Genomic DNA, 115,343 nt, shown 5'->3' with positions numbered 1-115,343 from the left:
ACCATATAAGGTAACGTCTGCAGCAAATGCTGAAATTGATAAAGAAGATAAAACAGTAATGGCAAGTATATTTTTAGTAAATTTCATGTTGTGCCTTAAATTTAATATTTGATTTGAAGTTGTTTAATGCGGCACATTTTGCCGATCATATATGACAATTTTATTACAATGCGTCATAAATCTTAAACTTTTATTACATTAGAGTTAAAATTATATGTCAAAAGCATGTCTTTTTTATGACTAATTTAAGAAAAAATACACTTATAAACATAGACTAACTTATTGATTAGCGATAATTATCGTCTTTACTATTTATCTATTGAGACAAAACATCTTTTAGTTAAATCAAACTAGGGCCTATTGATCTTTCAAGGTTAAATTTTATTCATTTTAAAACGGATTTAATCGCGATGTGAGCTTTGTCTAATAGTTATTCTCGGCTTTGTCTCCTGAGTCGCCCTACCTTCTGCATCCATGTAGTCGTATTAAAAAAGCGAACACGGGTTATACGTTCCAACATAACCCAAGTACGGACTCCATGTAGGCAGCAATGAGTAAATTCGTTTTAAATGAACCCAAAGGGCAGCATGTGTTTGAAATTCCTAACTTTGGATAGACAGGGCGTTATCGTCTGTTCGAGTAGCCAGCTACACGTCACATACTCTGCCTTTTCTAAATAGCAAACACCTTGCTGTAAAAACAACCTCGAAGGTCAACAGACCCTAATATTCATTCAAAGAATAATAAATGTTCACAGCAGCTTTAGCTTAGTTTGAGAGTAAGTCAGTTTTATGTAAGATTATTTTCAATTAAAATAAATATTTCCCTCGTATTAAAGATCTTTTTAATTAGCTTTTTAAAACCGTCATACGTCTATATAAATATTATTGCTTGTTAAACCCGCTATAAATATAGCTTTGAAAAATTACTAAATAAAAATAAAACAACAAGAAACACTTTAAATGACTTTTCAATAATTAACTCAATGATAAACTCAATGATAAACTCAATGAATTAAGCTATTATTACGCACTTTCTTCAATCAACATCCCTATAAATATGGGGCAGGATTATTATCAATGTGGTTTAAAAACCTTTATTTCTTTGCTTTCACGCGCCCTTTTGAATTGTCTGAGCAAGATATTGAAACACAACTTTCTGAGCATTTATTTACACCCTGCGCCTCTACTGAACAATCACATTTTGGTTGGGTAAACGCGCTTGGTAAACATGGCGATACTATTGTTCATGGTGTAAACAAGAATTTTTTATTATGTGCTAGAAAAGAAGAAAAAGATTCTTCCAGCTCCTGTTATTAAAGATCAACTAGAAGCTAAAATAGCGGCACATGAAGTAGAGCATTCTCGCTCTGCAACTAAAAAAGAAAAAGAGCAATTCAAAGAAGATATTGTTTTTGAATTGCTACCACGCGCTTTTTCACGTGTAACTGATACGCACGCTTATATCAACCCTGAACATAACATTATTGTTATTAACACAGGTTCTAGAGGCAAAGCTGAAGACTTTCTCGCTTTATTACGTAAAGCACTTGGCACTTTACCTGTCACTTCTGTATCTCCAGAAAAAGCACCTGATGAAATAATGACAGACTGGGTTTCAGGTACTGAACTTGGCGACAATTTCAATTTAGGTATGGAAGCTGAATTTAATGCTTTAGGTGATGACGGCGCAGTAGTTCGCGTTAAAAATCAAGACCTAGCAAGCGATGAAATTAAAGCGCATTTAGATGCTGATAAATATGTAGTTAAACTTGCTCTTGAATGGGATGACGCAATTTCATTTATTCTATGTGATGACTTAGCAATTAAACGTTTAAAGTTTTTTGATGTATTACAAGAACAAAACGACGATATTGATAGCGATGATATTATTGCTAAATTAGATGCAGATTTCTCATTAATGGCGGGTGAAATCAACCGTTTAATTGATGACTTATTAGCTGAGTTTTCAGTTAAAACACAAGACTACTTAGAATCTTAATCTGAAAAGCTCTTTTGGATAAAGTTTTTATTTAAGACTTAGCATCTCTATGAGAAAAGGCACTTTTAAAGTGCCTTTTTTATATTCTATTCGCATGATTTGCTTTAACGCGTTTAAAACATTTCTTTAATACCTTTAACCATAGTAGTGAACTCTTCTGTTTTCATAAATAAAATGTCTGGTAATACGCCTTTATTTACATAACTTTTTAATAAAGCCTCGCACGTTTCTTCATTTTTAAATACACCATTATAAATAGCGCCAGCTCTTATAAAATCAAGATAATGAGCTTCTTTAGGTAAAACAGATAAGTCATTCCAACTTCTTACTAACTCAACTAATTCGTCAGAAAAGCCCCAAGCTTTTGTAACCTCTGCACCAAGTTTATTTGATAACTTAGCAATAGCTTGCTCTAAAAATTTTGGGTTAGCAAAAACGTCCGAATGCTTTTCAGCTTCAGTTAAAATAGGTAAAACACCAATAGAATGAACAAGTGAAGCAAGAGTTAATTCATCAAGTGATAATGAACTATGTTTATTATTTCGCTTATAAAATGTCATTAATGCTATAGCGACGGCAGCAATATTAACGGTATTTTTCCACGATTGAGCGAGATAAATTGAAACGATTTTATTTTTAGAAACAAAAATTTGCTCAACAACCATGGCTGTAGCAATACTTTTAATTTGCGTTAGCCCTATTCGGGTTACCGCTTGATTAACGGTTTGAACTTTTACGGTTCTACTTAATAGAGGGCTATTTGCAACTTTAATCATTCCTAATGAAAGTGCAGGATCTTGGCTTATAATTTCGCTCATTTGCCCAAGGTTTACATCCGGACTATCAGCTTTATCGCGCACTTTTAGCGCTATTTCAGGCAATGTAGGTAGTATCAAAGAGTTTTGCTTAATTTTTTCTACTAAAATTGTATAAAGTGCGTTTTCTGATCCCATAAGATTCCATCTCTATTGTTATTGGTTACACTTAAAACATAGCACATATTTTTTAAGCTGCTATTTAATCAATAGAAAATCAGTGAATTAGCATTCAATTATTTCTAATTTATTTGAACAAAACTAATATAGAAGCAGTTAGCTGCAATGTTTTTATCAAGATGAGGTCATTTATTTTGACTTGTTACAATAATCTTGTAGGGGGAAATTCATCTATAAATTAAAGGCGTTACAGTAAATAAGAATATCTTACAAATGAATCAAATCGTTGCTCGAATCTTCATCTACACCCAGCTATAATAGTATGTTGTTTTAATACTCTTACCCCATAAAGGAATTCTATGATTAGGTTATATGTTTGCTTTTTTACCTTGTTCTTTATGGGTAAAGCTTTTGCAAATAATCTAATACTATCATTACCTGACAACCTACCTGATGTTGTTACTAAAAATATTAAAGCTTATTTAGGCGATCTTCCTGAAGATAAGCTATCTCGTATATCATTCGCTTACTCCGCCAAAAACAATACCGTTAAAGCTATTCAAGCATTAGGTTATTACCGTGCGGTTGTTGATGTAAAAGTCATTAAAAAAGATAACGAGGAAGAGCCTTGGGCTCTTATTATTAAAGTTAAGTTAAACGAAGTCAGTTTAGTTAAATCGATTAAAGTAGAAATTGTAGGTGATGCGCAAGATGATCCTATGTTTAAAGCACTTACGGCTAAGTTACCTATAAAACCTAAAGACTCCTTACACCACGGTAATTATGAAAAAATAAAGTCAGACATTCTTTCTTTAGGTTTACAGCGTGGTTATTTTGATGGTCAATTCGAAATCTCTGAAATAGCGATCACACCGGATTATTTTGCGAATATTCGTATTAAATATATAAGTGGCACACGTTACACCTTTGGTGAAATCAGCTTCATTAATAACACCATCAACGATGATTTTATTACTAAACTTATTCCCTTTACTGAAGGCGATAGCTATGAAGTAGCTAAGCTTCAGCAATTTCAAAGTAATTTAGAAAACACCCAATACTTCAGCAATATTGTAATCGTGCCTAACAAAACAGGTGAGGCAGCAATTGAAAATAAATCAGTGCCTATTCAAGTAACCTTACAAAAAGCTAAAAAGCATTATTTTGATATTGGTTTTGGTTACGCAACAGATACAGACTTCAGAATTTCAGGTGGTTGGAAAACCCCGTTAATCAACAAATATGGTCATCGCCAAGAAACTCAGCTTAAATACTCTAAAGTAAATCCAACGGGACGCTTTATTTATTCAATCCCAATGAATGGCTCATTAAGCGATACCCTACAATTAAAACTGTTATTAGAAAACGATGAATATGGTGATATTGAAAGTGACTATTGGTCATCTAAGATAAGTCGTATAAAAAGTAGTGACACCTCAAATGCTGAATTTTATGTTAGGTATCTACATGAAGAATGGGATATTTATTCATTAGAAGACATTGCCGACTACTTTCTAATTGGTTATAGCTGGTCAAACACTTCAAGAGACGGATCGTTAATTGATCCTAGCGACGGCTTCAGTCAATATTATAATCTTGAAGGCACCCACACAGATATTTCTTCTGAGTCTAGCTTTTTAAAGTTTCATGGTCACTGGCGCTATATAAAAACCTTAGCGCCTAAACACCGGTTGGTAACAAGACTTGAGTTAGGTTACACCTATTTAAGTAAATCTAATGTTGAAGAGTTATCACCATCTTTACGATTTTTTGCAGGTGGAGATCAAAGTATTAGAGGATTTGCTTATCAGTCGATTGGTCCTACACGGATTCAAACAAATGATGACGGCACACAGGAAGAACTTGTTGTGGGTGGTAATCGTTTAGCTGTGGCTAGTCTTGAATATCAATATTATTTCACTCCAAAGATTCGAGGCGCTTTATTTGTTGATGTCGGCAGTTCATTTGATACCGGATTTCAAAGGTCTTACTCTGTAGGCCCTGGTATTCATTATATCTCGCCTATTGGTGCAATAAAGTTAGACTTGGGTTATAGCTTAAGTGAAGATTCACCCTCATGGCGTATTCACCTAAATTTAGGTGCTGAATTATAATGTCTAATCAACAAATACCTTCACAAGAAAGCAGTCCAAAAAGTACAGGAACGCTACCAATAAAACGGAAAAGCTTGCGCCGAAAACTTAGTTCGTACTTAGCTATTTTTCTCACCAGTTTATTATGCTTACTAGCAATACTTTATAGTAGCCCTTGGGGAACTCAGGCGACTATCGCCCTGCTTAATAAGTTTACTGATATATCGTTAATTTATAAAAGTGGAATGTTTTCTGAAGATCTTGAATTCACTGAATTCAGCTACCAGAACGATAAGGTTGATATTAAAGCCTCAGATCTTAGCTTGAAATTTCATTTACGATGTTTATGGCAAAAACAATTTTGTATTAATGAATTGGTCGCTGAAAAGTTATCCATAACCACAAAACCGTCTGAAATATCTACAGAAGAAAGAACACCGGTTGAGATGCCTTTAGCCATAAAAGCAGATCGTGTATTTATAAAAAATACTCAGGTGTTTTTAAGTAATCAAACCATTGAAGTTATTAATTTAACCTCAGCCGTTGACATCAAGGGCAACGTATTTGCTTTTAACTCCCCTATTGCTGATACCACAATCATAACCTCGGTTGAATCTAAAGAGGTATTATCTAACACGGCTAATACCTCTAAAACAGAGAATGAAACATCTGATCAAATAATTGACCGAGTAAACTCACATACAGGTACTCAGCCAAGTGTTCAGGCAAGCACTGAAAAAAATGTTCAAGCCAACACTAAAAACACCTCTGAAAACGGTAATACTAAGAAACTAATTTTAACAGACATAGACTTACCGATAAATTTACAGATAACAAATCTAAGTATTGAAACGTTAGTTAATCACTCTTCGCTTTTTGCTTTTTTACCTGTGCAATTAAACCAAACAAAACTAAATGCTAAGTGGTTCGGGCATGACTTATTAATTAGCGCATTATCATCAAAATATGCTGGTGGAATAATTGATATAAATGGAAAAATGTCTTTCATTAATGACTATCCATTAGACTTTAAATTAAATCATCAACTAACCGATAATAATTACTGGCCTGAAGTTAATCAATCTAAGCAACTCGTGTCTTTAAAAGGCGATTTAGCGCAACTTAACATCACATTAGAAAGTGAAGGTAGTATAGAACTTGAAGGCAACGGCAGTATAAATGCCCTAACAAACAATTCGCCTTATAGTATTAAACTTGAAGCTTCTAAAATCCCTTTATATAACCAAGTTAGCCAGCATCTTCATCCGTCAAAGTTACTGTTAACTTCGAAAGGCGATATCAATAATCAAACCATTTATTTAAATAGCATTATTAGCGGATTAGGTTATAAACAAGCTCAAGTCTCTATAAAATTCGACCATACACAATCTCAATCGAGTAAAGACAATACAGAAGACTTTGAATTAGAAGATGTATTTACCTTTGAAGAAGTTAAAATAAATGACGAAAACAACAACCTAGACCTTACAGGCAAAATATCACTTGGTGTTATGCCCGCTTGGAATGTAAAAGTTAAGTCTAGCGGTTTTACTTTACCTAAATTTAAAGGCATTGATAACGATCTAATAAAAGAGTGGTTACCCGCTTCAGTTGAAAAATTAATTGCCGGTAAATTCTCTGGTCGAATAAAAGGAAATGTGGATTCTGTCGGCTTTTATAATAAAGAAAACTCTGAAGTTAGCTTAACCAATACCAACTTATCAGGTTTAATTAATAACATTCCTTTTTCAATAAAAGGTGAAGTTGACCTAAACGAAAATCTACAATTAAAACCAAGTGACTTAACCGTATCAGTCTATGATTCAGTGATTAAAGTTTCTGGTTATAGCGACACAGAGTGGAACATAAAAGGCACACTAGAAGTGCCAAAAATCAATAAATTCCAATCTGATATAAACGGTAAAATAGCTACTCAATTTGATGTAAGCGGTCCACTTAACAACCCAACACTTAATTTCAGTAATAAAATAACTAACTTGTATTTCAAGCAGCTGTCGTCTTCACTCATTAGTTTTCAAGGGAGCTATTCGCCTTTAAATAAACACGATATTAATGCTCAAATTAAAGGTAAAGAAATACGTTGGTTAAACACAGAACTTGAAAACTTTGTAGGCAGAATAGATGCCGATATGTTGCAACAAAACCTTGATATAAAGTGGGATGGCGACTTTAAAAGTAAGCTACTTCTCAACAGCCGTTTAAATGAGAAAACCAATAACTGGACAGGTATTATTGCTGGCGCTGAATTTAATTATTTAACTAATCATTGGCAACCAGATACCGATATTATTATTGGCTACAACCCAAGTAACAAACAATTATCGTTGAACAAACATTGCTGGAACAACCCTGGTTTAAGTATTTGTTTAACCAAAGATGTTAGCTTTTTTGAAAAAGGTAATATTCCTTTATTTATTAACCTTAATAGTTATTACTTTAATGATACCTTCGCACCTGAAGATATATCCGTTAATACCAGCATTAAAGGTAATGGCAGTATTAGTTGGGCGCCTAATAAAAGTTTTTCCGTTGAGGGAGATTTAGCGGTACTTGCTGGAAATATATTATTAGAGCCAGAAGAAAACTACTTACCTGTGAAAGTATTAAGCGCATGGGATACAGGCCGTTTAGCTTTTAAAGTAAGTGATAATTCAGTATTTACCGATCTCACGTTAAACCCTGATAGCGTTAGTAGAGCCAACAAAAATTACGATTTTTATTCAGATATTAACTTAAAAAGTAACATGAAATTCACTGGCGATTTTCCACTCTCGGCTCAGCTTGATGTTGATAACTTTAGCTTACGCCCTTTTCAATCAATGAATCACGATCTTGCTTTACTTGAAGGTTTTTTAAGTAGCCAAGTGAAAATTACTGGCGATTTAATGAAGCCTGAAATGGTGGGTGAAGTTAACTTATCTGATGGTCGATTAAAGATCATAAAAAGTCCGAACATATTAGAAGACGTACAATTAAAGCTCTCACTATTAGGAACAACGGCAACCATAGCAGGTAACTTCAAAATAGATAAAGACGACGGTTTAATTACGGGTGATGCAACTTGGTTGAACGAAAGAAAACTTAACTTAAATATTGAAGCCGAAAAATTACTCATCCTGGTTCCGCCTCAAATAGAGGCAACAATATCACCTAAAATTAGTATGACACTTACACCAAAAAAACTAAAAATTTCAGGGTCAGTACATGTACCTGACGGAATACTGCGTGTTACCAAGCTTCCAGAAGGTAGTGTTGAGGTGACGAACGACGTGATATTTGTAGATTATCAAGGCGACGAAATATTTAAAGAACGCCCTTTTAGTATTGATTCAGATATTAATGTTGTGATTAACGAACAATTCCAGTTAACAGGCCAAGGCTTTGACGGTAATTTAGAGGGTAGCTTACGTGTTCAGCACAATAATCAGCAACCTATTCAAATATTCGGTAATTTAAATATTCCTAATGGCAGATATCAAGCTTATGGTCAGCGTTTATATATAGATAAAGGCAAGATAGCCTTCAATGGTCCTATCGAAAACCCGAACGTAGATTTAAGAGCAACTCGAACAATTCCTAAAGAAAACTTAAAAGTGGGTATTGAAATTACAGGGTTAGCAAATGCTCTTTCACTCAACTTGTTTTCAACTCAGTCTTTATCGAGAGCTCAAACTTTATCGTACCTACTTAGAGGGCAAGCATTAGAGAGTGATAGTGCTGACAACTCAGGTATAGGTGTTGCTTTAGGCGCTGCATTAGCAAATTACTCCGGTATATTGAAACAAATAGATAAGTTACCCTTAATTAATAATGTTGAAATTGACGGTGATAGTACACAAGTATCTATTGCTGGCTATTTAGGAAAACGTATTTATTTGAAATACGGTATTGGTGTAGATGATCCAGTAAACGAACTTACTGTTAGGCTATTTTTGATGAGTCGCTTATGGGTAGAAACAATTTCAGGTTTGGAAAGTTCAGCAGATATATACTATTCGTTTGATACTAATTTATAACCCTAAAGGTTAAATTAAAACGACTATTGCTTACTTTTCTTTGTTTAGGAATAGCGTGCTGCCAAAAGTGTTGTAATTCTCCACTCATAATTAGTAGCGTGCCGTGGTTTAATGGGAATTCAACTTTTTGAGAATGATCATCGTTTCTGCGTAAGACAAAACGCCGAGTCTCTCCAAAGCTCACTGAGGCAATAACAGGATCCCTGCCCAACTCTCTTTCTGCATCGGCATGCCAACTCATGTGATCATCACCATCGCGATACCAATTCATTAAAACACTATTAAACTGAACAGAAGCTACTTTTTCAATTTCTTGTTTAATATAGAGTAAACCTTTGTTCCAAGCATTGGGTTGCAAAGAAAGGCCTGAATAACTGTATGATTTACCCATATCACCATACCAAGCAGAATAACGGGGTAAAAAAACGCTTTTTCCATACATATTAATTTGTTCGTGGCGCCAATTGATATTTTTAAACTTAATGTTTAAAAGTTGTTCTTTATCTAAATTTCTCCAGGCAACATAGTTTTTTATATCAACAGTGTCATTTTCTAAAAAATATTCAATACTCCTATCACTAATCTTTTTATTAAAATAAGCTTCCGAATAAAATATAATTCCATTAGGTATATGAATAATAAAACCATTTAAATTAGCATCCCACCTAGAACTGTATCCATCCGTTTGAGGAAAATCAAAAGGCAGTTTATTCATATTCTCTTCATGGCTACTAAATAAATCCATCACTTACTCTAACTCAATATTCATGTTTTATAAGGCATTTTCATTGTAAAAGAAATTACCCTCAATATAACAGTAACTTTTATATTTCGACTCTGTCGCCATGACTTGGTGGCGTAGAAGTTACGGTAAAGACCAAATCATTATCGTGTTTATTACTAAGTTGATGTTTCGCACCTGCTGGGATATGAATACCTTGATGAGAATCTATAGTAAATATTTCACCATCAAGTTCCATCGTTGCAACTCCAGATAATATGAAAAAGAATTGCTCAGATTTTGTATGAAAATGACGAACTTCTGAAAATCCTGGTGGTACTCGTTCTTGAATAACACTTAAGCTGTCGGTTTTTACAAGATGCCAACCATCACAATGGTTGCCCCAAGTATAATGTTCAGCAGATTGATTACTTATAATTGTCAAAACAGCTCCTTAAAAAACACCTGTAATATAGTCTTTTTTGAACCAAAGCGGACATTGATAAATTGCTATTTGTAGAGTTAATTTACAATAAATTCTGCATACTAACGTTTATTCTAATCCTACTAAATAGTTCTATCTTAAATGCTTTATTATTACTGAACTGTAGGTTTAACTAAATTTAAATAAACCTTAAAACAGGTAACATTATCGCTTGAAATAACCTTTATATTACCGCCATTTGTTTCAACCAAGGCTTTAACAATTGCAAGACCTAAACCCGTACCATCACTGTGTCTCTGTCTTGATTTGTCAGGTCGATAAAAGCGATCAAATAAATGCGGCAAATGTTCGGGTGCTATTACTTCACCAGGATTACTTATAGAAATACATACTTGGTTTTGACCACTGTATTCACTTTCTATAGTTATTGATGAGCCTTTTGCTGTATAACGAATTGCGTTTGATAAAAGGTTTGAAAGTAATTGTCTAAAATGTAATTTATCGCAATGAAAACTTAAATCGCTCCCTTGTTTTATTAACTTAATTTGTGCCTCTTCTGCTAAAGCATCGAAGTATTCAAAAAGCGCATCTATCTCATCATAACTTTTCAAAGTATGTTGTTCAGGTTTTATGAGTCCATTTTGAGTTTTTGCTAGCCATAACATATCACTGACCATTTTTGTGAGGCGGTCTAGCTCTTCTAGGTTAGAAAACAGCAATTCTTGATACTCTTCTAGTACTCTTGGTTTAGATAAGCCTACTTGTGTTTGAGTAATAATATTTGTAAGTGGAGTACGTAATTCATGCGCAATATCACTAGAAAAGTTTGATAAACGAATAAATTCACTTTGCAACCTATCGAGCATAGAATTGAACGATTGAACCATGTGAGCTAACTCTATTGGTACATTCTTTTCGTTTAATCTAATATCCATTTTATTAGTTTGTATATCATAGATTTTTTGACTTAAACCACGTAATGGATTTAACCCTTGATGTATTGCAAACCATGTAACTAATAAAATGAGAACTGCAGAGCCAAGCATTATAAACAAGAGGCTTTGTTTAAATTGACTCAAAAAATGTAAGTGAAAACTCATATCAAGAGCGGTAGTAACTTTATAAAGTTGTTGCGACGTTTTAATATCACTCACCAATGCATGGTAGCGATAGGTATCTTTTTTCCATTTCACTATTTTTCCATTATTCAAACCAACAGAGGTCGAGGCGTGTATTCTTAGCCCTCTAAAGTCTCGCCCTGAACTTTGATAAATGAGCTGTCCTTGCTCGGTATTCACTTGATAATAAACACCATGATGACCTGAGATAGCCTTTGAAAGAGCTATTTTAAGTTGCTCTGATGATTCATGTTGCTGATTTAATACCGCTGTAATAGATTGAGTGATCACATTTAGTTCAGCACTATCTTGTTGAATAAAATGATGCTCAATTGAGTTATTAATTAAAGAGGCGACTAATGCTAAGCAAGCAATAACAGTTATCGCAACAAACAACATAACACGCATAGTAAGAGACATGGGGCGAGATGTAGTACTCATTTACTCCACCTCTAACTTATAGCCCATACCACGTATTGTATGAATGAGTTTTACAGGAAAATCATCATCTACTTTAGCTCTGAGTCTTCGGATCGCCACATCAATAACGTTAGTATCGCTTTCAAAGTTCATATCCCAAACTTGAGAAGCAATAAGTGATCGAGGCAGTACTTCACTTTCTCGACGTAGCAACAACTCAAGTAAATTAAATTCTTTATTACTCAATAAAATACGTTTACCAGCACGCTGTACTTTTCGTTTTAAAATATCCATTTCTAAATCAGCAGCCTTGAGTATATCTTCTGTTTTTTGTGCACCACCACGTCGAATAAGTGTACGCACTCTTGCGAGTACTTCAGCAAAAGCAAACGGCTTTATTAAGTAATCATCTGCACCAAGTTCTAATCCTTTTACTCTATCATCAACGCTATCGCGTGCAGACAAAAATAAAACAGGCGTGACATTATTTGCTTCACGTAACGATTCAAGAATTCGCCAGCCAGTAACATCAGGTAACATGACATCTAATATAATGACATCAAATAACTCGGTCATCGCTAAATGATGACCGTCAAGACCATTGCGTGCCAAAGAAACCTGAAACCCAGCTTCACTTAGTCCCTGTTTTAAATAATCTCCCGTTTTTGCTTCATCTTCAACAACTAATAAGCGCATACAATTCCTTCATTAAAGTCCTAACAACTACCTCTGCAAATATTATGCAGTATCTGTCACTACAGCAACATGACACCAAGATTACAACTTTGTAATGTTCGCGTCATGTTAAAGACAGGTCTATTTTCTATACTCAATACATATTCTGCTATGAAGGAGTAAGGAAATGGGGTTTAAAAAGTCATCACAACAGGTTAGCACACCACGAAGACGATTTGTTCAAGGCTTAATTGCAGGAGGTGTACTTGCTGCTTTTCCGAGCGTATTACATGCTGCATCATCTTTAGTAGCAGGAACAATAACAGGCACTGTGCCCGAACTTAGCGGCAAAGTAATTGATCTGGTTATAGATGAATCGCCGGTTAACTTTACTGGCGTAGTACGTATGGCGACAACTATCAATGGATCTATACCCGCCCCGACCTTGCGCCTAAAAGAAGGCGATGACGTTACTATTAGAGTAACAAATAAATTATCAGTACCGAGTTCAATTCATTGGCATGGCATTATTTTACCGTATCAAATGGATGGCGTACCAGGTATCAGCTTTAAAGGCATTATGCCGGGCGAAACCTTTGTTTATAAATTTAAACTGCAACAAAGCGGTACATATTGGTATCACTCACATAGTGGCTTTCAAGAAATGACAGGTATGTACGGTGCCTTAATTATTGAGCCGCGAGAAAACGATATTATTAGTGCAGATAACGAGCATGTTATTCAATTATCTGATTGGACTGATGATGACCCAATGGCGCTGTTCCGTAAATTAAAAGTACAGAGTGATGTATTTAACTTCAATCAACCCACTGTTCCAGAGTTTTTCGATGACGTTTCAAGCAGCAGTATTTCAAATGCTCTACAGCGCCGAAAAATGTGGAATCAGATGCGAATGAATCCTACAGACTTAGCTGATTTATCTGCATCAGCAATGACTTTTTTAATGAACGGCAGTACTCCAATGGCAAACTGGCGTGGATTATTTAAAGTCGGTGAAAAGCTTAGATTAAGGTTTATTAATGGCTCTAGTAATAGCTTTTTTGACGTGCGTATCCCCGAGCTAAAACTAACGGTTGTACAAGCAGATGGGCAAAACGTTGAACCAGTGACAGTTGATGAATTTAGATTCGGCCCTGGTGAAACCTACGACGTAATTGTTGAGCCTAAAAATGATGCCTATACTATTTTTGCTCAAAGTATGGATCGCTCTGGTTACGCAAAAGGAACTTTATCAAGCTCGCCTAATATTGATGCGCCAGTACCTGCACTTGACCCTGTTGAATGGTTAACGATGACCGATATGATGGGCAATATGACCCACGGCGGTGAGCATTCTGCAATGGCTGGCATGTCAGGTATGAACTCTAAAGAAATGGATCATAGCGCTATGGGGCACGGTGCAATGGCGATGGATCATAGCAAACATGGTATGTCTGAAAACCCATTGGCGGTTGCCAGCTCTAAAGTGCGTCATGCAAAAACGGAGTATGGAGCTTCAGTTGATATGCGCGTTGATATGCCTAGAACAAATCTTGATGATCCTGGTATTGGTTTACGTAAAAATGGTCGCCGTGTTTTAACACTTGCAGATTTACACTCACTTGAAGGGATCACTAACCAGCAAGAGCCAGAAGCTGAAATTGAGCTGCATTTAACCGGCAACATGGAGCGTTATAGCTGGTCATTTGATGGCTTAGAATTTGGTAAAAGCACGCCAGTGCATATGAAGCATAACCAACGTTTAAGAGTTATTTTACAAAACGATACCATGATGACACACCCTATGCATTTGCATGGTATGTGGAGTGATTTAGAAAACGAGCAAGGTGATGTTCAAGTGCGACGTCATACGATTCCTGTTCAACCCGCACAAAGAATCAGCTTTTTAACCACCCCTCACGATGTAGGTCGCTGGGCTTGGCATTGCCATTTATTATTCCATATGGATGCCGGTATGTTTAGAGAGGTAGTCGTATCATGAAACAATTAAAACTATCTAAATCATTAGGTTTATTAATGTTAACTGGGGCTTCATTAATTAGTTTCCCTTTATTAGCGCAAAGTGAAATGGCACAAATGAATAGCGCTAAGATGCAACCACAAGGAGGAAGTGCACCTAAAGATGCAAGAGACCCTCATGCTTACTCTGCGGGAACAACTTTAACAGAAGGCCCATATGCGCTTGAGGGCAATGAGCGATTAACACTCGCTGATGAGCATCCATTTTACGCATTACTAGGCGATCGTCTTGAATATAACGAGCAAGCAAACGCAGGTGTATTTGACTTGCAAGCATGGTACGGGACTACTTTTGACCGATTAGTCATAAAAACAGAAGGTGATTTCAGCGAAGGAAGCCTTGAAGAGAATCAAACCGATATTTTATGGGGTCATGGAATATCAGCATACTGGGACACACAAATGGGTGTTCGTTTTGATTACAATAAAGGCGGCGAAAACCGCCAGTGGTTGGCTTTTGGCTTACAAGGTTTAGCTCCTTACTGGTTCGAACTCGATATGACCGCTTACATTGGCGAGCAAGGGAACACAGCCCTGACTTTTGAAGCTGAATACGAGTTGTTACTAACTCAAAAACTGATCGTACAACCACGTGCTGAGCTGACACTTTATGGTAAACGCGATTTGGAAAATGGCTTAGGTAGTGGCTTATCAAGCAGTGCGATTGGCTTAAGAGTTCGATATGAGTTTACACGTCAGTTTGCACCATATATTGGTGTCGAGTGGAGTAATAAATTTGGCAGTACTGCAGACTATGCAAAGTCAAATGAACAAAGTAGCAATGACACTGCATTCGTCGCAGGTATCAACTTTTGGTTTTAGCATCGGGTTTGTATTGGCACATATAATATTGAGTAATTACAACTAATAAAGTCGCTGCTATTTTAACAAGTAAATAGAATTATTTTAACGCATTAACACCATAACTATTATTAATTAGAGAATTAGGAAGAAACCATGAAAACTTTAAAAATATTATCTTTAGTTTTATTACCAACAATCATTTTATCAATACCGTCTTTGGCACATGATCCATCAATGCATGTAAAGAAAGCGGAAAAAGCTGATTGCAGCAAAATGGATCACAGCAAAATGGACATGAAAGACCCTGTATCTATCGCCATGATGAAAAAGTGTATGAAACAATCAGAGGCGGATGCAAAAACAATGGAAGGAATGGATCACAGCAAAATGAAAGATATAGATCACAGTAAAATTAAAAAAGTAGAGCATGAAGAAGTCAAAAAAGATGAACATGAGCACAATCACTAAGTCATCTTGATTTTTTACTTAGCACCGATACAAGTATCAGGGTGCTAAGTGGTTTTATTAATCGCAATCCATAAAGGAAAGCATATGAAAATAGTTAAATCATTACTGCTACTGATTGCACTCGGTATAGGCTCGATCATGCTCGTGATATATTCTGGTATTATAGATGTAGCAGCCGATGAGCCTCATAGTGATCTGGTTTACTGGGTTTTAGAAAAAGCTAGAGATAATGCCATTGAGAAATCAGCACAAACAATTGAAGTGCCTGATTTAAGCGACCCTGAATTATTACTTACAGGTGCTACTGATTATGAGTTTATGTGCTCTAGCTGTCACTTAAAGACAGGCCAAAGCAATAGTGACTTAAGCATAGGCTTATACCCTTCTCCACCTAATTTGACTATTAAAAATGAAGAGCATGAGAGTCATAGCCATGGTGATGATTTACAAACTGCTCGCGAAAATTTCTGGGTGATTAAACATGGTATTAAAGCCTCAGGAATGCCAGCATGGGGTAAAACACATGATGACCAACGTATTTGGGCTATGGTTGCATTTATTAAAGAGTTACCAACCCTGACTCCTGAACAATATCAAATTCTTACCGCCGTTGATTAACCTTAACAATCAACATCAAAAACAATCTAATTAATTGATATCTCATTAGGAGAGTTATGTTTCCAAATAAATATATTTTAAAAATCATCGCTACATTTTTTATAGTCACATTGATAGTAAGTTGTTCTGATAATGATGTAGTTAGAGCCGAGTCCAATACTGCTAAAGCGCAGCCTATATCTTTAGACGTTTATAAAACGCCTACTTGTGGTTGTTGCAAGAAATGGATAAGTCATATTGATGAAAATGGATTTCAATCCCAAATTCATGATAGAAATGATATTTCAAGCATTAAGGAACAGAAAGGAATTAAGCCTCGATATCGCTCTTGTCATACCGCTATTTCGAAAGATGGTTATACTTTTGAAGGACACGTACCTGCGAAGTTCATTAAACAATTTTTGAGTCAAAAGCATGATAAGACTGTCATTGGATTATCAGTACCAGGAATGCCTTTAGGCTCTCCAGGTATGGAAGTAGGCGATAAATTTAACCCATACCAGGTTCTTCTTTTGAAATCAGATGGAAGTTCTGAAGTATATTCTACTGTTCAATCTTATGAGCAACAGTTCTGATCATTTTATCGTATTTACTAACTCAATAAATATTAGTTCTAATACGGTTGAGTTTAATTGTATTTATTGATCTAGGTCATAGCAAATAGTATGAAATAAACTAATATTAATTAGTGTGAATTTATTTATGGTTAACGCAGTGTTCAAATTTAAAGGTTATATAGCTTTTATAATGATTTTGTTGCTATCGCAACAAAGTTTTGCTGCTTTTTTTCCTATGAATTGTGACGAAATGAACGATACTTTAATCGTTCTTACAGAAAATGATTCACACATGACCTCATCAATGCATGAGCATAATCAATCATCAAAAGATAAAATGTCTTCACATGAAAAATGTGATGTTTGTGATTCTGGTGATTGCCGATGCACTACAGTCAGTTTATGTCTAAGTTCTATCCATACAATAACTTCGCAACAATTAAATGGTCAACATATCTTATTTGTCGATCATGGTAAAAGATTTATATTCACAGATAAATCTCCAAATTATGGTACCGCATTACATCCATTTAGACCTCCCATTTCTATTTAATTATAGGATAAATTCGTACTTTAAATAGCACTCTTATACCGTATTGAAATGAGTGATGATGGTCAATTCGACCCTTTGTTTTTTTATATTATTCTGAAAAACACGTGCTATTCATAAAACGTTACGTTCTATAACTTGACCTGTGTTTAAGACATAGGTGTAAGCTTGTCATAGGTTGATCAATAATCCTTTGATTTTATTAGCTATAAATAAAGGTTAAAGCAATGAGAGTAACAGAATCAGCAAAGGCATTGAGTACAACTCCCGATACTGTTCGTTATTACACTCGGATTGGACTTATTGAACCAAAGAAAAATCTTGAAAACGGTTATAAATATTATGATCAAGCGGTACAACAGAGGTTGAAATTCATCTTAAATGCACGACAGTTAGGTTTTTCAGTTAATGAGATCAGAGAGATTTTAACTGAATCAGATAAAGGCCATACAGCTTGTCCATTAGTAAGAAAAATTGTTGAACACAGATTGGCCGAAACAGAAAAGCAATTCCAATCGGCGCATCAATTAAGAGAAAAACTAAAAAACGCAATAAATGATTGGCAGAGCAAGCCAGATAAAGCGCCCACTGGGCATATGATATGCCACCTTATCGAAGGTGAAGCGCTTGAAAGCAATAAAAATCAAGGAGGTCATGATGAATAAAATTATAAATAATAATGCCGACAAAAAGACTCAAGAATTGATTATTGAAGGGGCTAGCTGTGCTAGTTGTGTTGGCAAAATTGAAATAGCGTTGCGGAGTATTGATGGCGTTGAGAGTGCAGAAATGAACTTTGCACTCAGAACGGTTACTGTAATAGGCGCTGTTGAAACAAAACGTCTTATTAAAGCAGTTGAATCTATTGGTTATAACGCAAAGAGTGCCGAAGATAAAAGTGATAATGATCTTATAGATGAAAAAGATATAGCAGACCAAAAATACTATAAAAGTTTGGTCATGAAAATGTGGATAGCGTTAGGACTAGGTATCCCATTGATGGTTTACAGTTTGGCTGGTGGACCAATGACGGTTGACACAACACTGGAACGTGGTGTGTGGCTATTTATTGGTATTTTATGCGCAGCCATTATGTATTTTTCAGGTAAACATTTTTATGTTGGTGCTTGGAAGTCTTTTACAAATCACACTGCCAATATGGATACTTTAATTGCATTAGGTACAGGGACTGCTTGGATTTACTCAATGATAGTTGTGTTTTTTCCTATGGCCTTACCTGAGATGGCAAGACATGTGTATTTTGAAGCAACGGCAATGATCATTGGATTAATTGATTTAGGGTTAGCTTTAGAAGTTAAAGCTCGTGGACGTACAAGTGAAGCGATAAAACGCTTGATAGGACTTCAAGCTAAAACAGCTCGTGTCGTTCGTGATAATAAAGAAATCGATATCGCTATCGAGCAGGTATTACTTAACGATATTGTTAGAGTAAGACCAGGAGAAAAAATATCGGTAGATGGAATTGTTGTTCAAGGGCATACATCTATCGATGAATCGATGTTAACGGGTGAACCAATGCCTGTTGAAAAATCTGAAAATGATGAAGTAGTTGCAGGCACGCTAAATAAAACAGGATCTATATTATTTAAGGCTACTCGTGTTGGTAAAGATACTGCATTAGCGCAGATCATTAATATGGTTAAACGAGCACAAAACTCTAAACCATCCATTGGACGTTTAGCGGATGTGATCTCAGCCTATTTTGTTCCTGTTGTTATGATCACCTCAATAGTCAGCGCCTTAGTTTGGCTCAATTTTGGGCCAGATCCCGCCGTTGCTTTTGCAGTTGTTTCCGCTACCACGGTATTGATTATTGCATGTCCTTGCGCACTAGGATTAGCAACACCTATGTCTGTAATGGTCGGTGTTGGTAAGGCGGCAGAATCAGGTGTACTTATTCGTAATGGAGAAGCGTTACAAACCGCTTCCAAAATCACAGCTATGATTTTGGATAAAACTGGCACCATCACTGAAGGTGCACCTAAAGTGACTGATGTCATTGTTGCGGATGAATCATACAACGAAAGCTATATTCTGAAAGTAGCCTCCAGTATTGAAAGTGGCTCGGAGCATCCATTAGCCCAAGCTATTGTTGATTCAACCATTGAGCATGGAATTACCCCTGAAACCGTCACAGACTTTCATGCGATTGCTGGGCATGGTGTTCAAGCAACATTCAACGGGAAAGAATTACTATTCGGCAATCAAAAATTGATGTTGAAAAATGGTGTAGTGCTAATGGAGTTTGTTGAAAAGGCACAAAAACTTGCTGATGAAGCAAAAACGCCTATGTACCTAGCGATTGATAAAAAACTTGCTGCAATTATTGCCGTTTCTGATCCAATAAAAACAGACTCTGTTTCAGCTATTAAGCGATTACAGGCTAATGGTATTCGTGTGGTAATGCTTACGGGGGATAACAGAGCTACCGCTAATGCTGTAGCAAAAAAAGTGGGTATTACAGAAGTCTTTGCCGAAGTACTTCCTGAAGAGAAGTCAAACAAAGTAGCTGAGCTGCAAGCGCAAGGTGAAATAGTTGGTATGACTGGCGATGGTATTAATGATGCACCAGCATTGGCGCTGGCCAATGTCGGATTTGCTATTGGAACAGGAACCGATGTTGCAATAGAAAGTGCGGATATCACCTTAATGCGAGGATCATTACATGGGCTTGCTGATGCTATTGCAGTGAGCAAAGCAACATTACGCAATATTAAACAAAATCTATTTGGCGCTTTCATATACAACGTGGCAGGAGTTCCTTTTGCTGCAGGTTTACTCTACCCGTTTTTTGGACTTCTACTCAACCCTGTTATTGCTGGGGCTGCGATGGCATTTTCATCATTAACCGTGGTAACAAATGCAAACAGATTACGCTTCTTTAAACCACAAGATCACTAAATAAAATAGTAGGAGAATTAGAAATGATGATAATAAATTTAATCGGTTTGGTGCTTATAATGCTAGTTATATGGTGGTTTTGGTTATACAAACCAGCAAAAGCAATTGATGCAAGTGCTGAGAATATAACTGTCGTGGTTAATAACGGTATATATCAACCTTCAAGAATAAAAGTTTTTGAAGGTAAAAAAACAACACTTCAATTTTTAAGAAAAGACGGTAGCCCTTGCGCTGCTACGGTGTTGTTTCCTGCATTTGAAATCAGTGAAGAATTGCCATTAAATGCGAATAAAACAATAGAGCTTCCGTCAATGTTAACAGGGGAGTATTTATTTCATTGCCCTATGAAAATGTATACAGGCACTTTAATTGTTGAGAAAGAGTAATTTATCGCAATTAAAAATCACGATAATAATTAAAAATATTATATAAGAAGTAAGGAGAACATCATGAATGACTTTGATCACCGAGTCGGTGTAAAAGAAGTAAATTTAGTGACTAGAAATCTAAGATTAACTAATGTAACCGAAGATAATAGAAATGCATTAATGGAAGAGATTGATCATCTTTTTGGTATTGATGAAGCAAGTTTCAATACAGAAGAAAAGTCTATTTATCTTGCCTACGATGCGACGAATATAAATCTAGATGGTATTGAAGAAATAATCCAAAAACATGGTGTTGATATCCATAATGATTGGTGGACTCATACTAAAGAGGAGTACTACAAGTTTGTTGATAATAACTTGAAAGACAACTCTGAACATATACCTTGGAGTTGTCATAAGTCACCTCCAAGTTCAGGTAAAAGATAATTTTATCTTTAATTCTTTATGCTGCTGCCATCTAATTAAGGTTAAAAGTTAACCCCAATGATGATCGTCAATAGCTCCTATGAGTTTAAAGCAGGCTAATGACCTTATTATGTAGTTAAAATATAATGTCAGTTTTAGGTCATGAGCCGACAAAAATAACCGGTCTCAGTAAAGGAAGAAGATCAATATAAAACTATAAGTGTGTGCACTTTACACTTTAAAAAAGGATTTATAGACCATCATCATCAGCAAACAAGTGCTAAGTAAGGCTACTTATTCCCCATACAGCGAGTATAACAACGGTTAATGCAATCATGGTTTTAGTTTTATGCTTACGTATGACGCGCTCAGCTTTGTCGCCAGCATAATAAACCAGAACAGCTAAACCAAAGTATCGAATAGAACGTGCGATAGTTGCTGCAATTAGAAATAAGCTAAGTGAATATTTAGTCGCACCAGCAGCTAACATAGCTATTTGAAAAGGTATAGGCACTATGCCTAAAGTGATCACAAACCAAAAACCTTGGTCTTGCATTTTTTGTTTAATGTTTTCAAACTGCTCTGGTGATGAAAAGGTACTAATCACCCAATCGCCAACAGCATCAAACAAGTAATACCCTAAAGCATATCCAAATAAAGCACCGATAATACAACCTAGTGTAGCCATAAGTGCGATAAGCCAAAGCTTTTCACGACGAGCTTGCATTAGCGGTACTAATATCGCTTCTAACGGAATAGGCACTATGGTGGATTCTAAAAAGGATGCTGTCGTAATTCCGCTAAGCATATGCTTAGAATCGATGAATTGACGTGTTTTCTTTTTGATCGTATTTTTAATCGCCATAAAATTCCCTTTAGATAAAAATATTAAGTTGAAATACGTTTGAGAAGTGTTGATTTTAGCCCTAAAATTATAGGGCTAGATAGTTGTTTGAGTTATCAGTTTTTGAGTTATTAATATTTTTTAATTAACAACCTCTTTTGATCACTACTGCCATTTACTTTCTGACACTGTGTTCCAATCATATCGCCATGCTGCAGGAATAGTTTCTTCATTTAATAAAACGTTTGCTGCAATATAGTTATAGCGTTGTCCTAAATGTTCAATAACATTTTCAGATACTCGCGTATTAATATGATGTGGCTGTATGTCGCTAACTTTTTCTAACCCTGCAGCACCGGCAAGTTCACTTAAGTTTTTGATCATAGCATCATGAAACTTAAATACCCTTTCGCCCTTAACCTCAAAGTCTAAAGCGTTATAGCGAGAAGCATCTTGTGTGGCTATACCTGTAGGGCATTTATCGTTATTACAATGTCTAGATTGAATACAGCCTATTGATAACATCATCGCTCTTGCGCTATTTACCGTGTCTGCTCCTAAGGCAAGTAAGCGCATTACATGAAAAGCTGATAGCGCTTTGCCTGATGCGATAAGACGTAATTTATCTCTATAACCACAACCTGTTAAAGCATTTTCAACAAACACTAAAGCATCTCTTAATGGCATACCTACTGAGTTGGTAAATTCTATAGGAGCAGCGCCTGTACCACCTTCACCACCATCTATGGTAATAAAATCAGGATGATACCCTGTTGAAACCATAGCTTTACATAAAGCTAAAAACTCACGTTTATTACCAATACATAATTTAATACCGACGGGTTTTCCGCCTGAAAGTTCTTTTAATTTATTGATAAAATCTAGCATTTCTAAAGGCGTACTAAAACTACTGTGGGCAGGTGGCGAAAGTACGTCTTTCCCTAAAGGCACCTTTCTTATTTCAGCAATTTCTGGCGTTAGTTTTATGGCAGGTAAAAGTCCACCATGACCAGGTTTAGCACCTTGCGATAATTTGATCTCAATCATTTTTACATGATCTTGCTGTGCAGTTTCAGCAAATGATGTTGCACAAAAATCTCCATGATCATTTCTACAACCAAAATACCCAGTACCTATTTGCCAAACTAAATCAGCTCCAAATTGGCGATGATAACGGCTAATACCGCCCTCACCTGTATTATGGTAAAAACCACCTTTAGCTGCGCCTTTGTTTAACGCTAAAATTGCATTTTTACTTAAAGCACCAAAACTCATCGCTGAGATATTTAACAAAGAAGCTTCATAAGGTTTATTACCATTACCAAAGGTTACTCTAGGATTTTTGTCTTTACCGTGAAACGGTGTCATTGAATGGCTTAACCACTGATAACCCACTTTATAAACATCAAACTGTGTACCGAATGGACGTGTATCGTTAACACCTTTTGAACGTTGATAAACTAGATCTCTAAACTCTCTATTTATAGGTCTGCCATTAAGGTTCGACTCAATAAAGTATTGCTGTATTTCAGGACGAAACGACTCAAGTAAATAACGAATATGCCCTACTACAGGATAAATTCTTAAAAGCGTATGTTGACTAAAAAACACATCCCAAAGCCCAACAAGTATTAGAGGTAACGCTATGACAAATAACCAAATAGCATTAGGCCAAAAACTCTGTGCAAATAAAATGAGAACTACCGACACTACTGAAATTATATAAAACCACTGACGAGCAAGCATATTTGTAACCTTCATTATCTATAAACTCATTTATGCTTAAAGAGTTTATGAGAAAAAACACAAAGTAAGATCAATTAAGCCATTGTTTTATATTAATAGTAACAATGGCTTAATAAAGAAAAGGAATAACTAGATTGATATAGGCGCTTTAATATGAGGATGAGATTCGTAACCTACTAACTCGAAGTCTTCGAAAGTAAAATCAAAGATACTGTCTACTTTAGGGTTAATTTTCATTGTAGGTAACGCTAATGGTTTTCTTGAAAGTTGCTCTTTCACTTGTTCCATATGGTTTGAATACAAATGCGCATCACCAAAGGTATGAACAAAGTCACCTAACTCTAAATCACACACTTGTGCAATCATCATGGTAAATAATGCGTAGCTAGCAATATTGAATGGTACACCCAGAAAAATATCAGCACTACGTTGATAAAGCTGACAAGACAACTTGCCGTTTAGGACATAAAACTGAAATAACGTATGACATGGTGGTAAAGCTTGTTTACCTACAGCTGCGTTTTCAGATGGTGAAATTGAAGTATCTGGCAACAATGCAGGATTCCAAGCAGTAATAATATGTCTGCGCGAATCTGGATTAGTTTTTAGGTCGTGAATAAGTTGTGCTAATTGATCAATTGTTTCGCCATTAGCTGAAGGCCAATTTCTCCATTGAACACCATATACTGGACCTAACTCACCTTCTTCGGTTGCCCAAGCATCCCAAATTTTAACGCCATTCTCTTTCAAGTAAGCAATATTCGATTCGCCTTTTATAAACCATAGCAATTCATGAATAATAGATTTTAAATGACACTTCTTAGTGGTAACTAATGGAAAGCCTTTAGATAGGTCAAAACGCATTTGATAACCAAAGACACTACGTGTTCCTGTACCTGTTCGGTCTGATTTATCTACACCGTTGTCGTGTACATGTTGCATTAAATCTAAGTATGCTTGCATGGAAATTTCCTATAAATAGCGTTTAAAAGTAGTTGATACTAATCCCGGTTTAATTGAGCTTAATTGAGTACTTCAAATAACGAATGATTAAATGCTTTAATTCAGCACTTTTCTTTTCAAATAAAATGGAGCAATTAATTACTGAAACGTCTACAGCAAGATGAGTATTTTTATGAGGGATATAATAATAGAATTTTAAGCGCTTAGCTAACGAGAATAAGCCATTTGTTACAAAATTATCTATATAAATATACATATCAACAATGAAACGAAAGATTCAATCGTTTTAAGCAAATATCATTTTCAAGGCAACAACTAAAAGGAAAAAAGCAAAGAAGTAACCTAAGGTTTTTACGGGAAGTTTGGACGCATATTGAACACCTATAGGCGCAAAAATTGTCGATGAGATCGCAATTGATATCAACGCTGGTAAATAAACGTAACCGACACTCCACTCAGGTAACTCAGTAACACTAAAACCTGAAACCATATAGCCAAAGCTACCAAAAGCCGCGACTATTGTTCCGCAGCTTGTAGCTAAACCAATGGCATGGCGAAGAGGTACAGCAAAAATAGTCAAAATTGGGATCAGAATTACCGCACCAGAGATGCCCATTAAACTAGCGATAACGCCGCAGGCATAAGCAATAATAAAAATAAAAACATTATTAGGTAATGGAAATGTTGTAGTAATCCTGACTGAGAAAAGCATATAAAACGCTAATATAGATACCACAATAGCAAAAATACTTTTTAACAGTTCAACCGACAATAAGTCAGCAATTAATGATCCGCCGATGGCACCTAAAGCAATAGGTAAAATAAATTTCTTAGTGAGTGAAACGGGTATATTGTTGTTTCGATAATGCGCTATTGTTGAAGTGAAAGATGTAATAACAATAGAACATAAAGATGTACCCAGCGCGATAGGTACAACAAGCTCCATAGGAATATTTAATGATGGCAACAAGTATATAAGTACAGGCACAATGACTAACCCTCCACCAATGCCTAAAAGACCTGATAGAAAGCCGACAAAAATGCCGAGAAAAATACATGATACGATAAATATACTTAACATATCCCTCTTCGATAAAGGTGGTTAGAGTTGCGAATACAATATTATTTTGTGTTCTATATTTTGATGTCTGAGAAACTTTTCAATCAACTATTGGGTAAGTAACGTCAATAAACTATTTCTAACTCGAGCGACTACATCCCTGCACGAACAAAACCACCTAGTCCTAAGTTTTCGAATTGTTCTCTTAAATAACTATGTACTTCTTTAGCTGAACTGAAAGATAAAACATGAGATAAAATAATTTTAGCTTTTTGCATTTCAACATGACGTATTACCCATTTTATTTTTGCAATATGATGAGGGTTAATACTTAATTTATCGTATCCCATAGCGAGTAACAATAATGCGCCTGTAGGTTCACCTGCGAGTTCTCCACATAAACTTAATGGCACTAAATACTTATTAGATTCGTCTGCAATTGTTTTTAAAGCACGTAATACAGCAGGATGATAAGCATCATATAAATCGGCTACTTGTGCATTATTACGATCAACCGCTAGCAAGTATTGTGTTAAATCATTTGACCCAACAGAAAAGAAATCGACTCTGCTAGCAAATTCTTTTAACTGAAAAATAACACTAGGCACTTCAATCATCATACCTATTTTAGGTTTTAAGAAAGTCGATTTATCTGTGATACCAAGCTCTGCTGATAATTCATAATACGCTTGATTAATTAAGCGTGTTGACTCATCAACTTCAGAGATATTAGATATCATAGGTAGCATAATTTCTAAATTGTTATGTCCATAATTTGCTCGGATCATCGCTCTCACTTGTTGCAAGAATATCTCTGGATGATCAAGTGTGATACGAATGCCACGCCAGCCTAGAAAGGGATTATCTTCAACAATAGGAAAATAAGGTAAAGCTTTATCGCCACCAACATCGAGCGTTCGCATGGTTACGCTTTGTTTTGGAAATGCCGATAACACCTGTTGGTATAACACCGTTTGTTGTTGCTCAGACGGGAAATAACTTTGGCTCATAAATGGAATTTCAGTTCGATACAAACCAATTCCCATAGCACCTAAAGTTGTAGAATGTTCAAAGCCTGATGACAAACCTGCATTTAATTGTAGCTCAATACATTTACCATCTAAGGTAATAGCAGGTAATTTTTCAACTTGTTTCACCTTATCAGCTAAGGCGTATTCTTCTTCAATGAGGTGTTGGTATTCTTTTAACAGTGATTCATTAGGCGCAATATAAAGCTCGCCCGTATAACCATCAACAATAGCAACTTGTCTATCAAGCTGTCCTAATGGAATTTTGTCAACGCCCATAATAGCGGGTAAACCAAGAGATTTAGCCAGTATTGCTGCATGTGAGTTATTTGAACCCGCAAACGACACAATACCTTTTAAACCACGGTGTTGATATTCAGCTAACATTGCAGCCGTTACATCTTCAGCCACTAATATAAAGCTATCAAGATCTTCGTTAATTTTTTCGTTTTTATTTAATAAATTTGCAAGAAGTCGGTTGCCTAAATCTTTTATATCGCTGGTTCTTTCTCGTAAGTAGCTATCTTCTAAGGCTTCAAACTTAACGGTATAACTGTCTACAACAATTTTTAAAGCACTTTGAGCACTCCAACCTTCTCGAATTTTCTTTTCAATTTCTAAACCTAGGTTGGCATTGTCTAAAAGCTGCTTATACATTTCAAAAATATCTAAGCTGCTATCAGATATCACCACACTCAACTCTTGCGCCATGATGTTTATTTCGTGGCGAGTATCAGTAATAGCTTGGTGAAAAAGTTTTAATTCTTTCGGGATATTATATTGTTTTTTTAATACAACAGATTGAAGTTTTACCGTAGGTTCTATAACAACTAACTCGCCAATAGCAACGCCTGAAGCGCCACTAACACCTTGTAGCTTTTTAGAAAGTTTATTGTTTATCTCTGCAAAACTGTTTCTTGCTTCAGCATTCACTAATGCCATGGCTAGCTGGGCAGATAAGGTTACAAGAAAAAGCTTCTTCATTTTCGTTAAAGCTACGAGCCTCACGTTGTTGAATAGAGAGAATACCCAAAACTTTACGTTGGTGAATAATAGGCGTGCCTAAAAAGGCATTTAATTCTTCTTCTTGTACTAACGGGGTTTTAATGAATTGCGGATGTTCGTGTGCATTTGAAATATTTAAGAGTTCTTCACGTTGACCAACTAAACCAACTAAACCTTCTGAAAATCCAATACGGGTAGTACCTAACGCATCTTTCGCCAAACCATCAGATGCCATTAATACAAATTGCTCAGTTGTGTAATCAGCTAAATAAACCGAACAACAATCAGTATTTAATGCTTCTTTAACCTGAGTAACCATGTGGAACAATGCGCTTTCTAGCTCTGCATTTCGGCTAAATTCAAGTATGATGCGACGTAAAGTGGCTAACATGTATCTCCCTTCTATTTCATAGTTGTATTGAACAGGTGCTCAATGTTTATTGATATATTCCAAAATAAATTAAGTGAACGTTAAAATAAAAAATAGCCTACACGAACATGTAAGCTATTAGATTAAACATAATAATAATCAGTTGCGACGTTTACGACGCTCTGCTCGATATGAGGGCATAGCTGGTAATAAAAACTCTTTCATTACTTTACGATAAACCTCACGTTTAAATGAAACAACTTGCCTTACTGGATAAAAGTAGCTTACCCATCTCCAATCATCAAATTCAGGGTGCTCTGAATTAAGTAAATCTACAGATGATTCTTTCGACGTTAACTTAAGTAAAAACCATTTCTGTTTTTGCCCAATACATAACGGTTTGCTGTCGTGTCTTATTAAACGCTTCGGTAGTTTGTATCTAAGCCAGTGTTTGGTCGAAGCAACAACTTTTACATGTTCAGGTTTTAAACCAACTTCTTCATGAAGCTCCCTGTACATAGCTTGTTCAGCTGATTCACCCTTGTCTATACCACCTTGTGGATATTGCCAAGAATGTTGCCCAAAACGTCTTGCCCAGAATACCTGTCCCCTATCATTGATTATTACTATGCCGACATTGGCTCGATAGCCATCAGCATCTATCAAAGGAGCTCCCGACAAATTTTCAATAGTTAACTGATTCTTCCACACAATAGGCTTTGGAGCAAATAAAAATTCACTTGATACCAGACATTTAGGCTAATATTTTTTGAAATAATAGCTCTTTCAACTTTAAGAACGCTTAGTAAGCTAAAAGTCAGTAAGTACCTTAAATATTGTTATACATTAACGCCTGAGTTTATTGTTTTTTGTAAGCATTTAAAGGCAATAATTATAGCTAACAGGTGCATTCACTTATTCAATTAGTATAATAGACAAAACAACTTAGCGACCGACTATTATCAAAATAAATATCCCACAAGACGAAAGTGCATTATTAGTGCGAGCTAATGCTTTATCTGGATTAACTTTAGGTGAAGTAGCCGCTAATGAAGGTATAGTTGTTCCACAAGATTTGAAGAAAGAAAAAGGCTGGGTAGGATTACTGCTTGAAAAAGTACTTGGTGCAAGTGCAGGTTCTAAACCAGAGCCTGATTTCCCTCACTTAGGTATTGAGTTAAAAACCTTGCCAATTACCCGTGAAGGTAAACCTTTAGAAACTACGTTTGTGTGTGTAACGCCATTAAAAGGTTTAGTCGGTGCTACATGGCAAAACAGTCATATTAAAAATAAACTTGCCCGCGTGTTATGGGTACCTATTATCGCAGAGCGATCTATCGCAATACCTGACCGTATTATTGGTACACCTTTTATTTGGTCACCTTCGCCTGAAGAAGATCATTTAATGGCGATGGATTGGCAAGAGCTAACGGATATGATTGTTTTAGGTGAAGTAGAAAACATTACAGGTAAACACGGACAAGTGCTTCAAATAAGACCTAAAGCCGCCAACAGCCAAGCAAAAACTCAAGCGGTAAATAAAAATGGGCAACCTTTCATGACTTTGCCCAGAGGATTTTATTTAAAAACAGCTTTTACACACCAATTGTTAAAAAAGCATTTGAGGATTAATTAATCTGAGCCCCGAGTACCAGAATATAAAAGTAGCAGAATCAAGAGTGAATTCCGAAAAACATTTAATAAATAAAGGATTAATAAAGACTTAATAGACTCTTCATAATCCCTAATTACTTTATATAACCTGATATTACCTCATATTAGCCATGCTCTTTAATACGGATACTTTGCGCTAAACTAACGCTTGAGTTTGCGGGTATTTTTACCGGGTTAGTATTTGCAGCTTCTAAACACACATATTCATTTTCACCTTGAGAATGAATATCATCCATACTGTCTGCGGTTGCTTTACCTGGATTCCATAAAACCCATTGATGACAATCATAAGACGTAACTTCTAAGGTACGCTTCCAATCATTATCTACAATATTCATCACGCTATTTGATTGATAAACACGATCGATAGCACCCTTACAGTTTTCTAAATGGCTAATGTTGTCAAAAGTGCCTGTTAATTTATCAAAATAAGCCACTTCAGATAATTCATTAAGATGAGTTTTTTGAGGATCACCAACGGCAAAGTAGCTATGTAAAGCCCCTGTGTATTCAACGTCTTTAGCTGATTTATTTTCTATTAATAATTTTTGTGAAAATGACTGACCAAACACAATTTCTTGCTTTAATTGATAAGCGATATCCCAAGCTGGCGTTTTATTTTCACCTGCTTGAGCCAAAATAACTTTAACAGTATCTTGGGTAATTTCGATACTTTCAACTTGCCATAATGATGTTCTAGCAAAACCATGATTAGCTAATAACCCTTTATCAACATGCGTTAAATCAACGTTTTTATTATGTTGAAATAAGTCTGCTTCAAAACCACCAAACCAAGGTAAACAAATAGGTATGCCACCTCTAATTCCTTTATCATTTCCAAACAATGAATCGTTACTCATCCAAAAAACAGGCTGCTGCCCTTTAGGTTGCCAAGAAAGTACATGTCCGCCATATAAGCTAATCGATGCAGTGAAAAGATCATGTTCAATCTGCAAGCCATCAGTAGTTGTTAATGCTTTTTTATCTGAAAAAGTTGTTTGCTCTACATGACCAAATTCATTACTTTGACTAATATTTTGTGTTGGCTTTTCAATACTATCTGATGACATGGGGATCCTAAAAATAAAACGTTAATGGAAAACGGAGTAAGCAAGTGAATTACATTTTAGAGTATAGAGAAGATGTGTGAAAGGAGAAAAACATTGTTAATTGCTGATTTAGCTCAGGAAGAAATCATTTACCTTAGAAAATAGAACGCTATGATACCAAACGGATTAATTTATTGCTCACTTAGCGAGAATTTAAAGGCTTAGAGGCACAGGTTCATAGTTCCAGACTGAACCTAAGCACCTACATCCATGTAGGCGAGGCATTGATTGAAGAGAATGGTTATTCTCGGTAACTGCTCCTGCGTTACCCTAATGTCCTACATCCATGTAGGAACCTTGTCAAAATTAATAACGCGGCATATGAGCCTTTAAATTCTCGCCCTTCGGGAGCTCATTAGCAAACTGATAACATCACAAAATTAAAAAAATATAGAATAACTATGTTTAATCAATTTTGCTTGTTCTAAGCTTGCTAATGTAGCTCTAAGTTGCTCAATAAATTAATCCGTTTGGTATAAATAAAAAAGCCATTTTCACAATCATATTATCGATTGTAAAAATGGCTTAAGCTTTCGTTTAAATAAGTTTTATCGTTAGTTTAAATGGCTCTAAAATCTTATAAAAAACGACAAATGGCTTCTACTGAATCTTTAGCATCACCAAATAACATTTGTGTATTATCTTTAAAGAATAATGGATTTTGAACACCTGCATAACCCGTGCTCATCGAACGTTTAAAAACCACAACATTCTTAGCATTCCAAACTTCTAATACTGGCATACCTGCAATAGGGCTTGTTGGATCCTCTGCAGCTGCAGGATTCACCGTATCGTTAGCGCCAATAACAAGGACAACATCAGTTTCAGGGAAGTCATCATTAATTTCTTCCATACCTAAAACAATATCGTAAGGCACTTTAGCTTCAGCTAATAATACATTCATGTGACCTGGTAATCTTCCTGCAACAGGATGGATAGCAAATCTGACATTAATGCCCTTATCTTTCAGGATCCGTGTCATTTCATAAACAGGATATTGTGCTTGAGCAACTGCCATGCCGTAACCTGGAGTGATAACAACAGATTTCGCATTACCTAATAAAGCCGCAACCGCTTCTGCTGATGCTTCAACATGTTCGCCGTAATCTTTATCTGTATCGATAACCACGTTTGTGCCAAAACCACCTGCGATAACACTGATAAATGAGCGATTCATCGCCTTACACATAATGTAAGATAATATAGCGCCTGACGAGCCAACTAATGCGCCCGTAACAATTAATAAATCGTTACTTAACATGAAGCCTGCCGCTGCTGCTGCCCAACCAGAATATGAGTTAAGCATAGAAACAACTACTGGCATGTCAGCACCACCAATGGACGCAACTAAATGCCAACCAAACAGTAAAGCAACAACCGTCATAATATATAATGCAGCTGAACTACCATCATTTTCAACAAAACTAAGCATTAACATGAAAGAAAATACTAACGCCGCTAAATTAAGCATATGACGCTGAGGTAACATAAGCGCAGCTGAATTGATTAAACCTCGTAATTTAGCAAAGGCAACAATAGATCCCGTAAAGGTTACAGCACCAATAAATACACCTAAGAAAATCTCAGTTAAATGTATGTTAGTTTCCATTTGCTGAGCCGAAGTTAAATAACCACCACGATGACCTGACATTTCAAAAAAGCTATTAAATCCTACTAAAACAGCAGCTAAACCGACAAAACTATGCAATATAGCTACAAGTTCAGGCATACCTGTCATTTCAACTTTTTTAGCTAAACGTAAGCCAATAACAGTACCAATAACCATAACAACAATGATAGCGCCAACGTTTGATACTCTTTCGTCGGCGATCGTCGCGATTAACGCGATAGACATACCAATAATACCGAACCAGTTGCCTCTTTCAGCCGTTTCTTGCTTACTTAAACCCGATAAACTAAATATAAACAGTAATGCAGACACTAGATATGCAGCACTAATAAATCCACTTGAAAATTCCATAGTGCCTCCTATCTTCTAAACATTTTTAACATGCGTTTTGTTACCATAAAACCACCAACAATATTAATTGTGGCAATAAGTACGGCTATCGCAGCTAAAACTTGAATAATGGTATTGTCTTGCCCTATTTGTAATAAAGCACCAACGATAATAATACCTGAAATAGCATTCGTAACACTCATCAATGGAGTGTGAAGAGAATGACTAACATTCCAAACAACGTTGTAACCAATAACACAGGATAGAACGAAAACCGTGAAGTGTGAGATAAAGTCAGCCGGAGCAACACTAGCTACCCAACCAAACAATAAAGCAGCGCCCGCCATCAAACCATATTTTTTCAATGGACTTGTCGGTACTTCTGGCTCTGATTCAACTTTAACGGCAGGTTCAGGTTTAGCCGCAGGAGCAGCACTGGCTTGAATTGGCGGTGGTGGGAAAGTAATTTCGTTGCCTTTAACCACTGTCATATTTCTTACAACAACATCATCAAAATCTACCTGAATAGTACCGTCTTTTTCTGGGCATACTAATTTAAGTAAGTTAACTAAGTTGTTCGCGTAAAGCTGTGATGCTTGGTTGGGTAAGCGTGACACAAGATCGGTATAACCAATAATGTGTACACCATCAATATCAGCAATTTTTCCTGGAACCGTTAGTTCACAGTTACCACCGCCCGCTGCTGCCAAATCAACAATAACAGAACCTCTTTTCATTGATTTAACCATAGCTTCAGTGATCAGCTTAGGTGCTGGTCTACCTGGGATCATGGCTGTGGTAATAATAATATCGACGTCTTTAGCTTGTTCAGCAAAAAGTGCCATTTCAGCTTCGATGAATGCTGCACTCATTTCTTTAGCATAACCATCACCAGAACCTGTATCTTCAGGTTCTTCGTAATCAAGCTCTAAAAATTCAGCACCCATGCTTTCAATTTGTTCTTTAACTTCAGGACGAGTATCAAAAGCTCTAACAATAGCGCCTAAACTACTGGCAGTACCAATAGCTGCAAGACCTGCAACACCAGCACCAATAATCATTACTTTAGCTGGAGGCATTTTACCTGCAGCTGTAATTTGTCCTGTCAGAAAACGTCCAAAATTATGCGTTGCTTCAATTACAGCACGGTAGCCTGCAATATTTGCCATTGAACTTAGTGCGTCCATTGACTGAGAGCGTGTCATTCTTGGTACCATTTCCATGGCAAAGGTTGTAATAGATTTTTCTTTTAAGGCTTCTAATAACTCAGGAGATTGAGCAGGAGCAATAAAGCTGATGAGATGGATCCCATCTTTCATTTGAGAAACTTCGTCAAGAGTTGGAGAGTTTACTTTAAGTATAATATCTGACTGCAAGCATTGAGCTTTAGTGACAAGTTCAGCACCAGCATCTTCAAACTCTTGATCTGTGAAACTTGCTTTTTTCCCTGCATTTTTTTGCACATTAACAGCAAAGCCTAGCTTTATTAGTGCAGCTACCGATGTGGGTGAGGCAGAAATTCGATTCTCCCCCGACAGCACCTCTTTGGGTATACCAATATTCATAGTTCACCTTTATTATTATGTTTTATAATCGATACAAAAAATCCATCGTGCGGAATCAGGATCCGCTGATAGGGATGGATATACATCAAGTTGATTGATTTTTTATCAACTTGATACATTATTAACCGTAGCAAATATGTACAAATAATGAAAGTAAAGAATGAAAGGGATAACTTACAAACTGAAAGGTAAATCTTTCGAGTTAATCGATATCCTCTAAAGGCCAAGAAACAATATAATCTTCAAAGTTAACAATACTAATATCGTCATCTTTAACTATTTTTCCTCTAACCGACATACCTGCATTATGCATAGCCGTTTTTTTACCTTTATGAAGTAATGGATGCCAAGAAGGTATCCCACGACCTTCTTGTAAGCGTCGGTAAGTACAACTTGGTGGCATAAAAAACACACCATCTAAATTGTCTTGTGTTAAACGCACGCAATCAGGTACAAGGGTTGTGCGCTCTGCGTATTTAGTGCATTGACATGATTTTTCATTAAGTAAAAAACAGGCAATATTCGAGTAATGAATTTGCTCACCTTCTTGAATATGATCTGTCGGTAAAAGCTCAGTTGACTCATCTGTTGTTTCGTCATCAATAAACTTATTTAAACAACATTTAGCGCAACCATCACACAAAGATTCCCATTCAGTTCGAGACATTTCTGACAGGGTTTTGTTTTCCCAAAAAGGTGTTACTACTGGCTTAACAACCTTTGCTGATTTCTTTGGCATGCGCTCTTCTCTACTCTCTTTTTGAATACAATATATGAAATTGTTCTAACTTGTTATTAGCGAGTGTTACCTTTTACGTTTTATAAAACAGGTTTAACTACGCGCTTATTGTTAGTTACTAATTTTAGCGAATATACAGGTTGTTTATTTATTAAGATGCTTAACCTAACATTGAGTGTAGTTTAAGCTCTATAAACTTACCTATTCACGAAGGTAATTTTATCAGGGACTATACACGTAACAACAGGCCATTACGTGTAAATAAACAAAGAAAAGCGCTTGTGCTAACACTACTTAGCCCAAGCGCTTATCTAAAATAGACGTTAATCTATTGGTGGAAATTTAATGCGGTCAGATAGATGCCCTACAGAACTTACAAAGTAGTAGCTTAGATTCCAATGCATTAAGCTTTTGTAGTTGTCGTAAGCTAAATATGCTCTGCCGTTAGCGTCATCAGGAAAAACTAACGCAGCGGTTAAGTCAGCTTCAGGTAAATTAGTACCATCTGTACGTCTAACACCTAATGCTTGCCATTGTGCGAGTGTTTTTTCTGTTTTGCTCCAAGCTTTTAACCAATTTGCTCGGCTACCTGTATTTTTAGGAATAGCTAAAGCAGTATCAAAACCTTCAGGAAGTTTTACTTGGCGTCCCCATGTTAGGTCGCCGTTCCATTTTTCATTTTTAAGGTAATTAGCCATTGAAGAAAAAACATCGGCGTAATTTCCCCATATATCTTTTTTACCGTCGCCATCACCATCTACTGCATAGCTAAGAAAAGATGTTGGCATAAATTGATTTTGTCCCATAGCGCCAGCCCAAGAACCTTTCATATCCTTAATTGAAATATGACCTTCTTGTAAAATAGTTAGTGCTGCCCATAATTGCTTTTTAAAGAAGACTTCTCTGCGACCCTCATAAGCCATAGTTGATAAAGCTGAGATAACGTTATAGTTACCCATAATTTTACCAAAGTTGGTTTCAAGTCCCCATAAGGCAACAATAAAACGCGGTTGTACACCATATTTAGCGCCGACTTCAGTTAATAGTTTTTCATGCTTTTTGTATTCGCTACGCGCACGTTCAATTTTCCAAAGAGGTACACGTTTTGGTAAATAAGTGTCTAGCGTTTCAACATTTTCTGGCTGACTTTTATCTGCTTTTACAGCACGTTTATGAAAAGTTACGCTTTTGAAGCTACTCTCGATAATTTCAGGCGTATAACCTTTTTCAAGTGCTTCTACTTTTATTGCTTCAATATAAGCTTCAAAGCTAGGCTTTTCTGCAACAGCATCATTTGCTGTAGCGTAACCAGTGAATAATATAGCGCCGCTAAGAATAATAGTTTTTAGCATAATTGTCCTCACTAAAGCATTTGATAAAATTGAAGAGCTATTTTGTTTAAATAATGATGTTAGTTTCACAAATAAAATTCCTTTTATTAATTAGTCATTAACCTGTTTTGCTTTTTTCATGTCTATTTTATGTTGATCTAGCATGTTTTCTTGAGGAGGTGGTAACTGTAAATAGTAGCCTTGATCCTTCAACTTCTCTTTCACTGCATTAATATCTGCCATAGCGAGTTTTGTTTTATCCGCAAGGTTCATTACGGTAACTAAAGTTGGTTTACCAAATACCGACATTAATGCCTCAGGTACACCAGAAAAATCGTTTCTCTTACTAACAAATAAATATGTTTGAGCTTTTTTAGGGCTTTTATAAATGGTGCACAACATGATTAAAACCTACAATTTATGAATAATATAAATTATCAATATTGAGAATATAACACGCCAAATAAGTCACTTTCATGTTAATTGACGTAAAGTATGTGTGTATTTGTAACTAATTTATTCAGAAGAACTAGGCTAAAAATAATGAAAGCGAGAATAGCTAGTGCCTGAATAAAGAAACAATTACGCCGACTTAAAGTCGTTATTAGCAAAAGCTTGTAACTTTTTACCAAACAGCTCTAAGCGCCAGCCATTTAAAATATCAACAGCACTTAAATCATTCTCAGCGTTATTAATTTTGAAATGCCAACTTAAAAATTGATTAATTTGTTTTTTAGACGCTAAGTTCTCAGGTAATAAGTCAGCCGCTTTCGCCTCGGCAATTACAAAGGTTTTTACGTGCTTGAATATTTGCTTATAGGCAGGATATTCGTCTAAGCGAATAATCACTTGAGGATACTCACTTTCAGGCACTTTGTTCGCTTGGCTAAGCACTTGTAACATAGCTTTACCTTTGTGCTTTACGTCTAAAACTTCGATACCTTCAATACCTAACATAGCACCTACACTAATAGGATTACGCTGCGCTATAGCAATTAAAGTATGGTCTTTAGCAATAAAGCCTAATGGCATATCTCTTTTTTGCGCTTGCTGATAACGCCATGAAGCTAAATATTTTAAGCCATTAAGCTGCTCAGCATTTAGTTTCCAATTCATTTTAATGTTTAGGTACATTAAGTTTTCATCTATAGGCGAAAACTTACGATCTATCATTAATTGAGTTTCTTGTTGCGCAGCCTCTAACCAACCAGCCTCTTTAACAAGTTCAAGAATCTTAGGGAAAATTTGATGTAGGTATTCAACATCAGCTTCGGCATAGGTTTTTTGACGTTCAGTTAAAGGTCGTTTGATCCAATCAGTTCTAGATTCAGACTTATCTAACTCAACACCTGTGAAGTGTTGCACTGTAGCAGCGTAACCCAGCGATAACCCATGACCTAAAAACGCCATTAAAATTTGACTATCAATTAAGTTAACAGGTTTGCAGTTTGCTGCTGTAAGGAATACTTCTAAATCTTCAGAACAAGCATGTAGCACTTTACAGATTTTTTCATTGGTCATTAACGCCCAAAAAGGCGATAAATCTTCGATAGTTACAGGGTCAATTAAGGCAATAATATCGCCATCGCTAACCTGTAACAAACCTAATTTAGGATAAAGTGTTCGAGTACGTACAAATTCTGTATCTATCGCTAAGTACGTTGATTTCTCTAATATATTGCACAATTCAACCAGAGTAGAATAATCTTGAACGTACTGTCTTTTTATTATTTTTTCCACGGAAAACCTTGAGAGTAATTAGACCAATAAATTAACGTTTGATGACTTAGCATGAATTAATCAATTGGGTGTTAGATGATAACAACACTGGTTGAAGACGTTTATTAATGGTGACAGAACTTTATGACAACTTAATAAACGCCTACAGAAATTTACTTACGGCGACGAATCGCTTGTTGTCTGGTTTGATGTTTTTTAACTGAGCGGCGAATACGACGACTTTTAGCGTTGTCCATTGTCTTTTCGTCAACTTTTACTTTGCTTTGTGTTTCTAATGGTAAATCAACAAGCTTACGATAATAGTTAACATCTTTTAATGCTAATTCAGTCCAACCACCTAAAGGTAATTGACGTTTCATTTCCATATCGCCATATCTTACACGGATCAAGCGACTTACTTGTACTTCTTGGCTTTCCCATAAACGTCTTACTTCACGGTTTCTGCCTTCAGAAAGTACAACATGGAACCAATGATTTCGACCTTCACCACCTTTGTAAGTGATCTTTTGAAACTTAGCTAAACCATCTTCTAACTTAACACCTGCACGAAGTGTTTGTAGCATTGCTTCATTTACTTCGCCAAATACACGTACTGCGTATTCACGTTCTACTTTTTTCGATGGATGCATTAAACGACTAGCTAATTCACCATCTGTAGTAAATAACAACATGCCTGAGGTGTTAATATCTAATCGACCTACAGCAACCCAGCGACCATCTTGTAATGGTGGTAATCGGTCAAATACTGTTGGACGACCTTCTGGATCTTTACGTGTACACATTTCGCCTTCAGGCTTGTTGTACATTAATACACGACATAAATCGTCTTCTTTAGCTTTAATGCTAACAAGATGACCATCTAATTTAATTTGTTCGTTACCTTCAACGCGGTCACCTAAGTAGGCTACCTTGCCATTTACGGTAATACGACCAGCACTGATGAAGGTTTCTAGCTCTCGGCGTGAACCTTTACCCGCTCGGGCTAAGACTTTCTGTAGTTTTTCAGACATTTTTAATTCTCGTTCGTCAGTAACTTCACAAGGGGTGCTTGGCACTTTTGCTACGCTGCTGTCTCAAATAGTTGAATTTATGGTTTCTGTTATTGACGTTAATATTTTTAACTAATATGAGTTAATCATATTAAATGTCATCAGATAATGTAAATTCAGTTAACGGTACTTTTTCAATAGAAAGCGGTTCAGGTAGATCACTTAATGTTTCAAGTGAGAAGTAATCAAGAAATACTTGAGTAGTTGCATATAGTACAGGTCTACCAGGAACTTCTTTATATCCTACTATATCTATCCAGTTTCTTTCTAATAAAGTTTTCATAATTGCGCTGCTCACGGCAACGCCTCTTATATCTTCAATTGCACCACGTGTTATGGGTTGTTTGTAAGCAATTAACGACAGTGTTTCTAATAGTGCTCTTGAGTATCTTGGCGCTCGCTCTTTAAATAAATTGGCGAGTTCGTTGCTAAATTTGGCTACGGCTTGAAAGCGATAACCTGATGCAACTTTGACTAATTCAATGCCTCTATTTTGATAATGAGCGCGTAGCTCATTAATTTGAGCAATTATACGCTTATTAGATACATTGTGCTGTTCTAATACTGTTTTTTTGAGTAATTGAACCGACAGTGGTTTATCAGCAACAAAAAATGCAGCTTCAATCAAACATTTAAGTTGTTCATCATTTAATAAAGCCATTATCTAAACACTTTCTTGTGCTTTTAATGAGACTTGAATAGGTCCAAACACTTGCGCCTGAATACATTCAATTAATGAGTCTTTGAGTAACTCTAAAATAGCGAGAAAAGTGACCACAACACCATGACGCCCTTCTTTAATATTGAACAATTTACTGAATTCAATATAAGGATTGTTGGTTTCTACATTACGTAATTGGTTAAGAATATAAGTCATTCGTTCACGTGTTGATAAAGCTTCTTTTTGAATATAATGATGTTCCAGCGCTTTTGTTCTTTTCATAATATCTTGTAATGCACCAACCAAATCAGATAAATCGACATCGGCGTCAATCGTTCTTGGCTGAAAATTATCAGGTACATTAGCATTACCAATAAATACATCTCTGTCTAAGCGTGGTAATTGGTCTAACTCGTTAGCAGCATGTTTTACTATTTCATATTCTTGTAAACGTCTAACTAATTCTGCGCGAGGATCTTCTTCAGAGTCTTCTACTGTTTGTTTAGGTAATAATAAGCGTGACTTAATTTCAGCTAATATTGCCGCCATAACTAAATATTCAGCAGCTAACTCTAATTTAATGTCCTTCATCAAATCGACATAAACCATATATTGCTTAGTAATAGGAGCTATAGGTAAATCTAAAATATTGAATTTTTGTTTACGAATTAAGTACAGCAGTAAATCCAAAGGACCTTCAAAAGACTCTAAAATAATTTCGAGGGCATCGGGCGGAATAAACAAATCAATCGGCTTATCAGTATAAGCTTCGCCGTGGATCATGGCCAAAGGTAAAACCTGTTGGACCATTTTCCCGTCGTTTATCTTTGTGCTAGTTTTCTGCAAGAGTTAATCCGCTACCATAAGCTTTATTCAAAGGGACTTGGGTCGCCTTCACCTACTCGAATAATTTTAATATCGCCGTCAGAAAAATCGACAACCGTTGTAGGATGCTCGCCTAAATGACCACCATTAATAATAAGATCAACTTGGTGTTCTAAAAGATCGCGAATGTGTTCAGGATCAAATTCAGCTCTACTTTCACCAGGCATGATCAAGGTAGTCGACATGATAGGTTCTTTTACTTCAGCCAATAAAGCTTGCGCAATATTGTTGTCAGGAACACGAATACCTATAGTTTTACGCTTTGGATTTAATAAACGTTTAGGTACTTCTTTAGAGCCTTTAAAAACAAAAGTATAAGGCCCTGGCGTGTTACTTTTAAGTAGTCGGTATGCACTATTGTCTACACGCGTATATTCAGAAAGTTGAGATAGATCACGACAAATAAGTGTGAAGTTATGACTTTTCTCTAAATTTCTTATATTACAAATACGTTCTAAGGCTTTCTTATCGCCCATGTGACAACCAATGGCATAACCAGAATCTGTAGGATAAACAACAACAGCTCCATCATGGATCATGGCTGCTGCTTGCTTCATTAAACGACCCTGTGGATTATCAGGATGAACATAAAAAAATTGACTCATAAATTACTCCATTCTTTTGTAGTTTAACGGTTTAGGATTTCAGATTGCAGTTTCTCTGGCCATAACGACCAAATAGGGAGTGCTTTTTCAGGCATACGTAAGTTACGACCTAAATCACTCCATTTATTATGAGGATGATGAAAGTCAGATCCCATTGAAGCATGCAAATCATATTCTAAACAAAAGCTTAGCATTAATTGTCGTTGGTCGTTACTCATTTGTGGCAGAACGATCTCTAAACCGTCACCACCTTCTTGTTTAAATTGAATAACTAAACGTCTAAGCCATTTGGTTGATAAGTCATATCTTACTGGATGCGCCATAACAGCTGTGCCGCCAGCTTGATGAATAGCATCTATCGCTTCTTCAATAGTACACCAGTTAGGTTTTACATAGGCACGCTTGCCCTTACCTATATATTTATCAAAAGCGGCCTGCATTTTAGAAATGCTACCTTGTTGTAATAATACTTTAGCAAAATGAGCTCGAGTTAAAGACCCACCGTCAGCCATTGCTTTAGCTTTTTCGTAAATACCTTCAAATCCACATTTAGCTAATTTCTCACCCATACTGACCGCTCTACTTTCTCGAGCAATCTGCTGGTTTTCAATAAGCTTAAGTAACGCAGGATTTGTTCGGTCTATATTCAAGCCGACAATATGTATTTCGAAGCCTTCCCATGCCGTAGATATTTCAATACCGTTGATTAAATTTAACGCGTATTTTTTTTCGCTTATATAACTATTTGCAATATCTAAGGCCGATACCGTATCGTGGTCGGTAATCGCTAAAACATCGATTTGGAAGTTAGTCGCCCTTTCTATGAGCTCTTGAGGAGTTAACCCGCCGTCAGAGAATTTAGTATGGCTATGTAAATCAATGCGTAAATTTGAAAAGTCTTGAGATTCTATGGTTGACATAACATCCATAATGAGTTCTTCTATAGAGGATTTTATTTGCCTATGTGCAAGTTTACTGAGATGAAGAAGATAATGATACAAACAAAACAAACTATTTTATTAATTTGGTGGTGGCATAATTCTACATAAGTAGGTTGTGGCGATTGTTTGTATGTAAATTATACAGAAAAATATATTCCAAAAAACCTGCTTACCTAAGCGGGTTTTTTACGTTTTACACATTTAGAAAATAGAGATTAAAATGATAATAGTTAAAGTAAAAAGTTGGTTTATATGGTGGCTTTTGCCCATTTACGCTGGATGACAACTCCCTTATAAATTAGAATACTAGGAACAAAAATGAATACCAAAGAAATCATGAATACATCAACGATTGGTCAAGTACATACCCTAACGGATACCGCAAATTATCAAGCCGATCCTTTAGCGGTTTACCATAAAATTTGTGGCGACAATAACCACAACATTTTACTTGAGTCGGCTGAAATTGATAAAAAGCATCAACTAAAAAGCTTATTATTAACCCACGCCGCATTAAAAATAGTATGCAATGGCAATACGGTAACATTCACTGTGTTAACGGATAACGGTTTAGCTGCTTTAGCTTTTGCCAAACAAGCATTAAAGCAACATGCTGAACTCAGTAGCACAGACAGTCAATTAATCGCTACTTTCCCTGAAGTTACTCAACAGCTTGATGAAAAGTCTCGTTTGTTAGCGATTAACCCTTTTCAATGTTTGCGTTTATTTAATGACTTAGCTCCAGCTCTGGCTGATGAGTTTCATGATTTCTCTGTATTCTTAGGTGGTGCATTTGCTTTTGACATGATGTCGATGAGTGAAAAACTACCTGATGTGGCTGACGGTGAAAACACCTGCCCTGATTTCGTTTACTATCTTGCTGAAACATTGATTGTTATTGATCACGAAAAGCGAACGTCTGAAATTATCGGTAATATTTTCTCCGGTGCTGATGTTGAAAAAAGCAATCAAGCGATCAGAACTCGTATTACCGAGTTAAAAGCTTTATTAACGCAAAACCATACAGCACACCAAACTGAAAAAACCTCAAACCGTATTGAACTAGAAGTACATACCGATATTTCAGATGAGCAGTTTTGTTCTAACGTAAATTTATTAAAAGAAAACATTAAAGCAGGTGACATTTTTCAAGTTGTACCTTCTCGTTCTTTCAACTTACCTTGTTCAGATACTCTTAACGCCTACAAATCGTTAAAAGAAAGCAACCCAAGCCCTTACATGTTTTACTTAAAAGACAGTGACTTTTGTATGTTTGGTGCTTCTCCAGAGTCAGCATTAAAGTATCAACATAAAAACCGTCAGGTTGAGATTTACCCTATTGCAGGTACAAGACCTCGCGGATTTAACCCTGATGGAAGCTTTTCTCCCGATTTAGATAGCCGTTTAGAACTTGATTTACATTTAGATAAAAAAGAATTAGCTGAACATATTATGTTGGTGGATTTAGCTCGTAACGATATCGCACGCGTAAGCCAACCAGGTACTCGACATGTAGCCGACTTATTAAAAGTTGATCGATATTCTCATGTGATGCATTTAGTTTCACGCGTATGTGGCACTTTAGACTTAGATTTAGATGCTCTGCATGCTTATCAATCATGTATGAATATGGGTACCCTTTCAGGCGCGCCTAAAGTTAAAGCCACAGAATTAATCAGAAATATTGAAGGTAAACGCCGTGGTAGCTATGGTGGCGCTGTTGGTTACTTAACAGGTAAAGGTGAAATGGACACTTGTATTGTTATCCGTTCAGCTTTTGTTAGTAACGGTGTGGCACAGGTTCAAGCAGGAGCTGGTGTTGTTTACGACTCAGACCCTCAATCAGAAGCCAACGAAACCAAACAAAAAGCACAAGCAGTTATTAATGCGATAAAAGCGGCAGAAAATATGGAATTTTTATTAGTAAATTCTGAGCAAACTATTGAGCAAGTAAAGGAGAGTAAATAATGTCAACTTTACCTAAAATCATCATGCTTGATAACCTAGATTCTTTTACATATAACTTAGTAGACGAGTTTAAATGCTTAGGTTATGAACCACTTATTTATCGTAATACACTGACTGCTGACTACATTATTGAGCAACTAAATAATGAAGCTAAAAATAATGCTCAAGGTGTTATTTTAGTGTTATCTCCTGGGCCTGGTACACCAAGCCAAGCAGGATGTTTGATGGAATTAATTACTAAAACTGTAGGCAAGTTTCCTATTTTGGGAATTTGTTTAGGTCATCAAGCACTTATTCAACATTACGGTGGTGTTATTGATCGCGCGCCAGAAATTGTTCACGGTAAATCATCAAATATTCAACATACAGGTGAAGGCGCATTTTTAAATATTGCTAATCCATTACCTGTAGCACGTTATCATTCGTTAGTTGCGACAGAGATGCCTGATAATATAGAAATGATAGCTCAATTTACGACTGACAATGATGTGGTTTTACCTATGGCTGTTCAGCATTCTCAAGATGCAGCATTAGGCTTTCAGTTTCACCCTGAGTCAATATTAACAACCTATGGTAGTCATTTATTAGCGCAAACGTTAAAGCACTTAACTCGTTTACATCAACAAAAAACAGTGTAGGAATTCAGGAATTTATTATGTCGAAAAATAACCTATTACAAACGTTAGTTGATGGACAATCATTAAGTCAGCAAACTGCAGAGCAATTTTTTACAGATACCTTTAACGGCAATGTTGACCCGTCGTTATTAGCTTCGGTACTTACCGCTTTAAAAGTTAAAGGCGAAAGCTCTGAAGAAATTGCAGGGGCAGCCATTGCAGTTCGAGCTTGCGCAACAGCATTTCCAAAACAAACCACTGAAGTAGCAGATTGTGTAGGTACAGGTGGCGACGGTGCAAACACTATTAACATTTCAACTACCGCTGCCATTCTTGCTGCAGCTTGTGGTTTAAAAATGGCAAAACATGGTAACCGCAGTGTATCGAGTATGTCGGGTTCTGCAGATTTGCTAGAGGCCTTAGGTGTTAATTTATCTATGTCGCCTGAAACAGCAAGCGAGTGTTTAGCACAAGCTAACTTGTGTTTTTTATATGCGCCAGCGTATCACCCAGGTTTTAAGTATGCGGGTCCTGTGCGTAAAGCTATGGGCATAAGAACCTTGTTTAATATTTTAGGTCCTTTGGTTAACCCTGCTTTTCCATCAACCATGTTACTCGGTGTTTATACGCCAGAATTATTACCTGTAATAGCGCAAAGCTTATTATTAACAGGCGTAAAACGCGCTTGGGTTGTTCATGGTAGTGGTTTAGATGAAATAGCCTTACATGGTGAAACACAACTTATTGAAATAGCCAATTGTACAATGCAAGAAAAGACAATTTCTCCAGAAGATTTCGGCTTGTCGCGTTATACCCTTGAAGATATAAAAGGTGGAACACCTGAAGAAAATGCGAGTTACATTAAAAGCATTTTACAAGGCAAAGGCTTACCTGCCCATAATGCTGCCGTTATTATTAATTGTGCCGCATTACTCTACTTACATGACAGAACAGACAACTTGAAAGATGCTGCAGCGATGGCTGAAAAAGTTTTAGCGTCAGGCGAAGCATTTAACACACTAACAACTTTAGTTAGCGTTTCAAATAAAGACTTAAAGGCTGAAAAATAGCATGGCAAATATTTTAGAAAAAATTGTAATAGACAAACGTGTTACCGTTGAAGAGTTAAAGAAAAGCTTACCGCTAGCGTCATTTATTGACTCGCTTGTACCAACCACTAAAGATATGTACAAAGCCCTTACTCGTACTGCTGAAAAACCTGAAGCGGGCTTTATTTTAGAATGTAAAAAAGCTTCGCCTTCAAAAGGTCTTATTCGTGAAGATTTCGATGTAAAAGCAATTTGTACTATTTACGATAAATATGCCGCTGCTATCTCAGTATTAACAGACGAAAAATACTTTCAAGGTAAGCACGAATATCTTCAAATAGTAACGGATACAGTTAAATGTCCTGTTCTTAATAAAGATTTTTTTGTTGATACTTACCAAGTTTATTTAGCCCGTTATTATGGCGCTGACGCTATATTATTGATGTTAAGTGTTTTATCGGATGAAGAATATAAAGAGCTAGCCGCCGTTGCTGAACAATACAACTTAGCTATTTTAACGGAAATATCTAACGATGAAGAGCGTGACAGAGCGATTGCTTTAGGTGCTAAACTTATTGGCATAAACAATCGCGATCTGCGTGATCTTTCTACTGATATATCTCGTACTTATGATTACGCACCAACCATTCCTGATGACAGGCTCGTTATTTCTGAATCAGGTATTTATACCCATGCTCAAGTAAGAGAGCTTGCGCCTGCCGTAGATGGCTTTTTAGTGGGTAGTTCCGTTATGGCTGAAGAAGATATTGATCTTGCTTGTAGAAAACTGATTTTGGGTAATAACAAGGTATGTGGTTTAACGGCTCCTGAGTTTGCCAAAGCCGCAAGTGAATCAGGTACTGTGTATGGTGGATTAATTTTCGCTACGAAATCGCCACGCTATATTACCGCTGAACAAGCAAAAATGATTGTTACTCAAGAAACATCTCTTAACTATGTAGGTGTTTTTGTTAATCATGCTATTGAAGAGATCGCTACATTAGCTAAAGACTTAGCACTGTATGGTGTGCAATTACATGGTCAAGAAGATCAAGATTACATTAACAAGCTACAAGCCTTATTAAATGAAAATGGCGCTGGTACTTGTGAAATATGGAAAGCACAAAGTGTAGAGTCTGCTGTTCCGCAATTATCATTAAACAATATCCAACATAATGTTTTAGATGGTAAAAATGCAGGTAGTGGAGAAACGTTTAACTGGCAAGGATTAGCTGATAGCGAGCAAGACTTATCAAACTGCTTTTTAGCAGGCGGCTTAAACAATGAAAATATTACGCAAGCAGTCAACCTACTGACTGAGCACGACTTATTTGGCTTAGACCTCAACTCTGGTGTTGAAGTAAGCCCCGGCATAAAATGTAGCGAAAAGTTATCACAAGTTTTCGCACAAATACGGAACTATTAATAATGACAACTAACACAGATACAAATACAGAAACTAAAGTTAAAAAAACACTACCTGCTTATTTTGGTGAATTTGGTGGTATGTTTGTTGGTGAATTATTAGTACCAGCACTTGAGCAATTAGAACAAGAATTTATAGCTTCACAAACCGACGAAGCTTTCTTGGCCGAATTTAATAAATTACTTACAAGCTACGCAGGTCGTCCTACGCCTTTAACTCTTTGTAGAAATTTAGTTAAAAATCCTTTAGCTAAAATTTACCTAAAACGTGAAGATTTATTACACGGTGGCGCTCATAAAACTAACCAAGTATTAGGTCAAGCCTTACTTGCTAAACGTATGGGTAAAACAGAAATAATTGCTGAAACAGGCGCAGGTCAACATGGTGTTGCTACCGCTATTGCTTGTTCATTATTAGGTTTAAAGTGTCGTGTTTACATGGGCGCAGTAGATTGTGCTCGTCAACAACCTAACGTATTCAGAATGGAATTAATGGGCGCAACCGTTATTCCTGTGACTGCAGGTAGCGGAACATTAAAAGATGCAGTAAACGAAGCACTTCGCGATTGGTCAGCTAACTATGAAGACGCTCATTACCTTTTAGGTACTGCAGCAGGTCCTCATCCATTCCCTACTATTGTTCGTGAATTTCAAAAAATGATCGGCGAAGAAGCTAAAGCACAACTTTTAGAAGAAGAAGGTAGATTACCTGATTACGTAGTGGCTTGTGTTGGAGGTGGTTCAAACGCTATTGGTATGTTTAACGATTTTATAGAAGATAAAGACGTTAAGCTTATTGGTGTTGAAGCCGGCGGTAAAGGTGTAAATACCCATCATCACGGCGCAACATTAGTAGCTGGTACTAAAGGTATGTTACACGGTAACTACACTTATATTATGCAAGACGATAACGGTCAGATAGAAGAAAGCTACTCTATTTCAGCAGGTTTAGACTACCCTGCTGTTGGTCCTCAACATGCTTTCTTAAAAGATACTGGTCGTGCGCAATATGTGCCAATTAACGATGATGAAGCATTAGAAGCTTTTCAAGCCTTAGCCATGAATGAAGGTATTATTCCAGCATTAGAATCTTCACACGCACTAGCTCATGCTCTTAAAATGGCTGATGCAGTTACTGAAGAAACCATTATATTAGTGAATTTATCAGGTCGTGGTGATAAAGATTTAGCACACGTACATACTGTATTAGAAGCTCAGAAGGGAGAAGCGTAATGACTCAATCAACTAACAATGCAGGTTATCGTTACGATCAATGCTTCGCTGATTTAAAAGCGAAGAATGAAGGGGCTTTTATTCCTTTTGTTACTATTGGCGATCCAAACGCTGAGCAGTCTTTAGCTGTTATTAAAACCCTTATTGATGCGGGTGCTGATGCCCTTGAATTAGGTATTCCTTTTTCAGATCCAAGTGCAGATGGTCTTACTATTCAAATGGCAGCTTTACGTGCTATTAATTCAGGAACAACTACTGATACTTGTATCGATATCATTGCTAAAATACGTGAATATGCACCTAACATTCCTATTGGTTTATTACTTTACGGCAACTTAATCTTTGCTCGTGGCTTAGACACTTTTTATGGCGACATGGCAAAAGCAGGTGTAGATTCTGTATTAATTGCTGACTTACCTATTAGAGAATGTGCACCATTTAAAGCTGCAGCACTTAAGCATGGTATTGCTCAAATATTTATTGCACCACCGAATGCAAGTGAAGAAAGCTTACAACATGTTGCTGAAAACGGCTCAGGTTATACTTATGTATTAAGTCGAGCAGGTGTTACAGGAGCTGAAACTAAAGCTGCTATGCCAGCCAATGCTTTAATTGCAACATTGGCTAAATACAAAGCTGCACCACCGATATTAGGTTTTGGTATATCAGCACCAGAACAAGTAAAAGAAGCGCTTTTAGCTGGTGCTGTCGGCGCAATAAGTGGCTCAGCTGTTGTAAAAATAATTGAAAATAACTTAGAAGATTATACTGCGATGAATAATGATTTATCAGACTTCATTAGCAGCATGAAAGCAGCGACAAAAGCTTAATTCTTTATCATAAAGAGCGAAGCTTAAATGCTTAAGTTTACATAGCTAATCAAATAAAAAAGGCACTTTATTAAACATAAAGTGCCTTTTCTTTTACTTTTTCACTGAGTATTAATATTAAATAATGTGAGAACTTGAAGGTGCCCAAGTACCTGTGCCCATATGCGCTAAGTGATTCATACCTTGATTTAAGACTTTATGTCCTACATTTCTAGAGCTCTCAGGACGACTGATTAAATAACCCTGAATATAAACAACACCTAAAGATTTCAATAACTCTAATTGAATTATTTCTTCTATGCCTTCAGCTACAACTTTAAGATCTAAACGTTGAGATAACTCAACAATCGATTTCAATATTTTACGATATTTTTCATTGTGGCTAGCTTCAGAAATAAACATACGATCTATTTTTAATACATCAACAGGTAAGGTTGCTAAAACAGAAAGTGAGCTGAAACCTGTACCAAAATCATCAATAGCAATGTAGATGCCTTCTTTTCTTAGCTTTTCTAATTCATAAATAATGTTTTCTGAAATATCTATAAAACATGATTCTGTGATTTCTAACATCAGTGAACTTGGTGGTAAGCCTGTTTTATTTAAAGCATCCATAATCCAATCATAAATAGGACGATGTTTTAATTGTACGCCTGACACATTGACAGAAATTTTGGTCTTAGTCATACCAGCATGATGCCAAGCAGACATCTGACGACAAGCTTCGTTAAGTATCCAATCACCTAAAACGAGAATTTGATTAGAGTCTTCTGCGATAGGAATAAATTCAGCTGGAGAAATAATACCTTCAATCGGATGTTGCCATCTTACTAAGGCTTCAAAGTAACTAATGGCACAACCATCAACATGAATAATCGGCTGAAATGATAAAAAGAAGCTATTAGATACAATACCTAAACGCATTTCTTCTAGTAGATAATGATAACGTCTTAATTTACTGCCCATCTCAGGCGAGTAAATACGATAAATACCGCGCCCTTCTTTCTTCGCTCTGTACATAGCAACATCAGCCATTTGAACAAGAGCCTCTGGGCTATTAGCGCTATCAGGATATATTGCAATACCGATACTGGCACTGATCTTCACTAACTTATTACCTAGAACAAAATCTCGTTCTAGTTCTTTTAAAACATGATTCGCAATGTTTACAGGTATTTCAGGATCTTCAATATCTTGAATGAATAACGTAAATTCATCCCCGCCTAAACGTGAGAGGTTGTATTCTTTGTCTTCTTCGTTATCACTATAATTTAAGTTTTGGCTTCTAACGACACTTTTTAAACGCTCTGCGACTTGGATCAAAACTTCATCACCAAATGAATGACCAAACGAATCATTCACTTGTTTAAAACCGTCTAAATCTATGAACAACAAACCACATCGAGTTTTAGTTTCATCAGCAATAGCTATCTGTTCATTGATATGTTCTAAAAATTTATGTCGATTAATTAATGAGGTGAGTTTATCGCAGAAGGCACTTTGCTCTGCATTGATCTGATAAATTCTTGCGTATTTAGAGAGATCTTCAATATAGATATTGAGTTGCGACAAAGCTGAATAGGATTTTTTATCTCGGCTTTTACTACCAAAAGTTACGATCAAATCTTCTGCTTGAGCACACATTGGCATTAAGATTTTATCTAGTTTACTGCGTTGATAATTAATCGCTAACGTATAAACCACGCACGAAATAATAACAAAAGCAGCGATAGGGAAAAGTAAGCCAAGTAATACAATAAAGGTAACATTTCTAAGAGGTACAACTAAGTTAGGTGTTTTACTATTGTGTAAGGAGATAACTAATTGATCACCCTGTTTTTTCAAAGGTAATAATAATGCAGTACTAATTAAATTGTCGGTGGTATTTAAAGGCGTTTCTAGGGTTAAAACAAAAGCTTCATCTGGATAATTAAAAACAGGTGATTTAACCGCTTTTGTGAGTTCAGTTACAAATAGAACATAAATGAATATAATGAAGATCATTGCTAGTAAACCTAACATCTTCCAAAACTTAGTTCTTACATTTGTCAAAGCTACATCCTTTCTATTTTCAACACTCTGTTTGAATACTTAATTATTCAGAACAGGAACAAAAAACATATACACCCAATCCATTGATAAATAATATCAATTTAAAACAGCTACATTTAAATCAATATTAATATTTTAAATATTACGTTTAAAACATTACTCTAGCAATATTTATCAAGAGTAACATAATGAATACAATAATAAAAAAATATTCCAATAAAACCATATACTAAGGATATTAACTCATCAGTTAATATCCAATCTACTACCTTTAAACTTAGTACAGAGATACCAATAAGTTAAATGTTAAAACTAAAATAATTAAACTTATTATGTGAATTTGAAGTGATAAAAAGACTCTTCAACTAAAGCTTAGTAGATAACCTCGAAATAAACTCAAAATTTTATAAATATAATATTTATAATTCTGATTTAAATATTACACTTTGCATGGTATCCCTTATAGCTTTCGGTATAATAATCGCCATATTACGTATTAATTCATTACACCTATTGTCGAGACATTTTCATGATTGAAAACACAAACGAAAAAACCTTCATTAAAGGTAAAGATCGCGACCTTGAATCATCTATTTCAACCATGCAAGAAAAGCTCGTTTCTTTCGGTTTTGATATTGTTGAAGCTTCATGGTTAAACCCTTTAGAGAATTGCTATTCAGTTCACATTAAAGATGCGACCTGCGGACTTATGTTTACAAATGGTAAAGGTTCTTCAGCTAAATCATGTTTAGCTAGCGCTTTAGGTGAATATTTTGAACGTTTAAGCTGTAACTACTTTTTTGCCGATTATTATTTAGGTGAAGAAATTTCAAACAGTGACTTTGTTCATTATCCTAATGAAAAATGGTTTTTCAGTGAAGATGATTCAATTCCTGAAGGCATGCTTGATGAAGGTTTATGGAATTACTTCGATCCAAATCAAGAAATTACCATTGATAAACTTTACGACATGAACTCAGGAAACGGTGAACGTGGTGTTTGCGCCCTACCTTACACCCGAGCACGCGATAATAAAGACATTTATGTACCTGTAAACGTTATAGGTAATGTTTTTGTTAGTAATGGTATGTCTGCAGGTAATACGCAAAACGAAGCGCGTGTTCAAAGTTTGTCTGAAGTTTTTGAGCGTTACGTTAAAAACAAAATTATTGCTGAAGGTATTTGTTTACCTGAAGTGCCATTGTCAGTATTAGAACGTTTTCCTACTATTTTAGCAGACTGTAAAGAACTAGAAAGCCACGGTTATCATTTACGAATAGCTGATGCTTCACTCGGTGGTTTATACCCAGTAATGAGTGTTACGTTAATCAACCCTAAAGATGGTAGTGTTTTCGCATCATTTGGTGCTCATCCAAGTTTTGAAGTTGCATTAGAGAGAACGGTAACTGAATTATTGCAAGGCAGAAGCCTAGATCAATTAGATGTATTTCAACCACCAAGTTTTGATGAAGATGAAATTGCTTCGCCTCATAACATTGAATTACATTTCATTGACTCAAGTGGTTTCATTTCTTACGACTTCTTTAAAGAAACACCAGATTACGAATTTGTTGATTGGGATTTTGATGCCGATACGCAAAGTGAATATGACAACTTAGTTAAAATTATTCATGATATGGGTCACGATATATTAATTTCTGACTACAACCATTTGAACGTATATGCCTGTCGTATATTAGTACCTGGTATGTCAGACATATACCCTGTAGACGAGATCGTTTGGAATAATAACAATGATGGCGCACTATTTAGAGAAGCCTTCTTAACATTAAAAGAAGGTGATACTGAAGAATGGCTAGAAATTTTAGACGCACTAGAGCAAGGCGGATACAACGACGCACTAGCTGCCGCAGAATTTATTGGTTTAGCGCCAGATGCGGGAACGACCTGGGCTGATTTCCGTTTAGGTGAAATGAAAGCTGTATTAGCTTTAGCTGCACAAGATGAACAAGCTATCGACTGGGTAAACTGGGCATTACATTTAGATCAAAACAATGAAGAAAATAAACGTAAATATCGCTGTCTACAAGCACTACTTGAAATAAAGTGGGACGAGTCCCGTGAGTACAGCGAATACATAACATCTTTAGGTCTAATGTACGGCAAAGAGCTATCACAACGTTGTTTAGACATTGTTGAAGGCAAAGTTATATTTGATGGACTACATTGCCCTGGCTTAAGTTTAGAAGGCTTTGAAACACATAAAAAGCTACTTGATGGTTATAAAAAGTTACAAGCAGCAAAAGTTGCTAACTGGAAATAATAACTTTTAGTTAAATTGAGTAATAAAGTATTACTATAAAAAATGCCTTTGAGTTATCACTCAAAGGCATTTATTTTATCTGGGATTTGATAATAAATAGAACTTAGCATTTAACACCTTAGACCATCCTTCTAAGCCTAAATAAACCTAACCTTCTTAACTATAAAATAGCCTACCTAAGCTAAACCTAATCTTATACCAAACGGATTAAGCCTAGCTCAGTTCAAATCTTATTCTTCTTTTCACCACTGATATAAATCAATACAGAGTTTAGATTTATTTTAATTGTTATCTTTATAATAAAAACAGCGGGATCAAAAAAGGCGCTAAATAGCGCCTTTAATTAAATAAACTAGTTAAAGATTAGCTAGGTCTACGTTCTGGACGACGTTTACGTTCACCAGAAGTATCTGAACTTGCTGCTGCAGGAGCATCAGTAGATACAGTGATATCGATTGCTTGACGACGAATGCGTACATTCTTCAATTGCTTAAACGACTTCTCAGGCATACCTTTAGGTAACTGAACATAACTATGTTTGTCGTGTAAGTTGATTGCGCCAATGTAGCTGCTATCAAGAGAGATTTCGTTAGCAATTGCGCCAACAATATCACCAGGCTTAGCGCCATGTTCTTTACCAACTTCTAAACGGTAAGTCTGCCAATCAACATCTGTACGGTTAACTTTAGCTTTACGAGGAGCTCTTTCACCACCACGTTCGTTTCTTCCACCACGGCTGTCTCTAGCACCACGATCATTTCTATCATTGCGGTTGCTTCTGTCGTTACGATCATTTCTGTCGCTACGCTCACGAGTTTCTCTGCGAGGTTTTGGATCTTCTTTTGGTTGTAAAGGTTGCTTAAGCTGGCTTTCAAATAATAAAGCAGCTGCTAAATCTGTCATTGAAAGTTCAGACTGTTCAGCCATTTGCTCAACGATTTCACGCATTGCTTGAATATCTCTATTCGCTACAACTTCAGCTATTTTAGTACGAGTACGTTCAATACGTGCTTTACCAATATCTTCAATATTTGGTAATTCATAGTTATTGATTGTGCCAGATGTTAAACGCTCATAATGACGTAATGAGTACATTTCACGTGGACGACAGAAAGCAATTGACATACCTTCACGACCAGCACGACCTGTACGGCCAATACGGTGAACATAAGCTTCGTTATCACCAGGTAAATCGTAGTTAATAACAAGAGTAATACGAGGAATATCTAAGCCACGAGCTACAACATCAGTTGCTACTAAGATTGAAGATTTACCTGATTTCATTTGATCAATAGTACGTTCGCGTTGTTGTTGGTTCATATCACCATTCAACGGAAGTGCTGGGTAACCTGCACGTTCTAATTTTTCAGCAACATCTACTGTATCGTTACGAGTACGAACAAAAACAATCATTGCATCGTAATCTACAGATTCAGCAATACGTTCTAGAGCTGTAATTTTGCTAATGCCACTTACTTTCCAAGCAAACTGTTGGATGTTTGCTTTAGATTGTTTAACAGCAGCAATTTTAATATGTTCAGGATCTTTTAAGAAACGGTTAGCTACTTTGCGAATTTGTGCTGGCATAGTCGCAGAGAATAAAGCCATTTGCGTTTGCTTTGGAAGATGCTCAAGGATCCATTCGATGTCTTCTAAAAAGCCCATGTTTAACATTTCATCTGCTTCATCTAATACACAGAAAGAAAGGTTATCTAATTTTAAGCTTTTACGACGTAAGTGATCCATTAAACGACCTGGAGTACCTACTACAACTTGTGCGCCACGCTCAAGTTGTTGAAATTGTGGTTGGTAAGATTGACCACCATATAAGGTAGCAACTTTTAAACCTTTAATGTTTTTAGCAAATGTTTCAATAGCTGCTGCTACTTGAATCGCTAATTCACGCGTTGGCGCTAAAACCATTAATTGTGGTTTTTTAATTGACGGGTCAATTTTAGCAAGCGCAGGTAAACCAAATGCAGCAGTTTTACCCGTACCTGTTTGCGCTTCACCTAACACATCTTTACCAGCTAAAAGCGGCGGAATAGTTTGTGCTTGGATAGCAGTTGAAGATTCAAAACCTAAATCGGTTAATGCAGATAATAAAGTTTCAGGCAAGCCTAAAGAGTCAAAGCTCACAGGAGCATCGTTAGTTGTTGTCATAATATTTGTCTTCTCTTGGCGAGATTTGATTCAGGGAAAAATATTTTAATCAAAGATCTCGCATATATATATACGAGGAAACCACCAGGAAGACTTAAGGCACAATCGGTATGCTAATATGAACATTAGCTAGGCAAGTCTATTGGGCGGATATACCCCACTCATTTCACGTTAAGCATTGCTTATAGAAGTCATCTTAAGTGAGGCGCGCATTATACAGAAGAATAAGTTTTGTACAAGACATAACTGACTATTTGGCTTAAATAATGCTTTTTAGCCTTTATTTATCTCTTTTTTCTTTAATAGCCTTGGAATTCTTCATTTGAAAGCAGGAGAATAAGGCTACTCTCCACCTTCTAACATATCCGTAAATAATGACAGCTTTTGTAACGCCATCGCATGTACTGTTTTTCTAGGGTAACGACCTAAACTATTAGGCTTTCCTGCTGGCATTCCTAATAGTAATTCTAGAGATTGGTCGATATCTTCCACGGCATGAATAGAGAACACACCTTCTTCAACCGCAGCAATCACTTCATCAGACAACATTAGGTTAATAACATTTGTACGAGGAATGATAACGCCTTGTTTCCCTGTTAAACCACGATCTTTACATAATCGATAAAAGCCTTCGATTTTTTCATTTACACCACCAATAGACTGTACTTCTCCATGCTGGTTAATAGAGCCAGTGATCGCGATACCTTGATCTATCGGTAATTGAGTAATAGATGAGATTAAAGCACATAACTCAGCCATTGAAGCACTGTCGCCATCTATATGACCGTACGATTGTTCAATCGCAATATTGGCTGATATAGATACAGGAAACTCTTGTCCGTATTTGTGTCCAAGATAGCCTGTTAATAATAAGAAGCCTTTAGAGTGAATAGCTTTACCTAAATCAACTTCGCGTTCAATATCAGTAACACCTTCGCTACCTGCATAAACAGTTGCGGTTATACGAGCAGGTGTACCAAAAACACTTTCGCCTATTTCCAACACAGTTAAGCCATTAACTTTACCAACTTGTTCACCTTGTGTTGTTATTAATACTTGGCGTTCTTTAATTTCACTTAACCAAGTTTCACTAATACGCCCTGTTCGTCTTTGTTTAGCTGCCAGAGCTAACTTGATATGTTTAGCTATTAGGTCACCTTTCTCATCCATTTTGTTCCACAAGTAATTCGCTTCATCTAATAAATCATTTGAATGAACAATATTGGCAGAAATTTTATGTTGGTGTTCTTCTCGTCTTAAAGCATGTTTAATTAATTCAACAATCGCATCGTCCGACACGGTTGGATATTGATGTTTTTGAGCACGTTGACGAATTAAATTAGCGTAAGCGATCAGGTTTTCATCATTTTTATCTAAATGCCTATCAAAGTCAGCAAGCACTCTAAACAGCTCATTAAACTCTTGATCATAAGCATGTAAGGTGTAATAAATATCTGCATCGCCCAATAAAATGATTTTTACTTTTAGTGGGATATTTTCTGCTTGAAGACTATAAGAACCCGGTTGTGAAAACTCAGAATATGGATTTTCAATGGTGACTTCTTGAGTTTTTATAGCTAACTTAAGGCGAGCCCATACTACAGGTTGATTTAATACTTTTTCAGCATCAAGCAATAAATAACCGCCGTTTGCTTTGTGTAACGCGCCAGCTCTGATCAAACGATAACTCGTATAAGGGTTACCTTGAAAGCTTGCTGAATCTACATGACCAAATAAATTTTGATATGTTGGGTTTTGTTCGTACACAACAGGAGAACCTTCATGAGGTTCGCGTGCAACAAGTAAATTAGGTAAAAAATGTTCAACCATTAACTTTCGGTTGTCTTTGGCTTTTTGTTTTTCGTTATCTTCACCCACCAAAATATCTAGTACAGTATCAACAACATGTACTTTAACTTTAGATAGATATTTTAAAACGCCTATGTTACTTGAAAACTCGTGTTCAAGTTCTTTTAGTAGCGGTTGAATACTTTGAGCAGCGGTTTCATTTTTTAATTTTTTCAGCTTATCTATAGATAAACGTTTCCACTTAGGTAACTCTATTAGTTCTTCAGATAAAAGACTTTCTAACTCAGTTACCGATTCATAAAAACTATTACGTTTTTCTTCATCTAAACTTGCTAGTTCATTTTCACTTAGTGGTTTACCGTCAACAACCAGTGAAAAACCAATTTCACCTTCTTCTTCAAATAACATAATGTTACTTTTTAAAGCAGTTTCTTCTACTTTAGCAATGGCTTCGTCGTATTGTTGGTTAAAAGCACGATCTATCGCAGTTCGTTGACGTTGATAACTTGGGTTATCAAAAACTTCAGGAAATAAAGCAATCAGATCATCAATAAAAGTATTTATACGCGCAACTAATTGTTTCCCGTCGCCTGGGCTTAAATACAATTTATAAGGTGAGTGAGTATCATCAAAATTATTGATGTAACACCATTCTTCAGGCGTACTTTGATTTTTAGCTAATTCGGTAAGCATCTGCTTTATTAAAGTTTGTCTGCCTGTACCATGTTCACCCATAGCAAACACATTAAAACCTATGGCATTCATAGCTAAGCCAAACTCTAATGCTTCTTTTGCTCTTTCGTGACCAACAAAGGGCTGATCGATTACTTCTATATCATGAGATTGAGTAAATAGTGACTCTGGTAAATGTGCCGTTAAATGCTGAGGAGTTATCAAAGTGGCAACGGGGTCTAATGTCATGAAGATCTCACTATAAAGTTTAGAAAACAAATACTTTGCGGATAAAAGGATGAGGCTATAGTGTACTCTGAGATTAAGCCCTATAGCAAAGCGCTAGTGAATATTATTTAGAAGAAGTGAGTAATCTCAGTTGGGTTAGTGAGAGCGATTCAATATGACCTTATAATGTTAAGCTTTTTCTCTTAAAGGTTTTACCTTCACATTTAATACAAGATGAAAGCAAAGTAACGTGATGTACTTGCTGGTTATGATGGCAAGTTAAACATTCAACTTCACCAAAACCAATGTAATCACCCGCTTTATATAAGCCATCATGTACAAAATCTTCTTGTAGTTCAGCCCACTCAATTTGAGTTTGATCGGTAATAGAGGAAAGCTTTGCCCAAAAAGTATCTTTAAGTATTTCTAAATACAAAGAATGTTGTATGTCAGATTGTGATTGTTGATAAAACTCAATTAAATCTAATTTAAAGTTAGTAATAAATTGCGAGTATTTTTCTTCAGGAATACTCTCAGCAGTTTGAACCCACTTTTTAGCTTCATCTACTAATTCAACAATATGTGTTAGCTCATGTGACTTAACATCATCTAACCATTGAAGTAGTTGATTATATTTGAGATCTGAATGTTCTGGTTTTTTAGTCATATTATCCTCATTAATGAAATTCACAACAAAGAAAGATATTGATACCCGTTATCATCCAAGATGCTGGTTTCAGAGTAGTAAAGCGATTTTAATTCAAAGCGCTATTATTTATATTACGAGTATAGCCAATATTGGTAAAAAACTTAAATTTGTTTATTTATAGGGTGCAGATAAGGTATTCTATACGCAATAATTTATCCCCTTATGCCTTCAAGAGTGAGAACAATAACTTCTTGATTAAAAATCATAAGCAATCTTTTTGAATACCTGAGAAATCGTTAATGGAATCCATCTACAATCCCCAATCTATCGAAGCCGAAGTTCAACAAAGTTGGACTGAAAATAAAACATTTGCTGCTGTTGAAAATACAGAGCAAGAAAAATTTTATTGTTTAGCTATGTTCCCTTACCCAAGTGGTAAATTACACATGGGTCATGTGCGTAATTACAGCTTAGGCGATGTTATTTCTCGATACCAACGTATGCAAGGCAAGAACGTAATGCAACCTATGGGTTGGGATGCGTTTGGTTTACCGGCTGAAAACGCGGCAATCAAAAATAAATCAGCTCCAGCAAAATGGACTTATGAGAATATTGATTACATGCGTGGTCAATTAAAGTCATTAGGTTTTGGTTACGATTGGGATCGTGAATTCGCAACATGTGACAAAGATTACTATCGTTGGGAACAATGGTTTTTCACTCAGCTTTTTGAAAAAGGCTTAGTATATAAAAAGAATGCTACCGTTAACTGGGATCCAGTGGATCAAACTGTACTGGCTAACGAACAAGTTATTGATGGCCGAGGTTGGCGTTCAGGCGCTATGGTTGAGCGCAAAGAAATTCCACAGTGGTTTATTAAAATTACTGATTACGCTGAAGAGTTATTACAAGATTTAGACCAATTAACTGATTGGCCTGAACAAGTTAAAACTATGCAACGTAACTGGATTGGTCGCTCTGAAGGTGTTGAATTAACCTTTAAAGTTGCCGACTCAGACGAAAGCTTTGATGTTTACACTACACGTCCAGATACTTTAATGGGTGTAACTTATGTTGCATTAGCGGCTCAGCATCCTCTTACGTTAGAAGCTGCCAAAAACAATCCTGAAATCGCTGCATTCATCGAAGGCTGCAAAACCAATAAAGCCACAGAAGCTGATATGGCTGCTATGGAAAAGAAAGGTGTTGATACAGGTTTAAAAGCTATCCATCCTCTTACTGGTGAATTAGTACCTGTTTGGTCGGCAAACTTTGTATTAATGGATTACGGCTCAGGTGCTGTAATGTCAGTTCCAGGTCATGATCAACGTGATTGGGAATTTGCCACTAAATACGGTTTAGATATCACTCAAGTTATCGCAGGTTCTGAAGATGATGATATTACAAAAGCCGCTATTACTGAGAAAAACATATTAGTTAACTCGGGTGAGTTTGACGGTTTAACTTTTGAAGAAGCATTTAAAGCTATTTCAGATAAGTTAATTGCTGAAAACAAAGGTAATGTAAAAGTTAACTACCGTTTAAGAGATTGGGGTGTTTCACGCCAACGTTATTGGGGAACACCTATCCCAATGATCAACTTAGCTAACGGTGAATCAGTTGCAGTTCCTGCAGACCAATTACCTGTTGAGTTACCTGAAGACGTTATTATGAATGGCGTAACGTCACCAATTAAAGATAATCCAGCTTGGGCTAAAACAACTTACAATGGCGAAGAAGCACTTCGCGAAACAGATACCTTTGATACCTTTATGGAATCTTCATGGTATTACGCACGTTTTTGTTCGTCTGACGACAAAACACAAATGCTTGATCCTGAAAAAGCTAACTACTGGTTACCTGTTGATCAATATGTTGGTGGTATTGAACACGCAATTTTACATTTACTATACGCACGATTTTTCCATAAATTATTACGTGATGTAGGTTTAGTTAAATGTGACGAACCATTTAAAAGCTTACTTTGTCAGGGTATGGTATTAGCAGAAACATATTACCGTGAAGCTGATAATGGCGCGCAAGATTGGATAGCTCCAACTGACGTTGAAGTTGAGCGTAATGAAAAAGGTCAAATCACCAAAGCAACAAGTAAATTAGACGGACAACCTGTGCTTTCTGCAGGTATGAGCAAAATGTCGAAGTCTAAAAACAATGGTATTGACCCACAAGCAGTTATTCAACAATACGGTGCTGATACTGTTCGTTTATTTATCATGTTTACTTCACCACCAGAGCAAACGTTAGAGTGGTCTGATTCAGGTGTTGAAGGTGCACATAGATTCTTAAAACGTGTTTGGAAACTTGCTTACGACTTCACTCAAGAAGAAGCCTTAACTGCAGAGCAAACATTATCGAGTGTTACTTTAAATGCTAATCAAAAAGCATTACGTCGTGAACTACATAAAGCAATTGGTAAAGTGAGTGATGACATTGGTCGTCGTAATACCTTTAACACTGCCATTGCTGCAATTATGGAGTTAATGAATCACTTAACTAAAGCTAAAATAGAAACAGTTGAAGATCGCATTGTTATGCAAGAAGCGATAAGAGCTGTTATCTTAATGCTTACGCCAATTGTTCCTCATTTAAGCCACCATGTATGGAATATTATTGGTGACGGCAAGGCTGTTGAAAGCACAGCATGGCCAGTTGTTGACGAAAGTGCATTAGTTGAAGATGAAAAACTTATTATTGTGCAAGTGAATGGTAAGTTACGTGCAAAAATCACAGTTTCTGCTGATGCATCAAAAGAACAAGTTGAAGCGCTAGGTTTTGCTGACGAAAACGTGACTAAATTCACTGAAGATAAAACAGTGCGTAAAGTTATTTATGTTCCTGGTAAGTTATTAAATATAGTAGCTAACTAAAGCATGCATTTAAGCAAATAAGTACACAAGGGTAGAAATCTTATTTCTACCCTTCTCAATTTAAGTCATTAACATAAGAGAAATATAACATTGAAAATAAACGTTAAAGCAAAACGCTCTACTTTATGGTTAGGCTTTATTTTAACATTTGGCCTAATTCAAGGTTGTGGATTTCATTTACGTGGTGATTACCTACTTTCGCCGCAATTACAAAATATACATGTAAGCTCTGTCGATCAACACGGTGAGCTAACACGTTTAGTTAAGCAGCATTTAGTTCTAAATAAAATTAACATTACGCCTAAATTAACAGTAGATACACCTGAGTTACATATCCTAAAAGATAGCTTAGATAGAAGAACTCTTTCAGTATTCCCTAATGGTCAAGTAGCTGAATATGAATTAATTTATTCGGTAAAGTATCAGTTAATCTTTAGTAATGAAGACATTAGAACTTATGAAGTTGAACTCGACAAAGATTATCAAGATGATCCAAATTTAGCGCTAGCGAAAAGTCGTGAATTAACATTAATGTTAAGTGAGATGCGTAAAAAAGCGGCGGATAGAATATTACGAAACTTAGCCAGCTTAAAAATATAATATTATTTTTAATATATTGATTACATAACTCGAAGCTAAACTTAAATATTTACTCTAAAAACTAAACCATAAGCTATTTATTATATGCGTATTTATCATAACAATTTGTCATCTACACTTAACCAAAGCTTCAAGCCTATTTGGTTAGTTTTTGGTGATGAGCCATGGCAAAAAAATGATAGCTTAGCTACGATAAAAAGTAGCTATTTACAGCAAGGTTTTGACGAAGTTATACGTTTTACGGCCGATGATAAGTTTGATTGGTCGAATGTGGTTCATGAATATCAATCAATGAGCCTTTTCTCTAGTCAGCGTATTATTGAAGTTGAAATACTCTCAGGTAAAGTTAACGAAGCTGCAGGCAAAACATTGCTCGCCTTAAGTGAACAGCTTCATCATGATGTGGTTCTCCTTATCCATGGTCCAAAACTTGATGCAGCTCAACAGAAAAAAAAGTGGTTTAAAACCTTAGAAGATTTAGGTTGTTTTTTACCTATTTACGACATAGAAGGTAAACAGCTTAATCAATGGCTTAACCGTCAAATTAATAAACTTAAACTCAATATCCATCCTGATGTTATTCCTTTAATGATTGAGTTATTTGAAGGTAATTTATTGGCTTTAGATCAAGAGCTGCAAAAACTATCTATTTTATTTGGTCAAAATCAGGTCACCATTCAAGATGCTGAAAAGATCATTATTAACCAAGCGAAATTTAATCCTTTCCAAGTTGTCGATACTTTATTAAAAGGTGACCTAAAAAAATGCGTCGCTATTCTTGATCAGCTACAACATGAGGGTGCACCTATAGGTCAATTAGTTTGGTTTTTACATAAAGAAATATCTCAACTAATTGAAATGCAAGAAAAGCTCAAGCAAGGTGAATCAATTAACGATTTATATAAGTCTTATCGTATTTGGGAAAAGAAAAAGCCGCTTTATCAACACGCTTTAAATAATATGACTTATGCTAATTTGTCTCATGGTTTAAGTCGTTTAGCTGAAGTTGATTTGATCAGTAAAACATCGAGTGATTTTAACCCTTACATTCTCCTCTCTGATATATGTATTACGTTATATCACGGACAAACAACCTCTACCCTGCCGTTAGATTACGAATATAGTTAATGACTAGTGAACATGTCAGTTCTGGTAAAAAACTTCGTATTGGTATTTTAGGCGGGACTTTCGACCCTATTCATAAAGGTCATATAGAACCAGCCAAACAAGTTTTTGCTAAATTTAAACTGGATAAAGTGCTTGTTATTCCCGCTCACAAACCACCGCATAAATTAGGTACAAATGCCTCTACGACTCATAGAGTTAATATGGTTGAACTTGCCTGTGCTGATGAACAAGGTTTTGAGTTAGATACTAGAGAAACCAAACGCACTAGTCTGTCATATACATTAGATACCATTAATGAAATAAAAGTTGAGTATCCTAATAGTGAACTTTTTTTTATTATGGGAATGGATTCTTTATTGAATTTCACTCGCTGGTATTTATGGGAAAATATTCTCGAAAAGTGCAATTTAATTGTAAACACTCGACCTGGATATGATTTATCATCCATTAATGCCGAAACTAAAGCCCTACTGAATAAATACCAAAGTTCGATGAGTGATTTGCAAACACAAACATTTAGTGCTGACGAACTCCCTATCAATGTTGTTTCTATCAATAGCGCCAATATCAATAAAGCTCCTATCAAAGAAAATACTTTTATAGGAAAAGATTCAGGCCTCATTTTTTTACATAATACTGAAGAACTTGATATTTCTTCCACCGAAATACGTCATCATATATCTAATCAAGTTGACTGCTCGCAATGGTTAACTTCTGACATAATTAAATACATTAAAAATAATACCTTATACAACAACATCTGATATATTTTTTGCGCTTATATTTCGAGTTAAATAACCTATATCAAGCACTAAAATAACCATAGTGTTGATTAAATATCACTTAAGCTTGCGATTGAAGTTAAATGCAAGGTTACCTCAGAATTAAAAAGTGATATTATATAGCTCATTAATTAAATCATAGAGAACCCACGTTGGAAAATACTGCACTTAAAGCCTTTGTTATTGAAAAATTAGAAGACATGAAAGGCCGAGATATTACTGTTTTAGATATTTCAAAAAAATCAAGCTTTGCTGATTACATGATCGTATGTTCAGGCAACTCAAACAGACATGTTAAATCAATTGCTCAATCAGTTGCTATGGAATGTAGAGCTGAAGGTTTAGAACCTTTAGGCATCGAAGGTAATGATGTAGGCGAATGGGCTCTTGTTGATTTAGGCGAAATTATTGTTCACGTAATGACAGAGTCGACTCGCGACTTATATCAACTAGAACAATTATGGGAATAATATAGTCAATTATGCGTATTACCCTTTATGCGGTAGGCAACAAAATGCCATCGTGGGTCACAGAAGGATTCAACGAATATTGTCGAAGATTCCCTCGTGATATGTCATTTCACTTAGTTGAAATTTCTCCTGGAAAAAGAGGGAAAAACGCAGACATTTCTCGAATCCTAGAAAAAGAAGGTGAGCTTACTTTAGCTGCTATCCCCAAAGGCAACAGAATTGTTACCCTTGAAGTAGAGGGCAAGCCTTGGACAACTCCTCAATTAGCTCAACAACTTGAGCGTTGGCATCATGACAGCCGTGATGTTGCATTACTTGTGGGTGGACCTGAAGGGTTAGCACCTGCTTGTATTCAGGCATCTGAACAGAAATGGTCTTTATCTCCTCTTACTCTACCTCATCCTATGGTAAGAATAGTGGTTGCTGAAAGTTTATACCGTGCGTGGAGCATTAATAACAATCATCCATACCACAGAGAATAACAACGGTGTCACCACGTAAACGCATATCTATAAAAAATCATACTGCAGAAGCTAACTTATTTGCTCGAAGAGTATTAATCGCTTTTATCGGTGTAATCGTTATGGTGTTGGTTTTATTCAACAATATCTATAACTTAGAAGTAGAGTCTTACGATAAGTATAAAACCAAATCGAATTCAAACCGTATAAAAGTACTTCCTGTAGCACCCAACCGTGGACTAATATACGACAGAAACGGTGTGCTTTTAGCTGAAAACAAACCTATTTATAGCTTAGAAGTGATTCCTGAAGATGTTGAGGATATTAAAGAGCAACTATTAGAAATTAGTGCTTTATTAGATATAAGTGAAGAAAAGCAAGAAAAAGTGCTTAAATCTCTTCGCAGTAAACGTCGATTCAAACCTATTGAAATACATTCAAGATTAAGCGACCAACAAGTTGCCATTTTTTCTGTGCATCAACACAAATACCCTGGTTTCTTTATTGATGCTCGCTTAAAGCGTTATTACCCTTTTGCTGATCTAACTACGCATTCAGTAGGTTATGTTGCACGTATTAATCAACGAGATAACATAAAACTTGAAGATAAAGATATAGCCGACAACTACAAAGCAACACGTAATATCGGTAAGTTAGGTTTAGAAAAATATTACGAAGAAATACTTCATGGTTCTATTGGCCATCAAGAAGTTGAGATCAATAACCAAGGTCGAATTATAAGAACCCTGAGCTTTACTCCTCCCGTACCTGGAAAAGATCTAACATTAAGCTTAGATATTGAATTACAAATGATAGCCAAACGTGCTTTATCAGGTAACAGAGGTTCAGTCGTTGTTATGGATCCGCGCAGTGGTGAAATACTCGCTATGTACTCAAACCCAAGTTATGACGGCAACTTGTTTGTTCATGGTATTAGTACTAAAAACTACAATAAATTAAGAAACTCTAAAGACTTACCTTTTATCAACCGAAGTACTCAAGGTTTATTTCCCCCAGCGTCAACCATTAAACCTTTATTAGCTTTAACAGGTTTAGAAGAAAAAGTGATCACCCCTGAATTTGAAATTTACGATCCTGGTTTTTATCAACTAAAAGGCATTGATACCAAAAGACGTGATTGGAAGAAATGGGGACATGGCATGGTTAACTTAACCAAATCATTAGAGCAATCATGTAATATTTATTATTATGACCTCGCATTTAAGTTAGGCATAACACGCATCAGTAACATGATGGAAAAATTTGGTTTTGGTGAATACAGCGGTATCGATATACATGAAGAGCGCAGCGGAACTATGCCTAGCGTAGAATGGAAGCGCGCTCGTTACAATAAACAGTGGTATACGGGTGAAACCTTGTCTGTTGGCATAGGACAAAGTTATTGGACAGTAACTCCGATTCAACTGGTTAATTCAATCAGTATTCTTGTTAATAAAGGCGAAATTAGAATACCTCATTTATTAAAGTCGACCACTGAAACTATAAACACTGTAATCGATGAAAAAATAGAAACCTCTATTGTCACTACAGATGTAGTTTATGAAGATAAACCCCCTATCATAATAAATGAACCTAAAAACTGGGATTATGTTCTCGATGGTTTACACAATACAGTACAAAAACTAGGTGCTACAGGCTATAACGCCTTTAAAGGGAGTGCTTACGATGCAGCAGGTAAAACGGGGTCAGCGCAAGTAGCCAACATCAAGCAAGATGAAAAATACGATGCTTCAACCACCAGCGAAAATCAGCGTGATAATGCGATGTTTATTGCATTTGCTCCTTACGAAGCACCTGAGATTGTTGTTGCTGTAGCAATAGAAAACGTTGCTAAAGGTGGCGGTGCGAGTAACGCTGCACCTGTTGCTCGACAAATAATGGATCAATACTTTGGTGATAGAGTTATTATTAGTAAAGATCCAAGTCTTCACCCACACCATAAAAATGTATATGGTGAAAAATATCTGAGCGTAAATTAGTGAGAACTTCAGGCCAAGATCATCAAAAACAACGTACTATCCTCCAACGAATACATATAGATATTCCTCTACTATTGGGTATTTTAAGCCTAATGGTTTTGGGTCTTTTTGTTGTTTATAGTGCTGGTGGACAAGAGTTCGGCATTGTTATTAGACAATCAATTCGTTTAGGCATAGCTTTAGTTGTGATGTTTATTGTTGCACAGATTCCTCCTATGGCTTATCAAAAGTGGGCTGTTGCTATGTTCATAGTCGGGTTATTGCTACTCGTCTGTGTCCTACTTTTTGGACATATTGGTAAAGGTGCTCAACGTTGGTTAGATTTAGGTTTTATGAAGTTCCAACCGTCTGAGATTATGAAACTTGTAGTGCCTATTACTATTGCTTGGTTCTTGAGTCAATACGACTTACCTGCAAAAATATCCCATATCGTTATCGCCTTTATCTTAGTTTTATTACCCACATTACTTATCGCGAAACAACCTGATTTAGGTACCTCTTTACTTATTGCAAGCTCGGGAATATTTGTTATATTTTTAGCAGGAGCAAGCTTAAGACTAATAGGTGTTTGTGTAGGTTTAGCCTCCGCATTTGCTCCTATATTATGGTTTTTCTTGATGCAAGATTATCAAAAGCAACGTGTACTTACTTTCTTAAATCCAGAGCAAGATCCTTTAGGCTCGGGGTATCATATTATACAATCCAAAATCGCCATAGGTTCTGGTGGTATTCACGGTAAAGGCTGGCTACAAGGAACACAGTCTCAGCTTGAATTTTTACCTGAACGACACACAGATTTTATTTTTGCTGTTTTCAGTGAAGAGTTTGGTTTAATTGGTGTATCTATTTTATTTGCCGTGTATTTAGCTATAGTAATACGTGGTCTATACATAGCTATTAATGCTCAGCAAGCATTTACAAAGTTATTAGCTGGTAGCTTAACCCTGACCTTTTTTGTTTATGTGTTTGTTAACATAGGCATGGTGTCAGGTTTGTTACCTGTAGTTGGTGTGCCTTTACCTTTAGTCAGTTATGGCGGCACATCCATGGTAACCTTAATGGCTGGTTTTGGAATGATAATGGCCATAAGTACGAATAAACGAGTTCATGCATAAAAGGAAGTAAGTTGTGATAAAAAATAGTAAATTTTTAGTTTTATTCATTATATTTATTAGTGCTTGTAGTACCAATACAAGTCGATATAAACAAAAACATGACAGCATCCCCACTCGTACTCCATCGCCATCAGAGCTTGTTGATGCAGTTCCAAAGGATGAGCCATACAGTCGAGGTGGTAATAAAGATTATAATGTTAGAGGTAAAGACTACAGCGTTTTAGCGTCTGAAAGTAACTTCAAACAAACAGGAATAGCCTCTTGGTATGGTAATAAATTTCATGGTCATTTAACATCAAATGGTGAAATTTATGACATGTACAGCATGACTGCCGCTCATAAAAACCTTCCCTTACCGACCTATGTAAAAGTAACGAATCATTTAAATAAAAAGTCAGTTATTGTACGTGTAAATGATCGTGGACCTTTTCATGAAAACCGTATTATAGATTTATCTTATAGCGCAGCATTCAAACTCGACATGCTTAAAAAAGGCACAGCGATAGTTACTATTGAAGCCATAAATACCGATACAGAAATCAAAACAGATTTAGCCCCTATAGGCTACATTCAGGTGTTTGCTACGCAGCACCAACATATTGCGAATAAAACAGCGAATACTTTAAAAACTAAGTATCCATATGAAGTTGCTACACCTTATGAAAATAATATATATCGTGTAAAGCTAGGACCATTCATCAACCAAATGAAACTTGAAGAAGCTTTGCTTAAACTGAAACAAGATGGTTACCCAAAAGCCTTCAAAAGTTATATAAAATAACTCCAATTAGCACTTATTAAAAAGTAATATTAACTCTTACCTCTTAAGTGCTAATTTATATATTCGCCCTCCTTTTAAAGCTAATTATTATTCTCATTGATGTTATTTGATTAAAATACACGAAAAGTAACAACTTCCGATTGGTTCTGTCATAGCAATCAAAAATAAAAATGCTATACTGCAGGATAATATTGGCTTTTATAACAATAAAATATAGGAACATTATGCTTATCTCTATGACGAAGAATTTGCTTTCGTCACGCGCAAAAATCTTCACTCTGCTTGGTACATTATCTCTCAGCGCAATTCCCGTAGCACATGCAAATAATATTATTCCTGCACCACCATCAGTGAATGCTAAAGCTCACATCCTTATTGATTTTACTACAGGTAAAGTTATCGCAGAAGAAAATGCTGACAGCTTATTAGCGCCTGCAAGTTTAACTAAAATGATGACTAGTTATATTATCGGTAAAGAATTAGCTTCAGGTAATATTAAAAATGAAGATAAAGTTACTATTAGTGAACTAGCTTGGGCTAAAAACTTTCCTGATTCATCTAAAATGTTTATCGAAGTAGGTACAGAAGTTTCTGTTAGCTTATTAAACCAAGGTATTATTGTTGCTTCAGGTAACGATGCTTGTGTTGCAATGGCAGAACATGTAGCTGGTAGCGAAAGTGCATTTGCAGACTTAATGAATGCTCATGCTGAACAGTTAGGTATGAACAGTAGTTATTTTGAAAATAGCCACGGTTTAGACAGCCACGAACATAAAACAACGGCTCGTGATATGGCAACTTTAGCTAAAGCACTTATTCGCGATGTGCCTGAAGAATATAAAATATATAAACAAAAATCGTTTACTTACAACAACATCAAACAATATAACCGTAATAGTTTATTGTGGGATAAAAGTATGAATGTTGACGGTTTAAAAACAGGTCATACTTCACAAGCAGGTTACAGCTTAGTAACTTCAGCAACTAAAGGTGGCATGCGTTTAATCAGTGTTGTTATGGGAACTGATAGTGAAAGAGCACGTAAAGTAGAAAGTAAAAAATTACTTAACTACGGCTTCAGATTCTTTGAAACGTATACACCTTACGAAGCGGGTGAGAAGTTTGTTACTAACCGCGTATGGATGGGTGATGTTCCTGAAGTGGATTTAGGTATTTTAGAAAGTACACCTATAACTATTCCACGTGGACAACGTAAAAACCTTGAAGCAAACTTTGAATTAAGTAAGCAGCTTACAGCGCCATTAAGTAAAGGCGAAGTTGTTGGTAAAGTATTTTTACAGCTTAATGGTGAAGACATCGCTGAATACCCATTAGTTACGCTACAAGAGATAAATGAGGGTGGCATATTCAGCCGCTTAATGGATTATGTTAAATTACAATTTGTTAATTAATCACTAAACTTATTGAATAAAAATCACTTAGACCGAGCTCAAGTGAGTAAACGGTTAAAGTAAAGCGAGGGATACTTAAGGTATCCCTTTTTTATTATCTGCACTTCCCTTTCGATGTAAATCACTCAAAACTATTTAAACAATTCTTTGATATACACATCAATAAAAAGTAAATGAAAAAACTTATAAGATGGTATTAGCCCTACAGCCCAAATTAATGATAAAATATATTTATAACGTTAAATAGTTAACACATAAATCAATATCATTAACCCGATATATCTAGGTAAAAAAATGCAAACTAAGTTTGATGAATTATTAGAATTTCCTACTGTTTTAAACTTCAAAGTAATGGGTGTGGCTTGTGATGAACTGCCAGATCTTATTATTGCTGAGTTACAAAAGCATACACCAGGTGATTATTCTCCAAAAATAAAGCCAAGTTCAAAAGGTAATTATCATTCAGTTGCTATTGCGGTAACCGTTACAAGTAAAGATCACATTGAAACCATTTATAAAACCTTAACAGCTATTGAAGAAGTACGTTACGTACTTTAATTATCCCCTTGAAAGCTGTGCGGTGTAATGTCACTTTTATTCTTTTATAATATTCCATATACATTAAAGGCCAATGTATGAATGATACTTTGGTAGTTAGACAACTAAACCAAATCGATTACACGACTGTTTGGGAAGCCATGAAAAGCTTTACCGACAGTCGTAATGATGAAACTTTAGATGAAGTTTGGTTAGTTGAACATCCTGCTGTTTTTACACAAGGACAAGCAGGTAAAGAAGAACATCTACTCAGCCCAGGTAATATTCCTGTGGTAAAAGTAGACCGTGGCGGACAAGTTACCTACCACGGACCAGGGCAACAAGTACTCTATGTATTAGTTAATCTTCGCCGCAGAAAAATGGGCGTTAGACAACTTGTTACGCTAATTGAAACAGTCATCATTGATTCTCTCAATGATTATGGTATTACCGCGTTAGCAAAGGCGGATGCCCCTGGTGTTTACATAGATAACAAAAAAGTTGCCTCTTTAGGTTTAAGAGTTCGAAAAGGATGTTCTTTTCATGGATTAGCGCTAAACGTTAACATGGACCTATCACCTTTCTTATTAATTAATCCATGTGGTTACGCAGGTTTAGAAATGGTTCAAACATCAGCATTGAATGGACCACAAAATATTTCAGAAGCAGGAGAGTCTTTAGTTAAACACATAAGCACTCTTTTAAATTCAAACACTATTGTTTATAAAACAGGGTTGGAAACATTAAATGACAACTAAATCATCACGTATAGAAGCTGGTACTAAATTACGTGACGCCGACAAAATGGCGCATATTCCAATTAAAGTCGTTACGTCAGAAAGAGAAACAATGTTACGTAAGCCTGAATGGTTGCGTATTAAATTGCCAAGAACGACAGATCGTATTGACGCGATAAAATCAGCTTTACGTAAGCATGACTTACATTCTGTATGTGAAGAAGCATCATGCCCTAACCTGTCTGAATGTTTTAACCACGGTACAGCAACCTTTATGATTTTAGGTGATATTTGTACACGACGTTGTCCGTTCTGTGATGTAGGTCATGGTCGTCCTTTAGCTGTAAATCAAGACGAACCTAAAAAACTTGCTCTTACGTTAAAAGATATGGCATTAAAGTACGTAGTAATTACCTCTGTTGATAGAGATGACTTACGCGATGGTGGCGCACAACAATTTGCCGAATGTATTAAAGAAATTAGCGTACATTCTCCAAATACTAAAGTTGAAATTTTAGTTCCAGATTTTCGTGGTCGTATGGACAAGGCATTAGAAATACTTAATGCTCATCCTCCTCATACGTTTAATCACAATATGGAAACAGCGCCACGTTTATACACAAAAGCTCGCCCAGGTGCTAATTACCAATGGTCATTAGACTTATTAAAGAAATTTGGTGAATCTAATCCTACAGTTCCTACTAAATCAGGTCTTATGGTTGGTTTAGGTGAAACTAACGAAGAAATACTAGAAGTAATGCGTGATCTACGTGCTCATGGCGTAACCATGCTAACGGTTGGTCAATACTTGCAACCAAGTAAGCATCACTTACCTGTTGAGCGTTACGTACATCCTGACGACTTTGATATGTTCCAGAAAGAAGCAATGAAAATGGGCTTCGACCACGCAGCCTGTGGTCCACTGGTTCGATCTTCATACCATGCTGATAAACAAGCGGCTGGTGAAGAAGTTAAGTAACTTCTATTGCTTCTAAAGCTTTATAAAGGTGAACTGAATTCAGTTCACCTTTTTTTATGCTTAAAAGTTCATGGTTCATAAAATATTACTACTAAGGCTTGTTCCCGAACTCTTTTTTTAACTGATCATCTTAGTAATACGAATACCCAAACGTTTAGCTAATCGGCTTAAATTGGCTCTATCTGTTCCTAATCGCTTAGCCGATAAGCTCCAATTCCCACCTTCTTCTGTTAATACTTGTGTGATTAATTGTTTTTGAAATTCATCAACTTCATACCTTAAATTTATCGACGAATAAGCAATACGATTTGTAGATATATCAACTCTTTGCTGAACTAGGTTCTTATTATGAGAGAAAGTATCGTTACTTAATTCATCACAATCATTTAATGCTATTTTAACTATGGCTTTATCTTTTTGTCTGGCAAAAGCTTTTAACGCAGCTCTACTTAACAAGTGTTCTAATTCTCGAATATTTCCAGGCCAGTGATAGCTTGATAAATAGTCGAGTACTTCAGGAGATGTTTTCAGTTGTTTAATACCTAATTTACGCTTTGTTTTCTCAATAAAAAATCCAGCTAATAAAACTATGTCACCATCACGATCTCTTAATGGTGGCACTTCAATAGGATAAACATTTAAACGGTGAAAAAGATCCGCTCGGAAAGTGCCTTTTTCAACTTCGTTTTGTAAATTCCGATTAGTTGCAGCAATAACTCGAACATCCACTGTTATTACTTTATCTTGTCCTACTGCTTGTATCTCATTACTTTGAATAGCTCTGAGCAATTTACTTTGCGCAGTTAAAGGTAGCTCACCAACTTCATCTAAAAACAAGGTACCACCATCAGCAATAACAAACTTACCTGATCTATTCTTATCAGCACCTGTAAATGCACCTTTAACATGCCCAAACAATTCACTCTCAACAAGGTTATCAGGCAATGCTGCACAGTTTATATAAACGATTGGATAAGTATTACGTGAAGATTGTTGGTGAATATCGTGTGCAACAAGTTCTTTTCCTGAGCCACTCTCGCCTTGAATTAGAACGTTAAACTGTGATGAAGCAACTAAGGTAATTTCTTTCTTCAAATTTAACATTTTGACACTTTGACCAATTAACTCATTTTGTTCAGCAACTACATTAGGCTGACTTAAAGCCGCAACAATTTGATTAGAATGATCAATATTTCGCTCTAATTGCTCAAGTGTTAGCGCAGTATTTAAACTCACTGACGCCATCGCTGTTATCACTTCTAGCGTTCTTTCAGGAATGTTATCAAATAGCTCAGGAATTAAACTATCGAGTGTTAACACGCCAATAAGTTGATCTTCAAAATGCAAAGGAATGCCCATACATGAATGAATGGGTAAATCGCCATCACGACCAATCAGTAAACCATCATAAGGATCAGGTAATGAACAATCGCTTGGAAATCTAACAAACCTTTCTGATTGGCAAATTTGAGCTAGACGAGGATGTTCATCAATAACAAAACGACGCCCTAAAGTATCTTTAGTTAGCCCCTGTAGCGCTAACGGAACAAGGTTATCACCTTTTACTGCTAATACAGCTACAGCTTCACACGTTATTGCTTTTCTTATGGTTGAAAGCAAGTTATCGAAGCGATCATTACTTGTTAAGCTTTTAGTTAAGTTTAACGATAATTCAATTAATGCAGCAGAAGAAATTTCATTCACGTCATATCACTTTTCTTAATGTTTTACTCATCATGTCATATAGAACCTAAGAAGTCAAAATGACTACAAATAAATATGAGTCATTATGACTACAAAAGAAATTAAAAAAACATTAACGCATTGATAATAAAGTAGTTAAAAAACATGGTTCAATTCTTGATATAACTAAATATATAAATAATTTATTACTGTATTCAAAGTATTAAATAACGAGGTATTAAATGTTTAACTACAATATTTTACAGACTGTTTTGCAAAGTTCAGCTTTCCTAAGTGTTTTACCCAGCATTTTGCCAAGCCACTCATCAAATGCCTTGTCTCATCATCATTCAAAAAGCCAAGTAGTAGATTATGCGTTATGTATAACATTGGGAAATTATTTCATGGTGGTTTCATTATCAGCTATGACTATGAGCATACTTGTAAGTTACGTATTTACTGAATACTTCAGCTTAGGCATACAAATCACGGCTCATATCAGTACTATTATTACCGCTGGAATAGCTAAAATTGGTTATGTTATTCGATGCATTGGCGCACATGGTTTAGGGCATAAGGCTTTTTAAAATGACAAAAAATTTACTTAATATACAAGAACCTGATAACTCCAAGCCTACAAATAGCTCCTCAGTAGCAAAAAAGACTATTTTTGAACATGTGATTTTTGATTTACCTTTCAGATCGTATTTTCTTCTAGCCCCTGCTTTTGCGATTATTTGCTTAACCTTATGGTTAGCTTTTTTAAATGGAGTATTTAGCTTCAATACAACAGGATTAACACCTGTAGTTTGGCATCTTCATGAAATGATTTTTGGATTTTCAGCTACCATCGCCGTTGCTTTTATTTTAACTGCATCACAAACATGGACAGGATCACGTAGCTTACATGGTAAGGCGCTAGCACTATTAATTTTAGTATGGTTAGCTGTTCGAATCGCCCTGATTATAAACACTGAATACTCAGTGCTTACGGCTTTAGTTTTACAAGCTATTTGGTGGATAGCTGTTATCTATATTTACACTAAACAAGTCATATCAGCACAAAATAAAAGAAATTATTTATTTATCGCGATTCTATTTTTGATGGCATTAATGAATACGTTAGTCTTAGTAACTGATATTTCAGGAAACACACACATAGCTCTGCATTTATCACGTTCGATGATTTTAATATTTGTTCTTCTTATGTCTTTAATTGGTGGACGTGTTATCCCCTTTTTTACTGTCCGTGGCGCAAATACAGAAGCGATAACAACACCTAACTGGCTTAATATTTCATTAATCATAGTGTCTTTACTCAGCATAGTTGTGTTTATCTTAAGTGGCTTTTTTGATTTACCTATAATGCCTGCCATCTTTATGATTACGGCAAGTATTTTACATTTCATCCGTCTACTTCATTGGCGCACACTTAACACTTTATCTGTCCCTTTATTATGGTCATTACATACTTCCTATTTGTTTATTTCATTAGGGCTATTTATGCTGGGATTAAGTTATTACAACATAGGTATTAGCTTTAGCGACGCTCTGCATCTGCTCACTATTGGAGCTATGAGCTTGATGATATTAGCAATGATGAGTCGTGTTTCACTGGGTCATACAAACCGAGCATTAAAAGTAAAAAACATTATTAGTTTAAGCTTTATCATTATGCTTATTGCCGCCTTAATTAGAAGCTTTGCGCCTTATCTTCCTAAAGAACTATTTCAAGCTTTGCACCTTAATCCGACTCTTTTTTCATGGAGTTTAAGTGCAGCACTTTGGATAGTTGCCATGCTTATTTTCTTAAAAACTTATTGGCCAATTTTAACAACAGTAAAAAAACATCAAGATTAATTATTCCCTTTACCTTTATTAGTTAACGACTTAGGAGTCATCCATGTTAACCACAGAACATATTAACGTAGTAAAAAGTACAATCCCTTTATTAGAAAGTGGCGGTACAGCAATTACAGAACATTTTTATAAACGCTTGTTTAGCCATAACCCTGAATTAAAAGATATTTTTAATATGAGTAATCAGGAAACTGGCCGTCAAAAAACAGCATTATTCGAAGCCATATTAGCTTACGCACGTAACATAGATAATCTTGCTGTATTAAAGCACGCGGTTGAACGGATAACGCAAAAACATACGAGCTTTCATATTCAACCTGAACATTATCAAGTGGTTGGTTTACACCTAATTGAAACATTGAGAGAATTATTACCTGAGCAATTTACAAAACAAGTAGAAGACGCTTGGACTGCTGCCTATGGTGTTTTAGCAACAGTCTTTATTAATAGAGAAGAAGAGTTATACAGTGAGCGCGCTGAAAGTTTAGGTGGTTGGCGAGGTAAACGTGCTTTCTGCTTGGTTGCAAAAGAACAGGAATCATCACTTGTAACAAGCTTTATGTTTGAGCCTATGGATCATCAACCAGTAATGCACTATAAAGCTGGTCAGTTTATTGGCATAGAATTAACACCAAAAACTAGCGAGCATGTTGAAATACGTCAATATTCACTTTCAACTAAACCGAATGGAAAAAGCTATCGTATATCGGTAAAGCGCGAGTTAGGTGAGAAAGAAGGCTTAATGTCTAACCATTTACACGACAATTTAAATGTTGGCGATCTAGTAGATTTACATGCCCCAGCTGGAGATTTCATATTAATTGAGCGTAAAGCTCCTGTTGTTCTAATTTCAGCAGGTGTTGGCATAACACCTATGCAAGCCATGCTAGAAACATTAGCTGAACTAAACTACGCCGAACCTGTTTATTATCTTCACGCCTGTGAAAATTCAGCACAACATTCATTTGAACAACGCACACATGATCTATGTACTGAAAACAATTGGCAATATCATACTTGGTACAATACAGAAGAAGCTGATAAGGCAAATACTCATCAAGGTTTAATTAACTTTAGCCAGATTGATTTACCTAAAAAAGAAGGTGATTTTTATCTGTGTGGTCCGGTTGGATTTATGAAGTTTGCAAAAGATGAATTAGTCAAACTTGGCGTTAGCGAGAGCCGTATTCATTATGAGGTATTTGGTCCTCACTCATCTTTCTAGTTCAATAGGGATATTATTGATTAAGCGTTCTAAATTTAATGTAAATTGATATCAATAATATAATAGCAATTTGATTAATTGAGTCCTCTACTTTGTCATGAGAAAAATGGATAATTACAAGACATAAAATTTAGTAAGTAGTTATTCTACTTATAAATTTTATAACTCCATCATTATTGATTTTAACCATTAAAAATGAAAAGTTAATTAATCAACTTGGTATCATACAGCTACAAACATTAAAGGTAGCACCAAACTTATGTTGCTACCTTCAACTATTGTTCTTAGCTTGCTAGAAAGTTTTATGATTCGTTTTAATGAAAATAGTAAATATTGCCCCTATAAATGCAGCAAGCATTGCTATATCAAATGCATTAGTTGCACCACTTCCTTCTAACCAAAGTGTTCCAGCGTAATAAGCACCAATTCCGCCACCTACACCATAAACACCGCCAATATAAATAGCTTGTCCTCTATTTTGCTGGCTAGGATCGAAATGTTGCTGTAAAAACTGTATCGATGCGCTGTGATATAACCCAAAACTTGCCGCATGGATTAACTGCGAGAAGATCATAACAATCATGATGTCGCCATAATGTCCCATTAAGAACCAACGGAAAGACGTGATGATCAAACTAAAAATCAAAATACTCTTGATACTGAAATACTTAAATATTTTACCTGCATAAATAAAAATAGTAATTTCAGCTACAACACCTAACGAAATAAGTAAGCCTACAGCTATGGTTGGGTATCCTAAGTCTCTTAAATATAAACCAAAAAAGCTGTAGTAAGTACCTAAGCTAAGTTGTAATAAAAGCCCTGCAATAAAAAACACAGCAAAATTTATATTAAACAACTTGTCACGAATTGATGAGGTTTTTGTGATCTGAGACTTTTTAATTTTGGATTGTTTTACTAAAAGTGTAGATATAAATAACCCGAATAAAATGACAAAGCCTACATAAGTAAAAACTTCTGAACTGAATTTTTCTATCAATTCACCCGTGATCACAGCAAAGAAAATAAAACCTATACTGCCCCACAAGCGAATACGCGCATAAATCTTAGGACTTTTTCGAATAGAGTTTAATGTCATCACTTCAATTTGGGGCAAAATCGCGTTCCAAAACAAACTAAACGATGCTAAACAAAACACAATAGGCCAATAATCATTTAACCAAAATAGAAAGGTAAAAAGTGCACATGCCAAAAAAGCGCCCAGCCTGATAATGCCAAGTTGCTGTCCTGTTTTATCAGCTAAAGCAGCCCATAAAGTAGGTCCTATTATTTTTGTCGCAGCAATAATCGCGAGCATCTCACCTATTTCTTCAGATGAAAAATTCTTCCCATCTAAATAAAGTGGTAAAAAAGGAATGATTAAACCAAGTAAACCAAAATACCAAAAATAGCTAAATGAGGAACGGACAAACAATAAAGACTTCATTCATTTACCTTAATAAATAAATTGCTTAAACAATAATGGGGTTAATAATGACGATGAGTTGAGATTAAAATAGAGCTGGTATCAAATAGAAATGATACCAACTCTTTTGTAGAGCAGATTATTATTTTGAAATGTCTGGCGTTTCACACATAACGTCAGCATTTTGAGCTCGGTTACGCATAAAGTGATCCATTAGCGTTAAAGCTAACATAGCTTCAGCAATAGGTACTGCACGAATTCCAACACAAGGATCATGTCTACCTTTGGTGATTAAGTCCGTAGATTCGCCCTGCTTGTTAATGGTTTTTCCACTCACACCAATACTTGATGTTGGTTTTAATGCAATATGAGCAACAATACTTTGTCCTGAAGAAATGCCACCTAACACGCCACCTGCACTATTTTTTGCAAAGCCATTTGGTGTTAGTTCATCACGATGTACTGAACCTTTTTGATTAACCACTTCAAAACCATCGCCAATCTCAACACCTTTAACGGCATTAATTCCCATTAAAGCATGAGCAATATCAGCATCTAGTCGGTCAAAAATAGGCTCACCTAAACCAACGGGTACATTTTCAGCAACAACCGTTAACTTAGCACCTATAGAATCTTTCTCGCGCATAATGCCACGTAGGTATTCATCAAGTTGCTCAAGCTTATCTTCATCAGGGAAAAAGAATGGATTATTTTCTACTAGATCCCAATCGTATTTCTCAGCTTTGATATCCGCTATTTGTGTTACACAAGCTCGAATAACAATACCTAGTTTTTCTTTTAGGAACTTCTTAGCAACAGATCCAGCAGCAACACGCATCGCAGTTTCACGAGCAGAAGAACGCCCGCCGCCACGATAATCTCGAATGCCGTATTTTTGCCAGTAAGTATAATCTGCATGGCCAGGTCGAAAGCTTTCAGATATGTTGCCGTAATCTTGTGAGCGTTGATCTTTATTTTTGATCATCAAACCAATTGGCGTACCTGTCGTTTTACCTCCAAATACACCCGACATAATAGTTACTTCGTCATCTTCACGGCGAGCAGTAGTAAAGCGAGATTGACCAGGTTTACGACGGTCGAGATCTATTTGTAGATCAGCTTCCGTTAATGCTAAACCTGGAGGGCAACCATCTATAATTGCGCCTAAACCTAAACCATGGCTTTCACCATAAGTGGTTACTGTGAATAATTTTCCGAATGTATTGCCTGACATACTGAATTAACTACCTTTGTTAATATAAATTAATACCAATAAAAAATAAGCTGTTGGTTAACTTTAGATTAATCGTTTTTATTCTAAATTTTATCTAACTCAACGTTTATCGACTTATTCTATTATTGATAAATAAATTAAAACTAAATATTCTGTTTAAAAGTGTCTGAAAACGCTTCTAACTCTGCTTTAGTTAGCATAAAAACACCATGCCCACCACGTTCAAAAGTTAACCATTTAAATGGAACTTCTGGGTAGACAGAACTAACATGTATTTGTGAGTTACCCACTTCACAAATTAATATACCATTTTCTGATAAATGTTCGGCACTTTCTGCTAAAATTTTTCTAACAATATCAAGACCGTCTTCACCACATCCCAATCCCATTTCTGGTTCATGTAAATACTCTTGTGGGAGCGAATCTACATCGTCTTGATCTACGTACGGAGGATTCGTCACAATTAAATCATAAACTTGCCCTTCAACCCCAGAAAAAACGTCAGATTGAATTGGAATAACTTGTTCAGATAAACCGTGGTTCTCTATATTGATATTAGCAACATTTAATGCATCTATAGATAAATCTACTGCATCTATATCTGCATCAGGAAAAGCATAAGAACAAGCAATGGCTATACAACCGCTTCCTGTACATAAATCTAAAATTCTTGCAGGTGGATTCTGTTCACTAATGAAAGGTGAAAATTTCTTTTGAATTAACTCACCAATCGGCGATCTTGGTACAAGTACGCGTTGATCCACATAAAAAGGTAAGTTAGCGAAGACGGCTTGATTAGTTAAATAAGCCGCAGGAATTTCTTCTACTATGCGCCTTTCAATAATAGTAAGTACATCTTGCTTTTCTTCTGAGGTTAATTGACAAGTAAACACTTGCTCAAATAAATCTTCAGGTAAATTTAGCGTAAACATGATTAATGAAATAGCTTCATCCCATGCGTTAACCATACCATGACCGAAATAAAGGTCAGCTTGGTTAAATTGACTGGCTGCAAATCGAACGAAATCGCCCGTTGTATTTAGTTGATCATTAATTGATGAAAAATTTAACGCGTTCACATAATTTCCTATAGGATAATATAATATTCAACTGACTAATTAACTTGTGATTAGTGATAGATGTTTTTAAACTTACCTGATGAAACTAAAAGACAGCTTAACACTACAAGAAAAACAACTCTTCAAAGATGCTATAGGTAAAGTAAAACCTATTGTACAGGATAAAATCCTCCCCTCAAAGAGAAGTACAGAAACGAAAAAGCTTATTAAAGAAAAAGAATCTACTCAACAAAATGCAGAGTTTTATTTCTCTGACGATTTTGAACCTAATCTCAATCAACAAGGTCCTCTTAAATATACAAGAGACGACGTAGATACCTTTGAAACTAAAAAGCTGCGCAGAGGCGATTACGCACCCGATCTTATTTTAGATTTACATGGACTAGATCAACAGCAAGCTAAATTAGAAATAGCCGCTTTGTTGTTTGCCTGTCAAAAGGAACATGCTCATTGCATATGTATTGTTCATGGCTTAGGTTCAAGAGTCCTCAAGAATAAAGTACCACATTGGTTAGTTCAGCACCCCGATGTAATGGCATTTCATCAAGCACCTTTAGAATGGGGCGGAAACGGAGCTATTTTAGCTTTAGTGGAAATAGAAGATAAGTTTAGTTAACGATTTAAATTCGCTAGAACGCTAAGGATTGCGCTATTCATTCTCTGTAGGTTTTATCTTGGGGTTGTTACTAAAGCAATTCTAACTAAGTAACCTGAGCTCGGCTTAATATATTCTTCTCTAACAACTACTTTTAATTGCTTCATCGTTAAATTTCATTAGTAATAATTTCAATCAATTAAGAACATCTTAAACCTAGTTCAGGTTAAGTAACAAACATTAAAACAGAAGTATGACTATTCACCGTAAGGGTTAGTAAAGAATATTATGAATAAAATAAAGAAAGCGCCAACTTAGACGCGTTGCTGATGTATTAGTCCGATACGAGTGCTATTAAGTACATTTATACTTAAGTCGCTTTACAAAATACGTAACCTTTCAAAAAAGTCATTCAGATCGAACAACCTCATAAAACAAAGTTAATACTTTCTATTCAATTAAATCACTTGGCGAAGTTAAACTCACCAACTGCCCTTTCATACGTTTAGTATCATAATCAATATGAGCAATAGATGCTGTTTGAAAGAGCGGACAATCGCCATCAGTTGTTAATTCTGCAACTAAATAACAAACAAGCGGCATGTGAGACACGATTAACAGATGGCTGACATCCTCTGTAACACAAATTCCATCAATATAATCATGCATACGTTGAGCAGAGCCAGAAGGTGTAATAAAGTCTAATGTCGTTATGGCAACGTCTTTATCTAGCGAACTACTTATTTCTTTTACCGTTTGCTGAGCACGGATAAAAGGGCTAACAATAACCTTATCTATAGCAATATTGTGTTCGCTGATCCATCTCGCCATTTCATTAGCTTCTTGCTGGCCTTCCGTTGTTAATTCACGGAGTGCATCGTCAGCGCCTGAAGTAAAAGCTTGGCCGTGACGCATGATATAAACTTGCATAAATTAGTCCATACATACCAAATGTATGCATCAGTTTTATAAATTGGGGCTATAGTAAAGCAATAGTCATTTTTTTTATAACAACTGTTAAGAATATAATGGACTCATCTTATTCCATACGGTAATTTAAAAATGAAATTATTTTACAATTTTCCCTTTATTTTTCATGTGCTGTAAAAATAATAACTGAGCTGGAGCTCGCTTTGAAAAAAAGTCCTAACGATCATAAGCATTATTTACCTCTTACGTTAAACAATGGTTTACGTGTTTTATTAGTTAATAATAATGAAAGCAAAAAGTCTGCAGCCGCCTTAGCGGTTAACGTTGGTCACTTTAGTGATCCATCTGATAGACATGGTTTAGCACATTTTTTAGAGCACATGTTATTTTTAGGCACAGAAAAATATCCTGACGGGAGTGAGTATCAAAAATTTATAAGCCAGCATGGCGGTCATAATAATGCTTGGACAGCAACAGAACATACCTGCTTTTTTTTAGATATAAATTATCAGTTTTTCGAACAAGCTCTAGACCGATTTAGTCAGTTTTTTACAAAACCACTCTTGAGTGAAGCCTTTATTCAATCTGAAAGAAAAAATATAGACGCTGAATATAAGCTAAAATTAAAAGATGACATTAGAAGACTTTACGATGTTCATAAAGAAACCATTAATCAAGCTCACCCTTTTTCAAAGTTTTCAGTTGGAAACCACGAAACTCTCGCAGACAGAAATGGCCAAAGTATTCAGCAAGAAGTTTTAGCGTTTTATAATAAATATTATCACGCCGAAAAAATGACACTTGTACTTGAAGGTCCACAACCATTAGATGAATTACAAGCATTAGCAGAATCGAAATTCTCTGATATTTCAGACTCTAAAGCCACTGATTGCACAATTAAAGAACCTTTATACTTACCTGAAAACCAAGCTAACTTAATTAATGTATCTCCAGTAAAAAATGATCATCAATTAATTATCAGCTTTGCGATGCCTTCAATTGATCATTTATATAAAAACAAACCTGAATCAATTTTGGCTCACCTTCTAGGACATGAAGGGATTGGTAGTATTTTAGCTTTATTAAAAGAGAAGCATTGGGTATTAGGATTAACAGCAGGCTCAGGTATTAATGGTTCAAACTTTAAAGATTTTAATATTAGCTTTCAGTTAACTGAGCAAGGTGAAAAAAATGTAAACGAAATTACAACGATTGTATTTCATTACATTAATTTAATGAAAAAGTCTGATTTGCCAGAATATTACTTCCAAGAAAAGAAAACGTTAGCAGAGATTGCTTTTCAGTATGCTGAGAAGTCAAAGCCAATAGACTCTGTGTGCCAATTAGTGGTGAACATGCAGCACTACCCAGAGGAAGATTATATCTTTGGTGATTACGCTATGGCTAATTACTGCTTAGATGAAATAGATAACCTGTTATCTTACTTTACACCTGAAAACATGCGTATTATCCATGTGAGTAAAGATAATACCTTTAAGCAGGTCAGTAAATGGTATGAAGTGCCTTATAATATTTCGACAATCAGTAACACCTTGCTTGAGACCTTTAAACAATGTGGTTACAACAACGGATTATCACTCCCCTCAATAAACCCATACATTGTTAATAACCCTATTGTTTTATCTAATTCTTTAACTCAAGAAGAAAAACAGAACACCTCGCCATTACCTGAATGTATTGATAAAGAAAATGGTTATGAGCTTTGGTTCAAGCAAGATTTCATTTTTAATATCCCTAAAGGATATATTTACATAGGTATTGATTCGCCAATCATAATTGAATCAACAGAAAACATAGCCATGGCGAGACTCTTTGTTGATTTATTTAGTGATTCAATTATAGAGAAACATTACGATGCCGAAATTGCAGGTATTCAATATCACTTATACGCACATCAAGGGGGTATGACATTACAATTGTCTGGTTTTACAGACAAACAAAGCCACTTGCTGCAACTTCTCCTAAAAGACTTAAAACACGCTACGTTTAAAGAAGAGAAATTTGTTTTACTCAAAAAACAATTAATTAATCATTGGAATAATACAGGCTCCAGTAAATCTATATCTCAATTATTTTCTTATTTAAGCTCTGCCATTCAGCCCAATAATCCAAGCTCCACAGATTTATCAAACGCATTAGATAATATTACGTTTAGTGAGTTCACTGACTTTACCAAGCAGATATTTACTCAAGTATCAGTTAAGTCATTAGTGCATGGAAATTGGGAAATAAATGGTGCAAAAGCAATTGGAAAATTAATTAAACAATTTTTCATTAACAATACCGACGATCAGCACAAAGTTTTACCTTCGATTATAAGCATAGAAAACCGAGGTAAAATTGAGTTACCGCTTATTCTACCTAAACATGATCACTCAACGATTACTTATTACCCGTTAGCTGACAAAGACTTAGTTTCTGTTGCTAAATGTATGATCACCAGCCAACTTTTATCTCCGATGTTCTTCCAAGAAATGAGAACAGAAAAGCAATATGGCTATTTAGTGGGTGTGAACTTTATTCCGATTAACCGATATCCTGGCATTGCCTTTTATATTCAATCACCTAACACTCAATCAACTGATTTATCAAAAGCGATAGATAACTTTATCATGGATGCTTGTTTAAATATTGAAGCAATGGAAACTGATCATTGGGAACATATCAAACATGGTTTATCTAGCCAGTTATTAGAAAAAGATTCAAGTTTGCGTATTAAAAGCCAACGTTTTTGGACCTCTATCAGTACTGATGAGTGTAATTTTAATCAAAAATCACAACTTATAGAGGAAATTAAACAACTGACTTTAGAACAAATTAAAAGCTTTTTAAAAGAAACCTTATGCCCAAGCAGTCATCCAGATAGAATTAATTTATTATCTTTTAACACCCCTGAAGAGCTAGAAAATAGCCATATTGAAAAGAAAGATATTGAGAATACCCTACATTTATTAAATGATTATCAAAGAAAATATTAAACCTGCCGATAACATATACAAACTGGAGTTCATTAGTTATAAATAAACAACAATGCTGAATACAACAGTTGACTTAATATGAGCCATGACTTTTAATAGCTAAGTGATACGAAGAATAATTAATAAAATCATAATGATTGCGCGTTTATATGTTGAAAAATGTAAAACAAGCTTAGTGTGATCATCTTAAACGAAAATACATTCAAGGTTGTTGTATTGTTTACTTTTATAAGCCCTATATTGGCGAATCAATTTAAAAAAATAATATTAAGGTTTTCAATATTATTTTCTCTCCTTAGCTTTATAAGCCACTCATTCGCCTACGAATATATTGTCAATCCTGAACTGAAATTCGAATCTCTCACCATACAAGATGGATTATCTCAAAGTTATGTCTTCGATATTGTGGAAGATACACAAGGGTTAATATGGATAGCAACTCAAGAAGGCTTAAACAAATTTGATGGCAAAGACTTTACCCACTACAAAAATGACATTCTTGATAAAACTTCTGTAGCAAATAACTTCATCAGAAAAGTATTTGTCGATAACACCGGAACATTGTGGATTGGTACTCAAAATGGTCTAAGCCGTTACAACGAAAAGACAGATAACTTTGACAACTTTTTACACAATAAAAACACCACAACAAGTCTACAAGACAATGTTATTTGGGACATATACCAAGACAAAGACAACCTTATTTGGATAACTACAGCGTCTGGTATCCAATATTACAATACAAAAACTAATAACTTCAATCGAGTGATCATCAGAGATGATGAAAATAAAATAAAAGAAATAAAAACATTCTTTCAAGATAATGAAAACAATTATTGGTTAGGTACATACGAGAATGGTATTTATATAGCAGGCAGTGACTTATCGACAGCGATATCTTTACAAGAAGAAAATAAATGGGGCTTATCTATCGAAGCTAATAATTTATCTGATATCACTATAGTAGATAATGATTATTGGCTTGCGACTGATAAAGGAGTATACGTTGTTGATAAAAATTATAAATTAAAAAAACATCTTGCAGCAAGTTCAATTGATTCTTCATTATCCTCTAACATTGTAAAATCAATTATTCAGAAAAATGCGTCTGAAGTTTGGATTGGCACTAAAAATGGGTTAACTATATATAATTTGCATAATCAACAAACAGTTCATCATAAAGTTAACGAGTCAAGAGCCTCATTAATCAATCATAATATTTATAGATTATTTAAAAGTTCAACAGGAAAGGTTTGGATTGGTACAGATGGAGGAATTAACACTTTATCTCCTATTTCAATGAGCTTTAAGCATTATAAATTTAAAGACAAAACAGAAAATCAAATTGTAGATGTTTTAGTTCAATTACCTAATAAACAAAAGATAATTGCTCGAGGTGATGGCAGTTTATTCAGCATAGTAAAAGATACATACAATAAACTACCCTTTCAGTTTAATGAAAGTATTTTTAATATATTAACTAAATCATCAGATATTATTATTGTTAGAACAATAAATAACAATTTATTTGAATACAATTTAACTTCAAAAGAATTGATTGCTCATAAAAAATGGTCTATGTATTCAAATTTCCCGCATGAAGGTGATACTCTTTTATTAATAAAAAACAGTATTTGGTTTATTAATAACGAAAATATATTATCAAGTTATAATTTATCAACGCATGAGTTTTTACAATATCAAACAGAAGAACAAAAGATAACAAGTATTTATTTTGAAGATAGTAAAGAGGAAGTTATCTGGGCGACATCCTTACAAAACAAAATAGTTAAATTTTCACTACAAAACAAGTCATTCAAAAATATGTATGACATTAAAACGAATGATTATCTGGTAAGTAATTCAAAAAACATTATTAAATCTGGAAAATGGTTTTGGTTAGGTTCATTTGACCAAGGGGTTCTTCTTTTAAACTCTGAAACCCTAGATGCTTATGTATTTAATGAGCAGAATAAGTTAATGAACAATTCAATTAATGGACTATTTATTGATTATGAATTTAACGCATGGTTTAGTACAAATAAAGGGATTTCATCAATAAACCCTTTAAATAAAAAAGTAATTAATTATGGGAAACACTTTGGTGTTGAAGATAATGAATTTATCAATGGTAGTATTCTTTATACTTCAGATAAAACTGCGTACTTTGGTGGTTTAAATGGGTATCACAGTGCAAATTTAAATGAAGTTACATCTATAAAACAAATAATTAATTTTCCTATTTTAACTAATTTATTACTCTCTAACAAAAAAGTAAACGTTGAATCTTCAAAGGTGGAGAACAATAAAAACCCTATTCTGGAGTTTACATTAAATAAGCACCTAAATTACATTAAAATACTTACTTTAGCCCATGAACAATCACCTTTTAGTATTGAATTTGTATCACCAAACGCTAAAATACCTAACCAAATAAAATACAAATATCGTCTTAAAGGTCTTGAGGAAAACTGGATAGAAACTGATACTAATAATCGGAGAGCCACTTATACTAATTTAGATCACGGCTCTTACGTATTTGAAGTACAAGTTATCGACTTATTAAATCCGATATCAAATAAAACAAAAACATTAAAAATAACCATTATGCCTCCGTGGTGGTTATCAAACTTAGCAATCATATTTTATACTTCAATCATATTCATTATTGTAGGTTACTTCTTATTCCAGTTAAGACAGCAGCGACTATCTCACCTTCAAATACAGCTCAGTGAAGAACGTTTAAAGCTTTCACTTTGGGGAAGTGGAGATGAAATGTGGGATTGGAATATTATCACAGGTAAAATATTCCGTTCTAATATTTGGGGAATACTTGAATTTCCACAAGATGGAAAAAGAAATGTAGGAGCTGAACAAACAAATATACATCAACATGATATCCCAAAAGTAAGATCTGCTCTAAATGCACATTTTACCGATGAAGTAGATCACTTTGAAGCTACTTATAGAGTAAAAGATAAAAATAATCGATGGATTTGGGTACTTGATAGAGGAAAAATAGTCGAAAGAGATGAGAAAAATGCTCCTACTCGGATGACAGGTACTTTAAAAGATATTAGCCAAATAAAAAGAACTGATGAAAGATTAAAACTATTTGCTAAATGTATTGAAAACATATCAGATGCAGTCGTTATTTTTGATCGTCAATTTATTATTGTCGATGTTAATAAAGCTTATCAACGCATCACCCAAGTCAAAAAAAGTGATATGTTAGGTACAAGCTTACATCTTAAACAGTACCCAGAAAGTTTTACCCAAAACATAAAAAAACATTTAATCACTCAGGGTAGTTGGCACGGCGAAATAGAAGATAAACATAGCAATGGTGATATTTACACAATCGATTTGAATATCGATATTATCAAAGATGAAAATAATAATATTTCACATTTTGTTGGTGTTTTTTCTGATGTTACAGAACGTAAAAATAATGAAATTGAACTAAGGAAACTTGCTAATTCAGATACATTAACGGGATTACCGAACAGATCATATTTTCAAGCAAACCAAACTAGATTAGTAAAAGCTAAAACTCCTCATGCGTTGCTTGTTTTTGATTTAGATAATTTCAAAAAGATAAACGATTCTATGGGTCATGGTGTCGGTGATGCACTTTTATGTAAAGTTGCTCAAAGGATTATTGCTTCAGGACGAAAGCAAGATACGGTATACCGTTTAGGTGGAGATGAGTTTAGTATAATTGTAGAAAATACTAATGATATTCATACCATCACAACAATAGCCAAAAACACCCTTAAAACCGTTGCTCAAGCGATGAAACTCAAGAATCAAGAAGTAGTACTCTATAGTAGTATTGGCATTGTTTTATTTCCCGAAGACGGCGCATCATCACAAGAGTTATTAAAAAATGCTGATACAGCTATGTATCATGCTAAAAATAGTGGTGGTAATAAGTACCAATTTTTCAATGAATCTATGAATAAAAAAGCAGTGAAACGGTTGCAAATTGAAAACCTAATGCGTCATGGATTAAAAGAAGATTACTTTTCTGTATTCTATCAACCTAAAATAGAAATAAGTACAGGTAAGGTTGCAGGTATGGAAGCTTTAGTTCGCTTCGAAACTCCGTCTAAAGGCATTATTAGCCCTGTTGTATTTATCCCTGTATCAGAAGAAACAGGACAGATAATCGACATTGGTGAAATCGTGCTTAGAAAATCATGTATTGCTACCAAAAAATGGGTTGATGCAGGGCTTTTTGAAGGACGAATTGCGGTAAATTTATCGGCAGTTCAGTTTACACAACCTAACTTGGTTGGCATGATCTCAGATATCCTCAAAGAAAGTGGCTTAGCTGCTAAATATTTAGAATTAGAAATAACAGAAGGTACTGTTATGGACTCTCCTCAGCAAGCAATAGACACTATGCTACAAATAAGAGCTATGGGTATTCACCTTTCCTTAGATGATTTTGGTACTGGTTACTCTTCTTTAGCTTATTTAAAAAAATTCCCATTAAATACGTTAAAAATAGATAAAGCATTTGTTGACGACATAGAAACCTCAGAACAAGGGCGTAACATGGTAGCAACTATAGTAACTATTGCTCATAACTTAGGTTTGCATGTTGTTGCTGAAGGTGTAGAAACAAATCAGCAACTCAACTTCTTATCAGGTTTACATTGTGAACAGTTACAAGGCTATTTATACAGTAAACCTTTACCTGAAAGTGACTTTCAAAAATATCTTCTGTCCCATCAAATCACGAATAAATCGACTATATTCAATAAACTATAACTTACGTCAAAATATCGACTTCTGAAAAAAATTGCTCTAACAACCTTATATCATAGGGTCTAAAACACAAAAAAAATCTTGGCACATTTATCGCATTATTAATTACGCTAATAAAAAACACTAATAATAATAAATGAGGAATACACATGTTAAGTTCAATAATTTTATCACTAGTAATGACCCAACCAGCTCCAGTTGCAGATGTAAATAAAACAGAGATACAAGAAGTAGCTCGTCGTAATGCTCGTCGTGTTAATGACAGTTTTTCAATTGAAGAAGTTGCTCGTCGTAATGCTAGACGTGTTGATAACAGCTTTTCAATTGAAGAAGTCGCTCGTCGTAATGCTCGACGTGTTGATAACAGCTTTTCAATTGAAGAAGTCGCTCGTCGTAATGCTCGACGTGTAGATGACAGCTTTTCAATTGAAGAAGTCGCTCGTCGTAATGCTCGACGTGTAGATGACAGCTTTTCAATTGAAGAAGTCGCTCGTCGTAATGCTCGACGTGTAGATGACAGCTTTTCAATTGAAGAAGTCGCTCGTCGTAATGCTCGACGTGTTGATAACAGCTTCTCTATAGCTGAGTAGGTTAAAATATGCTTTCTATTCTAAAAGCAATATTTGCTATAAAAGATAAAGAAATCTCTATTGCTGAACGTATTGAGATTAAAGAAATGCCTGCCAAGTCATGGTGGTCTTAGTAATTGAATAAACTTAAATAATCGCGTTACAAGGAAGTTCGCCGTTATTATTTTTAATCTTGTGTTAATTAAACATTAAGCTTTAAAAATTAAACAACTGAATCCAAACTTTTTATTTACCTTCATTCTTTTCTGCATACAAAACATTGGCCAAATCAAAGGACCAAACACCATCCCTGCTAAAGTCCAACGCTTATACCCCAAACCACTCTTAAGAGCCTGACAATAAAAAAACACCGCGAAAATAAAACCGACAATAACAAATAAAACTAGCATGAAAAAAACATCTCAATGAGGAAGTTATATAGAATAAATCTATGGAAAATAATGGGCAAAAATATAGCAATAACTTAGCGTGGTAACAAGCTAACCACTAGACTGAATATAACTATACATATAATGCTAAGTGGAGTTAGAACAGCTTAAACATCAACTAAAACGTTATTATAAACTTAATATTTTCAGTCTGGGTATTCCCGATCACTCATTTCTCATCGCTTAGGTATTAAAAAGCTTGTAAATATTTGAGTGCAAGTCATGAACAACGAGTACAAAAGGTTGATTAAGTGATTGCGAAAATGAAATGGGCAAATATTCGCCTAGCCACTGGCTATATCAAGCCGATGATATGGAAATTTTTGTCTTACCTTTGTTTTTATCTAGGGGGTGTTGATCTTTGTTTTAATTTTATACGTAAGCGGTAATCTCGTATAATTTACTTCGCCAAAAACAAACCTTACGAGATCACCATGCCCCGATTAATGCTCACTGATGAGTTGTGGTCGAAGCTAAAAGCTATTTTGCTTGAAGATAGAGTTTATAACAAGCTTGAACACAGACAAACGATGGAAGGAATTTTATATCGCTTGCGTGTCGGCTGCCCATGGCGTGACTTACCAGAGTGTTTTGGTTTATGGAATACCATTTATCGCAGGTTCCTTCTTTGGTCGAGAAAGGGAATATTGATGAGGTTATTCAAATCGTTATCCGCTAATAGTGATGTAGAGTGGGAGTTCATTGATGGTAGCTATATTAAAGCACACCAACACAGTACAGGTGCTGCATCTAAACAAGAGCAAGCGATAGCGTTAAGTCGAGGGGGTAATACGAGTAAAATTCACTTAGCTGTTGATAGTTATGGTTTGCCTATCGAATTTATTATTACAGGTGGTGATGTTCATGATAGTAAAGTGGCAAATGAGCTGATTGAATTATTACCTCAAGGTGATTTTGTTATCGCAGACAAAGGCTATGATAGTGAAGCTATAAGAAATAAAGTTCGAGAGCGCAACTCAATCCCTATAATACCGAGAAAGCAAAATTCAAAAACAGGTAATGGTGATATTGATTGGTGCTTGTATAAATATAGGCACTTAGTTGAAAATGCATTTGCAAGGCTAAAACATTTCCGTTCTATAGCTACAAGGTATGATAAATTGAAATTACAGTTCGAGAGTATGCTAGCACTGGCGTGCGCAATGATTTGGCTGTCAATGTGAAAGATCAACAGCCCCTAGTTGAATCTAATAAAATTAACTCAATCATTCATAGCTATTAAAATAGCATCAATGATTAAGTTAATTTATCTAAGTACTAACGAGTATAGTAGGTATTATTGTTCTCAGCCATTTCGACTAAGGCCTCACAAGGTGTGTACCTTTCACCATAACTCTCAGCCCAAGATTTTAATTTGGTAACCAAGTAACCAGCACCAAGTTTATCAATATATTGGAATGGACCACCAAGGAAAGGAGGAAAACCTATTCCAAAAATAGCGCCAATATCACCATCTCTTGCACTTCTTATAATACCTTCATCTAAACATCTAGCAGCCTCATTTAACATAAGGAATACAGCACGTTGATTAATGGTTTTATCAGATAATGACGGATTTTTGACGATCCCTAATAATGCATAAATAGACTCATCTACTTGCTTACCTTTAATATTTTTTCCGTATTGATAAAAACCTTTGTTCGCTTTTTTACCTAAACGACCATCTTCAATCAATAAGTTAAAAGCAGGCGGTGTAGTAAACCTATCTCCTAATTCACTTTGTAAAATTGGACCAATCTTTGAACCAATATCAATACCTACTTCATCAAGTAGTTGCATTGGACCAACAGGAAAACCAAAAGAAACTAAAGCTTTATCAATTTTCTCAATAGACTCACCTTCTAAAAGTATTAATGCAGCTTCATTCACATAAGGGGCTAAAATTCTATTAACATAAAAACCAGCCTTATCGGCGACAACAATAGGTGTTTTACCCTGCTTTTTAGCAAATTCAACGGTAGTTGAAATAGTCTGTTCAGATGTATTCGCATGCGGAATTATTTCGGCTAGTGGCATTTTATCGACAGGTGAAAAATAATGTAGACCAATCACATTTTCTGGACGTTGTGCTTTTTCAGCTATTTTACTAATCGGCAAACTAGAAGTGTTACTAGCAAAAATAGTATTTTCATCACAATATGACTCTATTTCCTCAACCATTTTCTGTTTCAAGTTTAGATCTTCAAATACAGCTTCAATCACCATATCTACATGTTTGAAACCACTATAATCAATTGTTCCAGTAATGCTCGAAAGCTGTTTTTGCATTTCACTGGCACGAATGAAGCGACGGCGTACTTTCTTATTTAATAAGTTATAGCCATATTTAAGGGCAGAACTTATCCCTTCGTGAGAAATGTCTTTGATCCTAACAGGTACATTCGCTTTAGTTGCACTAACAAATGCAATGCCTCCCCCCATTAAACCACCACCTAAAACGGCAGTACTTTTAACAGTTTGAGGTTTTACACCTTTAACACCTGATTCTTTTTTCATTTCAGTGGTAGCGAAAAACAACTGACGAAGCTGCGCAGAAACATCTGTTTGAGAAAGCTCACCAAAATAGTTTGCTTCAGTTTGATAGCCTTTCGCAGAAGGACCATCAACACCAGCTTTAATACATTCAATAATTTTTAATGGTGCTGGATAATTACCTTTAGTTTTAGACAATACTGTTTTCTTGGCTTGATTAAAGACAATATTACGACCTAAAGCATTGGCTTCGAGTAATTTATCTAACAAAGATTTTTTGCGTGGTTTATTTAAGCTTTTACTTCCTGATGAAGTATTAGCCTTATTTGATAAAATAATATCTTCCGCTGTTTTAACTAAAATGCTTTGCGGAACAACATGATCAACTAAGCCTGCTTTCAACGCTTGGCTGGCTCGTAAATGTTTACCTGTTAGCATCATGTCTAAAGACTTTTGAATACCAACTAATTTAGGTAAACGTTGAGTTCCGCCACCACCAGGTAACAAACCTAATTGAACTTCTGGCAAGCCTAAAGCAGTTTTAGCATGATCACTACACACTCTAGCGTGACAAGCCATTGCCAGTTCTAAACCGCCACCTAAACAAGCACCATTAATTGCGGCAACGATTGGAATAGGTAAAGATTCTATTTGTTCAAAAACACTGTGTCCTTGCTTAGAAAGAAAAACAGCTTCTTCAACAGTTTTACAATTATCGATCATGCTTATATCTGCGCCAGCAACAAATGAGTCTTTTTTCCCACTGAGTAATACAACACCTTTAATAGCATCATCTGCTTTTATTTCAGCAAGAATATCGAGTATCTGCTCAGCAAACTCAGCTTTCAAAGTATTCATAGCTTCACCAACTACATCCATCACAAGATGTGCAATACCATTACTTTGTTTGATCAGAGTAAAAGTATTTGTGGTGTCATTATCTACTTCGTTATTTTGTTCTACTTCTGTTGATTCAGTCATTAATCTGTCTCCACTATCATTGCAACACCTAAACCACCTGCCGCACATGCTGTAGTTAATCCTGTTCCGCCACCTCGTCTTTTCAGTTCATTTAAGGTTTGAACAATTAAACGCGTGCCCGTTGCAGCAAAAGGATGGCCATAAGCGATAGAGCCACCCATTACATTAAATTTATCCATATCTATTTCACCTATGGCTTTATCTCGACCAAGATGTTGTTGAGCAAACTTTTGACTAGCAAACATTTTAACGTTAGCTAGGGCTTGGGCAGCAAACGCTTCATGCATTTCAATTAAATCTAAATCTTTTAATTCCATGCCTGCTCTTGCTAAAGCAATTGGCGTAGCAAAACTTGGCCCCATCAACATATCTTCCCAGACATCAATAGCAGAAAAACCATAACTTTTAATATAACCTAGCGGCGTATAACCTAACTCTTTAGCTCTGCCCTCGCGCATTAATAAAATAGCAGAAGCCCCATCAGTTAATGGTGAACTTGTTGCCGCAGTAACACTGCCATATTTACGATCAAATATTGGACGTAACTTAGCGTAGCTTTCCAATACAGAGTTTTCACGAATACAATTATCTTTATCAATAAAGCTTTTATAAGGTTCGCTATGAGCAGCCATTACTTCATCAGCAAGTTTGCCTTCTTGCCAAGATTTTGTAGCTAACGTATGTGAACGATGCGCTAAAGCATCTTGCTCTTCTCTCGAAATAGAATAAGTTTTTGCCATTTGCTCAGCTGTTTGTCCCATCGACAAACCTGTTGAATATTCTGCAACCGCTGGAGCAACAGGTAGAAGATCTTTTAAACCTAAACGACGAATTAAAGCGATCTTTTGCCCTAAGGTTTTTGTTTTAGTTAAATCTAATAATGTTTTTGCTAAGTTCTTGGTTACGCCAACAGGTGCAACTGACGTTGAGTCTGCACCGCCAGCAATACCTACATCAATCATTCCTGTCATAATGGATTCAGTAATATTAACTGTCGACTGAAAACTTGTCGCACAGGCCCTAGACACGCTGTAAGCATCTGTATGCACATTCATATTTGTGCCTAATACAATCTCTCTCGCGATGTTTGGCGCTTCAGGCATTTGAACAACTTGTCCAAAAACTAATTGCTCAATAATTTGAGGATCAATGTCATGCTTACTCATCAACTCATTAACAACCATCTTGCCTAAATCTACAGCTGGCACTCCATGAAATGCAGTGGCTTGTTTTGCAAATGGCGTACGTAACCCTGCAACAACAGCTATACGTTCTCCACTTGATGTAACTAACTTAGTTTGTTTCATATTTTTTCCTATGTAGCACCAGCGATAAAATTCAAAACAATAAAACCTATTTATTATTTTGAATTTTATAATTATGGAAGTTGATAAACTTAACCCTTCCATTCGATTCTCTGATTAAAATTGAATTATTTTTAAATTTAAATCCCAAACAAAGAGGTCTGACCTCTTCGTGTATTAATATGATTTTAACTTTTTCTATAAAATATTCAATCAATATAATTGCTCATATTTAAAACACGTTAAAATCAGTCTATCGTGCATCAGCAACTTTGTTTGAAACTAAACAATTTGAATCACATCAAGTAACATTAAAAAAACAGACTAAACACCTATCACTCAACAAACTTAACTCACAAAATAAAGGTGTTTTAACCAAGTCTTTAAAATAAGGTTGCCGCATTATATTTTCACATTATCGCCTTTTATCATTTCGTATCAGTAATCTGTGAGTAACAAAGCCTCTGTCCTCTATCAATTTTGAATCTATATTTAATCGATAACAGTAAAACAATCGATAAATATCTGCATCCTTTCATTTATCGTGAAAAAATTACTTACAAATTCATAGTAGCAGTTGTTTTTTAAATGATTAACCATATATCTAACATTAGTCTAATTGGGCTTGTTTGAACTTTAATTTAGCTTTAAAGCTAAGTTTTTCCATCCAAGCACTTAAATAATCAAAATATAAATAAAAGAATTAAGTACTCGTTATGGCAATTGCACATTTTTCATCATTAAAAGAACATTTATCTGAACAAATTATTGGGCAAACAGCGTTAGTCGAAAATTTACTTATCGCTTTATTAGCTAACGGACATTTAATTGTTGAAGGACCTCCTGGTTTAGCTAAAACCAGAGCCATTAACTCTTTAGCTGAAGGCCTTGAAGCTGACTTTCATCGAGTACAATTTACGCCAGATTTGCTACCTGCAGATTTAACAGGCACAGATATTTATCGTCCAGAAGATGGCAGCTTTGTTTTTCAACCAGGCCCTCTATTTAGAAATCTTGTATTGGCAGATGAAATTAACCGTGCGCCAGCTAAAGTGCAATCAGCATTATTAGAAGCCATGGCAGAAGGTCAAATTACTGTTGGCAGAAAAACCTACCCGCTTCCTGATTTATTTTTAGTAATGGCTACACAAAACCCGATTGAGCAAGAAGGTACATACCCTTTGCCTGAAGCACAATTAGACCGTTTCTTAATGCACCTTGAAATTGACTATCCAGATGCAGAAAGTGAACTCGCTATTTTAAAACTTAATCGTGGTGAAGCTTTAAAAGAAGCTAAAAAAGCGATTGAAGTGATTTCTCAAGCTGATATTTTTTCTGCTCGTGATGAAGTCATGAAAATTCACATGGCGCCTAGCATTGAAAAATACATCGTTGATTTGATTATGGCGACACGAACGCCAGAGAAATACGATGAAAAATTAAAGCTTTGGTTAGCTTACGGCGCAAGCCCAAGAGCAACAATAGCATTAGATCGTTGTGCTAGAGCACGCGCTTGGTTACACAACAGAGACTTCGTAAGTCCTGAAGATGTACAAGCCGTATTTCACAATGTGCTAAGACATCGAATTCTATTAACTTATCAAGCAGAAGCTGAAGGCATGACCACAAATCAATTACTTGATCATTTATTAAGTTTAGTTGCTGTTGCTTAGACTCACTTAACTTAGATAAGTAGGTCTAGTTCGATTGTAATCAACTTGAATTAATTTTAACCAAAAGCTTTTATATAGTTCCTTTCTAAAAGTAGCTATATAAAGACTAAGGTAAAATTTTATATAAACCCCTTATATAAAAAATAAGAAAACAATATGTGGTTTAGTCATAAACAAGAAAAAGTAACGCAACATAATACAACGCAAACATTAGCGAGCTTACTCACTAATGGTATCGATGTATCGATTAATGAGTTGATCCAATATCAAACAAAAACTTCATTAATTAATTTAGCGGCTAAAAAAGATCTTCACGGAAAAATGTCAGGTAATTACCTTGCCCGTAGCAAAGGTCGAGGCATGGAGTTTGATGAAGTTCGTCATTACCAAACTGGCGATGATATTCGAGCAATCGATTGGCGAGTTACCGCTAGAACAGGCATTACTCACACCAAAGTATTTCGTGAAGAAGTTGAACGCCCTGTTTTAATTGCTACCGACTTAAGCGACAACATGATGTTTGGCAGCCAATTATTATTTAAGTCTGTTCAAGCATCACATTTAGCAGCCTTAGTGGCTTGGCACGCTAAAGAACGAGGCGATCGTGTCGGTGGAATTGTGTTTAATCAACAAAAACATACTGAACTAAAACCGCGTAGTCGTCAGCAAGGTGTACTACATTATCTTTATTCGTTATCAAACATTCATCAAAATACATCTGAAGCACTTTTCAATTCAACTGAAAACACATCAAACAATCAAAACTTAGCTCAACAATCTTTTGATGAAAATTGTGGACGAATAAGACAATTAGCTAAACCTGGCAGCCTAGTCTATTTAATTACCGACGGTAATCATTTATCTCAAGAGTCACTTCGACACTTAACTAATATCAGTCGCCATTGCGAATTAGTTATTTGCTTAATCACAGATCCTCTTGAAACTGAACTGCCAAAAAGTAATAAAAAAATCAATGTTGCTGTAACCGATGGCACTAATAAACAACAATTGTTGATTGGTGATAAAAACCTAGCGCAAAAATATAAACAGCAAGCGCAAGCATTAACACAAACTAAAGAAGCTTTATTAACCAAGGCGGGCGCGCGTATTTTACATTTCTCTGCTGGTACAGCTTTAGAAACTCAATTAAAAAATGGGATTACATCGTGGACCCGTTAGCACAACTACAAGATATTCAATTACCTGAAAAAATTCATAATTATCCGTTTGCTCTTGGCTGGTGGATAATTGCTGTTATTTGTATCGCCTTAGTTATATTTATTATTTTTAAAATTATTAACTATAAAAAAGCCCGACAAGTTCAACAACAAGCTATCACTCAAATCAGTTCAAATAGCTCAATGGATATAGCCGATTGTGTTGCAGTTTTAAAATGGGCAGCGCTGCAGTATTTTCCACGTGAACGTATTGCCAACTTATACGGTGATAAACTACAGGCTTTTTTACTTGATACTTTACCTGAAAGCACTCATGAAAAGTTTAAAACATTAAGTAATGATTCACTTAAAACCATGTACCAGAAAGACTTGTCTGAAAGTGACAATATCAGCTTTCAACAAGCTTCAGCCTACTGGCTTAAACATGCTTTACCTCCTAAAAGTAATAGAGTTGTAAACCAAACGTTAACGGAGAGCAAGTTATGATAAATTTTGAATGGCCTATGTTATTTGCCCTACTTCCTTTACCTTTATTAATTTACTGGTTACCTAGCAAAAACAAATCAGAAGCCGTACCACTAAAAATGCCTGTATTACTTGAAGGCATAGATACAACCATAGCGGCAACTTCAAACAAAAGAGCTTCATTGGTTTTATTATCACTCGTATGGGGCTTATTAGTATTAGCTTCAACAAGACCACAATGGTTAGGTGAAGCAGTAAACATACCTTCTGAAGGTCGCGAAATGATGATTGCAGTAGATCTTTCTGGCAGTATGCAAGTTGAAGATATGTCTTTAAATGGTCGAACCGTCAATCGTTTAGAAATGTTAAAAGTACTACTAGGCGACTTTATAGAAAGAAGAACAGGCGACAGGTTGGGTTTGATCCTCTTTGCCGACGATGCTTACATGCAAACACCAATGACTTTTGACCGAAAAACAGTTAAACAAATGCTCGACGAAACAGTATTAGGCTTAGTAGGACAACAAACAGCCATAGGTGACGCCATCGCTTTATCTGTAAAACGTTTTAATGAAGCAGAGGACTCTAACCGCGTACTTCTACTCTTAACCGATGGACAAAATACAGCAGGAAAAATAACACCTGATGAAGCCTTAGAATTAGCCGTAGCTAACGACATTACTATTTATTCTATAGGCATTGGCGCTGACGTTATGCTTCAACAGTCTCTTTTTGGTACACGTAAAGTCAACCCATCAAACGACTTAGACGAAAAGTCGTTAAAAAATATGGCTGATAAAACCAATGGCCAATATTTCAGAGCAAGAAGCAGTGAAGATTTAGCTAAAATATACGAACTTCTCGATACTTTTGAACCTGTAGAACAAGACCAAAAACAAATGCGACCACTAAGTGCTTTATATTACTGGCCTTTAGGTGCTGCGTTAGCTTTATGTTTTCTCTATTTAATAACCACTAATATTACTGCTCGTAGCTCAAGAAGGAGTGCCTAGTATGAGTGATTTTCATTTTATTCGTCCATTATGGTTTTTAGCCCTTTTTGCGTTATTTTTAGCAATATATTTATTAAAGAAAATGCGAGTAAGTCAATCAGGTTGGCAAGGTTTACTGCCTAAGCATTTAGCTAATGTATTAATTACTAATTCACAAACTAATAAGCCTTTTTCGCTAACAATAGCCTTTATTTTAGGTTTGATTGCTATTACCGCAATGGCAGGGCCAAGCTGGCAAAAGCTGCCACAACCTGTTTATCAATTAGCTCGTGGTTCAGTATTAATTATGGATATGTCTTACTCGATGTACTCCACTGATTTATCACCTAACAGATTGACACGTTCTCGTTATAAAGCCGTTGATCTACTTGATAATATTAATGAAGGTGAAATGGGCTTAATTGCCTATGCAGGCGACGCTTTTATTATCAGCCCATTAACGGAAGACATTAATAACATCAAATTATTACTGCCTTCATTATCTCCTGACTTAATGCCTGAACTAGGCAGCGATCCAATGCGAGCTTTAATTCTTGCTGATGAAATGCTGAAAAATGCAGGACATCAAGACGGCGATATTTATTGGTTTACCGACGGAATCGAAAACAGCGACGTTCAAGACATTACCGAATGGTCTAGAGAACATAACTATCGACTCAAAATTTTAGGTGTAGGCACTAAAAATGGCGCACCTATAAAGTTAAGTAATGGCGAATTTATGAAAGATAATAGCGGTGCTATCGTCGTACCTAAATTACGAGGTAACTCACTTAAAGGCGTAGCCCAGCGTGGTAACGGTCAATACGTAAAATTACAAAACAATAATAGCGATATACAAAAACTACTTAAAAACAATCATCTACTTTCAGGTTCAGCAGAAGAACAACAAAAAGAAAGCTCAAATACTGGTGACCAATGGCAAGAAGCAGGTCCGTACTTAGTACTTATCATATTACCTTTTGTTTTACTGTATTTTAGAAGAGGACGATTACTAGCTGTTTTACCTTTAATGCTATTTCTAACACCTTCAGATCAAGTATATGCAAATGTTTGGGATGATTTATGGAAAACCAGCAATCAACAAGCCCAAGGTAAATTTGATCAAGAACAATACGCAGAAGCTGCTCAGCAATTTAAAGATCCCTTATGGCAAGGTAGTGCTCATTACAAAGCAGGTAACTTTGAAGAGGCGTTAAAGTCCTTCCAACAAAGCGACAGCGCCGAAGCTCTATATAATCAAGGTAATGCCCTAGCTAAATTAAATAAATTAGACGAAGCAATTAAAAGCTATGAACAAGCATTAGATAAAAATCCTGATTTAGAAAGCGCTAAAGCCAATAAAGCATTACTTGAACAACTTAAAGATCAGCAGCAACAATCAGATCAAAACCAACAAGATGGCGATCAGCAAGAATCAGAACAAGAGAATGAAAACAGCCAAGAAAGCGATAAGAATCAAGAAAACCAGCAACAAGGTGATCAGCAAAATGATTCTGAAAACGATCAACAAAATGATCAGCAAAATGATCAGCAATCGGATCAAGAGAATAAAGAACAAGACGGCGAACAACAAAACTCTGAATCAAAAAATGAAGAAAACTCAGATAACGAATCTGAGCAAGAACCTCAGCCAAGTGAATCTGAAGATGAGAACCAAGATCAAAACACGAAAGAAGAATCACAAGCTTTAGCTGAACAAGAAAATTCTGAAAACGAAAATCAAACAGAAGAGCAAAAAGCGCAAGCCATTCGTGCTGCGGAAAAATTAGCACAAGAAGCAGAACAAAAGCACCAACAAATATTAAACAAAGTGACAGACGACCCATACCAATTACTGCGTAATAAAATGCAATTGGAATATAAAAAACGTCGTCAAAATAGAAGTACTTTAGGAGAAACCAAAAAGTGGTAAGAACTATTATCCGTATAATCGCCTATTCAACAGTGGCAAGCTTATTACTTATTCAATCAGCATTTGCGTTAACTCAAGTAACGGCAACCATTGATAAAAATCCAGTCATGGATAAAGAATCTTTTGTCTTACAAGTTATTGCTGATGACGATATAGAAACCAATGCTTTAGATACTTCACCATTACTGAAAGATTTTATCGTTGGCAGAACATCAGTAAGTACACAAACCAGCATGGTGAACTTTGACACCACTCGCACCACTAAATGGACAACGGTACTTATTGCTCGAGCACCAGGGAAATATACTATTCCTGCCCTTACTGTTGAATCAGTAGCAACGGCTCCTATTTCTATTGAAGTATTAGAGGCAAGTAGCCAAGGTGCTGCCGCAACGCAAGATATCTTTATCACTACTGATATTTCGGCAAAAGAAGTCTACGTACAACAACAACTCACTCTTACAGTGAAATTACATTTTTCTGCAGAGTTAAAGCGCGGTAGTTTATCTGAGCCAACTTTAGACGGAGCGTCAATTAATCAAGTAGGTAAAGACATTGAACAAGACTCTATTATTAATGGCAGACGCTATCGTGTAATAGAACGAAATTACGCAATAAACCCACAAAACAGCGGTGAATTTGTTATTAAAACTCCGCTATTTTCTGGAGAAATAATTTCACCATCAAGCCGTCGTAGTCAATTCTTAAGCTTTACAGATACTAAACCTGTAAGCGTTTTAGGTGAAGACATTAACCTGAGCGTAAAACCTATTCCTGATAACTACCAAGGAGTGTGGTTACCGAGCGAAATATTAAACTTAGATCAAGAATGGCAGCCAGCAGGCGAAAGTTTTATGGTAGGTGAGCCTATTACTAGAACATTGACATTAACGGCTGCTGGATTGTCTGAAGAGCAACTTCCTAAATTAGAAATGACCTCCCCTTCTGGTATTAAAATTTATCCTGATCAAGCTGAACTTCACACAGGTATCAACAACGGTCGCTTAGTTAGCCAGAAAAAACAAAACTTTGCTTTAGTGGCAAGTCGAGTCGGTACTTATGAATTACCTGAAATTCGCTTACCTTGGTGGAATACAGTTACCAACAGAGTTCAATATGCGGTTATCCCTGCAAAAACTATCACCATTACCCCTAATGATGAAATGGTTGAAGAGTTAAAGAATTCAGGAAGTAAAATTGATAGCAATAATATAAACAACACAGCTTCAGACTTTACAGCACCAAATAACAATATGGCTTCATCAGACGTTAAAACCGTTGTTGTAACAAAATCATCGTGGTTACAATGGTTGTTTTTGGCTCTTTGGTTATTAACTTCTTTAGCTTGGTTACTTACAGTGTTAAGTAAAAGAAAACCTCAAGTCACACAAGCAAAAGCAGTAACAAATAATCACTATAAAGCGTTAATAAAAGCTTGCGACAATAACAATGGCGAAGAAGTTTTAAAACTTCTTGTGACATGGGCAAATGAATGTTTCCCTGAACATAAAGTTTCAACGTTAGATGATGTAAAACATGCCATAAATCGAAGCGACTTTAATAAAGCGCTTACCGAGTTACAAGCCTGCTTCTATGGGAAAAATACGCAAACATGGCAAGGGCAAACATTAAAGAATCTTATTGCTGAAATTAACAAGCAACCCAAGCCTATAAAAAAAGCATCTATAAGCTTAAACCCATAAATTTAAAAGAATAAACTTCGCTGATATTTTAGCTTTAATCAGACTGAAATATCGGCAACCCAATGCTTTATATACCCTGCAACATAGTTTTTAACATCACCTCAATTATTCGATATAGATTAATTAATTTAATTACCAATATTATTATTATAAATAAAACAACGCCGATATTCGCAAAACACCTATAAAAATGTCATAGTTATCATCAAGTATTGATGTTTATATGCATCACTTCATTAAATTATTCACCACGTTGTAAAATTATTTAAATGATAAAAAAACTTTTTGGAAATAAAAAACAAGTCGAGCAGGTCTCTTCTAACATGGCTACTAAACAAGTTAGATACGAAGCACTCGTTAAAGCTCTTCATGCCGATTTGTATCGTTATGCATACTGGTTATGCCGCGAAAAACAAGTCGCTGAAGATTTGGTGCAAGAAACCTTTTTACGTGCTTGGCGCGCTTTAGATTCATTAAAAGATGAAAAAGCAGCTAAGTCATGGTTAATCACTATTTTAAGGCGTGAAAACGCCCGTCGTTTCGAAAGAAAACGTTTTGAAATGAGTGAATATGAAGAAGCCACCATAACCGATACAAAATCAATGAGCTCAGAACAAGACATTGAAAATCATTGGTTACGTGAAAAGATAGGCTCACTTCCTGAAGAATATAGAGAACCTCTAGTTTTACAGGTAATAGGTGGTTTTAGCGGTGAAGAAATCGCTGGACTTCTATCATTAAACAAAAACACAGTAATGACACGATTATTTAGAGCTAGAAATCAACTTAAAGAAGCATTAGAGAAAGAACCAGAAGTACGAGGTGCATACAATGGATGAATTACAATTTAGACGGAGTTTATACGAAGATCCTCACTGCACAGATGCGGCTATAACGGACGCGAGGGCATCGGATCCTAGTAAACAAAAATTTGCTAAAGAAATTCAGCAACTTGATGATAAGATTTTAAATGCTTTAAAAGTACCTGTGCCTGATGACATGGTACAAAAGCTTATTTTACGTCAAGCACTTGAAAGTCATCAGCAAGACAAAAAGAAGAAACGTGTACACTTAGCGCTAGCCGCTTCTGTAGCGTTTGCTATGGGTTTAACCCTTAATTTTATGAATTTTTCGAATGCTTATACAACAGTAGGCGACTATGCTTTTGCTCATACAGAATTTGAAGCAGCTCATTTTTCCAATGCTGATGAGACTAAGGTTTCTTTAGCCTCATTAAATAAAAAAATGGCGGCATTTCATGGTAATTTTTCAGACAACTTAGGCCAATTAATATTTGCTGACTATTGTCGATTTGATGGAATGAAAAGCCTACATTTAGTTTTTAAAGGAGAAACATCTCCGGTAAATGTATTTATTTTGCCTAATGATGTAGATATAGCATTTACTAACAGTTTTTCTAATCAACAACTTAATGGTAAGTCTATGCAATTTAAAGACGCTAATATTATTGTTGTAGGTGATAAGAGTGAAGCTTTAGATAAATGGCAAGACAACATTAAATCCAATGTAACTTGGTCAATTTAACCTGTTAACCTAATCACTCGAAAGATCAAAAAAGGTTAGTCATTACGACTAACCTTTTTTATGTCTGTTCAATAAAAATTAACCTGAACTATGGATAAGCAGTTATGCCTAATATTGTTATTTAACCCTCTAACGTCGTTATTTTTATTGCTAATAGCCAGCTATTAGTCAAGAAAAATGCCTTGTTATAGAATTAAATTCCAACATTAGGAGAGTAATAAATCATTTAAACAAATGGTGTTGCAACAATTCACTTATAAAGTATTGAAAATCAATACATTACAAAACCCATTATCCAGAGTTCAGGTTAACTATTCTAATATGAATAAAAAGTTGATCAATTTAGTTAAACTAATCAACTTTTTATTATTGATATGCTACTGATGTTGCTCTTGTACTTTATCAAAAACAGCTTCAATTTCACTTGATACTTTGTATGTTAATTTACTCACAATCACAATAGTTAATGTACATACAATAAAACCAGGTACGATTTCATAAACAATAGAACTTAATGTTTGTCCATCAATCTCTATAGGTAAATAAATCCAAAGTAATACCGTTGTAGCTCCTGTAATAATACCTGCGAGAAGCACCATCTTTAGACATTTTCTTCCAGTACAAACTTAAAATCACTACAGGTCCAAATGCCGCACCAAAACCAGCCCAAGCATTGCTCACTATATTTAATATTGAGCTATTCGGATCTTGTGCTAAAAATATAGCTAATAATGCAACAATCACAACTGAAATACGCCCAACAAGCACTAATTGCTGATCCGAAGCTTTTTCATTACAAAACATTAAATAAAAGTCATTTGTTAAAGAGCTAGATGTCACAAGTAATTGAGAAGAAATTGTACTCATTATTGCCGCTAATATAGCCGCTAATAAAAATCCAGCAATTAAAGGATGAAATAATAATTGAGATAAAACGATAAAAATAGTTTCAGGATCTTCAACATTTAATCCTGTTGCTGAAGCATATGCAATGCCAGCGAATCCCGTTCCAAGCGCACCAATAACAGCAACAATCATCCAAGTCATACCAATATTTCTGGCAACAGGAATATCTTTAACTGATCGTATAGCCATAAACCGTACAATAATATGAGGTTGACCAAAATAACCTAGCCCCCATGCTAATGCTGAAATAATAGAGAGTAAACTCACGTTATGGAACATATCTAAAAGATTAGGATCTATAGCAGCAACACTCTGCTGTAACTCATTTACTCCTCCTACTTCCATTATTACTACAGTAGGAACCAAGATAAGCGCTATAAACATAATACAGCCTTGCACGAAGTCAGTTAAGCTTACAGCTAAAAAGCCTCCAAACAAGGTATAGCCAACAACAACACCTGCGGTAATATATAAACCTAAGTTATAAGATAAACCGAAAGCACTTTCAAATAGCTTACCGCCAGCAACAACACCTGATGATGTATATACGGTAAAAAATACCACTATAACAAGTGATGCGACTACTCTTAAAACATGGGAATTATCGTTAAAGCGATTTTCAAAGTAATCAGGTAAGGTTATCGCGTCGTTAGCGAGTTCAGTGTAGGTTCTTAAACGAGGGGCTACAATCAGATAGTTAAGGAAAGCACCAAGGACCAAACCTATTGCAACCCAAGCACTGCTAAAGCCTGAAACAAACATAGCTCCCGGCAGTCCCATGAGCATCCAACCACTCATATCAGAAGCACCTGCAGATAATGCCGTGACTGATGGGCTTAAACTCCTTCCCCCCAACATATAACCCGATATATCTTTTGAGGATTTTCTATACGAATATACGCCTATGTATATCATTACAGCAAAATAGGCTGCTAGTGAAATAATACTGCCTAACTCCAAGTATTTCTCCTTAGTAGTTTTCGTTAATTATAATGTATTTATTCATTTTACGATGATTTTCGTGTCCCTTTATAACATATTTGTAGACTGGATATAACCGTTGCTTATATAAGACTAATATCATCAAATGAATATAAAAATGAAAAAAACATGATGTAATAAGTCCCTATTCCCACTATATTTTATTCATTATATTAGATAGCTAATATGATTAAAATTCTCTATAATTTTAATCATATTGTTAATAGATTTTTTTATTAATATATGGTCTATTTGTAGGCAGTAAATAATTTACCTATGCAAAAAACGGTTAAATAAATAGAAAACTAGGGGATTTATGTATTTTTACGCGGCCAGACAGCCTATTTTAGATATAAATAAAAATTTATATGCTTATGAATTACTTTTTCGAGACAGTATAAATAATGTTTTCCCCGATATTGATGGCGATGTAGCAACCAGTAAAATGGTAGAAGCAAGTAAATTCAATATGGGAATCTCTGACTTTACAGCAAACAAACCGGCTTTTATTAACTTTACCTTAGAAACCTTAAGTCAAGGTTACCCGGAAATGTTGTCCCCTGAAGAACTTGTTGTTGAAATATTAGAAACCGTAAAGCCAGGCAAGCGTTTATTAGCTTTATCTAAAGATTTATTTGAGAAAGGTTACACACTTGCTTTAGATGATTATGAACATCAAACAGTTTGGAAGCACTTTTATCCTTATATAAAAATAATAAAAATAGATTGGCAAAGCTCTTCAATTGAGCAAATTAAAGAAATTATAGCCGCAGTAACTGACTACCCTCATATTAAATTACTTGCTGAAAAAGTAGAGACCTATGAAGAATATAACTTAGCTGTTGAACTGGGCTGTGTATTGTTCCAAGGTTTCTTTTTTGCTAAACCTGAGATGATGAAAACGAAAACTCTTACACCTTCTCAAATGTCGATGGCAGAACTGCTTTATGAAACCTCTAAGTCTGAATTAGATTTAACGGGTATTACCTCTGTTTTTGAAAGAGACGTCAGCCTTTCATATAAGTTACTTCGCTACGCAAACTCTGCCATGTTTAAACGCAGAAACGAAATATCTACAATCAAACAAGCTCTTGTTACACTTGGTTCAATTGAGTTAAAACGTTTTATGGGATTAATGTTTGCTACAAATATTAATCCAGAGAAACCCTCTGAATTGATTAATTCAGCCATGGCGAGAGCTAAGTTTTGTGAACTAGCGGCTGAAAACATGAAAACGGATATAAACAGCTCAAAAGCATTTTTAACGGGTTTATTGTCTTTAATTGATGCAATACTTGATGAAGATATTGCAAGTATTTTAGCTAAATTACCATTAGCACAAGATATCAAAGATTCGTTACTAACTCGTGAAGGAAGTATGGCTCAATTAATTCAATTAGTAGAATTTATTGAACACGCACAGTGGGATGAATCAACAGCAACGATGGATAAACTAGGTTTAACAAGAGAAGAAGTTATTAAAGACTACAACGATGCTATCGCTTGGGCTGATGAACAAAGCCAATATATCCAATAACACATAAAGTTAGTAATATTCCCCACTTTAAAATTTATTGAGCTTGAATGTTGTTCGCGATAACAATGTTTTAGTCTCGGTAAGTTTTATATAGCACAGTCACTCCAAGAAAATCACCTTACCGCCTACTCATTGTTATCACTTATAGCTATTAAGGCAACAATATATAATTTTTTAGCGGTATAATTCCCACAATTTTTTGTTGAAGAATAAATCATAAAAATCAATAGACTTTCTAATATTTTAAATTATTAATCCAATTCTCAAATATAAAAAAGCCTAGCAAACTTATATTGACTAGGCTTTTGATTAGCAAAAATTATTCTTCAATTTTTTGCTAACGACAACTCATCGTTAAACTTTTTTGATCAACAGGTTCAACGGTTATCTCAGCTAACCCCAATTGAAACTGCCCTTTAGACATCAATTTAAAAGGAGAGGTTAAGTCAGCCATTTTCATTCCTGTTTTACTAAAGCAATGCATATCTATTGATATACTATGCCAAGTACCAGGTGTTAATTGATTCACTAATGTTTTGATATCCACTGCAGCCCCACAATAACCTTCCGCCTCACATTCCATTGATAACATAAGTTCATCACCAATATGTCCTGATGTGTTCACCATAAACTTAAGAGCCGAACCTTGTGCTAAATCAGGTCTAAAATCTTCTCTGAAGCTACTTTTACTTTCTATCATGATACCTGTATTTAAAACACCTTCGAACGCTAGTTGCATCGCATCTTCTTGAACATGATGATCGATTGTTCTGTATTTCAATCCTTTAACCGTATATGAGTTAGTATTAACTTTTACTTCGTCAGTACCTGATACTAGCCACAACAACCATGGCTTTTTCATGGTTCCAACATAAATATCACGTGTGATTGAATCTGTTGTTGTCCGATTAAATGTTTCATTCAACTCATCAGACAACACATTTTTATCGCCATATTTCAAACCAAAACCATACTCAAGTAATGGTTCATAAATCGCATCATAGCGATTAACGGCTGTTTGATTAGGTAGCTTTGGCCATGAGAATGATAACTTCCCTGTAAAATCATACTGAGTTTTATTATTTGCAGATTGAAGAATAACATCCGCTACGCCCTGTCCTTCAGTACCTGGTAACCAAATAGCGACAAACGCGTCAGACGCATTTATTTCTGCATTTACCCACATAGGTCTACCACTAATAAATAAAGCAACTACAGGTATTCCTTTAGCTTTTAACGACTTTAATAACGCAAGGTCATGTTTTTCACCCAATTGATAATCAAGATCAGTTCTATCTCCATGACCTTCTGCATAAGGTTCTTCACCAAAAACAACAATAGCTACGTCAGGTTTATTAGAATATACCCCCGTAACGCTTAGTTCAGTAGTCCCGCCTGCGGCTTTAACTTGTTCTGCTATACCTTTATAGATAGAGGTAGCACCTGGGAATTCTTTATTCGTATTTTCAGTGCCTTGCCAAGTAACCGACCAACCACCGGATTGTTTAGCTATATTATCAGCACCATCTCCAGTAACTAAAATATGTTGTTTAGGAGCAAGTGGTAAAAGACTATTTTTATTTTTCAGTAATACCAAAGATTGACGTACTGAATCTCTAGCTAAGTTACGATGTTCTTTAGCGCCTATTAACTCATTTTTACCCGATAAAACACGATTGGCAGGGCTAGGTTTTTCGAATAATCCTGCTCTTAACTTCACACGTAAAATACGACTAACCGCATCATCTATTCGCGCTGATGATATTTCTCCAGCGTTAACTTGAGCAATAATATTCTCATAAAGAGGTTTCCATGCACTCGTCGGAACCATAAAAATATCCAAGCCCGCGTTTACGGCTTGAGCACAGTTTTCATTAGAACAACCTTTTACTTGTCCGTGACCATTCCAATCGCCCACAATAAAACCATCAAACCCCATTTTGTCTTTTAAAACATCATTAAGTAGATATTTACTGCCATGAATTTTATTACCATTCCAGCTATTGAAAGACGCCATAACAGATTGTGCGCCAGCATTTAAGCCACCGATATAACCTTGCGCATGCAGCTTATAAAGATCGGCTTCTGAATCAATATTATCGCCTTGGTCATCACCACCTACAGTTCCGCCATCGCCTAGAAAATGTTTCACTGTACTAATAACACGGGTGTCACCTAAAAAGTTATCTCCTGCAGATCCTTGTAAGCCTTTTACGATAGAAGCCGCATAAGTTTTTACTATTTCAGGATCTTCCGAATAACCTTCGTACGTTCTTCCCCAGCGATCATCTCGAACAACAGCAACAGTCGGAGCAAATACCCAATCAATACCTGTAACTAAAACTTCTTTCGCAGTAACCGCAGCAATAGCTTCAATCAATTTCGGATTATTAGCAGCGCCTAAACCTATATTATGTGGAAATAATGTAGCGCCAATAACATTGTTATGACCATGAACGGCATCTGTTCCCCACATAGTTGGAATATTTATACCGTCTAAACTGTCATCAACCGATGCTTGATACATATCCTCAGCAAGCTGAGCCCAATCACTTGGTGTTGCATCTTTATTGCCATATGGAAATGAAGACCCACCATTTAAATAAGATCCAAAGCCATATTTACGCATGTCTTCAACAGTAATATCTCGAATTTCTGGCTGGATCATTTGAGCAACCTTTTGCTCCAAACTCATTTTCGCAAGCCATTCTTGTATCTTACTTTCTATTTCTGGATCAGTTTTTATTTCAGAGTTTAGTTTTGGCCAAATTTTATTTTTTTCTTCCATGATTATTGAGCTTTTATTTTGCTCAATACCAATACACCCCGATAAAATAAACGCTGTCGAAAAACTTAATGCTAATGTCATCGTTATTTTTTTTTCTGAGACACCAACTGAATTTTTATTATATTTTTTCATAAAAAACCTACATATTAATAGATACAGGCTCTATTCCACCTGTTTAACACAGAGTAAACTTGTACCATAATTAAAGAAATCATTATTACTTTTCAATCAATAACAACCCCGACCGAATTAATTAAAATGTTATATAAAACAATTAAAAGGTGAACTTAATACCATTATTACCACTTCAATTATAAGCATAAATAATAGATAGAATATAAAATTTATTGACCTTTTATAGATAAAACACTAACCTAAATGTAAGCGCTTTCATAGTGGTATTTTAAATATCTCTTTATTGGCCATTTAAAAAATTACATATTTTAATTCTTAAACTATTGCTTGGACGTAACATGAGAAAATTATCATTACCTGCAGATTCTAAAATGCTCACCTCTTCATTCACTTACGGTGTGGCAACTGCTTCATTTCAAATAGAGGGTGGCATCGATTCTAGACTACCTTGTATTTGGGACACGTTCTGTGCGACACCCAATAAAATAGTTGATAATTCGGATGGTGCAATAGCTTGCGACCATTTCAATTTATGGGAAGACGATATAAATTTAATTGGATCTTTAGGCGTAGACGCTTATCGCTTATCTATTTCATGGCCTAGAGTTATGCATAAGAATGGTGAGTTAAATAAAGAAGGGGTACAGTTTTACCTTAATATTTTAGATCGTCTAGAACAAAAAAACATTAAAGCATTTGTTACCTTGTATCACTGGGATTTACCACAGCACATTGAAGACAACGGCGGTTGGTTAAATCGTGATACAGCTTTCTTATTTGCTGAATATGCAGATAAAATATCTAAAGCGATTGGCCACAAAGTACATTCATTTGCTACTTTAAACGAACCCTTTTGTAGTGCTTATTTAGGTTACGAAATTGGTGTACACGCTCCAGGTAAAGTAGGAAAAGAGTTTGGTAAAAAAGCTGCTCATCATCTATTACTTGGTCATGGTTTAGCATTACAAATGCTTAATAAAAACTGCCCTGACGCGTTAAATGGTATTGTTTTAAATTTTACACCTTGTTATTCAGCAAGCGAAAAAGAAGAAGATATCGAAGCAACTAAGTTTGCTGATGATTATTTCAACCAATGGTATGCAAAGCCTGTATTCGACGGTGCTTACCCTGACATTATTAATCAACTTCCAGAAGAAAATCGCCCTGATATTTACCCAGGTGATATGGAAATAATTTCACAACCTAACGACTTCTTTGGTATTAACTTTTATACTCGCGCTATTTATAAAGCGGATAAAGAAGAACATTTTGTTCAATTAGATCCGCCAGCACCAAGAACAGATATAGGCTGGGAAATTTATCCTCAAGCGCTGAACCAATTATTAACGTCACTACACGAAATTTATGAACTCCCACCTATCTACATTACTGAGAATGGTGCAGCCATGGATGATAAATTAGAAAATGGTGAAGTGAGTGATGTTGATCGATTAAACTATTACCAACAACATTTATCAGTGGTCGATAATGCTATTAAAAGCGGAATAAAAATTGACGGATATTTCGCTTGGAGCTTAATGGACAATTTTGAATGGGCCGAAGGTTATTTAAAAAGATTTGGCATTGTTCATGTTGATTATGAAACTCAAAAAAGAACCATTAAAGCCAGTGGTTTAGCTTATAAAGACTTAATATCAAATAGATAACTCATAAGTTATACCCACAGTTACAAATAAACGATTGGTAAACAATTATAGAGAATTAACAGCGATTAAAGTTTTTAATTCTCTATTTTATTGATAAAAATAAATCGGCCTAAACCGATAATAATAAAAATAACTAAAGAGCATAATAATGACCAGATTACCCTTTTCAGAAAAAGTCGGTTACGCGATGGGAGATGCCGCAGCTAATTTAGTTTGGCGTGGTGCTCTTGCTTATTTAGCTGTTTTTTATACGGATACCTTTGGCTTAACTGCTGCAGCTGCTGCTTTACTATTTTTAGTTGTTCGATTATCTGATGGCATAACAGACATTATGGTCGGCATGATTGCTGACCGAACAAACACCCGTTGGGGCAAGTTCAGACCTTGGATTTTATGGTCAACTCCCCTACTCGGTTTATTCATGGTGTTATGTTTTACCACACCAGAATTAGGCGATAATGCAAAACTTGCTTACGCCTATTTCACTTATATCGGCTTAACCTTAGCTTATACACTCAATAACGTGCCCTACTCAGCCTTAATGGGTGTAATGACCGACAGCGATACAGAAAGAACAAGCTTATCTAGCTTTAGATTTGCTGGTGCATTTTTAGGTGGGCTTTTAGTGATGGGGTTTTTGCCTGAATTAGTTGCCTACTTTGGTGATGGAGATGATGCTCAAGGCTATCAATATGCCATGTACTTATTTGCTACATTACTTGTTGTCTTGATGGTTATTACATTCTCAACAACCAAAGAACGTGTTGAAGCACCTGTAAATCCAGACTCTAATTTAAAGAAAGAACTTTGGGATTTAACTAAAAACCTACCGTTTATCATTCTGCCTTTATTATCGATGACCCTATTTTTCTATTATCGTGAAATCTACAGCGGC

At 35.6% G+C, this 115,343-nt stretch carries 87 protein-coding genes and 3 pseudogenes (2 of these 90 running past the window's edge); 53 read left to right on the top strand and 37 right to left on the bottom strand.

All coding sequences use genetic code 11. The features are described from left to right. A protein-coding gene (locus ACPUVN_RS03485) for a porin (RefSeq protein WP_426369969.1) crosses the window boundary here: on the bottom strand, positions 1–87 show its 5' end (the start). The gene continues 834 nt to the left of window position 1, outside the view; 87 of the gene's 921 nt are visible here — the first part of the coding sequence; the start codon lies at positions 85–87; its stop codon lies off the left edge, out of view. Between the two features lie 992 nt (positions 88–1,079). Here ACPUVN_RS03485 and rdgC point away from each other — a divergent pair. Then, positions 1,080–2,001 (top strand): annotated as a pseudogene (gene rdgC / locus ACPUVN_RS03480) (recombination-associated protein RdgC). 113 nt (positions 2,002–2,114) lie between these two features. Here the strand turns inward: rdgC and ACPUVN_RS03475 are convergent. After that, positions 2,115–2,954 (bottom strand): HDOD domain-containing protein, encoded by an 840-nt coding sequence (locus ACPUVN_RS03475; RefSeq protein ID WP_426357994.1) that lies wholly within the window; start codon positions 2,952–2,954, stop codon positions 2,115–2,117. Between the two features lie 341 nt (positions 2,955–3,295). Here ACPUVN_RS03475 and ACPUVN_RS03470 point away from each other — a divergent pair, with 341 nt between their 5' ends. After that, complete coding sequence (locus tag ACPUVN_RS03470; RefSeq protein ID WP_426357995.1) at positions 3,296–5,050, top strand: autotransporter assembly complex protein TamA; 1,755 nt, start codon at positions 3,296–3,298, stop codon at positions 5,048–5,050. Beyond that, positions 5,050–9,066 (top strand): translocation/assembly module TamB domain-containing protein, encoded by a 4,017-nt coding sequence (locus ACPUVN_RS03465; protein WP_426369968.1) that lies wholly within the window; start codon positions 5,050–5,052, stop codon positions 9,064–9,066. Before ACPUVN_RS03470 ends, ACPUVN_RS03465 begins: the two co-directional genes overlap by 1 nt. Here the strand turns inward: ACPUVN_RS03465 and ACPUVN_RS03460 are convergent. The 4 genes from ACPUVN_RS03460 to ACPUVN_RS03445 all read right to left on the bottom strand — a co-directional run bounded on the left by ACPUVN_RS03460 (position 9,056) and on the right by ACPUVN_RS03445 (position 12,466). Further along, positions 9,056–9,811: an alpha-ketoglutarate-dependent dioxygenase AlkB family protein gene (locus ACPUVN_RS03460; RefSeq protein WP_426357997.1), complete on the bottom strand. Its 756-nt coding sequence runs from the start codon at positions 9,809–9,811 to the stop codon at positions 9,056–9,058. The genes ACPUVN_RS03465 and ACPUVN_RS03460 overlap by 11 nt on opposite strands. Before the next feature lie 79 nt (positions 9,812–9,890). Beyond that, on the bottom strand, positions 9,891–10,232 hold the full coding sequence (locus ACPUVN_RS03455; protein WP_426357998.1) for a cupin domain-containing protein: 342 nt from the start codon (positions 10,230–10,232) through the stop codon (positions 9,891–9,893). A gap of 152 nt (positions 10,233–10,384) precedes the next feature. Beyond that, positions 10,385–11,791 carry a heavy metal sensor histidine kinase gene (locus ACPUVN_RS03450; protein ID WP_426369967.1) on the bottom strand — a complete coding sequence of 469 codons (1,407 nt, stop codon included), beginning with the start codon at positions 11,789–11,791 and terminating at the stop codon, positions 10,385–10,387. After that, positions 11,792–12,466, bottom strand: a complete 675-nt coding sequence (locus ACPUVN_RS03445; protein ID WP_426369966.1) for a heavy metal response regulator transcription factor — start codon at positions 12,464–12,466, stop codon at positions 11,792–11,794. It lies immediately after the preceding gene. Between the two features lie 166 nt (positions 12,467–12,632). On the opposite strand from ACPUVN_RS03445, the gene ACPUVN_RS03440 reads away from it, so the two are divergent. The 10 genes from ACPUVN_RS03440 to ACPUVN_RS03395 all read left to right on the top strand — a co-directional run bounded on the left by ACPUVN_RS03440 (position 12,633) and on the right by ACPUVN_RS03395 (position 21,219). After that, positions 12,633–14,447 carry a copper resistance system multicopper oxidase gene (locus ACPUVN_RS03440; protein ID WP_197111585.1) on the top strand — a complete coding sequence of 605 codons (1,815 nt, stop codon included), beginning with the start codon at positions 12,633–12,635 and terminating at the stop codon, positions 14,445–14,447. Next, positions 14,444–15,307, top strand: a complete 864-nt coding sequence (locus ACPUVN_RS03435) for a copper resistance protein B (RefSeq protein WP_426369965.1) — start codon at positions 14,444–14,446, stop codon at positions 15,305–15,307. Before ACPUVN_RS03440 ends, ACPUVN_RS03435 begins: the two co-directional genes overlap by 4 nt. 135 nt (positions 15,308–15,442) lie before the next feature. Beyond that, on the top strand, positions 15,443–15,757 hold the full coding sequence (locus ACPUVN_RS03430) for a hypothetical protein (protein WP_426369964.1): 315 nt from the start codon (positions 15,443–15,445) through the stop codon (positions 15,755–15,757). A gap of 84 nt (positions 15,758–15,841) precedes the next feature. After that, the gene (locus ACPUVN_RS03425; RefSeq protein WP_426358003.1) at positions 15,842–16,375 is read left to right on the top strand and encodes a c-type cytochrome; all 534 of its coding nucleotides are present in this window, start codon (positions 15,842–15,844) and stop codon (positions 16,373–16,375) included. 56 nt (positions 16,376–16,431) lie between these two features. Then, positions 16,432–16,950, top strand: a complete 519-nt coding sequence (locus ACPUVN_RS03420) for a DUF411 domain-containing protein (protein WP_426358004.1) — start codon at positions 16,432–16,434, stop codon at positions 16,948–16,950. 181 nt (positions 16,951–17,131) lie between these two features. Next, entirely contained in the window at positions 17,132–17,485 is a 354-nt protein-coding gene (locus ACPUVN_RS03415; protein ID WP_426358005.1) for a hypothetical protein, read from the top strand. A 224-nt stretch (positions 17,486–17,709) separates the two neighbouring features. After that, positions 17,710–18,147, top strand: a complete 438-nt coding sequence (locus tag ACPUVN_RS03410; RefSeq protein WP_426358006.1) for a MerR family transcriptional regulator — start codon at positions 17,710–17,712, stop codon at positions 18,145–18,147. Beyond that, a complete protein-coding gene (locus ACPUVN_RS03405) occupies positions 18,140–20,404 on the top strand; it encodes a heavy metal translocating P-type ATPase (protein WP_426369963.1) in 2,265 nt (754 codons plus the stop codon). Before ACPUVN_RS03410 ends, ACPUVN_RS03405 begins: the two co-directional genes overlap by 8 nt. Before the next feature lie 23 nt (positions 20,405–20,427). Continuing rightward, positions 20,428–20,790 (top strand): cupredoxin domain-containing protein, encoded by a 363-nt coding sequence (locus ACPUVN_RS03400; RefSeq protein ID WP_426358008.1) that lies wholly within the window; start codon positions 20,428–20,430, stop codon positions 20,788–20,790. Between the two features lie 63 nt (positions 20,791–20,853). Further along, positions 20,854–21,219: a cation transporter gene (locus tag ACPUVN_RS03395; RefSeq protein ID WP_426358009.1), complete on the top strand. Its 366-nt coding sequence runs from the start codon at positions 20,854–20,856 to the stop codon at positions 21,217–21,219. A gap of 259 nt (positions 21,220–21,478) precedes the next feature. On the opposite strand, the gene ACPUVN_RS03390 is transcribed toward ACPUVN_RS03395, so the two are convergent. The 6 genes and pseudogenes from ACPUVN_RS03390 to rppH form a co-directional block, all read right to left on the bottom strand. Beyond that, positions 21,479–22,063 carry a YqaA family protein gene (locus tag ACPUVN_RS03390; RefSeq protein WP_426358010.1) on the bottom strand — a complete coding sequence of 195 codons (585 nt, stop codon included), beginning with the start codon at positions 22,061–22,063 and terminating at the stop codon, positions 21,479–21,481. A gap of 144 nt (positions 22,064–22,207) precedes the next feature. Further along, a complete protein-coding gene (locus ACPUVN_RS03385; protein WP_426358011.1) occupies positions 22,208–23,803 on the bottom strand; it encodes an FMN-binding glutamate synthase family protein in 1,596 nt (531 codons plus the stop codon). Between the two features lie 114 nt (positions 23,804–23,917). Then, the gene (locus tag ACPUVN_RS03380) at positions 23,918–24,751 is read right to left on the bottom strand and encodes a thymidylate synthase (protein WP_426358012.1); all 834 of its coding nucleotides are present in this window, start codon (positions 24,749–24,751) and stop codon (positions 23,918–23,920) included. 286 nt (positions 24,752–25,037) lie between these two features. Continuing rightward, positions 25,038–25,832 (bottom strand): sulfite exporter TauE/SafE family protein, encoded by a 795-nt coding sequence (locus ACPUVN_RS03375; RefSeq protein ID WP_426369962.1) that lies wholly within the window; start codon positions 25,830–25,832, stop codon positions 25,038–25,040. Positions 25,833–25,963: 131 nt separating this feature from the next. Continuing rightward, positions 25,964–28,235 (bottom strand): annotated as a pseudogene (gene ptsP / locus ACPUVN_RS03370) (phosphoenolpyruvate--protein phosphotransferase). 138 nt (positions 28,236–28,373) lie between these two features. Beyond that, the gene (gene rppH / locus ACPUVN_RS03365; protein ID WP_426358015.1) at positions 28,374–28,880 is read right to left on the bottom strand and encodes an RNA pyrophosphohydrolase; all 507 of its coding nucleotides are present in this window, start codon (positions 28,878–28,880) and stop codon (positions 28,374–28,376) included. A 301-nt stretch (positions 28,881–29,181) separates the two neighbouring features. On the opposite strand from rppH, the gene mutH reads away from it, so the two are divergent. Further along, complete coding sequence (gene mutH, locus ACPUVN_RS03360) at positions 29,182–29,850, top strand: DNA mismatch repair endonuclease MutH (RefSeq protein ID WP_426360578.1); 669 nt, start codon at positions 29,182–29,184, stop codon at positions 29,848–29,850. A gap of 142 nt (positions 29,851–29,992) precedes the next feature. Here the strand turns inward: mutH and ACPUVN_RS03355 are convergent, their stop codons facing one another. The 12 genes from ACPUVN_RS03355 to rnm all read right to left on the bottom strand — a co-directional run bounded on the left by ACPUVN_RS03355 (position 29,993) and on the right by rnm (position 42,461). After that, entirely contained in the window at positions 29,993–30,958 is a 966-nt protein-coding gene (locus ACPUVN_RS03355) for a D-hexose-6-phosphate mutarotase (protein ID WP_426358016.1), read from the bottom strand. A gap of 616 nt (positions 30,959–31,574) precedes the next feature. After that, positions 31,575–32,978: a Re/Si-specific NAD(P)(+) transhydrogenase subunit beta gene (pntB, locus tag ACPUVN_RS03350; RefSeq protein ID WP_426369961.1), complete on the bottom strand. Its 1,404-nt coding sequence runs from the start codon at positions 32,976–32,978 to the stop codon at positions 31,575–31,577. 8 nt (positions 32,979–32,986) lie between these two features. Continuing rightward, the gene (locus ACPUVN_RS03345) at positions 32,987–34,522 is read right to left on the bottom strand and encodes a Re/Si-specific NAD(P)(+) transhydrogenase subunit alpha (protein WP_426369960.1); all 1,536 of its coding nucleotides are present in this window, start codon (positions 34,520–34,522) and stop codon (positions 32,987–32,989) included. Positions 34,523–34,724: 202 nt separating this feature from the next. Next, positions 34,725–35,261 (bottom strand): YcgN family cysteine cluster protein, encoded by a 537-nt coding sequence (locus tag ACPUVN_RS03340; RefSeq protein WP_426358019.1) that lies wholly within the window; start codon positions 35,259–35,261, stop codon positions 34,725–34,727. Positions 35,262–35,584: 323 nt separating this feature from the next. Continuing rightward, the gene (locus ACPUVN_RS03335) at positions 35,585–36,613 is read right to left on the bottom strand and encodes a lytic murein transglycosylase (RefSeq protein WP_426369959.1); all 1,029 of its coding nucleotides are present in this window, start codon (positions 36,611–36,613) and stop codon (positions 35,585–35,587) included. 90 nt (positions 36,614–36,703) lie between these two features. After that, positions 36,704–36,994 carry a YcgL domain-containing protein gene (locus tag ACPUVN_RS03330; protein WP_426358021.1) on the bottom strand — a complete coding sequence of 97 codons (291 nt, stop codon included), beginning with the start codon at positions 36,992–36,994 and terminating at the stop codon, positions 36,704–36,706. Between the two features lie 180 nt (positions 36,995–37,174). Further along, positions 37,175–38,332 carry a ribonuclease D gene (gene rnd / locus ACPUVN_RS03325; protein ID WP_426369958.1) on the bottom strand — a complete coding sequence of 386 codons (1,158 nt, stop codon included), beginning with the start codon at positions 38,330–38,332 and terminating at the stop codon, positions 37,175–37,177. A gap of 152 nt (positions 38,333–38,484) precedes the next feature. Continuing rightward, entirely contained in the window at positions 38,485–39,342 is an 858-nt protein-coding gene (gene rluB / locus ACPUVN_RS03320) for a 23S rRNA pseudouridine(2605) synthase RluB (RefSeq protein WP_426360579.1), read from the bottom strand. A 130-nt stretch (positions 39,343–39,472) separates the two neighbouring features. After that, on the bottom strand, positions 39,473–40,042 hold the full coding sequence (gene scpB, locus ACPUVN_RS03315) for an SMC-Scp complex subunit ScpB (RefSeq protein ID WP_426358023.1): 570 nt from the start codon (positions 40,040–40,042) through the stop codon (positions 39,473–39,475). A gap of 3 nt (positions 40,043–40,045) precedes the next feature. After that, the gene (locus ACPUVN_RS03310; protein WP_426358024.1) at positions 40,046–40,852 is read right to left on the bottom strand and encodes a segregation and condensation protein A; all 807 of its coding nucleotides are present in this window, start codon (positions 40,850–40,852) and stop codon (positions 40,046–40,048) included. A gap of 59 nt (positions 40,853–40,911) precedes the next feature. Then, positions 40,912–41,532 (bottom strand): L-threonylcarbamoyladenylate synthase, encoded by a 621-nt coding sequence (locus ACPUVN_RS03305; protein WP_426358025.1) that lies wholly within the window; start codon positions 41,530–41,532, stop codon positions 40,912–40,914. A 23-nt stretch (positions 41,533–41,555) separates the two neighbouring features. Then, positions 41,556–42,461, bottom strand: a complete 906-nt coding sequence (gene rnm, locus ACPUVN_RS03300) for an RNase RNM (RefSeq protein ID WP_426358026.1) — start codon at positions 42,459–42,461, stop codon at positions 41,556–41,558. A gap of 330 nt (positions 42,462–42,791) precedes the next feature. On the opposite strand from rnm, the gene ACPUVN_RS03295 reads away from it, so the two are divergent. From ACPUVN_RS03295 to trpA, 6 genes are read left to right on the top strand one after another with little or no spacing between them, the layout of a single operon-like run. Then, complete coding sequence (locus ACPUVN_RS03295; protein ID WP_426358027.1) at positions 42,792–44,441, top strand: anthranilate synthase component 1; 1,650 nt, start codon at positions 42,792–42,794, stop codon at positions 44,439–44,441. Further along, complete coding sequence (locus ACPUVN_RS03290; RefSeq protein WP_426358028.1) at positions 44,441–45,079, top strand: aminodeoxychorismate/anthranilate synthase component II; 639 nt, start codon at positions 44,441–44,443, stop codon at positions 45,077–45,079. Before ACPUVN_RS03295 ends, ACPUVN_RS03290 begins: the two co-directional genes overlap by 1 nt. A 17-nt stretch (positions 45,080–45,096) precedes the next feature. Further along, entirely contained in the window at positions 45,097–46,128 is a 1,032-nt protein-coding gene (gene trpD, locus ACPUVN_RS03285; protein WP_426358029.1) for an anthranilate phosphoribosyltransferase, read from the top strand. Position 46,129: 1 nt separating this feature from the next. Then, positions 46,130–47,533, top strand: coding sequence for a bifunctional indole-3-glycerol-phosphate synthase TrpC/phosphoribosylanthranilate isomerase TrpF (trpCF, locus tag ACPUVN_RS03280; protein ID WP_426358030.1), 1,404 nt, complete (start codon positions 46,130–46,132; stop codon positions 47,531–47,533). Between the two features lie 2 nt (positions 47,534–47,535). Beyond that, on the top strand, positions 47,536–48,765 hold the full coding sequence (gene trpB / locus ACPUVN_RS03275) for a tryptophan synthase subunit beta (RefSeq protein ID WP_426358031.1): 1,230 nt from the start codon (positions 47,536–47,538) through the stop codon (positions 48,763–48,765). After that, positions 48,765–49,595: a tryptophan synthase subunit alpha gene (gene trpA / locus ACPUVN_RS03270; RefSeq protein WP_426358032.1), complete on the top strand. Its 831-nt coding sequence runs from the start codon at positions 48,765–48,767 to the stop codon at positions 49,593–49,595. Before trpB ends, trpA begins: the two co-directional genes overlap by 1 nt. A gap of 117 nt (positions 49,596–49,712) precedes the next feature. On the opposite strand, the gene ACPUVN_RS03265 is transcribed toward trpA, so the two are convergent. Next, on the bottom strand, positions 49,713–51,647 hold the full coding sequence (locus ACPUVN_RS03265; protein ID WP_426358033.1) for a putative bifunctional diguanylate cyclase/phosphodiesterase: 1,935 nt from the start codon (positions 51,645–51,647) through the stop codon (positions 49,713–49,715). 529 nt (positions 51,648–52,176) lie between these two features. Between ACPUVN_RS03265 and ycaO the strand changes: the two genes are divergently transcribed. Then, positions 52,177–53,931, top strand: coding sequence for a 30S ribosomal protein S12 methylthiotransferase accessory factor YcaO (ycaO, locus tag ACPUVN_RS03260; protein ID WP_426369957.1), 1,755 nt, complete (start codon positions 52,177–52,179; stop codon positions 53,929–53,931). 363 nt (positions 53,932–54,294) lie between these two features. On the opposite strand, the gene ACPUVN_RS03255 is transcribed toward ycaO, so the two are convergent. The 3 genes from ACPUVN_RS03255 to ACPUVN_RS03245 all read right to left on the bottom strand — a co-directional run bounded on the left by ACPUVN_RS03255 (position 54,295) and on the right by ACPUVN_RS03245 (position 59,470). After that, positions 54,295–56,094: a DEAD/DEAH box helicase gene (locus ACPUVN_RS03255; protein ID WP_426358035.1), complete on the bottom strand. Its 1,800-nt coding sequence runs from the start codon at positions 56,092–56,094 to the stop codon at positions 54,295–54,297. A gap of 342 nt (positions 56,095–56,436) precedes the next feature. Continuing rightward, the gene (locus tag ACPUVN_RS03250) at positions 56,437–58,824 is read right to left on the bottom strand and encodes an AAA family ATPase (protein ID WP_426358036.1); all 2,388 of its coding nucleotides are present in this window, start codon (positions 58,822–58,824) and stop codon (positions 56,437–56,439) included. A gap of 160 nt (positions 58,825–58,984) precedes the next feature. After that, positions 58,985–59,470: a zinc ribbon-containing protein gene (locus ACPUVN_RS03245; RefSeq protein WP_426358037.1), complete on the bottom strand. Its 486-nt coding sequence runs from the start codon at positions 59,468–59,470 to the stop codon at positions 58,985–58,987. A 281-nt stretch (positions 59,471–59,751) separates the two neighbouring features. Between ACPUVN_RS03245 and leuS the strand changes: the two genes are divergently transcribed. From leuS to lipA, 13 genes are all read left to right on the top strand, one after another. Next, positions 59,752–62,340, top strand: a complete 2,589-nt coding sequence (gene leuS / locus ACPUVN_RS03240) for a leucine--tRNA ligase (RefSeq protein WP_426369956.1) — start codon at positions 59,752–59,754, stop codon at positions 62,338–62,340. Positions 62,341–62,430: 90 nt separating this feature from the next. After that, positions 62,431–62,940 carry an LPS assembly lipoprotein LptE gene (gene lptE, locus ACPUVN_RS03235; RefSeq protein WP_426358039.1) on the top strand — a complete coding sequence of 170 codons (510 nt, stop codon included), beginning with the start codon at positions 62,431–62,433 and terminating at the stop codon, positions 62,938–62,940. An 84-nt stretch (positions 62,941–63,024) separates the two neighbouring features. Further along, on the top strand, positions 63,025–64,068 hold the full coding sequence (gene holA, locus ACPUVN_RS03230) for a DNA polymerase III subunit delta (protein ID WP_426358040.1): 1,044 nt from the start codon (positions 63,025–63,027) through the stop codon (positions 64,066–64,068). Then, the gene (gene nadD / locus ACPUVN_RS03225; RefSeq protein ID WP_426358041.1) at positions 64,068–64,832 is read left to right on the top strand and encodes a nicotinate (nicotinamide) nucleotide adenylyltransferase; all 765 of its coding nucleotides are present in this window, start codon (positions 64,068–64,070) and stop codon (positions 64,830–64,832) included. Before holA ends, nadD begins: the two co-directional genes overlap by 1 nt. A 170-nt stretch (positions 64,833–65,002) precedes the next feature. Continuing rightward, positions 65,003–65,320, top strand: a complete 318-nt coding sequence (gene rsfS, locus ACPUVN_RS03220; RefSeq protein ID WP_304369712.1) for a ribosome silencing factor — start codon at positions 65,003–65,005, stop codon at positions 65,318–65,320. An 11-nt stretch (positions 65,321–65,331) separates the two neighbouring features. Further along, a complete protein-coding gene (rlmH, locus tag ACPUVN_RS03215; RefSeq protein WP_304369714.1) occupies positions 65,332–65,802 on the top strand; it encodes a 23S rRNA (pseudouridine(1915)-N(3))-methyltransferase RlmH in 471 nt (156 codons plus the stop codon). A gap of 5 nt (positions 65,803–65,807) precedes the next feature. Then, complete coding sequence (mrdA, locus tag ACPUVN_RS03210) at positions 65,808–67,781, top strand: penicillin-binding protein 2 (protein ID WP_426358042.1); 1,974 nt, start codon at positions 65,808–65,810, stop codon at positions 67,779–67,781. Then, positions 67,781–68,896 carry a rod shape-determining protein RodA gene (rodA, locus tag ACPUVN_RS03205; RefSeq protein WP_426358043.1) on the top strand — a complete coding sequence of 372 codons (1,116 nt, stop codon included), beginning with the start codon at positions 67,781–67,783 and terminating at the stop codon, positions 68,894–68,896. Before mrdA ends, rodA begins: the two co-directional genes overlap by 1 nt. Positions 68,897–68,909: 13 nt before the next feature. Beyond that, entirely contained in the window at positions 68,910–69,677 is a 768-nt protein-coding gene (locus tag ACPUVN_RS03200) for a septal ring lytic transglycosylase RlpA family protein (protein ID WP_426358044.1), read from the top strand. A 248-nt stretch (positions 69,678–69,925) separates the two neighbouring features. Next, the gene (locus ACPUVN_RS03195; RefSeq protein ID WP_426360581.1) at positions 69,926–71,089 is read left to right on the top strand and encodes a serine hydrolase; all 1,164 of its coding nucleotides are present in this window, start codon (positions 69,926–69,928) and stop codon (positions 71,087–71,089) included. Positions 71,090–71,383: 294 nt separating this feature from the next. Then, the gene (gene ybeD, locus ACPUVN_RS03190; RefSeq protein WP_426358045.1) at positions 71,384–71,647 is read left to right on the top strand and encodes a DUF493 family protein YbeD; all 264 of its coding nucleotides are present in this window, start codon (positions 71,384–71,386) and stop codon (positions 71,645–71,647) included. Between the two features lie 77 nt (positions 71,648–71,724). Then, a complete protein-coding gene (lipB, locus tag ACPUVN_RS03185) occupies positions 71,725–72,384 on the top strand; it encodes a lipoyl(octanoyl) transferase LipB (protein ID WP_426358046.1) in 660 nt (219 codons plus the stop codon). After that, positions 72,374–73,342: a lipoyl synthase gene (gene lipA, locus ACPUVN_RS03180; protein ID WP_426358047.1), complete on the top strand. Its 969-nt coding sequence runs from the start codon at positions 72,374–72,376 to the stop codon at positions 73,340–73,342. Before lipB ends, lipA begins: the two co-directional genes overlap by 11 nt. Before the next feature lie 117 nt (positions 73,343–73,459). On the opposite strand, the gene norR is transcribed toward lipA, so the two are convergent. Continuing rightward, positions 73,460–75,046 (bottom strand): nitric oxide reductase transcriptional regulator NorR, encoded by a 1,587-nt coding sequence (gene norR, locus ACPUVN_RS03175; RefSeq protein ID WP_426369955.1) that lies wholly within the window; start codon positions 75,044–75,046, stop codon positions 73,460–73,462. Between the two features lie 221 nt (positions 75,047–75,267). Here norR and ACPUVN_RS03170 point away from each other — a divergent pair, with 221 nt between their 5' ends. Genes ACPUVN_RS03170 through hmpA form a run of 3 tightly spaced genes read left to right on the top strand, consistent with a single transcriptional unit; the run spans position 75,268 to position 78,110 of the window. Continuing rightward, positions 75,268–75,612, top strand: coding sequence for a hypothetical protein (locus ACPUVN_RS03170; protein ID WP_426358049.1), 345 nt, complete (start codon positions 75,268–75,270; stop codon positions 75,610–75,612). A gap of 1 nt (position 75,613) precedes the next feature. Beyond that, the gene (locus tag ACPUVN_RS03165; RefSeq protein WP_426369954.1) at positions 75,614–76,885 is read left to right on the top strand and encodes an NnrS family protein; all 1,272 of its coding nucleotides are present in this window, start codon (positions 75,614–75,616) and stop codon (positions 76,883–76,885) included. Positions 76,886–76,928: 43 nt separating this feature from the next. Then, on the top strand, positions 76,929–78,110 hold the full coding sequence (hmpA, locus tag ACPUVN_RS03160; protein ID WP_426358051.1) for an NO-inducible flavohemoprotein: 1,182 nt from the start codon (positions 76,929–76,931) through the stop codon (positions 78,108–78,110). Positions 78,111–78,402: 292 nt separating this feature from the next. Here hmpA and ACPUVN_RS03155 read toward each other — a convergent pair whose 3' ends face one another. From ACPUVN_RS03155 to prmB, 3 genes are all read right to left on the bottom strand, one after another. Beyond that, positions 78,403–79,557 (bottom strand): MFS transporter, encoded by a 1,155-nt coding sequence (locus tag ACPUVN_RS03155; RefSeq protein ID WP_426358052.1) that lies wholly within the window; start codon positions 79,555–79,557, stop codon positions 78,403–78,405. A gap of 121 nt (positions 79,558–79,678) precedes the next feature. Further along, entirely contained in the window at positions 79,679–80,770 is a 1,092-nt protein-coding gene (gene aroC, locus ACPUVN_RS03150) for a chorismate synthase (RefSeq protein WP_426369953.1), read from the bottom strand. Positions 80,771–80,913: 143 nt separating this feature from the next. Next, entirely contained in the window at positions 80,914–81,849 is a 936-nt protein-coding gene (gene prmB / locus ACPUVN_RS03145) for a 50S ribosomal protein L3 N(5)-glutamine methyltransferase (protein WP_426369952.1), read from the bottom strand. 79 nt (positions 81,850–81,928) lie between these two features. Between prmB and smrB the strand changes: the two genes are divergently transcribed. Continuing rightward, the gene (smrB, locus tag ACPUVN_RS03140) at positions 81,929–82,465 is read left to right on the top strand and encodes an endonuclease SmrB (protein ID WP_426369951.1); all 537 of its coding nucleotides are present in this window, start codon (positions 81,929–81,931) and stop codon (positions 82,463–82,465) included. Between the two features lie 429 nt (positions 82,466–82,894). Here the strand turns inward: smrB and sixA are convergent, their stop codons facing one another. Continuing rightward, on the bottom strand, positions 82,895–83,374 hold the full coding sequence (gene sixA / locus ACPUVN_RS03135) for a phosphohistidine phosphatase SixA (RefSeq protein ID WP_426358055.1): 480 nt from the start codon (positions 83,372–83,374) through the stop codon (positions 82,895–82,897). Between the two features lie 203 nt (positions 83,375–83,577). Between sixA and ACPUVN_RS03130 the strand changes: the two genes are divergently transcribed. The 4 genes from ACPUVN_RS03130 (at position 83,578) to ACPUVN_RS03115 (ending at position 93,351) form a co-directional block, all read left to right on the top strand. Beyond that, positions 83,578–86,373 carry an insulinase family protein gene (locus tag ACPUVN_RS03130; RefSeq protein WP_426369950.1) on the top strand — a complete coding sequence of 932 codons (2,796 nt, stop codon included), beginning with the start codon at positions 83,578–83,580 and terminating at the stop codon, positions 86,371–86,373. 177 nt (positions 86,374–86,550) lie between these two features. Next, positions 86,551–91,152, top strand: a complete 4,602-nt coding sequence (locus ACPUVN_RS03125; RefSeq protein ID WP_426369949.1) for an EAL domain-containing protein — start codon at positions 86,551–86,553, stop codon at positions 91,150–91,152. A gap of 146 nt (positions 91,153–91,298) precedes the next feature. Further along, a complete protein-coding gene (locus tag ACPUVN_RS03120) occupies positions 91,299–91,739 on the top strand; it encodes a hypothetical protein (protein WP_426369948.1) in 441 nt (146 codons plus the stop codon). An 862-nt stretch (positions 91,740–92,601) separates the two neighbouring features. Continuing rightward, entirely contained in the window at positions 92,602–93,351 is a 750-nt protein-coding gene (locus ACPUVN_RS03115; RefSeq protein WP_426358621.1) for an IS5 family transposase, read from the top strand. A 94-nt stretch (positions 93,352–93,445) separates the two neighbouring features. On the opposite strand, the gene fadJ is transcribed toward ACPUVN_RS03115, so the two are convergent. Together fadJ and fadI are read right to left on the bottom strand one after the other, a co-directional pair. Next, positions 93,446–95,641 carry a fatty acid oxidation complex subunit alpha FadJ gene (gene fadJ / locus ACPUVN_RS03110; protein ID WP_426369947.1) on the bottom strand — a complete coding sequence of 732 codons (2,196 nt, stop codon included), beginning with the start codon at positions 95,639–95,641 and terminating at the stop codon, positions 93,446–93,448. Next, positions 95,641–96,948, bottom strand: coding sequence for an acetyl-CoA C-acyltransferase FadI (gene fadI / locus ACPUVN_RS03105; RefSeq protein ID WP_426369946.1), 1,308 nt, complete (start codon positions 96,946–96,948; stop codon positions 95,641–95,643). The genes fadJ and fadI overlap by 1 nt, the downstream gene beginning before the upstream one ends. A 713-nt stretch (positions 96,949–97,661) precedes the next feature. Here fadI and ACPUVN_RS03100 point away from each other — a divergent pair. The 8 genes from ACPUVN_RS03100 to ACPUVN_RS03065 all read left to right on the top strand — a co-directional run bounded on the left by ACPUVN_RS03100 (position 97,662) and on the right by ACPUVN_RS03065 (position 106,434). Next, positions 97,662–98,618 (top strand): AAA family ATPase, encoded by a 957-nt coding sequence (locus tag ACPUVN_RS03100; protein ID WP_426358061.1) that lies wholly within the window; start codon positions 97,662–97,664, stop codon positions 98,616–98,618. Between the two features lie 156 nt (positions 98,619–98,774). Further along, positions 98,775–99,797: a DUF58 domain-containing protein gene (locus tag ACPUVN_RS03095; protein ID WP_426358062.1), complete on the top strand. Its 1,023-nt coding sequence runs from the start codon at positions 98,775–98,777 to the stop codon at positions 99,795–99,797. Beyond that, positions 99,785–100,282: a DUF4381 domain-containing protein gene (locus ACPUVN_RS03090; RefSeq protein WP_426369945.1), complete on the top strand. Its 498-nt coding sequence runs from the start codon at positions 99,785–99,787 to the stop codon at positions 100,280–100,282. Before ACPUVN_RS03095 ends, ACPUVN_RS03090 begins: the two co-directional genes overlap by 13 nt. Next, positions 100,279–101,274, top strand: a complete 996-nt coding sequence (locus ACPUVN_RS03085; protein WP_426358064.1) for a vWA domain-containing protein — start codon at positions 100,279–100,281, stop codon at positions 101,272–101,274. The genes ACPUVN_RS03090 and ACPUVN_RS03085 overlap by 4 nt, the downstream gene beginning before the upstream one ends. Position 101,275: 1 nt before the next feature. Beyond that, complete coding sequence (locus ACPUVN_RS03080; protein ID WP_426369944.1) at positions 101,276–103,186, top strand: VWA domain-containing protein; 1,911 nt, start codon at positions 101,276–101,278, stop codon at positions 103,184–103,186. After that, entirely contained in the window at positions 103,180–104,889 is a 1,710-nt protein-coding gene (locus ACPUVN_RS03075; protein WP_426358066.1) for a BatD family protein, read from the top strand. The genes ACPUVN_RS03080 and ACPUVN_RS03075 overlap by 7 nt, the downstream gene beginning before the upstream one ends. 323 nt (positions 104,890–105,212) lie before the next feature. Continuing rightward, a complete protein-coding gene (locus ACPUVN_RS03070) occupies positions 105,213–105,728 on the top strand; it encodes a sigma-70 family RNA polymerase sigma factor (RefSeq protein ID WP_426358067.1) in 516 nt (171 codons plus the stop codon). Then, positions 105,721–106,434, top strand: coding sequence for a DUF3379 family protein (locus tag ACPUVN_RS03065; RefSeq protein ID WP_426358068.1), 714 nt, complete (start codon positions 105,721–105,723; stop codon positions 106,432–106,434). The genes ACPUVN_RS03070 and ACPUVN_RS03065 overlap by 8 nt, the downstream gene beginning before the upstream one ends. Before the next feature lie 377 nt (positions 106,435–106,811). Here the strand turns inward: ACPUVN_RS03065 and putP are convergent. After that, positions 106,812–108,300, bottom strand: a pseudogene (gene putP, locus ACPUVN_RS03060) (sodium/proline symporter PutP). A 337-nt stretch (positions 108,301–108,637) separates the two neighbouring features. Between putP and ACPUVN_RS03055 the strand changes: the two are divergent. Then, positions 108,638–109,858, top strand: a complete 1,221-nt coding sequence (locus ACPUVN_RS03055) for an EAL and HDOD domain-containing protein (protein ID WP_426369943.1) — start codon at positions 108,638–108,640, stop codon at positions 109,856–109,858. Between the two features lie 337 nt (positions 109,859–110,195). Here ACPUVN_RS03055 and ACPUVN_RS03050 read toward each other — a convergent pair whose 3' ends face one another. Further along, positions 110,196–112,727, bottom strand: a complete 2,532-nt coding sequence (locus ACPUVN_RS03050; RefSeq protein WP_426370546.1) for a glycoside hydrolase family 3 protein — start codon at positions 112,725–112,727, stop codon at positions 110,196–110,198. 392 nt (positions 112,728–113,119) lie between these two features. Between ACPUVN_RS03050 and ACPUVN_RS03045 the strand changes: the two genes are divergently transcribed. Both ACPUVN_RS03045 and ACPUVN_RS03040 read left to right on the top strand, forming a co-directional pair. Beyond that, complete coding sequence (locus ACPUVN_RS03045) at positions 113,120–114,448, top strand: GH1 family beta-glucosidase (protein ID WP_426358072.1); 1,329 nt, start codon at positions 113,120–113,122, stop codon at positions 114,446–114,448. 148 nt (positions 114,449–114,596) lie between these two features. Continuing rightward, a protein-coding gene (locus tag ACPUVN_RS03040) for an MFS transporter (protein WP_426358073.1) crosses the window boundary here: on the top strand, positions 114,597–115,343 show its beginning. It continues 780 nt past the right edge of the window; 747 of the gene's 1,527 nt are visible here — the first part of the coding sequence; the start codon lies at positions 114,597–114,599; its stop codon lies beyond the right edge, outside the window.

The sequence above is a fragment of the Pseudocolwellia antarctica genome, assembly GCF_049933045.1.
GTDB lineage: Bacteria > Pseudomonadota > Gammaproteobacteria > Enterobacterales > Alteromonadaceae > Pseudocolwellia.
This window is presented reverse-complemented; position numbering and strand designations above follow the sequence as displayed.

Coding starts and splice junctions, on each gene's coding strand:
- ACPUVN_RS03450 (WP_426369967.1), bottom strand. CDS start 11,791: ATGAGTACTACATCTCGCCCCATGTCTCTTACTATGCGTGTTATGTTG.
- pntB (WP_426369961.1), bottom strand. CDS start 32,978: ATGGAATTTTCAAGTGGATTTATTAGTGCTGCATATCTAGTGTCTGCA.
- ACPUVN_RS03380 (WP_426358012.1), bottom strand. CDS start 24,751: ATGCAAGCATACTTAGATTTAATGCAACATGTACACGACAACGGTGTA.
- ACPUVN_RS03475 (WP_426357994.1), bottom strand. CDS start 2,954: ATGGGATCAGAAAACGCACTTTATACAATTTTAGTAGAAAAAATTAAG.
- ACPUVN_RS03425 (WP_426358003.1), top strand. CDS start 15,842: ATGAAAATAGTTAAATCATTACTGCTACTGATTGCACTCGGTATAGGC.
- aroC (WP_426369953.1), bottom strand. CDS start 80,770: ATGTCAGGCAATACATTCGGAAAATTATTCACAGTAACCACTTATGGT.
- scpB (WP_426358023.1), bottom strand. CDS start 40,042: ATGGCTTTATTAAATGATGAACAACTTAAATGTTTGATTGAAGCTGCA.
- ACPUVN_RS03065 (WP_426358068.1), top strand. CDS start 105,721: ATGGATGAATTACAATTTAGACGGAGTTTATACGAAGATCCTCACTGC.
- ACPUVN_RS03165 (WP_426369954.1), top strand. CDS start 75,614: ATGACAAAAAATTTACTTAATATACAAGAACCTGATAACTCCAAGCCT.
- rnm (WP_426358026.1), bottom strand. CDS start 42,461: ATGGATGTTATGTCAACCATAGAATCTCAAGACTTTTCAAATTTACGC.
- smrB (WP_426369951.1), top strand. CDS start 81,929: ATGAAACTAAAAGACAGCTTAACACTACAAGAAAAACAACTCTTCAAA.
- ACPUVN_RS03470 (WP_426357995.1), top strand. CDS start 3,296: ATGATTAGGTTATATGTTTGCTTTTTTACCTTGTTCTTTATGGGTAAA.
- ACPUVN_RS03170 (WP_426358049.1), top strand. CDS start 75,268: ATGTTTAACTACAATATTTTACAGACTGTTTTGCAAAGTTCAGCTTTC.
- ACPUVN_RS03115 (WP_426358621.1), top strand. CDS start 92,602: ATGCCCCGATTAATGCTCACTGATGAGTTGTGGTCGAAGCTAAAAGCT.
- ACPUVN_RS03070 (WP_426358067.1), top strand. CDS start 105,213: ATGGCTACTAAACAAGTTAGATACGAAGCACTCGTTAAAGCTCTTCAT.
- ACPUVN_RS03385 (WP_426358011.1), bottom strand. CDS start 23,803: ATGAAGGTTACAAATATGCTTGCTCGTCAGTGGTTTTATATAATTTCA.
- ACPUVN_RS03430 (WP_426369964.1), top strand. CDS start 15,443: ATGAAAACTTTAAAAATATTATCTTTAGTTTTATTACCAACAATCATT.
- ACPUVN_RS03440 (WP_197111585.1), top strand. CDS start 12,633: ATGGGGTTTAAAAAGTCATCACAACAGGTTAGCACACCACGAAGACGA.
- ACPUVN_RS03120 (WP_426369948.1), top strand. CDS start 91,299: ATGTTAAGTTCAATAATTTTATCACTAGTAATGACCCAACCAGCTCCA.
- ACPUVN_RS03290 (WP_426358028.1), top strand. CDS start 44,441: ATGTCAACTTTACCTAAAATCATCATGCTTGATAACCTAGATTCTTTT.
- ACPUVN_RS03295 (WP_426358027.1), top strand. CDS start 42,792: ATGAATACCAAAGAAATCATGAATACATCAACGATTGGTCAAGTACAT.
- fadI (WP_426369946.1), bottom strand. CDS start 96,948: ATGAAACAAACTAAGTTAGTTACATCAAGTGGAGAACGTATAGCTGTT.
- ACPUVN_RS03045 (WP_426358072.1), top strand. CDS start 113,120: ATGAGAAAATTATCATTACCTGCAGATTCTAAAATGCTCACCTCTTCA.
- ACPUVN_RS03330 (WP_426358021.1), bottom strand. CDS start 36,994: ATGTTGTGCACCATTTATAAAAGCCCTAAAAAAGCTCAAACATATTTA.
- nadD (WP_426358041.1), top strand. CDS start 64,068: ATGACTAGTGAACATGTCAGTTCTGGTAAAAAACTTCGTATTGGTATT.
- ACPUVN_RS03310 (WP_426358024.1), bottom strand. CDS start 40,852: ATGGTCCAACAGGTTTTACCTTTGGCCATGATCCACGGCGAAGCTTAT.
- trpA (WP_426358032.1), top strand. CDS start 48,765: ATGACTCAATCAACTAACAATGCAGGTTATCGTTACGATCAATGCTTC.
- ACPUVN_RS03375 (WP_426369962.1), bottom strand. CDS start 25,832: ATGTTAAGTATATTTATCGTATCATGTATTTTTCTCGGCATTTTTGTC.
- ACPUVN_RS03390 (WP_426358010.1), bottom strand. CDS start 22,063: ATGGCGATTAAAAATACGATCAAAAAGAAAACACGTCAATTCATCGAT.
- ACPUVN_RS03400 (WP_426358008.1), top strand. CDS start 20,428: ATGATGATAATAAATTTAATCGGTTTGGTGCTTATAATGCTAGTTATA.
- ACPUVN_RS03305 (WP_426358025.1), bottom strand. CDS start 41,532: ATGAGTCAATTTTTTTATGTTCATCCTGATAATCCACAGGGTCGTTTA.
- ACPUVN_RS03255 (WP_426358035.1), bottom strand. CDS start 56,094: ATGACAACAACTAACGATGCTCCTGTGAGCTTTGACTCTTTAGGCTTG.
- hmpA (WP_426358051.1), top strand. CDS start 76,929: ATGTTAACCACAGAACATATTAACGTAGTAAAAAGTACAATCCCTTTA.
- ACPUVN_RS03405 (WP_426369963.1), top strand. CDS start 18,140: ATGAATAAAATTATAAATAATAATGCCGACAAAAAGACTCAAGAATTG.
- ACPUVN_RS03345 (WP_426369960.1), bottom strand. CDS start 34,522: ATGAATATTGGTATACCCAAAGAGGTGCTGTCGGGGGAGAATCGAATT.
- ACPUVN_RS03155 (WP_426358052.1), bottom strand. CDS start 79,557: ATGAAGTCTTTATTGTTTGTCCGTTCCTCATTTAGCTATTTTTGGTAT.
- ACPUVN_RS03465 (WP_426369968.1), top strand. CDS start 5,050: ATGTCTAATCAACAAATACCTTCACAAGAAAGCAGTCCAAAAAGTACA.
- fadJ (WP_426369947.1), bottom strand. CDS start 95,641: ATGACTGAATCAACAGAAGTAGAACAAAATAACGAAGTAGATAATGAC.
- ACPUVN_RS03095 (WP_426358062.1), top strand. CDS start 98,775: ATGTGGTTTAGTCATAAACAAGAAAAAGTAACGCAACATAATACAACG.
- ybeD (WP_426358045.1), top strand. CDS start 71,384: ATGCAAACTAAGTTTGATGAATTATTAGAATTTCCTACTGTTTTAAAC.
- rlmH (WP_304369714.1), top strand. CDS start 65,332: ATGCGTATTACCCTTTATGCGGTAGGCAACAAAATGCCATCGTGGGTC.
- ACPUVN_RS03245 (WP_426358037.1), bottom strand. CDS start 59,470: ATGACTAAAAAACCAGAACATTCAGATCTCAAATATAATCAACTACTT.
- ACPUVN_RS03100 (WP_426358061.1), top strand. CDS start 97,662: ATGGCAATTGCACATTTTTCATCATTAAAAGAACATTTATCTGAACAA.
- ycaO (WP_426369957.1), top strand. CDS start 52,177: ATGATTGAAAACACAAACGAAAAAACCTTCATTAAAGGTAAAGATCGC.
- lipA (WP_426358047.1), top strand. CDS start 72,374: ATGACAACTAAATCATCACGTATAGAAGCTGGTACTAAATTACGTGAC.
- trpB (WP_426358031.1), top strand. CDS start 47,536: ATGACAACTAACACAGATACAAATACAGAAACTAAAGTTAAAAAAACA.
- ACPUVN_RS03410 (WP_426358006.1), top strand. CDS start 17,710: ATGAGAGTAACAGAATCAGCAAAGGCATTGAGTACAACTCCCGATACT.
- rluB (WP_426360579.1), bottom strand. CDS start 39,342: ATGTCTGAAAAACTACAGAAAGTCTTAGCCCGAGCGGGTAAAGGTTCA.
- sixA (WP_426358055.1), bottom strand. CDS start 83,374: ATGCAAGTTTATATCATGCGTCACGGCCAAGCTTTTACTTCAGGCGCT.
- trpCF (WP_426358030.1), top strand. CDS start 46,130: ATGGCAAATATTTTAGAAAAAATTGTAATAGACAAACGTGTTACCGTT.
- ACPUVN_RS03355 (WP_426358016.1), bottom strand. CDS start 30,958: ATGTCATCAGATAGTATTGAAAAGCCAACACAAAATATTAGTCAAAGT.
- ACPUVN_RS03460 (WP_426357997.1), bottom strand. CDS start 9,811: ATGGATTTATTTAGTAGCCATGAAGAGAATATGAATAAACTGCCTTTT.
- ACPUVN_RS03085 (WP_426358064.1), top strand. CDS start 100,279: ATGATAAATTTTGAATGGCCTATGTTATTTGCCCTACTTCCTTTACCT.
- leuS (WP_426369956.1), top strand. CDS start 59,752: ATGGAATCCATCTACAATCCCCAATCTATCGAAGCCGAAGTTCAACAA.
- holA (WP_426358040.1), top strand. CDS start 63,025: ATGCGTATTTATCATAACAATTTGTCATCTACACTTAACCAAAGCTTC.
- ACPUVN_RS03335 (WP_426369959.1), bottom strand. CDS start 36,613: ATGCTAAAAACTATTATTCTTAGCGGCGCTATATTATTCACTGGTTAC.
- ACPUVN_RS03420 (WP_426358004.1), top strand. CDS start 16,432: ATGTTTCCAAATAAATATATTTTAAAAATCATCGCTACATTTTTTATA.
- ACPUVN_RS03395 (WP_426358009.1), top strand. CDS start 20,854: ATGAATGACTTTGATCACCGAGTCGGTGTAAAAGAAGTAAATTTAGTG.
- ACPUVN_RS03340 (WP_426358019.1), bottom strand. CDS start 35,261: ATGCCAAAGAAATCAGCAAAGGTTGTTAAGCCAGTAGTAACACCTTTT.
- ACPUVN_RS03050 (WP_426370546.1), bottom strand. CDS start 112,727: ATGACATTAGCATTAAGTTTTTCGACAGCGTTTATTTTATCGGGGTGT.
- trpD (WP_426358029.1), top strand. CDS start 45,097: ATGTCGAAAAATAACCTATTACAAACGTTAGTTGATGGACAATCATTA.
- ACPUVN_RS03250 (WP_426358036.1), bottom strand. CDS start 58,824: ATGACATTAGACCCCGTTGCCACTTTGATAACTCCTCAGCATTTAACG.
- ACPUVN_RS03080 (WP_426369944.1), top strand. CDS start 101,276: ATGAGTGATTTTCATTTTATTCGTCCATTATGGTTTTTAGCCCTTTTT.
- ACPUVN_RS03445 (WP_426369966.1), bottom strand. CDS start 12,466: ATGCGCTTATTAGTTGTTGAAGATGAAGCAAAAACGGGAGATTATTTA.
- ACPUVN_RS03435 (WP_426369965.1), top strand. CDS start 14,444: ATGAAACAATTAAAACTATCTAAATCATTAGGTTTATTAATGTTAACT.
- ACPUVN_RS03055 (WP_426369943.1), top strand. CDS start 108,638: ATGTATTTTTACGCGGCCAGACAGCCTATTTTAGATATAAATAAAAAT.
- lipB (WP_426358046.1), top strand. CDS start 71,725: ATGAATGATACTTTGGTAGTTAGACAACTAAACCAAATCGATTACACG.